The sequence below is a fragment of the Filimonas lacunae genome, assembly GCF_002355595.1.
Lineage (GTDB): Bacteria > Bacteroidota > Bacteroidia > Chitinophagales > Chitinophagaceae > Filimonas > Filimonas lacunae.
In genome coordinates this window covers 6,113,177-6,228,519 of record NZ_AP017422.1, presented here as the reverse complement: position 1 = coordinate 6,228,519, position 115,343 = coordinate 6,113,177, and the positions used below count along the sequence as shown (strand labels likewise).

Genomic DNA, 115,343 nt, shown 5'->3' with positions numbered 1-115,343 from the left:
GCACACTATTTCTACATCTAAAATGGATAGCGAACCTAATTATCACAAACTGAGCGATGAGGTGAGTACATTGGATATTGAGAATATGACCGAAGTAATTAAGGCTATTGCTATTAGCAGCACCTCTATCATCAAAGGAACAGATACGCCATCGAGAGTAAATACGGCCGACTTAAAATAGGGAGTAACTTATATAAGTTTTACCCTTATTTTTGTCATAAATACAATTAATCTGCAACCAGACTTTCCATACAAAAGATTCAGTGACAAGCGTAACAATTACGAGTTACTGATGATGGTGCTGGCCACGGATGCTGCCATAATATTTAATTAATAATACTCCCTTTATTTTATTGCAAAATAATAGTTGGTTGCATTGTTGTACAATGTAGCCAACTGTAGTATAAAATAAAGTATACAAGTTTAGTTTTCTCATGAATATATACCCGGAATTGTTTCTACTCTTCCGGCTTTTTTTAGAGAAAACCCGCCTGATATAATCCGTTTACAATAAAAAGGTTAGAGAGAGGATACTGTGTTTAACTGATGTACAGCATCACTCATTTCTTTAATTAAAGAAGCATCTTTTTCTATAGCATTACCTACCACAATTACGTCTGCCCCGGCTTTACAGTTTAAATAGGCTTTTTCGGGAGTGATGATGCCGCCGCCTATAATAAGCGGTGAATCAATGTGTTTGGCCACCTTTTCTATCATTACTTCCGAAATAGGACGTTTAGCACCACTGCCGGCATCCATATATACCAGGCGCATACCCAGCATTTCACCAGCCATAGCGGTACACATAGCAATTTCGCTTTTGTCGGAAGGAATAGGGGTGGCGTTGGAAATATAAGAAACGGTAGTAGGGGCGCCGCCGTCTATTACCATATAGCCGGTAGGAATAATTTCCAGCCCGCTTTTTTTCACCAGCGGAGCGCTGATCACGTGCTGGCCTATTAATAATTCGGGGTTACGCCCGGATATGAGTGACAGGTATAAAAGAGCGTCGGCATATTTGCTAACCTGTGAGGGGGAACCAGGAAACAGGACAACAGGAATATCACAAGCCTGCTTAATCTGCTGGATGCATTCATCCAGATTATTATCTATAACAAGGCTTCCTCCTACAAAGAAGTAATCGACGCCGGCATCAACAGACAAATTGATAAGCTGGTCCAGCTTAGGTGTGTCTACTTTGTCCGGATCAATCAGCACCGTGAATGATTTACGGCCTAGTTTTTTTCTTTCTGCGAATTGATCGTACAGCTTATGCTTCATGCCATTTGGTATAGGTGCTCGTTGCAAAAAAAAGGAAAAATCTCTGAAAGTCAATCAACTAATATTAGTATGACAGTAACAGCAATCTTCCAAATAATAGCAAAAATGCGTTGTTTTTCCTAATTAGACACCAATATTATTGGCGGCGTTGCATGAAAAATGCGTCAAATGTGGTGCCGGGTTTGTGCCATTGCAAGGTACCTGATCCTTTTCCACAGGTGTTGATATCTGCCACCGGGAAAAATGCAAGCAGAAAGTTAAATTCGTATTCACCTCTAAACCGTGAAATTCTTAACCGTACTAAACAGTTGTTACCATGGCCAAACAAGCACATAAAGGGCTTCCATTTGAGAGGCGCTTTACCCGCGACGGAGTTTCTCCGTTCGATCTTTTCGAATATGATTACCGTACCAGTGTTATTCGCAACCCCAATGGGGAAGTGGTGTTTGAGATGACAAATGTGGAGGTTCCGAAGCAATGGAGCCAGATAGCCACGGATATATTGGCGCAAAAGTATTTTAGAAAAGCCGGGGTGCCACAGGCAGATGGCAGCACGGGGCGCGAAACCAGTGTGAAACAGGTGGCGCACCGCATGGCTAACTGCTGGAAAGTGTGGGGCGAGCGCTATGGTTATTTTGCTTCGCCGGCCGATGCCCAGGTGTTTTATGACGAACTGGTGTATAGCATTTTAAACCAGGCCTGCGTGCCCAATAGCCCGCAATGGTTTAATACGGGCCTGCACGAAAGCTATGGTATTACCGGCAAAGCGCAGGGGCATTATTATGTAGACCCTGCTGACAGTAAACTGAAAAAATCTACAAACGCCTATGAGCGGCCGCAGCCACACGCCTGTTTTATTTTATCGGTAAGTGACGACCTGGTAAATGAAGGGGGGATTATGGATTTGTGGGTACGGGAAGCCCGCATTTTTAAATATGGATCGGGTGTAGGCACCAATTATTCGGCTATACGTGGCTCGGGTGAAAAACTGAGTGGCGGTGGCACCAGCTCGGGCCTGATGTCGTTTTTGAAAATAGGTGACAGGGCAGCGGGTGCTATAAAAAGCGGTGGCACTACACGCAGGGCGGCTAAAATGGTTTGCCTGGATATGGACCATCCGGAAATAATGGAGTTTATTAACTGGAAGGTAGAAGAAGAGAAGAAAGTTGCTGCGTTGGTAGCTGCCGGATATGACAACAGTTACGAGGGCGAGGCTTATATGACCGTGGCCGGGCAAAACTCTAACAATTCTATACGCATACCCAACGAGTTTTTTAAAGTGCTGGAAGAAGATGGCGACTGGGAACTGAAAGCCAGAATGGATGGCAGGGTTATTAAAAGGATTCCTGCCCGTGAGGTATGGAACCAGGTGGCCTATGCAGCCTGGCGTTGTGCTGACCCCGGCACACAATATGATACTACTATCAATGAGTGGCATACCTGCCCGCAGGGTGGACGTATTAATGCATCCAACCCTTGCTCGGAATACATGTTCCTCGATAATACCGCCTGTAACCTGGCTTCGGCTAACCTGATCAAATTTTTTGATACGGCAACAAGCCAGTTTGATGTAACGGGTTTTGAATACACCTGCCGTTTGTGGACGGTAGTGCTGGAAATATCTGTGCTGATGGCGCAGTTTCCTTCCAAAGAAGTAGCACAGCTTTCTTTTGATTATCGCACACTGGGCTTAGGTTTTGCCAATCTGGGTACGGTGCTGATGGTAAGCGGTATTCCTTACGACAGTGATGAAGCACGTGGCATAGCCGGTGCTGTATCGGCTATTATGACAGGTGTTTCGTATAAAACCTCAGCAGAGATGGCAGCAGTGCTGGGCACTTTTGCCAAATATGAAGAGAATAAAAAGGATATGTTGCGTGTGATGCGTAACCACCGTGCAGCTGCTTATGATGCTGCAGAAGCCTATGAAGGCCTGAGTGTAAAACCAGTGGGTATACAAGCGGCTCATTGTCCGGACTATTTATTGAAAGCTGCTACCCGCGCCTGGGATGATGCGGTGCGTTTGGGGGAGCAACATGGCTACCGCAATGCACAAACTACGGTAATAGCACCTACAGGAACCATCGGGCTGGTAATGGATTGCGATACCACAGGTGTGGAGCCTGACTTTGCTTTAGTGAAGTTTAAAAAACTATCAGGTGGTGGTTACTTTAAAATCATCAACCAATCAGTGCCTGTAGCATTAAAGCACCTGGGCTATAGTGAAAAAGAAATCAATGCTATAATAAAATATGCAGTTGGTGCCGCTAGTTTTGAGGGAGCGCCTTTTATCAATCCGCAATCGTTAAGTGAAAAAGGATTGATAGCTGAGGAAATTAAAAAGCTGAACGAAGCTGCCAAATCCGCTTTTGAAATAGGTTTTATATTCAACCGTTTTACATTAGGGGAAGCTTGTCTGGAACGATTGGGTTTTACAGCAGACGAATACAACGACTGGAATTTTGATATGCTGGAAGCACTGGGCTTTAGCGATGCTGAGGTGGAAGCGGCTAATGATTATATATGTGGTACCATGACGGTGGAAGGGGCACCCTATTTAAAACTTGAGCATCTGGCGGTATTTGATTGTGCTAATAAATGCGGAAAAAAGGGAGAACGTTACATTCATGCACATGGCCATATTCGTATGATGGCAGCGTGTCAGCCCTTTTTAAGTGGCGCTATTTCCAAAACCATTAACCTGCCACATGAAGCATCTATAGATGAAATAGCGGACTGTTACCTGTTAAGCTGGAGACTGGGTTTAAAGGCGAATGCCTTGTACAGGGATGGTTCTAAATTATCACAGCCATTAAGCAACAAAAGCGACAAGAAGAAAAAGACTGATACTACAGAAGAAACTACTGCGGCACCAGCAGACGTGAGACCGGCAGCAGAAACCTCCACTATTGTTGATTTGGGCAAACTAACCATAGAAGAGCTGCTGGAAGAAGTGCAAAAGCGCGTGCAGGCATCGCCCGATACACGTTTAAAGCGCGAGCTGGCCAGTATTGTGGAAAGAAGAACTTTACCCACCAAGCGCAGAGGATTTACACAAAAAGCCAAGGTGAATGGTCAGGCCATCTTTATTCATACAGGAGAATATAACGATGGCACATTAGGTGAAATATTTATAGATCTGGCTAAAGAAGGCTCTACCCTGCGTAGCCTGATGAACTGTTTTGCCATAGCTATTTCTGTGGGGTTACAGTACGGGGTGCCACTGGAAGAGTTTGTAGAGAAGTTTGTGTTTACCCGTTTTGAGCCGGCCGGCATGGTAGACCATCCCAATATTAAAACCACTACTTCGCTGGTTGACTTTGTATTTCGTGCGCTGGCGTATGAATACCTGGGGCGTACCGATCTGGTGCATGTTCTGGACAAGCCCGAGGTGCATATGATGCCGCAGGAAGAAGATTGGGAAGAATTGCAAAAACCTGAGCTAAGCAGTGTGCGTGTAACAGCTCCTGCGCAGCCCCCTGCCCCGGTTAATAAAGTGGCGAAAGCTGTTGCAAAAGCAGGTGCCGGATTAGACGCGGTGAATGCGGCGGCTAAAAGCATGCAAAGTGATGCTCCAGCCTGTAACACCTGCGGGCATATTACTGTAAGAAGTGGCACGTGTTACAAATGTTTGAACTGTGGCAACAGTATGGGCTGTAGTTAGTGCCATCCTAATTGTTAAATGTATTTGCATATGACCAGTAGGAGGTGACCTGTAAAAGGCACCTCTTTTTTTATAAAATAGGTTTACTTTTACCTCTTTATTCTCCTATGCAAGTAAGTTTTTCGTACGACAAGAAGAAGGTTATACAGGGATTACGTTATCATTTTATGTCCCGTGCAGAAATCAGGATCATGGTAATATTGGTAAACGTTTTTGCTATTATTGCTGCGATACTTTTTTATTCTAAGAAAATTCGTCCCGAGCCTTTTTTACTGGGGTCATGCATCTGGATATTCATGATGCTGTCGTTCTGGTTTATTTTACCTTATACTATATACAGGCGCAATAGCACCTTCCTGGACCAGTTTACTATCTTTTTTACCGGCCAGGGGTTGAAACTTGAAAATGAAAAAGGACAGGTTCAGTGGGAATGGAGCCAGTTTTCCGGCTTTTTTGAAAGCCCGCATTTCTTTCACCTGTATTTTACTTCCAGGCAGTTTTTCCTGATTCCCAAAGAAACGATGACACCTGAGTTTACCCACGAATTGCGTGGGCTATTGAATAACAAGCTTACTACTATGCGTAAATAATTGTTTACAGTACCTTTTCCATTTCAAAATGAGGTATGGTTACTTCTGTAAATTCATCGCCTGTAATGCGGTAGCCCAGCTTTTCGTAAAAGCCTACTGCCGTTTTACGGGCGTGCATAGATAATTTTTGATATCCGCGGTCGCGTGCAATGTTTTCGGCGTATTGCATTAATACCCTGCCCAGGCCTTTGCCTTGTAATCCTGACAGTACTGCCATCTGGCGCAAACGAATGATTTTATTACCGCTATCGGTAAGCAGGCAACAGCCTTCCATTTTGTCCTCGTCAAAACAGCCAATCAGTATATCATCTTTTTCTTTTGCTAATTCCTCTGTAGAAAAATCCAGGCCAAGGGGTTTACGTAAAACCATGTGCCGCAGATTAATCATTTGCTGGTACTCTTTAGAGCCGTGATCGATTATTCTGATAGCCATACATGTATGCTGTTAAAATTTCAAGTTAAGGATCATTTTTCGGATTCTGCTTATAAAAATTTACTCTACATTTATGGTAGACTAAACAACTGTTAGATATGGGCATTAATGTAATAGGGCTTGCTGTACCCTTTTTCTTGTTTTTTATTGGCTTAGAATATTGGCATTGCCGTAAAAAGGGGTTAAACCACCATTCTTTTGCAGAAAGTATCGCCAATTTAAATGTGGGCATTGCCGAACGGTTAACGGATGTGTTCACTACAGGATTGTTTTTTTACCTGTTTACCTATATATATAAGCATTTTGCCCTGTTTTCCATTACCCCGCACTGGTATACCTGGGTGCTGTTGTTTTTATTTACCGACCTGGTGTGGTACTGGTATCACCGGCTGGCGCATGAAATGAATATTTTCTGGGCGGTGCATGTGGTGCACCACCAGAGTGAGGATTTTAATTTTACAGTGGCGGCAAGAATTACCATTTTCCAGGCGGTGGTGCGCAGTTTGTTCTGGTCGGTATTGCCATTGATCGGTTTTCCGCCTGAAATGATCACGCTGTTTTTATTGATTCACGGATTATACCCGTTTTTTACCCACACGCAAACCATTGGCAAGCTGGGATGGATAGAATACCTGTTTGTAACGCCCTCACATCACCGCGTACATCATTCCAGCAATGAAGAGTACCTGGATAAGAATTATGGGGATGTGCTTATTATCTGGGATAAGTTGTTTGGCACTTTTGTAAAAGAGGGAGATTCTGTTAAAATTACCTATGGACTTACCAAGCCACTGGAACGTCATAGCTTTTTATGGCAGCATTTTCATTTTATGCTGGAAATAGGATATGCTTTATTACATGCCCGCAGTGTGAAGGAGTGCTGGAAAATTATTTTCGGGAAACCGGATAATATAGATCCCGCCAATCGTGACAAACTGGAAAAGCTATTTTTTACGGCTCCACCTGCCCGAACTAAAAATAATAAGGCGCAGCATACTTATATTATTGTACAAACCGGGGTGTCGTTACTATTATTATTTGCGGTGAGTTTATTAGAAAAGTGGTTGTCTGTTGCCCAGCTTACCATTTTCTCGGCTTTTATTATAGTATCACTTATTAACACAGGTGCAATACTGGAACAGAAAAAGTGGGTGTTTTACCTGGAATATGCACGGCTGATTATTGTGTTGGGTGGCATTGGTTACCTGGTGCAGGAAACAATAACGGTTACTGTGCTGCTGTTTTTAGCTGGTGTTGCTGTCTGTTTCTTCCGAACCATACAAAATTATTACTGCCGGTATTTATTTGATATTGTGGATGAACAGCAGGGGTAAAGTGTATGAACACCCTTGTTTAAAGGGATTTCCAGAGAATGTAATGTGAAAAAAAATGTACACATTGCAATGAAATGCGGTCATTTATTCACCGCAAAAACAAAAGTGGCTTAAAAGCTTGCTTATTTGTCAAAAATTATATTTTTGCGCCTGTAACAAAACTTTTCAAAATGTCAGACATTGCAACAAGAGTTAAGAAGATCATTGTTGACAAATTAGGAGTAGATGAAGCTGAAGTAACCAACGAGGCTTCCTTCACCAACGATCTGGGTGCCGATTCTTTAGACACCGTAGAGCTGATTATGGAGTTCGAAAAAGAATTCAACATCTCTATCCCTGACGAGCAAGCCGAAACTATTACCACTGTTGGTCAGGCAGTGGCTTATCTGGAAGAGCATGCCAAGTAACGGGAAACCGTTCTTTGCGATATTATTTGATCCGCCTGACGGATGCTTAACGGCGACCTGGGGCGGATTTATCACTTCAAACATGGGCATAACCGTATGCAATTAAAACGAGTAGTAGTAACCGGAATCGGAGCATTAACACCAATTGGTAATAATCTGGAAGAATATTGGGATGGATTACTGAATGGTAAATCCGGGGCCGATTATATCAAAGCATTTGATTGCAGCAAGTTTAAAACTAGGTTTGCCTGTGAATTGAAGGATTTCGAGCCAACGCAATTCCTGGATAAGAAAGAAGCCCGCAAAATTGATCGTTTTGCACAAACGGCTTTGGTAGTTAGTGATGAAGCTGTAAAAAGCGCTGGTATTGATAAGGATACCATGAATGCCGATCGTATTGGAGTTATTTTTTCCAGTGGTATCGGTGGCCTTATCACATTTCAGAATGAAGTGATGGAGTTTGCTAAAGGAGATGGAACTCCCAGGTATAATCCCTTCTTTATCCCTAAAATGATTTTGGATATTGCAGCTGGTCAGATCTCTATGAGACACGGTTTTCGTGGTCCTAACTATGCTGTTGTATCTGCCTGTGCATCTTCTACCCATGCATTGATGGATGCTTTTAACCTGATACGCCTGGGTAAAGCTGATATTATTCTGGCCGGAGGAAGTGAAAGTGTGGTGAGCGAAGCAGGTGTGGGCGGGTTTAACGCAATGAAAGCATTAAGCGAGCGTAATGACGATCCTAAAACTGCTTCACGCCCCTTTGATAAAGACCGCGACGGATTTGTAATGGGAGAGGGCGCTGGTATCCTGGTTCTGGAAGAACTGGAACATGCTTTAGCCCGTGGTGCACGTATTTATTGCGAATTTGGTGGTGCTGGTGCCACTGCCGATGCACACCATATTACAGCCCCACATCCGGAAGGGTTGGGTGCTAAAAATGTAATGCTGGCTACTTTAGATGATGCCGGTATGAAAGCATCTGACATTGATTACATTAATGTACATGGTACTTCTACGCCTTTAGGCGATTACGCAGAAGTAAAAGCAATACAAGCTGTATTTGGAGAGCATGCTTATAACATGAACATCAGCTCTACCAAATCTATGACCGGTCACCTGCTTGGTGCTGCCGGGGTAATAGAAGCCATTGCCTGTGTAATGAGTGTGGTACATGATATTGTACCGCCTACTATTAACCACTTTACTGACGATCCAGACCTGGATCCAAACTTAAACCTCACTTTCTGGAAGCCACAAAAGCGCACTGTTAATGCAGCTTTGAGCAACACTTTTGGATTTGGCGGGCATAATGCTTCGCTGATAGTGAAAAAATATGTAGCTTGAGTTCGTGCAATTCATTAACAGATTATTTAGAAAGAAGGACAAGCAATCGTTTGAAGGACAGCTAACGAATGTGCTGGGTGTTACACCTGGTAACATACATCTGTACCGTACTGCACTAAGCCACCGGAGCGTGAAAGAAGGCCCGGAGGAAAACAATGAGCGGTTAGAATACCTTGGCGATGCTGTGTTAAGCACTATTATAGCAGACTACCTGTTTAAACGGTATCCTTACAGGGGAGAAGGCTTTTTAACCGAAATGCGTAGCAAGATGGTTAACAGGCAGCAATTGAATGATATTGCGCTAAAAATGGGGCTTAAACGACTAACCATTTACAACAAGTTTGATGGTTCGTTAAAGAGTAGCCAGATATTTGGTAACACGCTCGAAGCGGTGGTAGGGGCTGTGTACCTTGACAAAGGATACAAGCGCACTCAGAAATGGGTGCTGCAACGTATTGTGTTACCGCATTTGTTTGTGGATGACCTGGAGCAAATTGATATTAACCTTAAAAACAAACTGATAGGTTGGGCCAGTAAAAATGGCAAAATACTGGAGTTTGATACCGCTGACGAAAAAATGGAGAACGGCAGAAGGGTGTTTACCATTGCTGCCGTGCTGGATGGTGAAGTACTTTCGCAGGGTAAAGGGTTTAATAAAAAAGATGCCAGCCAGATTGCTGCTCAGCTGGCCATTGAAAAGCTGGGCTTATAATGGTGCAATAGACTGGCAAAGTTCTACCAATACACTATTGGTGCCTGCCGGATGTAAAAAGCATACGAGTTTATTATCTGCTCCTTTTTTAGGAACCGTATTCAGCAATTGGAGGCCCTTCTGCTGTAAACGGTTCATTTCTGCTTGTATATCTCTGACTTCAAAGGCAATGTGATGAATGCCTTCGCCTTTGTGTGCAATAAACCTGGCAATCCCCCCATCAGGATCACTGCTCTCCAATAGCTCAATCTTCGTTTCTCCTTTTTGCAAGAAGTCCGTATTTACATGCTCACTTTCAACAGATTCTGTTTTATAACAGGCAGTATTTAATAGTTTTTCAAACAAAGAAACAGAGGTGGAAAGGGCTTTTACGGCAATGCCAATGTGTTCAACTTTTGGCATATGAAGCATAGATTTTCGATATACGGAATAGATTTTATCAATCTTGGCTGCTTCCCAAAATACAACTGATTGACGTATTTTTGTATTATTAAGCAGAAGATAAATCGTAATTGAGTCATGTTAAAACTACCCATTTATTTAGATAACAATGCAACCACTCCAATGGACCCCCGGGTACTGGAAGCGATGGTGCCCTACTTTACCGAGCACTTCGGTAATGCTGCCAGCCGCAACCACCCGTTTGGATGGGAAGCAGAGGAAGGTGTGGATTATGCGCGTGAACAGGTAGCAAAGCTGATTGGTTCCGACCCGAAAGAAATTATTTTCACTTCCGGAGCAACAGAAGGCGACAATCTGGCTATTAAGGGGGTGTTTGAAATGTATGCTACTAAAGGCAACCATATTATTACGGCTACTACTGAACATAAAGCGGTACTGGATACCTGTAAACATATAGAAAAAGCAGGCGGTGAGGTTACTTACCTGACTGTAAACCCCGAAGGTTTAATTGATTTGAAAGAACTGGAAGCTGCTATAAAACCTACTACTGTTTTAATTGCTATCATGTATGCCAATAACGAGGTAGGTGTGATACAGCCCGTGAAAGAAATCAGCGCTATTGCCCGCAAGCATGGCGTGCTGTTTTTTACCGATGCTACACAGGCGGTTGGTAAAGTGCCGGTAGATGTAAACAAAGATGGTATTGATATCATGGCTTTCAGCGCGCATAAAATGTACGGTCCTAAAGGCGTAGGCGCTTTATATGTACGGCGTAAAAATCCACGTGTAAAAGTAACTGCGCAAATGGATGGTGGCGGACATGAAAGAGGTATGCGTAGCGGTACCTTAAACGTGCCTGGTATTGTAGGTCTGGGTAAGGCTTGCGAACTGTGCCGTTTGGAAATGGAATCTGATACCAAACGCATTCAGGCTTTACGCGATAAGCTGGAAAATGCTTTGCTGGAAATAGAAGAAAGCTACCTGAATGGTGATAAAGAACATCGTTTACCACATGTAAGCAATATTTCTTTCAAATATGTAGAAGGAGAAGGTTTGATGATGGGCTTTAATAAAACCATTGCGGTATCATCCGGATCTGCCTGTACTTCTGCTTCACTGGAACCCAGCTATGTGTTAAAGGCATTAGGTTTAGGAGATGATCTGGCACACAGTTCGCTGCGTTTTGGATTAGGCCGCTTTACCACCGAAGAGCAGATCGACTATACGATTGAGCATGTGCGTAACACGGTGCTGAAATTAAGAGACATGAGCCCGCTTTGGGAAATGTATAAAGATGGTGTGGATATGAATTCCATTGAGTGGGCGCACCACTAGTTTAGGTGATAGTTGAACATATTTTATAAAACCTGTGGCTTCGCAGCGAGGGTCTGGTTAGAAAAGACAGAAGCAGCAATGTTATGGCATATTCAGATAAAGTAATTGATCATTATAATAATCCCAAGAATGTGGGTACATTAGACAAAAGTGCGGCTAATGTAGGTACCGGCCTGGTAGGCGCTCCTGAATGTGGCGACGTAATGCGTTTGCAGATTCAGGTAGGTGATGATGGCGTTATCCAGGATGCCAAGTTTAAAACCTTTGGCTGCGGATCGGCTATCGCTTCTTCTTCCCTGGCCACGGAGTGGTTAAAAGGAAAAAGCGTGGACGAAGCTTTGAAAATTGACAACATGGAGATTGTGGAAGAATTAAACCTTCCTCCTGTTAAAATACATTGCTCTGTATTGGCAGAAGATGCTATTAAGGCAGCAATTAACGATTATCGTAAGAAAAACGGTTTGGAAGAACTGGTATTTGAAGAAAGAATTCACTAAAATTTACAATTATGGTAGCAACAGATAACGGCTTATTTATAAGTGATAAAGCAAAAGTGAGAGTGGAAAGCCTGATGGCCGAAGCAGGTGTTGGTAACGATCCTTCCTACTTTTTGCGTGTATCGGTAGTAGGTGGTGGTTGCTCTGGATTGAGCTACAAACTGGATTTTGATAACGAGTCAAAACCGGGCGACCAGGTTTTTGAAGACAAAGGCATTAAAGTAGTTACCGATTTAAAAAGCTTTTTATACCTGGTAAATACAGAACTGGATTTTTCGGAAGGCTTAAATGGTAAAGGGTTTTACTTTAACAACCCTAACGCCACCCGTACCTGCGGTTGCGGAGAAAGTTTTTCAGTGTAGTTTTTCCAGCAGAAAATAGTAAAGGGTGTTGCCGGCAGGTAACGCCCTTTTTAGTTATAAATTTTACCGCATCTTTCACTGAAACTGAAACTAACCCGTTAGCTTTGGAACACTTATGTGGATGATATGCAAAAAAGAATGGCAGCAATTTTTTAACAGCCTTACCGGCTATATTGCTATCGCTATTTTCTTACTGTTAAACGGACTTTTCCTGTTTGTTTTCCCCGACACCAGTTTGCTGGAATTTGGCTACGCTTCGCTAAGCGGCTTTTTCTCGTACTGTCCGTGGATATTGTTATTCCTGGTGCCTACCATTACCATGCGCAGCATAGCAGATGAGTATAAAAGCGGCACGTTTGAACTGCTGAAAACATGGCCTTTATCCAGTGCACAAATTGTATGGGGTAAGTTTTTTGGCGCGGTGATCATTATGTTGGTGGCGCTGTTACCCACTGTTATTTATGCCGTAAGCATGCAGCAGCTAAGCGTAATAGGTGGCATTGATAAAGGCAGTACGGCAGGTAGCTATATTGGTCTGTTGTTGTTAGGATGTGTGTTCACTGCCATTGGCATATGCACCAGCAGCTTTACCAACAACACCGTGGTTGCATTTATTACCGGCGCTTTTCTTTGCTTTTTATTATATACTGGTTTTGAAGCCGTGAGTAAACTGCCTGTGTTTAAAAACGGGCTGGACTATTACATTGAAATGCTGGGTATTAACTTTCATTATAACAGTATTAGCAGGGGCGTGGTAGACACGCGTGATGTGGTATACTTTGCCAGTGTTATTGTAGTGTTTTTGCTTATTACCCAACGAAATATTAGTAAGAGATAATCATGCGTAATCTGATACGTTCTAAATATGGATGGGTGGGTATTGCTATTGCGTTCCTGCTTGTGATAAGTATATCCTCCACTATACATTACCGCGTTGACTTAACTGCTGAAAAGCGTTTTAGTTTAAGTGCTTCTACCAAAAAACTGTTGCACGAACTGGATACACCTGTTACGGTAAAAGTGTTTTTAACGGGCGACCTGCCTGCCGATTACCGTAAGCTGGCAGCTGCTAGCAAAGATTTGCTGACGGAGTTTCGCGACCAGAGTGGCAACTATGTGCGTGTAACCTTTGAGCAACCAGGTGAAGGCCTGGATGATAGCGCCCGCTTTCATTTATACGATAGCCTGGCACGTTTAGGGGTGGTGTTTGAGCAAAGTGAAACGGTGAAAGCAGCTGATGCCAAATCTACCAGCCAGGTAATAATGCCTTCGGCTTTGGTATATTATAAAGATCGTCAGCCCTATGCTATTGACCTGCGCAGCAGTCGTAAAGTGTTTAAGAACTTTAATGTAACCACCGATGTGCCACAGGAAGATAAAGAAGCTACACGCAATGCTGCAGAAGCTTTACTGGAGTTTAAGTTTGCAGATGCTATTGATAAACTCACCCGCAAATATGTACCGTCTGTGGCTTATGTCATTGGCAACGGCGAGCCGGTGGATAGAACGGTGAACGACCTGGGCGAAAACCTGCGTAACGATTACCGCCTGGCGGTGTTTGATTTAAAGCAGGGCTATCCCCGTGCAGAAGATATTGATGCGCTGATTATTGTAAAGCCTACACAGCCTTTTTCGGATGAAGACAAACTGAAACTGGATCAGTATGTAATGCACGGCGGTAAGATCATTTGGTTTGTGGATAAGCTGTATGCAGAGATGGATAGCCTGATGCGCAGTCAGGCCGACTTTGTGGCTTTTGACAGGAACCTGAATCTGGATGATCTGTTGTTCAAATATGGAGTGCGCATTAACGGCGATCTGTTGCAGGATTTAAACTGTTCTAAAATTCCATTAGTAATAGGATACAACCCGGACAACAGTCCGCGTATGCAAAGAATCCCCTGGCCTTATTATCCGTTTTTATCTGCGGGCAACGAAAATCCTATTTCCAAAAACCTGGACAGGGTGTTACCTATCTTCCCTACCAGCATAGATACGGTGCAGGCTCCAGGTATACGTAAAACGATATTGCTGGCATCTGATACCAACAGCCGTGTGATCAACTCTCCTGCTTTGGTAAGTTTAAACAGTGTGCGCACAGAAGAAGACTTTAATTCGTTTCGGAAAAGCAGGATACCGGTAGCTGTGTTACTGGAAGGCCGCTTTCACTCCCTGTTTGCGAACAGGTTACTACCTGCCAAGAAAGATAGTATAGCCGCCGCACTTGGCCAGCCTTTTGCTATAGAGAACGCCACGCCTACCAAACAGATAGTAGTGTCGGATGCCGATATTGTAACCAATGCCAACAACAGCACTACAGGGCCTATGCCTATGGGTATGTTGCCTTTTGAAAATTACCGTTTTGCCAACAGGGAATTTTTCTTAAACAGTGTAGATTACCTGGTTAGCAATAGCGGCATATTTGAAAGCAGGAATAAAGATGTTACCCTTCGACTGCTGGATAAGAACAAGGTGGCAGAACAGCGTACCTTCTGGCAGTTGATGAATATTGTAGTGCCTGTGCTACTGGTGTTAGGATTTGGAGTGGTGTTGCAATGGCGGCGTAAGAAGATGTATACACAAGCAGCTTCAAAGTCATAAGCAGGTGAATTATGGAATATACTATTGAGCAGATAGCTGCTTTATGCGGCGGACAGTTGGTAAAAAACAGACAGGTGACTGAGAAGGTTCAGTACCTGGTAACGGACAGCCGCCGGATCTCTTTTCCTGCTACTTCTCTTTTTATAGCCCTGAAAACTTCTTTACGTGATGGCCACCAGTTTCTGGCAGATGTATATCAGCGTGGTGTAAGAAGCTTTATGGTACAACATGTACCGGATGCAGCTGAACTATCGGATGCGGATTATATAGTAGTGCCTGATAGTTTGCAAGCCATGCAGCAACTGGCAGCAAAGCACCGGCAGCAGTTTACCTATCCGGTAATTGGCATTACCGGCAGCAATGGCAAAACCATTGTGAAAGAATGGCTGTACCAGTTATTACATGATGATTTTAATATAGTACGCAGTCCGCGTAGTTATAATTCTCAAATAGGGGTGCCTTTAAGTGTATGGCAAATGAACAGCCAGCACACACTGGGCATTTTTGAAGCAGGTATATCTCAGCCTGGTGAGATGGCGGCCCTGGAATCAGTTATTGGCCCTACCATCGGATTACTTACCAATATTGGAGAAGCGCATAGTGAAGGCTTTGCCAGTATAGAGGAGAAGCTGCTGCAAAAATTATTATTATTTAAGCATGCACATATTCTGTTTTGTAACACCGATGATGAACGTGTTGCAAAGGCAGTAGCAAATAGCGGATTGCCTTTGTTTACTATTGGTAGCAAGGAGGGCAATGCCTTACACATTACGGGTATTGAACAGGAGCCGGTAACTACGGTTACTGATAACGCTGTAACTGCAGTAAAAGCAGTAGCCATGCCTTTTGTTATCCGCGTTACTGCCATATATAAAGGCAGTAACAAAACCATTACCATTCCTTTTACCGATACGGCTTCTATACAAAATGCCATTGCCTGCTGGGCAGTGATGTTGTACCTGGAGATAGAAGATGCGGTTATTGCTAAACGCATAGCCGCTTTGCAACAGGTAGATATGCGCCTGCAAATGGTGGAAGCTTTAAATAACTGTGCCGTTATCAACGACAGTTATAGTTTTGATATTACTTCCTTTACTATTGCTATAGAGTTTTTACAACAGCAAAACCAGTACCTGAAAAGAACGGTGATATTGAGCGACCTGCCTGCATTTACAGCAGAGGAAAATTATGGCATGGTGGCGCAGATACTGGAACAAAAGCAAATTGACCGTATTATAACCATTGGTAGTAAATGGCAAGGTTATGCAAGGCTATTGGCGGCATTACCTGCAAGGGTGGAACAATATGCTTCTACCGATGTGTTTTTACAGCAGGTGTCAGTATCACATTTCCGCAACGAAGCTATTTTACTGAAAGGGGCGCGTGTGTTTGCTTTTGAGCGTATTGCAGCCATGTTATCGCAACAGGTGCACAAAACGGTAATGGAAATTAACCTTACTGCACTGGCACATAATTTAAAGCAATACCAGCAACGCCTGCAACCTGGTACGCGGTTGATGGCGATGGTAAAGGCCTTTGGCTATGGATCGGGAAGTGCAGAAGTGGCCAACGTGCTGCAGTTTCATAAGGTAGATTACCTGGCTGTGGCCTATGCCGATGAAGCGGTGGATTTACGCAAGGCCGGCATTAGCCTGCCTATATTGGTAATGAATGTAGATGAAGCAGCGTTTGATACCATTGTAGAATACAACCTGGAACCTGAGCTGTTTTCGTTTCCTATACTAAAGGCATTTCTGAAATTTCTGCAACAACAGGGATTGCAGCAGTATCCGGTGCATATTAAGCTGGATACAGGTATGCATCGTCTGGGGTTTGAAGAACCGGATATGCCTGCTTTAATAAACATATTACAGCAGCAACAGGAGGTGGTGGTAACTTCTGTGTTTAGTCATCTTACATCGAGCGAAGATCCGAACGATGATGAGTTCACACATTTACAGGCTACCCGTTTTGAACGTTGTTGTGCGTTGCTGAAAGAAGGATTGGGATATTCATTTATCCGTCATTTATCCAACTCGGCAGCTATTTTCCGTTTACCCGAGCTACAGTACGATATGGTACGGCTGGGTATTGGATTATATGGGGTAGATAGTGCCAATGAACACCAGCTGAGCCTGCAAACAGTGGGTACGTTAAATACTACCATTGCACAGTTGCGTAAGGTAAAAGCTGGGGAAACAGTAAGTTATAACCGGAAAGGGAAAATTACCCGCGACTCGCTGATTGCTACGTTAAGAATAGGTTATGCCGATGGTTATAACCGCAGGCTGGGCTATGGACGGGGTAAGGTGTGGGTAAAGGGACAACTGGTGCCGGTAGTAGGAACAGTTTGCATGGATATGATGATGGTGGATGTGACAGATGTGCCGGGGGTTACTGAAAATGACATTGTAGAGGTGTTTGGAGCTCATTTACCGGTACAGCAGGTGGCGGCCTGGAGCGAGACAATTGCCTATGAAATACTTACATCCGTAGGGCAACGCATAAAACGGGTGTATATTGAGGAGTGATTAATAATATTATCTTTGAAAAATGAAAGGGAAACATTTAGCAGCGTTTATCATTTTAATATTGCTGGCTGATCAGGCTTTAAAGTTTTACATTAAAACAAACTATTATTTAAGTGAAGAACACAGAATAATAGGCAGTTGGTTTAGGCTGCACTTTGTGGAAAACCCCGGTATGGCATGGGGATGGACGTTGGACTTATTTGGTGAGCATGGTAAATTAGTACTGACACTGTTTCGTTTGGTAGCCTGTGTGGTAGGTGTCTTTTATTTACGCACTATTACCCGCAAGGGCTATCATAAAGGTTTTATTATTTGTGCAGGCCTTATTTACGCCGGTGCATTAGGTAACCTGATAGATAGTATGTTTTATGGTCTGATATTCGACAGCAGCGATCTGTATTTGCAGAATGTAGCCAAATTGTTTCCTACGGGTGGTGGTTATGCCAGCTTCCTGCATGGTAAAGTGGTAGACATGTTTTATTTCCCCATCATTACCGGTGTAAACTTTCCTTCCTGGTTTCCTTTCTGGGGTGGTGAACCGTTTGAGTTTTTCAGACCAGTATTTAACATCGCCGATGTTTCTATTTCTGCCGGTGTAATTGCCATTTTAGTGTTTCAAAGCAGGTTTTTTCCGCAGCCGGCTAAAGATACTTCCAAAGAAAAGGGCCCCGATGAGGCCCCTAAAAATATAAATGAAAGCAAGCCGGTTATTTAACCGGCTTTTTTATTGGTAGTATTTAGTCAACCTTGACAGTGAATTTTCCGCTGGAAATAGTAGTGGTTCCCCCACTTTCATTACGTGCGGTTCCCGACATAGTTGCTTCTAAAATGCCAGTGGTACTGTTATAGCTGATAACGTTGAACTGCATTGCTTCTGGTGTAACAGTTGGATTAGCCCAATAAATGGAGGTAAATCCGTTAGGGTTGCTGGCGTCGGCACGGTAAAAATCAAACAAGGCAGAAGTGGTAGAGCTATATGTGCCGGCAGGGATAGCATTAGAAGTAGGAACTTCTATCACTACCCGAAAGGCGGTATCAGAACTCCCAGGTATATAACCGGCAAACTCAAAGAAATGTCCTGATGTTCCTGTTGTATCTGCATCAAAAAAATAAGCGCTGCTAACTGTACCGGCAAAAGTTCTGGTACCGTCACTGAAAACCCAGGCGCTGTCACTTTCGTTTGGATTACTGTTATTGCTGCCAGCATCTTTAGTTACTGTAATAGAGAATCCACATATCGTACTATCAAAATTCACTACAAAATCGGTAGTGATAGGTAAAATAGGGGTACCGGTTGCTTTCAGTTTTACCGTTTTAGTACCTATTACAGAAAAGAAACCGGAATCTGCAAAAGAGAATCCATTCTGCTCATCGGTATAAATTTTATAGAAACCAGGTTTGGTAACTGTTACATTCAATAACACAAAGTTGCTATCTGTAAGTACTTTGCCTGTATCATAGATACCATAGATGGCAGGTGGGATACAAGCATCATTGGAGTCTTTTACAAGCGCGCCGTCGGCGGGTGTTCCATTGCTGCCTGTTTCCACGCTGTATTCTTTAGCACATGATTGAATGATGAGAATACAGGCGAGTGTGAGGGAGAGAAACAGTAACGATTTTCGCATAAGTTTTAATGTATTTGCAATTTTACACATATCATTCCATTGTAAAAAGATTGATATTACAGCAAGAACGTTGCCTATTTGTTTAAATTGTCTTAAATAACCGCTGCTTTCCTTTTTTTAAGGGGGAAGTATTCCTTAATACATACGTAATTACACGAAAAAGCCGCTTATATAAGCGGCTTTTTCTATGCGTTGTAAAAAAGTAATTATTACTGTTGCACCTTAAATGTCACCTACCATTTTAGCAGGTATTACCCACTCATCAAATTCAGTCGGAGTAAGGTAGCCCAGTTTCACAGCCATTTCTTTTAAGGTAGTACCTTCTTTGTGTGCTGTTTGTGCAATTTCTGCTGCCTTATAGTAGCCGATTTTGGTGTTAAGGGCAGTTACCAGCATTAAGCTATTGTCAACGTGCTTTTTAATGTTTTCGTGCAGTGGTTCAATACCGGCAGCACACTTATCATTAAAGCTGATGCAACCTTCGCCAATTAAGCGGGCGCTGTGCAGGAAGTTGAAAATCATCACCGGTTTAAACACGTTCAGCTCAAAGTGACCGTTTGCACCGCCGATGTTAATGGTAACGTCGTTTCCTAACACCTGTGCAGCAATCATGGTTAATGCTTCGCACTGGGTTGGGTTTACTTTACCTGGCATGATAGAAGAGCCTGGCTCGTTATCAGGGATGAATATTTCACCAATACCTGAACGGGGGCCAGAGCTAAGCATACGCACGTCGTTGGCTATTTTCATTAAGCTAACGGCTACTGTTTTCAAAGCGCCATGTGCCTCTACAATAGCATCGTGTGCTGCTAAGGCTTCAAATTTATTTTCAGCCGTAACAAAAGGAAAACCGGTTAATTCGGCTATTTTTTTTGCGACTACTTCGCTATAACCTTTAGGCGTGTTGATGCCGGTACCTACCGCTGTGCCACCTAATGCCAGTTCGGTCAGGTGCTCCAGGGTATTTTTAATGGCTTTTAAGCCGTGGTTCAGTTGAGAAACATAACCGCTAAACTCCTGGCCCAACGTTAATGGCGTTGCATCCATAAAGTGTGTACGGCCAATTTTTACCACGTGCATAAACTCCTTGCTTTTGGCAGCCAGGGTATCGCGCAGTTTTTCAATACCGGGTATAGTTACTTCCAGCAGCATTTTATAGGCTGCTATGTGCATAGCGGTAGGGAAAGTATCGTTAGATGACTGGGATTTGTTTACATCATCATTAGGATGTAACACCTTGTCTTTGTCGGTTAAAGAACCTCCGGTGATAACATGTGCACGGTAAGCAACTACTTCGTTTACGTTCATGTTGCTTTGGGTACCGCTACCAGTTTGCCATACTACCAGGGGAAACTGATCGTCCAGTTTACCTGCCAGAATTTCGTCGCATGATTGTCCAATCAGGTCGCTTTTTTCTTTGGGTAAAACGCCCAACTCCAGGTTTGCCAAAGCTGCTGCCTTTTTCAGGTAAGCAAAAGCCGCAATAATCTCTTTAGGCATTCTGTTAATGTCCTGCGCTATCTTGAAGTTTTCAATGCTGCGCTGCGTTTGTGCACCCCAATAAACATGAGCGGGAACCTTCACTTCGCCCATCGTGTCTTTTTCTATACGATAGTCCATACAACTATTTATTTAGTGCCGCAAAGGTAGGGCAATACGTATTACATCAGTTCATCAATACATAGCCGGAACTGTCGCAAAAGGGAAATATATAAAGGGGATTACCTGCCTTTGAACACAGGTTTTCTTTTTTCCAAAAAGGCGGCTGCGCCTTCTTTTTTATCTTCTGTACCAAAGCATTCGCCAAACTTCTTTATTTCAAAGTCGTAGCCTTTGTGTGTGTGGTCGAAATGATTAATGCTTTCAATTACCTTGGCAATGGCCAGCGGTGCTTTACTATGAATAACCAGTAAGATATTCTTTACTTTCTCCAATAAGGCATCGGGGGCTACCACTTCATTTACTACACCATATTCCATAGCCTGCTGGGCGGCGAAGGTTTCGCCGGTCATAATCAATTGCATGGCCCGGCCTTTACCTACCGCCTGTGTAAGGCGTTGTGTGCCGCCATAGCCGGGAATAAGGCCCAGGTTCACTTCGGGCTGCCCAAACCGGGCATTGTCGCTGGCGATGATAAAATGGCAGGCAAGCGCCAGTTCGCAACCTCCGCCCAATGCATAACCGTTTACAGCGGCTACAATAGGTTTGGGTGAATTCTCTATTTTATCAAACACCAGTTGCTGCCCGCGACGGGCCAGTTCTTCACCACCAGCTGCATCCAGCTCGGTAAACTCGCTGATATCAGCCCCGGCTACAAAAGCTTTATTGCCGGCACCGGTAAGGATGGCTGATTTTATATCGGGATTGTTATATACTTCGTTCAGTGCTTCCGACAAACCATTAATCACATCTCTGTTGAGAGCATTCAGTTTGTCCGGGCGGTTAATGGTGATGGTATAGATGCCATTTTCCAATGCTGTTACTACTTCCATACTGATAACTTATTAAATGAAAATGAATAAAACGGTAGGGTTAAGTTAGCTCAATTTTAGAAAACACGGTGTTCCTGCGTTCAGTTACGGATATAAGCGGCAATATCGGTGGTAGAGGTGCCGGGTGCGAATAATTTACCTATACCCATGTTATTGAGATGGGCCATATCTTCTTCCGGTATAATGCCACCACCGGTAAGCAGCACATCCTCCATACCTTTTTCTTTCATCAGCTGCATTACTTTGGGGAAGAGAGTCATATGCGCGCCGGATAATATGCTGATGCCTATAACATCCACGTCTTCCTGCAAAGCAGCGTTTACTACCATTTCCGGAGTCTGGCATAAACCGGTATATATTACTTCCATGCCGGCATTGCGCAGGGCGGTGGCTATTATTTTGGCACCGCGATCGTGTCCGTTAAGTCCTACCTTGGCTAAGAGACCCGGATAGGTCTGTTAAATGTGGAATTCATTAATCCTAACGGATGTTTGTATTCAAACCTACACAAAAACAGCGAAAAATCGGATGGATATTGCAGCGTGTGCTTAACTGCCCTGGGCTGCTACAAAGTTGATGTCATTGATATCGGTGAACACAACATACATACGCCTCCAGGGCTCATCGCCCAGCATTTGCCATTTGTGACCTGATCCGGTAGTGTCCATGGCTATTAATATTTCGCCGGGGTTAAGGATAAACTTCTTACCGGAGTTCATCTCAAATTCCAGGGTGCCCTGTAAAGTAACTACATATTGTGTAGCGGGGGCGGGATGCCAGTCGTAAACAGAGTGTGGGGCAGTTTCTTTAAAGTGGGTAGAAACAGCAGAAGTGCTTACATCATTGGTGACAAAGCCTTCTGTAAAATGTGAATGTCCGTCAGTACCGGTGTAAAGATGGTATGCTTTTATCATAATATGGGTTGTATTGTAAACCTATAGGATACCGTTTTGGGTAAGGGGGCATCCTATAGGCTGGTTATATCTGCCTAAGCAGTTTGTAATAACTGTAAAGTATGTTTAATGCGTGCAATAGTTGCTTCTTTACCTATCATTGTGGCAATATCAAACACGCCCGGGCCAAACTTGCCACCTACCAGCATAATGCGCAAAGGCAGCATCAGCTCGCCGGTTTTTAACTGTTGTACAGCGGCTATTTCTTTAAACTCTTTTTCCAGGCTGTCGTGATCCCAGCTGCTCATCAGTTCATAAGCGCGGATCAGCTCTACAAAGAACAACTGCTTTTGATCGTTCCATTTAGGCTGAATAGCAGGGGTGTCTATTGTAGCAGGGGCGCGGAAAAAGAAATCGGCCTGTGCCACAAAATCGCTTAACAGGGTGCAACGGTCTTTTACCAGTTCCAGCACTGTGGTAAACTGCGTATCATCGGTAATGGCAATACCCGCTTGTTCAAAGATGGTTTTCACCGTAGGCTGCCATTTTTCGGCAGGCAGGCGTTTAATCCATTCACTGTTGAACCATTTGGCTTTTTCAAAATCGAAAATAGCGCCGCTGTGGTTTACGCGCGACAGGTCAAAGCGTTCTACCAGTTCTTCCAGGGAAAACACTTCCTGGTCGGTGCCATCGTTCCAGCCTAACAGTGCCAGCACGTTTACAAATGCTTCAGGCAGGAAACCACGTTCGCGGAAACCTTCTGTAAAATCCTGTGTACGTGGATCGGTCCAGTTCATAGCAAAAATGGGGAAACCATATTTGTTGCCATGGCGTTTGCTGAGCTTAGAGCCATCGGGACCTAAAATCAACGGCAGGTGTGCCCATTGTGGCATGTTTTCCAGGCCAAACAGGTATTTCCATAATAACACATGTACAGGAGCGCTGGACAGCCATTCTTCTCCACGGAAAGCGTGTGAAATGTGCATCAGGTAATCATCTACTACCACCGCCAGGTGATAGGTAGGCATACCATCTGCTTTCAGTAATACTTTATCATCTACCAGTTCGGACTGGAAGCTTACTTCGCCACGTATCATATCCTGGAAACTGATGGTTTCGTTATCCGGCATTTTAATACGCACCACGTGCGGAGTGCCCTCGCTGAGTAAGCGGGTAACTTCTTCGGCAGGTAATGTTAATGAATTGCGCATTTTACCACGCAGGGTATGCCCATACTGCGGAGAAGGGTTTTCATCGGTTTTATATTGCTGGCGCATGTTTTCCAGCTCTTCCGAGGTATCAAATGCGTAGTAGGCCTGACCTTGTGCTATCAGCTTTTCGGCATACTCCTTATACAGCGGTTTGCGTTCGCTTTGACGGTAGGGGCCGTACTGACCACCTTTGTGCGGACCTTCATCGGCTTCCAGGCCACACCAACGTAAAGTTTCTGTTATATATTCTTCGGCACCGGCTACAAAACGGGTTTGGTCGGTGTCTTCAATTCGTAGTATAAATTCGCCTCCTTGCTTCTTAGCAAACAGGTAATTGAACAAAACGGTTCTAACGCCACCCAAATGCAATCCTCCGGTTGGAGAGGGGGCAAAACGTACTCTTACTTTTTTGCTGCTCATAGGGCGCAAAGATAATATTAGGGTTGAGTATATTTGTTATTATGTATCTGGTAACATCGCCCTGGTGGCTTCGTAAACTCTATGCCCCCGCGCTAACCTGGCAGATGCCCGACAGCGGGAAAGTGTTATACCTCACTTTTGATGATGGTCCGCACGAGCAGGCCACCCCTTTTGTGCTGGATCAGCTAAAGGCCTGGAATGCCAAAGGCACTTTTTTTTGCATTGGCAAAAATGTGCAGCAGCACCGGGATATTTATACGCGCATACTGGATGAAGGCCATGCTATTGGCAACCACACACAAAACCATGTAAACGGCTGGAAAACAGTCGATGAGAAATATATCGCAGATATTAACGAAGCGGCTAAATATATTGATAGCAACCTGTTTCGCCCACCTTATGGCCGCATTAGCCGCTTTCAGGCCAATTTCCTGCACAATATTGCCCGGCCTGCCTACCGCATTATTATGTGGAGTGTGTTAAGCGGCGATTTTGACAGAAAACTGAAACCGGAACGTTGTTTGGATAACGTATTAATGAATGCCCGGCCTGGTAGCATTGTGGTATTTCACGATAGCACAAAGGCATGGGACAGGATGAGTTTTGCCCTGCCACGGGTGTTAGAGCATTTTGCGGGGCAGGGATACGTTTTTAAAAGTTTGTAACAACGGCTGGCAACGGTGAAGCCTGCATTTTATACACATGAGCGTTCAACGTTATATTGCCCATTTTGATCTGGACTCGTTTTTTGTGAGTGTGGAAGTGCTGCGCGATCCATCGTTAAAAGGTAAAGCGGTGATTGTGGGCGGCTCGGTAGATCGGGGGGTGGTGGCTGCCTGTAGCTACGCTGCCCGGCAGTTTGGCGTGCATAGTGCCATGCCTATGAAACGGGCTATGCAGTTATGTCCGCATGCGATTGTATTAAAAGGTACGCGGGGCGAATACAGCCGTTATTCCCGTATGGTTACCGAAATTATTGCCGCCAAAGCGCCTTTGTTTGAAAAGGCTTCTATTGATGAGTTTTATGTGGACTTAACCGGGATGGATCGCTTTTTTAATCCTTATCAATGGACAATTGCCCTGCGGCAGGAGATTACGGAAACTACCCAACTGCCTATTTCATTCGGGCTGGCTACCAATAAAATGGTAGCAAAGATTGCCACAGACGAAGCCAAGCCCAACGGTTACCTATATGTACATCCCGGTATGGAACAGGCTTTTCTGGCACCGCTGGCGGTGAATAAAATTCCGGGTGTGGGTAAGCAAACCTTTGCTACCCTGCAAACGATGAACATTCAAAAGATCGGTGACATTTTACAATATACACCTGAACAGCTGGAACGTAAGCTGGGTAAATACGGCAGCGAGCTGCATCAGAAAGCGCTGGGGCTGCATTTTGGAGAAGTGGTGAACGAACATGAAGCCAAATCTATTTCTACAGAAAACACGTTTGAAGAAAACATCGCCGACCTGGAATTCTTACACGCGCAGCTGGTGCGGATGACAGAGCGGGTGGCGTATGAACTGCGGCAGGAAGATAAACTGGCGGGATGTATTACCGTGAAAATAAGGTACCCCGATTTTTCCACTACCTCGCGGCAAACAACTGTATCCTATACATTTAGCGATGACGAGCTGATTGCAGCTGCTATGGATTTGTTTGAGAAACTACATAAAAAAGGAGCGCCTATACGCTTACTGGGCGTGCGGTTAACCGATTTTGTAAGTCATGGTATGCAGGGGAATTTATTTGAGGATACCACTAAAAAATCCAACCTGTATAAGGCTATTGATGATGTAAAGAATAAGTTTGGAAAAATGGCTTTGAATAAGGCACGCACTGTTCCCTTGCCTAGGAAAGAGGAACCCGGAAAGGAGGAGGAAAAATAATTTCTTTATTAACCTACCTGTTTTGTAGGGAATACTCTTATCTTCGAGACCTAAATTTCACCATATGAGCTTACGTTTAGGGGATACAGCCCCCAATTTTAAAGCACAGACTACAATAGGAGAGATCGATTTTCATGAATATCTTGGCGATGGATGGGGTATTTTATTCTCTCATCCTGCTGATTATACACCGGTGTGTACCACCGAGTTAGGTAAAACCGCATTGTTGCAGGAAGAGTTTGCTAAACGTAATGTAAAAGTGCTGGCATTAAGTGTTGACCCCCTGGATAAACACCATGGCTGGGTAAATGATATTAATGAAACACAGAACGTTTCAGTAGGTTTTCCTATTATTGCAGACGATAACAGGGAAGTGGCTACTTTATATGACATGATTCACCCTAATGCATCAGCTACCGCCACCGTGCGTTCGCTGTTTGTAATAGGGCCTGACAAGAAGATAAAGTTAACACTGACTTACCCTGCCTCAACAGGCAGAAACTTCCAGGAAGTACTGCGCGTGATTGAATCACTGCAATTAACCGCAGAATACAGTGTGGCCACGCCAGCTGACTGGAAATCAGGAGAAGATGTTATTGTGGTTCCGGCTGTTAGCACAGAAGATGCCATTCAAAAATTCCCTAAGGGAGTAAAAGTGGTAAAACCTTATCTGCGTTATACGCCGCAGCCTAACAAATAAGGAAGATTTTTATAAGCATAATGGTTTATTTCTTTGTACTCGTTCCGGTCCCGTTGTCTAGCGGGACTTTTTTTATGCCATAACCTGACGAATACATATATAACAAAAGCCCTCGTGCAAGGGCTTTTGTTATATTGAGATTTTAGCGCTGATGCTTTTCCAATTGTTGTAAGGTGGCCCGCAAGTCTTTTGGTAGAGGGGCTTCCAGTTCAAAAACTTCTCCGTTCAGCTCAAATTTTAATAACCAGGAATGGAGGGCCAGCCTGCCTAATATCGGGCGCTCATTCAACTCGTTTTTATTCAGGTTATAATTTTTCTTTTTCAGCGCAGAGATGAAAATAGGCTCTCCGTTACTGTATAAATCATCGCAAACAATGGCGTGGCCCAGGTGCTGCATATGTACTCGAATCTGGTGGGTGCGGCCGGTGTGTATCTGAAACTTTAACCAGGAATACAAACGGAAAGCCTGTTGCACCTCGTAATCGGTTAACGACGCCTTGCCTTTGGCATGGGTGATCATTTTGCCATTACCGGCAGGATGCTCCATAATAGCGGCATCTACACTACCTTTTTCGGGGTAAGGAATACCATACACCATACCCTGGTAGTATTTTTCTACTTCCCGGCCTTCAAACAGGGCTGATAAGGCTTTATGGGTTTCTTCGTCTTTGGCAAATACAATAACACCACTGGTGTCTTTATCCAGGCGGTGAACGGTAAAGATGCTGCCATACTTAGCCAGCAGCATGTCTTTTAACGATGGTTCTGATTGCTTGCGGTCAGGCACACTTAATAAGCCGGAAGGCTTGTTAATAGCAATGAACTGATCGTTTTCAAATATGATATTATCGGCAGTGAGAACTTGCTTCATTTCTTATTGGGCTTCCTTTTTTTCTTTCTTTTTCACAAAACTCTGGTTCATGTATTTGAGCAGGCGTATTTCTTTTTCGGTTAATAAACGCCATTTGCCACGCTCTACATTCTTTTTGGTAAGGTTGGCAAAAAGAACACGATCCAGGTTTTTTACATCATAACCCAGGTGCTCAAAAATGCGGCGTACAATACGGTTACGTCCGCTATGAATTTCAATACCTACTACTGATTTGTCTTTTGGGTCAACATAACCTACAGAGTCAGCATGTATAAAACCATCTTCCAGGGTAATACCGGATGCAATAGATTCCAGGTCTTTTTTCAGAACGGGCTTGTCCAGTCTTACTTCGTATATTTTCTTGATTTCGTAAGAAGGGTGCGTTAGCTTTTGTGCCAGCTCACCATCGTTGGTTAACAACAATACGCCCGTGGTATTGCGGTCGAGCCTGCCTACGGAATAAATACGTTCCTGTGTAGCGCCTTTTACCAGGTCCAGCACGGTTTTACGGCCTTGTGGATCTTTAGCGGTGGTTAAAAAATCTTTAGGCTTGTTCAGTAACACATACACCAGGTTCTTTTGCAGGAACAGCAATTTGCCTTTAACAGTGATTTTATCACTGGCAGATACCTTAAAACCTGGTTCTAATATTTTATTGCCATTTACAACCACTACCCCTTCTTTCACAAGGCCGGCGGCCTCGCGACGGGCGCAAACACCAGAGTGAGCAATAAATTTATTCAATGGCATTATTTCGTTGCCGTTATCGTCTTCCTCTGATTTTTTAGCTACAGGCTTGCCCGCTTTTTCTTCTGCCGGCCTGCTTTTTTTAGCAGGGGCGCCCTTAGTGGTGCGGTCCGCATCTGGTTGTGCTTCCCCGGCAGCAAAAGGCTTTTTGTCCTTTTTTACAGGTTTTTCACTTTTCCATTCTTTGCGGCTGCTTTCTTTTGCGGGAGCGGTACGGCTGCTGGCTTTGGGGCCTTTGCCTTTAGGAGCCTGGCTGTCGGCTGTGCTGGCAGGTTTGCGGCGGGTATCGGAAGTTACTGCGCGGTATTTGTCTTCATTCAGGCGGTTCATTTCTTCGCCCTTGACTTTTTGTTCTTGCTTGAACTTCCTTTTGTCCTGGCGAATTTCCTCTTTTTTCTTCGCGCCTTTGCTCTTGTTAATGAACTTCTCAAACGATTGTTTGCTCATAAAATTGAATTTGCTGTTTTTCAACAGGTTTTGCAAAGGTAGGAAATATAGCGCCAATGTAGGCCGGGCATGAAAAAGGCCGGTTGTTACACCGGCCCGGAACGGAATTTCGTTGATTTGGTTATTATTTCACGTCCCTGTTTTTATGCAAGTTATTATGTAATTGATCAAGTTGTTCTTTTGTAAGAACTGATTTGAAATTATCTTTTTGCTGTTGCATAATCGTGCGAACCTGTTGTCTTTTAGCGGTTTCGTCTAACGACTGGTTTTCGCGGATAGCTTTTACCTGGCTATGCACACTGGCTTGCTGCTCTTTAATTTTATTGACCTGGTCGTCTGTTAATTTCAGCTTTTCTTTCATTTTAGAAATCCGTGCTTCACCGCGTGCCTGTGCCTGTTGTGCGCGTTGCGCTTTCTGTTGTGCTATCTGTTGCTTTTGCTCGTTGGTAAGCAGCTGTTGCATTTGTTGCTTACGATTGGCCTGTAAAGCAGCCATTTGCTTTTTATACTCACCCACCGTGATATTATCCTGGGCTTTTAATGCAGTAGCCTGTTTGTGATAATCCTGGGCAATAGTATGTGCTTGCTGGCGCTGTTGTTCTGTCAACTGCACATGTGCCATAGCACCACGGTGCGCACCTTTGAAATGGCCATGTTTGTGCTTGCCATGATGGCGTTTAGGATGAAAAGCGGTGGCGTTGTCAGTTGTTTTATCCTGTTGGGCACCCTGGGGTGTTTGTGCCTGAACGGCAGCGGTTGCTAATAAACCGGCGGCTACAAAGAGTATTAACTTTTTCATACTTGTTCGTTTTTATAATAGACTACGAACGTTTTCGCACGTTTAATGATCATTGCTTTCTAAAATGTTAAAAGCGGGTTTATTGCCAGCCCCCACCCAACGAGCGGTAAAGGTCAATAGTATAAGTAAGCTGGTTTTTGCGGGCATCGTTGAGTTCCAGCTGTGCATCCAAAACGCCTTTCTGGGCGGTGATCACTTCCAGGTAGGAGGCATAACCGGCCAGGTACAGATCGCGGGAAGAAGCCACAGCCTGCTCCAGTGCGGTTACCTGCTTTTGTTTCAGCGTAACCATGGCGCTGTTGTTTTCCAGTTGCTGTATGGTGCTGCCCACTTCGCGAAAGCTGTTGAGTATTACCTTATTGTAATGGTAATACGCTTCTTTGTTTTGCGCTACTGCTATCAGGTGGGCGGCTTTTATCTGTTTTTGGTTAAACAGTGGAGCGGTAAGGCTACCAAGGGCACCCCAGGCCAGCGAGCCACCGTTAAACAGCAAGGCTGCTTTAAAGGCATTGAAGCCGGCATAGGGAGTGATTTGAAAACCAGGCATAAAGGCGGCACGTGCGCTGGCCACATCTGCTTTGGCTGCTAATAGTTGCCATTCGGCTTCCTGTATGTCGGGACGTTGTAACAACAAGGCAGAAGGAAGACCTGTTTGCAGTTGTTGCGGTAAATGTTGTTGTGTAAAAATGGTATCGCGTGGCACGGCTTGCGGAAAGCGGCCCAGCAGGTAATTGAGCTGGAACTCAGCCAGGGCTATTTCCTGTTTGGCTTTATACCCAAAAGTGCGGGTGTTATACAGTTGTGCTTCCATTTGCTGTACCGCCAACTCGGTAGCACGGCCACCCTCTTTCTGCACTTTCACTATTTCCAGGGCTTCTTCCTGGAGCGTGGTGTTGTGGTTAATAATTTTTATATCATTATCCAATGCCAGTAACTGGTAGTAGTAACCTGCCACCTGGGCCACCAATAATGTGGTGGCCAGTTGCCTGGCTTTTTCAGAAGCGGCCAGTTTGGCCAATGCGGTTTTTTTGCGGTTTTTTAGTTTGCCCCATACATCCACTTCCCAGCTGCTGCGCAGGCCTATGAAAAAATCGGCGGTAGGATCGGGAATGGTTTGGTCTTTGGAAATATTAGGCGATAGGTTGGTGTCGTAGTTGCCTACACCATTCATGGTATAATCGCCATAATTATCTACCCCGGCAGATATTACGCCGTTGAGCGAAGGCAATGTGGCGTTTCTCGCGCTTACTGCCATAGCCCGTGCGGTTTCTATATGCTGAAAGGCTATTAATATATCGGGGTTGTTGTGCAAGGCTGTGTCGATAAGGTGTTGTAAAAACGTATCGGCAAAAAACTGCTTCCATTGCATTTGTGCAATGCTACTGCTGTCGGCCTTTGGGGCGTGTGCAAAGGAATCGGGAATGTTTACCTTATCCGGTATCTGTGTTTTTTGAGCTGTAGTGCAGGCCTGCCAGCTGAGTGTAAAGAATAATAGAAAATATATAATAAACTTCATGTTCCTGTTTTATAAATGATTAATGAGCTTGTGTGGGTTGTTCTTTCTTTTTAGGAGCAAACAATACATACAAACCCGGCACCAGCACCAGGCCGAAAAGAGTGCCTAATAACATACCACCTGCTGCGGCCGTACCTATAGAACGGTTGCCCATGGCACCTGCACCGGAAGCAATACACAAGGGTATTAAACCGGCAATAAAGGCAAACGAAGTCATCAGGATAGGACGTAAGCGGGATACGGCGCCTTCCAGGGCTGCCTGCATCACAGATATGCCTTCTTTATTACGCTGTATAGCAAACTCTACTATCAGGATAGCATTCTTGCCTAACAAACCTATCAGCATTACCAATGCTACCTGGGCATAGATGTTGTTTTCCAACCCGGTTAACTTTAATAACAGGAAGGCCCCAAACACACCTGTAGGCAGGGATAGAATTACTGCTAAAGGCAATAGAAAGCTTTCGTATTGGGCGGCCAGTAGCAGGTACACGAACAATAAACATAACAGGAATACATAGGCTGCCTGGTTACCGGATAATATCTGTTCACGCGTCATGCCCGACCACTCATAGGCGTAGCCTTTAGGCAGTTTTTTAGCGGCTACTTTTTCAATAGCAGCAATGGCATCGCCACTACTGTAACCCGGAGCGGCATCGCCATTTACCAGGGCTGAGGTGTACATGTTATAACGTGTTAACTGCTCGGGGCCATACACCCTTTCCAATGTAGTAAAGGTGGCGTACGATACCATCTCTCCCTTGTTGTTTTTTACATACAACTCTAGTATGTCTTCGGGACGTGCGCGGTAATTAGGATAAGCCTGCACCATTACCTTATACATCTGGCCAAAGCGTATGAAGTTGGTAGCATAATAGCTGCCTAATAATGTTTGCAGGGTTTGCATGGCATTATCTGCAGTAACCCCTTTTTTAGCCGCCATCTCTTCATCAATATGAATCATGTATTGCGGGAAGCTGGCATCAAAGCTGGTAAAGGCGCTACTGATGGCTTTCTCCTGTTTCAGGGCAGTGATAAAGTCTTGTGTAACAGTGGCGGTGCGCGAAAGGTCGCTGCTTTTGCCTTTGTCCAGTAAACGTAGTTCAAAACCACTGGCGTTACCAAAGCCGGGTACGGTTGGCGGTGGAAAGAATTCGATAGTTGCATCTTTGATGTGGCGTGTGTTGTGTTCCAGTTCGGCTATTACTTCTTTCACTGATTCTTTACGGTGATCCCAGCTTTTCAGGTTAATCATTGCCATACCGTAACTGGCGCCTGCTATTTCGTTTACCAGGCTATAGCCGGCGAGCGTGCTTATGTTTTCGGCACTCTTTACTTTACGGGTAGCAATGGTAATATCATCCAGTACTTTTTCGGTACGCGATACAGATGCACCGGGCGGTGTGGTTACGTTTACGTATATCATGCCCTGATCTTCGGTAGGAATGAAGCCGGAAGGCAACACCTTAGCAATGCCCCAGGTGCTTACTACAAAGAATAACAGCATGGCAACGGTAACCCATTTTTTGCCAGCGATTTTAGTAACCCTTTTACGGTAGCTGTTTTCGGTTTTGTCGTATACCTTATTAAACGAACCAAAGAAGCGTTGTAACCAATTTTTCTTTGGCGATGGAGCCTGATGTTTTAGCAACAATGCACACAATGCCGGTGTGAGCGTAAGGGCGTTGATGCCGGAAATAACAATGGCCACAGCGAGTGTAAGTGAGAACTGGCGGTAGAATACACCCACAGGGCCTGATAAAAAGGCTACGGGCACAAACACGGCACTCATTACTAAGGTAATGGCAATGATGGCTCCTGTTATTTCACGCATGGCGCTGATGGTAGCTTCCATAGGCGACATATGATGTTCCGTCATTTTTACGTGAACAGCTTCTACCACTACTATGGCGTTATCTACCACAATGCCTATGGCCAGTACCAGGGCAAACAGCGTAAGCAGGTTAATAGAAAAGCCCATGGCCTGCATAAAGGCGAGTGTGCCTACCAGGGCAACGGGTACCGCCAATGCGGGAATAAGGGTGCTTCTGAAATCCTGCAGGAAAATGAATACTACTATAAATACGAGTACCAATGCTTCTACCAGGGTACGCATTACCTCATGTATACTGGCATCTAAAAAGCGCGATACATCATAGGCATAGTTATAATCCATGCCCGGAGGAAAGCTTTCTGCTTTCAGCTCTTTCATCTTGTTTTTGATGCTGGCAATGACATCGCTGGCGTTAGACCCTGGCCTCTGCTTAATCATAATAGAGGCCGAGGGGCCGCCGTCGGTTTTAGATACCATGCCATAACTGAGTGTGCCGAATTCTACATCGGCCACTTCTTTCAAACGCAGTATAGTGCCGTTTTCTTCGGCACGTATTACAATGTTTTCGTATTGAGAAGGCTCGTAAAATTTGCCTGTATATTTTAATACGTATTCCTGCGCGTAGGCTTCTTTGCCTGATCCTTCACCGGTTTTGCCGGGGGCAGCTTCTACGTTTTGTTTGCGCAGCGATTCTATAATTTCTTCGGTAGATACGTTGTAGGACAACATGCGATCAGGACGCAGCCACACACGCATAGAGTATTCGCGGGCGCCCATGATTTCTGCAAAGCCCACACCATCAATACGTTTCAGCTCCTGCAATACGTTAATGTCGGCAAAGTTGTAAATGAACTCTTCGTCCATGTCTTTGTCGTGGCTGATAACGTTAAGGTATAACAGCATACTGTTTACCTCTTTTTCAGTAGTAACCCCTGATTTAATTACTTCTTCGGGAAGCTCATCTAATACCGTTGTTACACGGTTTTGAACGTTCACCGCGGCAAGATCGGGATCGGTACCTACCTGGAAGAACACTTGTATTAAAGTGGTGCCGTTGTTGCCGGATACGGATGACATATACGTCATACCTGGCACTCCGTTAATAGCTCTTTCTAATGGAGTGGCAACGGCTTTGGTGCACACTTCGGCATTGGCGCCGGTGTACTTGGCGGTTACCGTTACGGAAGGGGGTACAATGTCGGGGAATTGCGTTACCGGCAATGTAAAAATAGCCAGCGCTCCCAACAAGCATATAATAAGCGAGATGACCAGTGATAACACAGGCCTTCTGATAAAAGTTTCAACCATTCTATATAGTATTATAGAGCACGCGCCTGTGTAAACACAGGGCATGATGCATACATGGATAATGAGATTTATTTACGGGCTATAAGGCTATCGTTGTTGTTAACAACCGGTTGTATCAGCACGCCATCGCGCAGTGTTTGCACGCCTTCCAGCACAATGCTTTCGCCACTGGTAAGGCCACTTTGCACAATGTAACAATCAGACAAACGTATTTTAGGTACAAAGTTTTTCATCTTCACTTTGTTTTGTTTGTCTACTACGTACACGTAGTTTTTATCCTGTATTTCAAACACCGCTTTGTTGGGAATCAGTAAAGCCTGGCGTACGGGAGTGGTAATTTGTATTTTGCCACTGGAGCCATGTTTTAACAAACGGCCGGGGTTAGGGAAGGTTGCCCGGAAGGCAATAGAACCGGTGCCCTGGTCAAACTCGCCTTCTACTGCTTCTATCTTGCCCTCGTGTGGGTAAGCAGTATTGTTGGCCAGTATCAGCTGCACTTTGTTACCTAGCATGGCATCTTTGCTTTTACTGTCCTGCATCATTTGCAGGTATTCGTTTTCCGATACATTAAAGTAGGCATGTACCTGGTCCAGGTCGGATACCGTAGTTAACAGGGAGCCTTGATCTAACAGGCTGCCACTGCGTAAAGGAATGCGGTCAATGATACCGGAAAAAGGTGCATAAACAGAGGTATAAGCCACTCTTTGTTCTGCTTCACTGGTAGCTGCACGTGCTTCGCTTACGCGTGCTTCGGCAGCTTTTACTTTCGCTTTTGCCAGTTCCAGCTCCGACTGGGCTATTACTTTTTTATTTACCAGCAATTGCACCCGCTCCATTTCCAGGCTGGCGCTCAGCGCTTCTGCCTGCATGTTAGAAAGGCTGGCTTTGGCCCTGTCCAGGGCAATGCTCATGTCCCGGTCGTTTATTTTAAATAACAACTGGCCCTGTTGCACATGCTGGCCTTCATCTATATAAATCTTTTCTAAAAAGCCGGGCACTTTAGCGCGTATTTCCACATTACGTTTGGCTTCTATAGCGGTAACATAGTTGCTATGTACGTTGGTATCTTTTTGCAGTATTTGTATTACAGGAACAGATGGAACTTCTGTAATGCCTGTGTCGGCAGTATTACCGGTTTTACAGGCACACATGTATAGTATAGTCATTGCCGGAAGGCATGAAAAGAGTATCCTTTGCATCATTAACGTTTATTAAAATGAACAATCAGGCAATAGGCAATCGTTGAAATAATATGTTATATGATGCAACTCAGAAAGGAGTAAGCCGGAATAGAAAAGCGTAGTAGCTGGGTAAAGCAGGGAACTTATTGCCAACAGGCAGGATGGTTTTTACAGCGCAAAGGCAAAACTCAGGAATAAACAGATAGTCCTGGTTAACGCGTTTATCTATGGTAGACTCCTGTCCTGTTTTATGCAGGTTAAAGTAACTGTAGTGATAATTGAATTGTTTGGCAGGTGGTTCGTCTTTCTGCGAATCGCCGTCTTCAATGCCTGCCAGCATATCCAGCAAATGGCCTATTAAAAAGCCATCAGAAGAATAGCCGCTCAATGCAGAAGAATCGGGCTCCAGCGAAAGGTGGTCAATACCCCAGATAGATTTGTGGGTGAAGTGATTGCCAGGCAATGCAAAGCTCATCAGGCCAAAAGACATGACCAGAATGAGATAAGTACATTTATGTAGCAATTTAATACGCATACCGTTATCTATCACTTAAACAGTAAATACAATTATTCCATAACGGCAGCAAACAAGGTGTTGTGGTTGTTTATGATAGATGCGAACCATTGTTCGCAACGAAGGGTATAACAAATATATTGAAAAAAGTTTAATCCTGTCCGGCTTTGTTGGCCAGCTGTCCACACGCGGCATCTATGTCCTTACCACGGCTTCTTCTTAAACGGGCATTCACACCTCTTTTTTCCAGGTGGTTCATAAACGCCTGAACCGTATCCTCATCGGGTTTAGTAAACTGGAAGGCATCGATGGTATTGTACTCGATCAGGTTTACCAGGTCGGCAGGAATTTGTCTGAATACTTTTACCAGCTCTTCTGCATCTTCAATGCTATCGTTGAAATTTTGGAACAGGATGTATTCGAGGGTGATTTCGCTACCGGTTTTTTTATAGAAGTAGTTCAACGCTTCTACCAGTGCCTTAATGTTATTGCTTTCATTAATAGGCATGATTTCGTTGCGCTTTTTGTCATTGGCAGCATGTAGCGACAGTGCCAGCTTAAAGCGTACTTCATCATCGCCCAGCTTTTTAATCATTTTGGCCACACCGGCAGTAGATACGGTAATGCGGCGGGGACTCATGCCCAAACCATCTTCGGCCGAAATGCGCTCAATAGCTTTGAGTACATTGTTATAATTAAGCAGGGGTTCGCCCATGCCCATGAAAACGATGTTGCTGAGTTTTTTACCAAAGCTGCGTTCGCTTTGTTCATTGATCATTACAACCTGGTCGTAAATTTCATCGTAGTGAAGGTTGCGTTTACGATCCATATAACCGGTGGCGCAGAACTTACAGCTAAGGCTGCAACCAACCTGGCTGGAAACGCAGGCGGTTTTACGTTCATCGGTAGGGATAAGTACCCCTTCTACCAGGTGACCATCCACCGTTTTGAAGCGGCTTTTAATGGTGCCGTCGTTACTGAATTGTGTAGCATCCACACCCAGGGCAGGTAGGGTAAAATGCTCGCCCAGCTGGGTACGCAGTTGTTTACTCAAATTGGTCATATCATCAAAGCTGTGGGCATGTTTTTGCCATATCCACTCGTACACCTGTTTAGCCCTGAATTTTTTATCCCCAATTTCAATAAAATACGCCTCCAGCTCCGGTAAGCTTAACTGCCGGATGTTCTTTTGCTCCATGATCATAGGCGGCAAAGATACACCAAGTTCCAGAAACCCCCGCCTGGGGTGTAATGGTTACGTTTTTGGTGAATCCCGGTTATATTTGGTATCTATTAAAAATCAGCCATGAACGATTGCTATATTATTGATGCTGTTAGAACACCTATTGGCCGCTATGGCGGAAAATTAAGCGGGGTAAGACCCGATGACTTGCTGGCCCATGTGATAAGGGCGCTGGTGAACAGGAATCAATCAATTGATACACAGGTAATTGAAGATGTAATTGCAGGTGCGGCCAACCAGGCGGGAGAAGATAACCGCGATGTGGCCCGTATGGCCGCCTTATTGGCCGGGTTGCCGGTAACGGTGGCCGGAAATACCGTTAATCGCTTGTGCGCCAGTGGATTACAAGCAATTATGGATGCTGCCCGTGCGGTTATGTGTGGCGAGGGGATGTTGTATATAGCAGGTGGAGTAGAAAGTATGACCCGCGCTCCCTATGTAATGGGAAAAAGCGATGGTGCCTGGGGACGTACGCCGGAAATGTTTGATACTACCATTGGCTGGCGCTTTACCAATAAAAAGCTGGCGGCAGCCTATCACCCCTATACAATGGGCGAAACGGCTGAAAATGTGGCCCGTCAGTGGAATATCAGCCGCGAAGAGCAGGATCGTTTTGCCCTGCGTTCACAGGACAATTATGCCCGTGCGCTGGCTGCCGGAAAATGGCAGGAGGAAATAGTACCGGTAGAAATAACGGAAAATAAAGAGGTGGTGACGATGGCTGCCGATGAACATCCCCGTGCTACCTCACTGGAAAAGCTGGCTTCTTTAAAACCTGCTTTTGCGAAGGATGGAACGGTTACGGCGGGTAATTCCAGTGGTATAAATGATGGTGCTGCCGCTCTGTTGCTGGCGAGTGCAGAAGCGGTAAAGCTGTTTCAACTGAAACCTATGGCCCGGATTGTGAGTATGGGCGTAGCAGGGGTTGACCCTGCTGTGATGGGGATTGGTCCGGTACCGGCTTCGTTAAAAGCTTTGAGCCGGGCAGGGCTTACTGCCGGCGATTTATCGCTGATAGAACTGAATGAAGCATTTGCTTCTCAAAGTATAGCGTGTGTGCGCGATTTGCAACTGGAAGAAGAAAAAGTAAATGTGAATGGCGGGGCCATTGCCATTGGCCACCCTTTGGGATGCAGCGGTAGCCGCATTTCCGCTACCTTGCTGCATGAGTTAAAACGTTCTGGTGGCAGGTATGGCCTTGCTTCAATGTGTGTAGGAGTGGGGCAGGGCGCTGCTATTATTTATGAGCGTTTGTAATCAGCTATATGGGTGTGCTGCCTTGATGGAGTTTATTGATAATAGATTTCATCAAGGTAGTAAAAGCCGTCGTTTTTTTTCCAGTACCAGAATTTATTCATGTACTTATAATACTGCCCTTTCGCGCTTTTATTAGACAGCGTATCCGGCACATACAATGCCATAGGTGGTACGCCTTTATGACGGGCCAGCATGTTATTGCGTTGTTCCGGGCTTACCGGTTTGTTGTCTGGTAGTTTTTTATTGGCAGCCAATACATAAGAAGGCACGTTTTTATTGGTATAAGTAAGCCTGCCACCTTTATCCAGTATAATCAATACTTTCTCGTTGTAAACAGGCACAGGTGTACCGTCTGTAATTAATGGCGTTACGGTGTTGTTGTTTGCCGTTGTATTGTTACTTCCATATACTACCTGTGCGTTTACATTTTTATTGCCATTGGTGGGTGTGGTTTTGTGACTACAGGCCAGGAATGAAAATGTGCTGAATGCCAATGCTGCTGAAAGAAAACTAAACTTCATGTAAGTACGAATTTGAAAGCCTGTTAAGTCCTAATACTATGCCAGAATTAGAAGGGGGGCTGTTAAAAGCAGGAACTTGCTATGTTGGAGTAGGGGCATTACAATAAAAAACCATTGCCGGTTGGCAATGGTTTTACAAATATGGTTATTGTATTTTTAGAATGCTTGTGAAGGCAATTCGGTTTGGGCAATGGTTTTTTGCTCGCCGCTTTGCAGGTTTTTCACCGTACAGGTTCCTTCTTCCAGTTCTTTACTGCCAATGATAACAATGTTACGTATGTCTTTTTTCTCGGCATACTTAAACTGCTTATCAAACTTCATTTGCTCGTGGAATATTTCACAGCTGATGCCGTTGGCGCGCAGTTGCTGGGCAAGGGTAAATGCACGGGCGCATTCTGCATCGCCCAGGTTAAAGAATAGTACCTGGGTGCCGGATTGTACTTCATCCGGAAACAGTTTCAGTTCTTCCATTACATCATAAATCCTGTCTACACCAAAGCTGATACCTACACCTGGCAGGTTAGGCACACCAAATAAACCGGTAAGGTCATCATAACGGCCACCACCACCAATGCTGCCCATATTGGCGCCTTTGGCTTTGATTTCGAAAATAATACCGGTGTAGTAGTTAAGGCCGCGGGCCAATGTAAAGTCAATGCATACCTCGGCTGTGCCTTCTGGCTGGTAGTTTAATACAAAACTTATTTCAGCTAAGCCGGCAGCCGCTGTGGCATTGTCTTTTGCCAGTTGCTGTAACTGGTTAATTTTCTCTGTATTGTTACCGTTAATAGAAAGGTATTGTTCAATAATGCTTACCTGCTCTGCGTTTAAACCACGGTTGGCTAATTCTTCTTTTACCTTATCCAAGCCAATTTTATCCAGCTTGTCTATCGCGATAGTAATATCAATCATTTTATCGCTGCCACCACATAATTCAGCCAATGCCGCCAGTATTTTGCGGCTGTTGATGCGAATTTCTACAGGAATGCCCAGTTTGTTGAAAACCTGAGCGTATATATTAGTAAGTTCTGCTTCGTTCAGCAGGGTTTTGCTGCCTACAATATCCGCATCGCACTGATAAAATTCGCGGTAACGTCCACGTTGCGGGCGGTCAGCGCGCCAAACCGGTTGAATCTGGTAACGTTTAAAAGGAAAGGTGAGCTGCCCATGATTCATAGCTACATAGCGGGCAAAAGGAATGGTGAGGTCATAACGCAGTGCGCGTTCGGTAATGTCTTTCGTGTTTTTACCTTCCAGTACTTTTTCAAATTCTGTTCTGGATTTGCTGGCTTTAGCCTGGGCTTTTTCAATGGTTTCACCATCTCCTAAGCCGTTATTCAGGATTTTGAAAATCAGTTTATCTCCCTCTTCGCCATATTTCCCCATCAGGGTTTCCATGTTTTCCATGGCAGGGGTTTCCAGTGGCTGAAAGCCATATAGTTCAAAAACTGTACGTATGGTATTAAATATATAGTTGCGCTTTCTTACAACGTTGGCGCTAAAATCTCTGGTGCCTTGTGGCAACGATGGTTTACTCATTCTTATTTATATAATAGTAGTAGTAACGGAATACTTTTTAATGATGTTGTCGCATGCTTTGCTCACCATGTCAAATACCTGGTGATAACCTTCTTCGGTGCCATACCAGGGATCTGGTATGCCGCGGTTTTCGCCGGGATATAATTCGTTGAGTAGCAAATCTGTTTTATCTTCTCGCCACAGGTCTTTGCTCATTCGTTTAACATCCTGGTAATTGCTGGCGTCCATAACATAGATACGGTCAAAATGTTCCATATCTTCTTTGGCAAACTGGCGGGCGCATTGATGGCTTATATTAATGCCATTGCCTTTTGCCACTTTCTGAGAAAGGTGATGCGGCGGTTCGCCGATATGGTAAGCGCCTGTACCTGCGCTATCTACTTTCCAGCCCAGGTTCAACAGGTCGGCTTTGTGTTGTAAAATGCCTTCTGCCAATGGGCTACGACAAATATTGCCCAGGCAAACCATTAAAATCTTCATAAAACACTGTTAAACAAAACGCAAAGGTAACTTTCCTTGGTGCAATTCGGATACTAAACCCGCATTTGTATCGTAATTGTTATATCAGGTATGCTTTGGATATATTATATTTATGTGTAAGGTGAGTGTTGGCGTTAATATCCTGTTAAGAGTAGTTTGGGTTGTGTGGAATTTTCAATAAAAAGCTTCTTATATGTTAAGAAATTGTCTTCAAATTGCGGATTAAGCATATTAAAATGCCGTTTAAGGCGCTTTCAATTGATTTTTTACTAAATTGCTCACTTCCCGGTTAACAGATTGAATGCATGGAGAACGATTTAAGACATAGAACAGAAAGAAAAGGCTTCACTACCATGAGAGTAATGTACGACATTACCATGGGGATTATTATTTTAGGAATGGGTGCATTGGTGTTGCTGGGAGATAAACTGAAGATAACACAGATTCAGTCGCTTGACCCTTTGATGAGATACATCTTTGCCGGTATTTGTGCTGTATATGGCGGTTTTAGATTGTATAGAGGTTTAAAGCGGGATTATTAGTATGACAATATATAATAAACTGTGCCGGATTGCAGCAGGTATATTGTTACCAGGCATTATTATGATGCAGCTGTCCTGCGGTGGAAGTGGTAATAAAAAAGCCCTTCCCCAAAAATGGGATTCGCCGAAAGAGGGAGTGATACATGTGAGTGTGGATGAAAGTTTTAAGCCCGTAATTGATGAGCAGGTTAAAGTATATGAATCTTCCTTTCCGAATGCGCGCATACTGGTAGAGTATAAGCCAGAAGCAGAATGTTTCAGAGATCTGCAGAAGGATAGTACAAGGATGATTATTGTAGCGCGCGATCTTACCCAACAGGAAATTGCTTACTATAAACAACAACTGGAGTATCAGCCTAAGTCAGACGTACTGGCTTTTGATGCTGTAGATATAGTAATTAACAAAGAAGGGAAAGATAGCATGTTTACCCGGAAGCAACTGCTTTCGTTGCTGAATGGGGAACAACCTGACAAACAGGTGGTACTCGATGGTAAGAATGCAACAAGTACTGTAAGATATTTAATGGATAGTGTGTTACATGGCACCACTTTTGGAAAGAATGTAACAGCCGCAGCAGACAGCAAAGCCGTGCTGGATTTTGTGGCTTCTAATAAAAATGCGATCGGGTTTGTAGGCTCTAGCTGGATAGGAAACCAGCAAGATCCTGCACAAGTGGCCTATAATAATAAAATTAAATTGGCCATGGTTGAGTGCCGGAACTGCGAAAAGGATATATTCGCAAAACCTTCACAAGCAACTCTGACCAGTGATCAGTACCCCTTGGTACGACCTTTGTTTTATATTCTGAAAGAGAATTCAACCGGCTTAGGTACCGGCTTTATGAATTTTATGAGTCTGGAAAGAGGTCAGCTAATTTTTCGTCGTTCGTTATTAGTACCTGCGAAAATGTATTTTGGTATTCGCAAGGGCGATTTATCCGATGACTAAAATCAAATAGTATATAATAAAGCAATTTTACCGATTTAAACAACTGTATAAACCGATGATCATGAAGAAGACAGTTTTAACCTTGTTGGCGGTTACTTTTACCTCTGCCATGCTGATGGCTCAGTCGGTAGAAGACGGCATCAAGTTCCTGTACTATCAGAAGACAAAGAGTGCAAAGGATGCTTTACAAAAGGTAGTAAATGATAAGCCTAAAGATGCTTATGCTATTTACTGGTTAGGTCAGGCTTTCCTGGATAATGACGAGATACCTGCTGCAAAAGCATTGTATCAAAAGGCGTTAACTGATGGTATTAACGATCCATGGATTTGGGTGGGTATGGGCCATGTGGAAGCACTGGAAAATGCCGACATCAATACTGTAAAGCAGAAATTTGAGCAGGCTATAACTGCTACTACTGCTACTAAAGGTAAAAACAAAGGCAATCCTGACGTAGGTATCCTGGCAGCTATTGGCCGTGCTAACGCAGATGGTGGTAGCAAAGTGGGTGATCCTCAGTATGGCATTGACAAGCTGAAACAAGCGGTAGAGTTGGATAAAACAGCTACTGAACCTTATATCAGCTTAGGTAAATGTTATCTGAAGTTAGGTGGCGACAGAGGTGGTGAAGCGGTAGAAGCTTACAGAGAAGCTACTGTACGCAACCCTCAGTATGCTGCAGGTTACTATCGTATTGGTTTAATTTATCAAAGCCAGAACAACCTGGAAGCGATGAACGACTGGTATGGTAAAGCTATTGCTGCTGATATCACTTATGCTCCTGTTTATTATGCTTACTTCGAGTATTACAAAGAGAAAGATGTAAACGCCGCGAAGGAATTTTTGGACAAATATGTTCAGTATGCCGATAAAGATTGTAGCACTGATTTCTACGTAGCTGATTACCTGTTCCGTGCTGGTAAATACCAGGAGTCTCTGGATAAAGGTAAAGCTATGGAAGCAGGTGAGTGTAAAGACTTCCCGGGTATCCAGATTCTGTATGCTTACGATTACGACAGGTTAGGTGATTCTATAGCTGCAAAAACTGCTGTAGAAAAATACCTGAGCATTGCATCTGCGGAAAAAATCACTGCAGAACAATACATGCTGGCTGCTAAAATCTCTACTAAATTCCCAGGTAACGAAGATGCTACTGCATCTTATATTCAGAAGGCTTTAGATAAAGATACTGTTACAGCTAACAGGGTTAACTACGCTAATAACGCTGCTACTTTATTTGCCAGCGCACAAAAATATCAGAGCCAGGTGAAATGGTTGTTGAAGGCTTTAGCTTTAAAAGGTGGTACACCATCTGAAGCGGAGTATTACAAAGTTACCAAAGCTGCATCTGACGCTATTGTTAGTGCAACTGATACCAACGTTGTGTATTCTTTCTTCCCAACAGCTGATTCTATTGCTAATGCATACATCACTGCCTATCCTGATAAGCCACAGGGATACTCTTTCCGTGTGTTAACTGCTAAAAAAGCCGACAGAGATTCTACTCATGGTTTCGCTGTAGCTCCTATCGAGCAGTACAACACTTTCCTGTCTAAAGATGTAAATGCTTACAAGAAAACCATCTTCAGCAACGACTATTACCTGCTGATTTACTATACTCAGTATGTAAAAGAAATGTCTAAAGTAGATGGCTATAAGAAAGCTATTGAAGTAGCCAGTCAGATGATAGCTTTATATCCTGATGCTGCTTCTGAAGAAAACCAGTTTGCTGCTAAAACTAAAACTCAGTTACAGGCTGCACTGGATAAGTTTGAAAAAAGCAACAGTGGTGCTCCTGCCAAAAGCAATGGCTCCGGCAAATAAAACCTGTTGAATGGAATTTATAAAAAACTCCGCTTATATCAAGCGGAGTTTTTTACTTTTGTCTATATCAGAAAATATTCCTTATGCCATTACTGAACGTTTTACTTGCTGCCGGTGATGTAAATTCAGCAGCCAACTATTTCCCTATTGCACTTCAGTTGCTTTTTGCTATTGGCTTTGTGGCTACTATGATGATAGTGACGCACTTGCTTGGGCCTAAGCGCAAAACGGGCGACAAGCTGGAAAACTTTGCCAGTGGTATTGAAAGTCATGGCGATGCCCGTCAGCCAATGGCTATTAAATATTTTCTGGTGGCCATTCTGTTTGTGTTATTTGATGTGGAGGTGATATTCTTCTATCCTTATGCGGTTAATTTTAAAGCCTTGGGATGGAGTGGTTTTTATAGCGTATTGATGTTTGTTGGTTTTTTTGCAGTAGGTTTCTTCTATATTATTAAGAAGGGCGCTTTGAAATGGGAAGATTAAGAATAAATGTGTTTTATACAAATATTGCTGAAAGCGGGCGTTATGCCTGCTTTTTTTATGTCTGCAACGCAGTTGTTACATTTTTTTCAAAATGTTTTGAAAGTTCTTTAACGATTTGGTTTAATTTGGCTCGTGTGTCATAAATTTGTCTGCCTTTTGTGATGGAAAGGCAGACTGGTGATTTTTAAGTGATAAATGATAGATTATGCCCCGTCCGGTACGTTTCAATGTTCACCCCAGGGAAGCTGATATTCATAATAATATCGCTATTGCCGAAATGCCGGCAGGCTTGCAAGGGGAAGGTTTTTTTGCTACCAGCTTAGAAAAGGTGGTAGGTTTAGCCCGCAAAAATTCTATCTGGCCTTTACCATTCGCAACGTCCTGTTGCGGAATTGAGTTTATGGCTACTATGGGGTCTCATTACGATTTATCGCGCTTTGGTTCTGAAAGAATGGGCTTTACGCCACGTCAGTGCGATCTGATTATGGTAATGGGTACTATCTCTAAAAAAATGGCTCCGATATTAAGACAGGTATATCTTCAGATGGCAGAACCCCGTTGGGTGCTGGCTGTAGGCGCCTGTGCCAGCTCGGGAGGTATATTTGACACTTATTCTGTTTTACAAGGCATAGACCAGGTAATACCTGTTGATGTGTATGTACCAGGTTGTCCTCCACGCCCGGAAGCTATCTTAGATGGCGTATTAAGAATACAGGATCTTGTACATAATGAAAGCCTGCGCAGAAGACATAGTGAGCATTACAAGGCTTTATTGAACAGCTACGGAATACAATAAAAAAGTCAATATTAAAAAGAGAAAGGTCAGGAATTGGAAAATAGTTTTTTTTGATTTTTGGTTTTTGACTTTTTGCTATTTCAACAGGTATGGAATTAACCAACGATTATATCAGGCAAAGGCTGGAAGAGAAGTTCGGAGGGGAGGTATACAGTTTTGAAGAACCCTATGGCATGTTAACGTTTGAAACAGCCAAAACGAACAATCTGAAAGTAATGCAGTTTTTGTTTGATGATGCAGAGCTGCGTTTTCAGTTTCTTACCGATTTAACTGCAGTACATTATCCTAATCAACCCGGCCGCGAACTGGCGGTGGTTTATCATCTGCATAACCTGGTTGATAACGTACGTATCCGTTTTAAAGTATTTACCGCTATTGAGCAGCCCGATGTGTTTACGGCCACCAGTTTATATGCTACGGCAAACTGGATGGAGCGTGAAACCTACGACTTCTTCGGTGTCAACTTTGTAGGGCATCCTAACCTGAAACGTATATTAAACGTGGATGAAATGGATTACTTCCCTATGCGGAAAGAGTTTCCGCTGGAAGACCAAACAAGGATTGATAAAGACGATGAGATGTTTGGACGTGGCGGCAGTATTTTTTAATGGCGAATATTTTAATTGATTATGCAAGAGCAGCAACATAATATTAAGCTTCCGGATGGTTCTATTGAAAGGCAAACCACTACGTTAAACCTGGGACCTACGCACCCTGCTACGCACGGTGTATTTCAGAACATACTTGAAATGGATGGTGAAAGAATTGTATCGGCAGAATCAACTGTTGGTTACATTCACCGTGCTTTTGAGAAACTGGCGGAAAGAAGACCATTATACCAGATCACTCCTTTAACAGACAGGTTAAACTACTGCTCCAGCCCTATTAATAATATGGGATGGCATATGACCTGCGAAAAGTTAATGGGAGTGCAAACACCTAAGCGTGTTGATTATTTACGCGTGATTATTATGGAGCTGGCCAGAACAGCTGACCATATTATCTGTAACTCCGTAATAGGAGTAGATACCGGCGCTCTGTCGGTTTTTTTATACGTAATGCAATACCGCGAGCAGATTTATGAAATATATGAAGAAATCTGTGGCTCGCGTTTAACTACAAATATTGGCCGTATTGGTGGCTTTGAAAGAAATTTCAACGCTACGGTATGGACGAAGCTGGAGAAGTTTTTACACGAATTTCCTAAAGCGCTGAAAGAGTTTGAAACACTGCTGATGCGTAACCGCATTTTTATGGACCGTACCATTGGTGCCGGGCCTATCAGTGCCGAAAGGGCGTTGAACTACGGCTTTACCGGCCCTAACCTGCGTGCTTCGGGTGTTGACTATGATGTGCGTATTCATTCGCCTTACAGCAGCTACCAGGATTTTAATTTCAATATCCCTGTAGGTACTACCGGTGATGTATATGACCGCTGGCTGGTACGTAACCAGGAGATGTGGGAGTCGCTGGAAATTATTAAACAGGCTTACCAGAAGATACAGGAGTTTAAAGGAGAAGAAGCAGAAGTTTATCATGCGAATGTTCCTGAATATTACCTGCCTAAGAAAGAAGATGTATACACCAAAATGGAAGCGCTGATATGGCACTTTAAAATCATTATGGGTGAAACGGCTATTCCTGCGGGCGAGGTATATCATTCCGTGGAAGGGGCTAATGGTGAGTTAGGTTTTTATATGATCAGTGATGGTGGCCGTTCTCCGTACAGGCTTCATTTCAGAAGACCTTGTTTTATTTACTACCAGGCTTACGAAGAGCTGGTGAAAGGTTCTATGCTGGCAGATGCAGTAGCGGTAATGAGTAGCCTTAACCTGATTGCAGGTGAAATGGATGCTTAATACAAGCGCGCTGTTTGTTCTTTATAATTATTTGAATGTAGACTTTGAATGAATCAACATATGATACGGTTTTCAGAAGATAAAATGGTGAAGGTGCAGGAGATCATTGCACGTTATCCGGAAGGGAAGCAGAAGAGTGCATTATTGCCTTTACTGCACCTGGCGCAGGACACTTTTGGCGGCTGGCTGGATGTGCCTGTGATGGATTACGTTGCTGAATTATTGCAGATAGACCCTATTGAAGTATATGAGGTAGCTACGTTCTACAGCATGTACAACCTGAAACCTGTTGGTAAGTATATGTTCGAAGTATGCCAAACGGGCCCTTGTATGCTCAATGGTGCCGATAATATTGTGGCCTACATTACCGAAAAGCTGGGCATTAAGTCGGGTGAAACCACGGCAGATGGCCTGTTCACTTTAAAAACGGTAGAATGCCTGGGTGCTTGCGGATATGCTCCGATGATGCAGCTGGGTAAACATTACCGCGAGCATTTGACCAAAGAGAAAGTAGATGCTATTATAGAAGAGTGCAGAAATAATGCTGCCAAGAATAATTAACAGATTGTAGACTTTTTGACTTTATTATATGGGCGTAAAACTATTACTCGAAAAAGCACATGTAGAAGGCATCCGCACCTTTGAAGTATACCGCCGCGAAGGTGGTTACCGCGGGGTGGAGAAGGTGTTTAAAACAATGAGTCCTGATGCGGTGGTGGAAGAGGTAAAAAAGAGTGGTCTTCGTGGCCGCGGTGGTGCCGGTTTCCCTGCTGGCATGAAATGGAGTTTTATTGCCAAGCCAGAGGGCGTTCCACGTCACCTGGTTTGTAATGCGGATGAGAGTGAGCCGGGCACTTTTAAAGACAGGTACCTGATGGAAAACTTACCTCACCTGTTAATTGAAGGTTTGATCATCAGCTCATTTGCTTTGGGCAGTAATGCTACTTATATCTACATCCGCGGTGAGTATGCCTGGATTCCGGATATATTGGAACATGCTATTGCAGAAGCAAAGGCGAATGGCTTTTTAGGAAAGAATATATTAGGATCGGGCTTTGACCTGGAAATATATGTGCAACGTGGCGCCGGTGCTTATATCTGTGGCGAGGAAACTGCCCTGATTGAAAGCCTGGAAGGCAAGCGTGGCAACCCGCGTATTAAACCACCATTCCCGGCCATTAAAGGTGTATGGGAAAGACCAACGGTGGTAAACAACGTAGAAACTTTAGCTGCTGTAGTGCCTATCATTAACATGGGAGGCGATGAGTATGCTAAAATTGGTGTAGGTAAGTCTACCGGCACCAAGTTGATTTCTGCCTGTGGCAACATTAACAAGCCAGGGGTGTACGAAATAGATATGACCATTTCGGTAGAAGACTTTATTTACTCTGATGAATACTGTGGTGGTATAGCCAATGGCAAACGCCTGAAAGCCTGTATTCCCGGTGGTTCTTCTGTGCCTATTTTACCTGCCAACCTGCTGTTTAAAACAGCAAAAGGCGAAACCCGTTATATGAACTATGAAAGTTTAAGTGATGGTGGTTTTGCTACCGGCAGTATGATGGGCTCAGGTGGTTTTATTGTATTGGATGAAGATCAGAGCGTAGTACGCAATACGTATACACTGGCCCGTTTTTACCGTCACGAAAGCTGCGGACAATGTAGCCCGTGCCGGGAAGGTACCGGCTGGATGGAAAAGCTGTTGAAGCGTTTACTGGAAGGAAAAGGTAAGATCAGCGATATAGATCTGTTGTGGGACATTCAGCGCAAAATTGAAGGCAATACCATTTGCCCGCTGGGTGACGCTGCTGCATGGCCTGTAGCTGCTGCCATCCGCCATTTCCGTGATGAATTTGAATGGTATGTGAACAATCCGGTAGAAAGCCAGACGCGCAACTACGGATTGGCTCATTATGCAGATGAACGTGAGGTGATTGCCTAGTCCTGTTTTATGAATTTTTATTGTTGACTTTTAGTTTGATAAACATGTCAGAACAACAACCATTGTTTAAGGTAACGATAGACAACATCACTATTGAAGTGGCTCCAGGAACCAGTATTCTGGAAGCTGCCCGTAAAATAGGAGGTGATGTGGCTCCGCCGGCTATGTGTTTTTACAGCAAGCTGAAGGGTAGCGGTGGTAAATGCCGAACCTGCCTGGTAGAGGTGAGCAAGGGGAGTGAAAAAGATCCGCGCCCGATGCCTAAGCTGGTGGCCAGTTGCCGTACTACTGTTATGGATGGCATGGAGGTAAAGAATATTACCAGCGAGCGCGTGATTGATGCACGTGCAGGTGTGGTTGAATTTTTGTTATTGAATCACCCGCTGGATTGTCCTATCTGTGATCAGGCCGGTGAGTGTCATTTACAGGACTTAAGCTACGAGCATGGTAAAGTAGGTACCCGTTACGAGTTTCAGCGTCGCACGTTTAAAAAACATGATCTGGGACCGTACATTCAATTGCATATGACACGTTGTATTATGTGTTTCCGTTGCGTGTTTACTGCGGATCAACTTACTGAAAAACGTGCGCATGGTGTGTTGGACAGGGGAGATCATGCCGAGATTGCTACTTATATTGAGAAGAGCCTGGATAACGATTTTATAGGAAACGTTATTGACGTATGCCCTGTGGGAGCGTTGACCGATAAAACCTTCCGTTTCAAAAACCGCGTATGGTTTTTAAAACCGGTAGATGCACATTGCAGCTGTAGCAAGTGTAGCGGTAAGGTTACCCTGTGGTATAGAGGTGATGAGGTGTTTCGTGTAACTGCGCGCAAAGATGAGTGGGGTGAAGTGGAAGACTGGATTTGCAACGAGTGCCGTTTTGAGAAGAAGAAAACAAGCGACTGGACTATTGAAGGTCCACGTGAAATAAGCCGCCATTCTGTTATTTCGCAAGGGCATTATGTAGGAATAGAGAAGCCGAAAGAAACATTTGAAGCGGTTATGGATGGCCGTAAGCCACGTTTGTTTATGGACATTCATAGTGTAAGTGAGGTAAACAGGCCTGAGATTGATTTAAGCCTGATTGAAGGACCTGCACATTCAGATGATTTTGACCGAGTAACTAAAAAAGATTAACCACATTCCGATGAACTTACTTGTTTTTGACTGGGCTTTACTAATAGAAAAACTGGTATTGATTGCCATAATCATCAGCATTTCACTGGTGGTGGCCATGTATGCTACTTACGGCGAGCGTAAGGTGGCTGCCTGGATGCAAGACAGGGTTGGACCTAACAGGGCCGGTCCGTTTGGTTTGCTGCAGCCGTTGGCAGATGGTTTGAAATTGTTTTTTAAAGAAGAGATCATTCCTAATAGCTCTAATAAGTTTTTATTTATCCTGGGTCCTTCGCTGGCCATGTTAACAGCTATGATGACTTGTGCTGTTGTGCCCTGGGGTAGCCAGATAAAAATTGCCGGTCGTGCTATTGACCTGCAGGTAGCTGATATTAATATCGGTATCCTGTATGTGTTTGGTGTGGTAAGCATGGGTGTGTATGGTATTATGATCGGTGGCTGGGCCAGTAACAACAAGTTTTCTCTGATGGCTGCCCTGCGTGGCGCCAGCCAGGTGATTAGCTATGAACTGGCTATGGGTATTTCTTTAATTGCCCTGTTAATGATTACCGGCTCACTGAGTTTAAAAACAATTGCTGAGCAACAGATCAATGGTCATTGGTGGAATATTGTATATCAACCGGTAGGTTTCCTTATCTTCTTCGTGTGTGCGCTGGCAGAATGTAACCGTGCACCTTTTGACTTATCAGAAGCAGAAAGTGAATTGAACATGGGTTATCACCAGGAATACTCTTCTATGAAGCTGGGCTTTTTCCTGTTTGCAGAATATATTAACATGTTCATCAGTAGTGTAATTATGGCCACTTTATTCTTTGGTGGTTATGATATACCGTTTGTGAATGAAAGTAAATTTGATCCACAACTGATGGCAGTGTTAGGTGTGGTATCCTTAATGGCTAAAACACTGATATTTATTTTCGTGTTTATGTGGATCAGGTGGACATTGCCCCGTTTCCGTTACGACCAGTTGATGAACCTGGGCTGGAAAGGGTTAATTCCTTTGGCATTAGTGAATATGTTGGTTACTGCTGTTGTTGTATTGTCAAGACAATAAAATTAATTATGCAACTGTTAACGCAAAGATCGAAACCCGTATCCCGCAAGCCGATGAACTTGCTGGAGAAGATATATCTTCCGGCTATATTAAAAGGTATGACTATCACTTTTAGTCATATGTTTCATAAAAAGCCCACTATTCGTTATCCCGAAGAAACCAGGGAATTCAGCCCGGTGTTCAGAGGTTTGCATGTATTGAACAGGGATGAAGAAGGACGTGAAAACTGTACCGCGTGTGGTTTATGCGCTGTAGCCTGCCCTGCTGAAGCCATTACTATGGAAGCAGCGGAAAGAAAAGAAGGCGAAGAGCATTTATACAGGGAAGAGAAATATGCAGCCCGTTATGAAATTAACATGTTACGTTGCATATTCTGTGGATTGTGTGAAGATGCTTGTCCCAAAGATGCCATTTACCTGAGCGAAACAGTTGCTCCTGCCAGTTTTGCCCGGAAGGAACTGATTTACGGTAAGAAAGACTTATTGATTCCAAACCCTGTAACAGAGCCGGAAGCGTATGCACAGGCTAAGGGACAAAAACAAATTAAATAGTAGCATTAATGGGTATCATTCAATTTCTTTTCTGGTTTTTAAGTGCGATAGCATTAACAGGCGCTATTATGGTGCTGGCCAGTAAAAACCCTGTACACAGTGTATTGTGGCTGATTGTTGTATTCTTTGCTATTTCAGGACATTATGTGTTGTTGAATGCTCAGTTTCTGGCCATTGTAAACCTGATTGTGTATGCCGGGGCCATCATGGTATTGTTCTTATTTGTGATCATGCTAATGAACCTGAGTGTGGTAATTGAAACACGCAAGAACCTGTGGATGAAGTTTGCAGGAATTGTGTCGGGAGGCATTCTGTTTCTGATTATGATATCGGTAGTGCGTTCTTCTGCTGATATGGTTAACCGCACTGCTCAATTGAAAGAGGGCAATATTGGCCTGATTCAAACCCTGGGCAAGGTGTTGTTTACAGAGTATGTAGTGCCTTTTGAAATAAGCAGCGTATTGTTTTTAAGCGCCATGGTGGGTGCTGTTGTAATAGGTAAAAAAGATTAATTCATAGATATGCCAATTCAATATTATATCACATTAGCCGCCTGCCTGTTTTGCATAGGAATAGTAGGTGTGCTGGTAAGAAGAAATGCCATTATCATTTTCATGTGTATTGAGTTAATGCTGAATGCGGTGAATCTTTTGCTGGTGGCTTTTTCCAAAATGTATCATGGTGCTGCATTTGCGCACGATGCTACCAGTACAACAGGTATAGACGGACAGTTGTTTGTATTTTTTATAATGGTGGTGGCAGCAGCAGAGGTAAGTGTGGGGCTTGCTGTTATAGTTATGATGTACCGTAATGTACATTCTGTGGATGTGAACTTTTTGAACCGGTTAAAAAATTAGATAGTGACCAACTTAGTATTTTTAGTACCATTGTTTCCGCTGCTGGGTTTTTTAATTAACGGCCTTTTCAGAAAGCAGTTAAGCAAGCCAGCCATAGGTGTTATCGGTTGCGGAGCTTTGCTGGCATCTTTTGTAGTATCGGTTATGTTGTTTGCCAACCAGCTGCATGCGCCTAAACTGGCTTCCGGCACTTATCCTTCTACTTCTGTATTGTTTAGCTTCATTAATATCAGCAGCTTTAAAATTCAGTTTGCCTTCCTGGTAGACGCTTTGTCAAGCTTGTTCCTGTTAATTATTACAGGTATTGGTTTCCTCATCCATGTGTATTCTACTTCTTATATGCACGATGAGCCTACCGAACATTATGGCAGATATTTCGCTTACCTGAATTTATTCGTGTTTTCTATGTTGTTGCTGGTGTTAGGTGGCAACTATGTGATCATGTTTATTGGATGGGAAGGGGTAGGTCTGTGTTCTTACCTGTTAATCGGCTTCTGGTTTAAGAATAATAACTACAGCAATGCTGCCAAGAAAGCGTTTGTAATGAACCGTATTGGTGACTTAGGCTTTTTGCTGGCGGTGTTCTGGTTACTGGCTAAGGTGGGCACTGTGGAATACAGTGAGGTGTTTACCCGCGTAAGCCAGTTAAGTAAAGTGGATATTGGCGCTATTACGCTGCTACTGTTTGTAGGTGCAGCAGGTAAAAGTGCACAGATACCTTTATATACCTGGTTGCCTGATGCAATGGCAGGCCCAACCCCGGTATCTGCGTTAATACACGCTGCTACCATGGTTACCGCAGGTATTTATATGATTGCGCGTAGCAACGTGCTGTATTCGCTGGCTCCCTGCACACAACACATTGTGGCTATTATAGGGCTGGCTACTGCTTTGTTTGCAGCGACGATTGCCATTAAGCAAAACGATATTAAAAAAGTACTGGCTTATTCTACGGTGAGCCAACTGGGGTATATGTTTTTAGGTTTGGGCGTAGGTGCTTATACCGGTGCCGTGTTTCACGTAATGACGCACGCTTTCTTTAAAGCGCTGTTGTTCCTGGGGGCTGGTTCTGTTATTCATGCTATGCACCACGAGCAGGACATTCGTAAAATGGGTGGACTGAGAAAAAAGTTGCGTGTAACACATTTTACCTTTTTGATGGGGTGTCTGGCCATTTCCGGTATACCTCCTTTCAGTGGTTTCTTTTCTAAAGATGAGATATTAGCTGCGGCTTATGCACATAGCCCTATCTACTGGGGTATTGGTGTAGTTACTGCCGGGTTAACTGCTTTTTATATGTTCCGTTTGTATGCCACTACCTTTTTGGGCACTTTCCGTGGTACACATGACCAGGAGCATCATTTGCACGAATCGCCTAAAGCCATGACCATTCCTTTAATTATACTGGCTATACTCAGTGTAATAGGTGGTGCTGTGGGAGTTCCTGAAATTTTATGGGGAGATCATCACCTGCATTCCTTCTTATCGGGTTCTATTACCACAGAACAGGCACATCATATAGAACATAGCACAGAGTATTTATTGATGGGCGTTTCTGTAGCTATTGCTGCACTGGCTATTTTATTTGCCGTGAACCGCTTTAGCAAAAAGCCGGAGCTGGAAGAGGCTACTGGTTTAGGCAAGGTGCTGCAAAACAAATGGTATGTAGATGAAATATACGATGCCGTAATAGTAAACCCTTTACTGAAACTGGCGGATGTATTGAAGAATATTATTGAAAAATCCGGCATTGACGGTATTGTTAACGGTGTGGGCAGGTTTGTTCACTATGCTTCCCGCCAGCTTCGCTTGTTACAGAGCGGTTTGGTAGGCAGCTACATACTGGTGATTGTATTGTCGATTGTTGTATTGTTCTTAGTGTTCTGGAATCAAACTATTATTTTACAATTCGTGCAGAAAATATTTTAAATGATCCCTGTTTTATTAATATTGATACCTGCCGTTGCCGGTTTGCTTAGCTTTTTTATTCCTAATGGAAAAGGGGCTAAAGCCTGGGCTTTCATTGCTTCATTAGCCACTTTAGTGGTTGCTATTGGTGGCATATGCACACACCGTGTAACTGAAACCACTGTTGATGCATCCTGGTTACCAGAATTAGGCAGCCGTTTTGCCTTATCAATGGATGGGATGGCTAAAATGCTTTGTGCATTAACAGCTGTAGCGTTTCCATTAGTGTTTGGGGCTACTTATAAGAACGAGTATGCAAAACCGGGTAGCTTTTACGGCCTGATGCTGTTATTGCAAACAGGTTTAATGGGCGTGTTCCTGGCTTCTGATGCCTTGCTTTTTTACTTCTTCTGGGAATTTGCTTTAATACCTGCTTACTTCCTGTGTTCGCAGTGGGGTGGTGAAAAGCGTATTGCTGTTACGTTTAAATTCTTTGTATACACGTTTGTGGGTTCTCTGTTAATGCTGGTAGGTATTATTTACCTGCATAGTAAAACAGAAGATCAGTCATTTGCTTTACAGGCGTTTTATCATGTAAAACTTTCTCTGAAAGAACAGGTTTGGTTGTTCTGGGCCTTCTTTATAGCATTTGCTATTAAGATGCCGATATTTCCTTTCCATACCTGGCAGCCGGATACTTACGAACAATCACCTACTGCAGTTACTATGATACTAAGTGGTGTGATGGTGAAAATGGGCTTATATGCAGTAATTCGCTGGGTATTGCCTGTGTTTCCGGATGCGGTGGCTAAGTTTGATCACCTGGTAATTGTGTTTTGTGTAATAGGCATTTTATATGCTTCACTGATAGCCATTCGGCAGGATGATATTAAGCGCTTAATTGCGTATTCCTCTATCGGGCACATCGGTTTAATGGCTGCTGCCATTTTCGCACACCAGCAGGTAGGTTTGCAGGGTGTGATGGTGCAGATGTTTAACCACGGCATTAACGTAATTGGTTTGTGGATTGTGGCCGATGCGGTAGAGCAGCAACTGGGCACACGCAAATTCAGCCAGTTGGGCGGGTTGGCGCAAAAAGCGCCTGGATTGGCTATTCTGCTGGTGGTAATGGCTTTTGCCAATATTGCACTGCCACTAACCAATGCTTTTGTGGGCGAGTTTATGATGTTTAACGGTTTGTTCCGTTACAATATATGGTTAGCTGCTGTTGCGGGAATCAGTATTATACTGGCTGCGGTGTATACCCTGGGTATGGTGCAGAAAGTATTTTACGGTGAACTGGCACCTGCTGCTGCAAATGCAACAGATAGTAACATCTCTGTAAAACTGGTGCTGGCATTACTGGCTATAGGTATTATTGTGCTGGGTGTTTACCCGCAACCTGTGATACAGTTAACCAATGATACGGTTCAGGCTGTATTTTAAACACACATTCATTTGATTTAAAAGCTTATTGCACAGAATAATATGAACGCGATTATACTTTCGGCTATATGGGGTGTTGTAATGATGCTCAGCAGTGTTCTTTTTAAAAACAAAGGCGCTCACAAGTTTATTGCAGGGTTAGGACTGCTGGTGTTGCTGGCTGCCAACGTGTGCGATACTTATGGCGATGCTTTCTTTAAAATAAACACACATAATATGCTAAGCTTTTCAAGGTTTGGCCTGTTCTTTAACTCTATTGCTATTGCAGCTACTTTTATCTATTTGCTGTTAAGTGGTAAAGAGATTGAGAAAACCGGCGCCTATGTAGCAGAGCATTTTACGCTGATATTTTTTGTGCTGTGCGGGGTGTGTATACTCACCTCTTTTAATACCCTGCTGATGCTGTTTTTGGGTATTGAAATTTTATCTATTCCGTTGTACATTTTAACGGGTAGCGATAAACGCAACCTGAAAAGCAATGAAGCGGCACTGAAATACTTTTTAATGGGTTCGTTCTCTACGGGCTTGCTGTTAATGGGTATTGCATTGGTATATGGCGGCACAGGTACTTTTATGCTGGAAGTGCCCCGTAGCTCCATTATGGGTGGCTACCGCGGTGTATCCTTTCTGGAAGTGACCGGTTTACTGTTTTTACTGGTGGCCATGTGCTTTAAAGTATCCGCTGCCCCTTTCCATTTCTGGACTCCCGATGTGTATGATGGCGCTCCTTCTGTATTCACTTCTTTCATGGCTACTATTGTAAAGGCAGCTGCTTTTGTTGCTTTTATTAAGTTGTTTGAAGCTCGTGTGGCAGATACCTCTAATGCTATTGACTGGAAAATGTTGTTAAGCATTATTATCATAGCTACTTTGCTTATTGGTAACATAACAGCTGTGTTCCAGCAGAGCGTAAAGCGTATGCTGGCTTATTCCAGCATTGCACAGGCAGGCTTTATGCTGTTTGCTGTGTTTAGTTTAAACGACCTGGCTAAAGAAGGCATCCTGATTTATTCAGCTGCTTATAGTCTGGCTACTATTGGCATATTTGCGGTACTGATTAAAATGAAGGATGTAACGTTTGAAGGCTTTAACGGCCTGGCTAAAACCAATCCTTTACTGGCAGCCGCTACTACTATATTCCTGTTGTCTCTGGCAGGTATTCCTTTAACGGCAGGCTTTTTTGCCAAATACTACATGCTGGCATCTGTTATTAAAACAGGAAGCTACACCTGGATGGTGGTGGCTGGGGTATTATTTGCAGCAGTAAGTGCTTATTACTATTTCCGTGTAATACAGGCGATGTATTTTAAGGAAGGAGAGGCACATACCGAAGAGGTTTCCGGTTCATTTAAAGTAATTCTGGTGGCGTTAGCCGGCCTCGTTATTTTATTTGGGGTGCAGCCACAGGCCTTGCTTAACTGGTTTTACTTTTAAACCACTCAACACCTTTATAGGGCCACTTATCTGTTTTTTCGTGCAAAAAGGGCCGGTGCAGTGTATCTTTATTACCAAGGGGAAACTAATATCCTTGTGTAGCGTATGACGCTTTCTGATTCTTTTGCACTGGCTTTTCGTACGGTTCGCAGCAATAGGCTGAGAACCGGTATTACCGTTGCTATTATTGCTTTTGGTATCATGGCGTTAATAGGTATTATTACCGCTATTGATGCTATGAATGGCAGCTTGCGGGAGAGCTTTTCTACCATGGGTGCCAATGGCTTTACCATTGCCTTTAAAGAACGTATCCGTTTTGGCAATAATAATCAATCGGTTAAGTTGAAGAAGGGCGGACGGCGGCAAAAAAAATCTAACCTGGATAAGCCCATCAGTCTCGCTGATGCAGAATCTTTCAAACAAAATTTCCATTACCCGGGCCTTGTAAGCATTTCGTTGGCTGGCCGTGGAAGTAATGAAGTACACTACAAAGACATCAAAACCAACCCCAATGTGCGCCTTACCGGGGGGGATGAAAACTACCTGGCCGTAAATGGTTTTACGGTAGGCTCTGGCCGCAATTTTACTCCACTGGATGTGTATACCGGCCACAACGTTTGCCTGCTGGGGATAGATGTAGCAAACAAACTGTTTAACAATAAGCCCGAAAAGGCGGTAGATAAAGTAATTAAGGTAGGAGCTTATCCGTACCGGGTTATTGGTGTGTTGAAAAGCAAGGGAACCAGCGCTATGATGCGTTCGGATAACGTGGTGATTACCACCTATAATAACGTGCGCCGGGTGGGTAGTAATGCTTCTTCATACGTAGTAGGTGTGCTCATGAATGATGTACGTCTGGTGGATGGAGGGGTGAATGAAGCTACAGGTACTTTTCGTGCTATCCGTAAACTGCATCCTACCGAGGATGACAATTTCGTAATTGAGAAAAGTGATAAACTGGCCGAAAAGTTTATCAGCTTATTAAGCAGCATACAAGGTGCAGCCGCCGCTATTGGATTGATTACATTAATTGGTGCTGCTATTGGCCTGATGAATATTATGCTGGTAGCGGTGAGTGAGCGTACACGTGAAGTAGGGCTTATTAAAGCTATTGGAGGTAAACGTAAAAACATACGTCAGCAATTTTTATTTGAATCTACTATTATAAGCCTGCTGGGTGCTTTCTTTGGTATTGTGCTGGGCGTGCTGGTGGGTAATGGGTTTGCCCTATTCCTGGGAACTGGTTTTGTGGTACCCTGGGCCTGGGTGATTATAGGCATTGTTATTTGTACACTGGTGGGGCTGGGCGCAGGTATATGGCCTGCTGTAAAAGCTTCCCGGTTAAACCCCATCAACGCCTTGCGGTACGAATAACGTGGGCTGGCCGGCATATGGTAATGTGTTTACTACAAAGTAGACGCCCTTATGGTAAGGGAAGAAGGTATTACAATGCTTTCATTGTCCAGCTTGCTGTTTTTCTTACCCAGGCATTTTAATAAAATCTCCGCGGCTTTCTGTCCCATTTCAAAAGCGGGTTGTGTTACAGTGGTCAATGCTGGATTTAAGATAGGGGCGGTATATAAGTTGGAGAAGCTGAGCACTTTTACATCATCTGGTATAGATAAACCAAGCTCTTCACACGCCACATACACAGGCGTAGTGAGTTTTTCTACAGACGCCACTATGCCATCAGGTCGTTTCTTTCCTTTCAGTGTTTTTTTTATTAGCTGAAAATCAGCTTCGTCTTCATTGGTGCAATACAGAATATTGCTTTCTTCTACAGGCAAACCATTATCCGTTAAGGCTTTCTTATAACCTTCCATGCGGGTGTTGCTGATAGAAAGATCTTTTGAAATGCCCAGGTAGCAAAGCCTTTTACAGCCCTGTTGAATAAGGTGGCTGGTTGCCTGATAACTGCTTTCAAAATCGTTGGTAGTTACTTTGGTAGTGGCAATCTCTTCTATAATCCTGTCGAAGAAAACCACAGGGATACCGTTGTTCATTACATCCTGAATGTGTTTGCTTTGCGCAGTTTCACGCGATACTGAAATTAAGATGCCATCTACACGGCCATGTTGAAAATCGTCCAGCATGGCTTCTTCTTTGGCAAAGCTTTCGTGTGTAAGGTAGATGAGTACATGGTAGTCTTTGTCTGATGCCGCCGCTTCAATACCATTAATAGCCAGTGAAAAAAAACTGTCGGCAATAGCGGGTAACACCACGGCTATTGTTTTGCTGCGGCGTCTGCGTAAGCTGCTAGCGTATGGATTGGGTTTGTAGTTGAGTTTGCGGGCCAGTTCTAATACCCGCTGTTTGGTTTCGCTACTGATTTCGTGACTGTCTGTTAAAGCTTTGGAAATGGTTGACACAGACAGGTTTAATTCCCTTGCCAGCCCTTTGATGGTTATGGACATACTCAGTTTCTTACCTGCGAAAACTACAACAAAAACCCCACTCAACCGAAACCGTTTTCGTAAATAAATCAATTGCTCCCGCAGCGGGTGTTGTTAAAAAAGTGTCAAATTAGACTTACGATTTTGCTTTTACCACCTTAAAACGATTGCTATATGTCTCAACAAAACAACGTGCCCGTTATTAATCCGTTAGCCAGTTTAGATGAATGGGAAGAAGATGTGCTGAAAAGGTATCCTGATGTTGATGCTATTGCTGGCGACAAGGATACAAATGAGTACAGAAATTATGAAACTCCGGTACGTGATACGGTTCGTGAGTTTTATCGTTTAAACCACGAGTATCAGAGCTACGATTTTGTGCAGGAGAAACGAGCCCACTATCTACAGTTTAACAAGGCTAAAATGCCGATATGGGATGCCTTTGAGTTTTTAAACCAGCTGGTGGATGATTCAGACCCGGATACCGACCTGGATCAATTTCAACATTTGCTGCAAACCGCAGAAGCTATCCGTAGAGATGGTCACCCCGATTGGATGGTGATGGTAGGCCTGATGCACGACATGGGCAAAGTATTGTGCCTGTTTGGGGAACCACAGTGGGCGGTTGTTGGCGATACTTTCCCGGTAGGCTGCGCTTATTCTGATAAAATTGTATATCCTGAGTTTTTTTCGCTGAATAAAGATTTTTCTGATAGTCGTTACAATACACGCCTGGGTGTGTATGCCGAAGGATGTGGGTTACGCAATGTAACCATGTCGTGGGGGCACGATGAGTATGTTTACCAGATGATGAAGGATTATTTGCCAGAACCTGCTTTGTATATGCTGCGCTATCATTCTTTTTATGCCTGGCACCGCGAAGGTGAATACAGCTACCTGCTGGATGATCATGACCGTGAAATGCTGAAATGGGTGAAGCTTTTTAACCCTTACGATTTGTATTCTAAAAACCCTACACCGCCAGATTGGAAGCAGTTACAGCCTTATTATGAGGAGCTTGTAAAAAAATATTTGCCTGGTGACCTTAAATTTTAACATCTTTGCTTGTTAAATCATTGCTATTTCTCAAAAAAAGCAAGGGTGTTATTCTATAATTTTTTAGTCGTATAAACAACATACTCCATTTAAAGTTTGCTTATGAACGGTCTACGTTTACCTAAAGGCATGCATATCATGCTTTTATCGGCCTTCCTGTTGCTAAATCTGCTTGTTCAGGCACAAAATGTAACGATCAAAGGAAAGGTAATCGACGACAAGGGAAATCCTGTCAGTAGTGTTAGCATTAAAGTAAAAAGTACCAACGCCTCTAAAACTGGTGGGGCAGATGGTACTTTCAGTATCAGCGCTCCCAAGGGAGATGTGCTGATTTTTTCTTCTGTTGGCTATACCACCAAAGAAGTGGTGGTAGGAAATGAAAGTATTATAGATGTAACACTGGCTACCGACATTGCCCATTTAAACGATGTGGTGGTGATTGGTTATGGTAAGGCATCCAAAAAAACACTTTCCAGTGCTGTAACTACTGTAAAGCCGGAAGATTTAAACAAAGGTGTTATCAGTGATGTGGGCCAGTTGCTGCAAGGTAAAGTGCCTGGTTTAAACATCAGCTCCAGTGGCGATCCTAACAAGCCTGCTGCTGTAGTATTACGTGGTGCTTCTTCCATCAACAGTCCTAACGGTCCTTTTTATGTAATTGATGGAGTGCCTGGTGCAGATATTACCACTATTGCCCCTGATGACATTGCTTCTGTAGACGTGTTAAAAGATGCGGCTGCTACCGCCATTTATGGCAACAAAGCTGCCAGTGGTGTAATTATGGTTACCACTAAAAAGGGCAAGAAAGGTGCTGCGCAGACATCTTATAACGGTTCCATTGGACGCGAAACTGTTTCTGGTAAATTAAAGCTGATGGATGGCCCTGAATTGAAAGCCTATCTGGCTGCTAATGGCAGCACTTTATCCAGTGCAGATGACAAAGGAGCGAATACAGATTGGATGAAGGCTATTCAGCGCGATGGTGCTATGTCACAAAACCATAACCTTTCTGTGAGTGGTGGCGGTGAAAAAAGTACTTACAGCGCCAGCATCAACTATCTGAATAAAGAAGGTATTCTGCAAAAAAGTAAACTAAACCGTATCATCGGAAGAATAGGATTAGAGCATCTGGCTTTAAATGATAAGGCTAAGTTTACCTTAAATGTGTCTAATTCTATCAGCACTTCTAACTCTACGCCATTACAAAATAACGTGTTACAGCAGGCGGCTATCCATTTACCCACTTCTCCTGTGCGTAATGCAGATGGTTCTTACTTTGAAAACTTTAGTATCCTGGGCTATTTTAACCCCGTATCATTGATTGATCACGCCAAAGACGATACTAAAAACAACATATTGCTGGCTAGTTTCATTACTGAAATCAAGTTGCCTTTAGGTTTAACTTATAATGTAAACCTGAGTTATCAAAAAACTTCCACCCTGCATGGTGAGTATTATGACAGCTATTATTCCAATAATTACAAGTCCAGTAACTTTTACAGCGTCCCCGATCCTGCATTAACTTCTTCTCGTGCTGTACTGTCATTTGGTACTAATGGAACAGCTATAAGAAGCTCTTATGAAAACAGTACCAAAAACCTGGAAACGTTTTTAACCTGGGATAGGAAAATAGGCGCGCATTCGATCAATGCAGTAGTGGGCTACAGCTATCAGCAAAATTTAACCGGCGACGGTTTGCAGGCAAGTAATACCAACTTCAGATCAGACTATACGGGCTATCAGAACCTGGCATTAGGTTACTACCAGGGTGTATCTGGTTATTCTGTAAACTTTGGAACTGTGGTTCCCGGTGAAACAAAATTCATCTCCGACTTTGCCCGTTTAAACTATTCTTTCCAGGATAAATATTTGCTGCAGGCTTCTATCAGACGTGACGGTAGTTCTGTTTTCGGAACCAACAATCAGTGGGGATATTTTCCATCTGTGAGTTTGGCTTGGAGGATGAAGCAGGAGAACTTCCTGAAAGATGTGACTTTTATCAACGACCTGAAATTACGTGCAAGCTATGGTCAAACAGGTAATGCGTTAGGATTTGGTGCTTATACTGCTCAACGTATTTACACCTCTATAGATTACACTTATGATGCTGCCTGGGTAAATGCGATTGGTGTGGTACAGGCTGGTAACCCTAATTTGAAATGGGAAAAAACAGCTACCACTAACCTTGGTGTTGACTTCTCTTTATTCAACAACCTGATCAATGGTTCAATAGACGTATATGATAAGGTAACAACCGGCATGATATTCAAATACCAGGCAAGTTCTTCTATAGTACCAGGTGGAGCTGTATGGGGTAACGGTGGAAAAATGAGTAACAAGGGTATTGAGTTAAGCTTAAGTTCTACGCCAGTTAAAAACAAAAATTTTAGCTGGACTACTACTTTAAACCTGGCATCTAATAAAAACAGGGTTGTTTTTATGGATGGACCGGCTGAATATCATGTGAATGTGGATTCCGTGTATTATTCGCAAATAGATGCTTCCGGACAAACAGGTGCTACCCTGCAACTGTTAACAAAAGGTGCTCCTTTAGGCGAGTTCTTTACACTGAAATATGCGGGTAAAAATGCGAGTGGCACTTCCCAATTCGTGAAAAAAGATGGCACCATAGCTTCTGACAATACGGTAGCTACCAGGGCCAACTACAGAAGTGCCGGTAGTCCTCAGCCTAAACTACTGTTCGGTTTTACCAACACCTTCCGCTATAAAAACCTGGATGTGAATTTGTTTATCAGAGGTACATTAGGGCAGAAAATATTCAATGCTACAAGAGCTTCTTTATCTAACGTGTACACTGCTACTACCAACAACATCAGTGTTTATGCGAAAGATGATAAGTTGTCAGATGTCAACAACCTCTGGTTTTCGGACAGGTATGTTGAAAACGGTTCTTATGTAAGATTTGACAACCTGACAGTAGGCTACAACATCAAATTGCATAGCGATTACGTTCGTTCTATAAGAGTGTATTCTACGGTGAATAACCTGGCTGTGATCACCAGCTATAAAGGAGTTGACCCTGAAGTAAATATGGGTGGTGTATCGCCAGGGGTAGACTACAATAATTTCTACCCAAAAACCAGAACAATCATGTTGGGTGCAATGATTAATTTCTAAAAGTAAGTGAACGAAAATCTAAGTAAGATGAAAAATATAGTCATAAAGCTGCTGGGGGTAATCATGCTTGGAGGCATGTTGTCATCCTGCCATAAGTTGGATGTTACTCCTACCGGGCAATTACCGGAAGCCGTGTTTCCTCAAACCGAAGCACAATATCAATCTATCATCGGGCCTGTATATATTCAATTAAGAGCCGCCTATGCGCTGGATTATTTTTTTGTTCAAAGCGGTTCTACCGATGAGTCGATATTACCAGCTTATGGTTCTAACTGGTATGATGGTGGTAAATATATGGAGCTGCACAAGCATACCTGGACAAAGGATAATGCCTGGCTGAATTCAGTATATAGCTACGCAGCCAACCTGATAGGGATTTGTAATCAAACCATCTCTTTATTAGGAAGCGCTCCTGAAGGTAATATTAAGTCTGGCGGTATTGCACAGGTAAAAACTGTTCGTGCATTAGGATACTGGATGCTGTTAGATATGTTTGGCAATGTGCCGCTGGATACTACTTATGGTGTTACCACATTGCACACTAATGCTTCCCGTACAGAGGTATTTAATTTTGTAGAGAGTGAATTAAAAGCTGCTTTGCCCTATTTATCTTATGCCGCTGGTAATGCCATGTATGGTAAAGCTAACAGGTATGTGGCCTGGACATTGCTGGCAAAAATGTATCTGAATGCTAAAGTGTATACAGGCACAGAAAGAAACAATGATTGTATAGCAGCTTGCGACAGCGTTATCAACGCCGGAGGTGGTGCTTTATATTCTTTACAGCCAAGAAGCACGTACCTGGCACAGTTTGCGCCTACTAATGGCCCTTCCACCACGCCTGAGTTTATTTTTGCCATTCCTTTTGATCCTACCACATCTACAGGTTATTTGTTTTACGCACGGTATGATTTGAACAGGAACCTGGGATTGAAGTATAGATATGCAGGTTCAACAGTAGGTAACTGGACAGATCCTGTGATAGGGCAGGATGCGGGAAATGGTCTTATTAATAGTATGCCTAGCGGCCCACGCGCTACTTTACCTGAATTCTGGGCTTATTTTAATGATACTACTGACATCAGGAATCAGCAATGGTTATCGGGCTACCAGTACTGGAGCGATGGAAAACCTATTCTGATTAAAACTACCCGTGACAAGTACTTTAAAGGCTGGGCAGGTGATGCTACCCCTATCACTTACCAGTTGAGGATAGATCCGCAGATTAAAATGCGCAATGATGCCAATTTTGATGTGGGAGATGACGACAGTGGATGGAATGCCGGTGTAAGAAATATTAAATTCCTGGCTGATTATAATAATGTTACTAACCGTAACCAGAGCAATGATGCCCCTTTCTTTCGTTATTCGGATGTGCTGTTAATGAAAGCAGAGGCTATTTTAAGAGGAGGAACTGCTACTGGTGGACAAACTGCGCTATCCCTGGTAAATATGGTTAGGGCGCAACGTACAACTTCTGCGCCTTTAGGTTCGGGAGAGCTTACATTGGATTGGCTATATAAGGAAAGATGCCGTGAATTTGCGTGGGAATGCTGGCACCGGAATGATATGATCCGCTTTGATAAATTTGAAGATTCTTATGGCTTCAAAACCAATAAGGATACTTATCGCCGTATTTTCCCGATACCTACCAACCAGTTTGCTGTAAATGGGTTACTGGTTCAAAATACGGGGTATAACTAATTTTTGTAGCATTGTCATAAAAAGCGGCTGTTTAACAGCCGCTTTTTAATTAGATACCGGTCGCATTTTAACATATTCTAAAGCCACAAACGGCGCTGGTGGCGGATCTTTATCGCATCATGAGGAAGCTCTGCCATTAAAAAAGCCGTATTTAACCTAAAATAATTTAGTAACGCGTAATGTAAAGGGTGTCAGCAATAATTTGCGGCAGCGGCTGAAATCTTTTAAATTAGTGTTCCGGTAAATTAATTTATTGGTAATAGGTGATTTTGAAAACGATTTTTCGTTAGAATTGCGAACTCAAATTTTAAGTATTAGATTTAAAAACTAAAAATCAATTGCATCATGGCTGAAACTAAACCGACTGCAACAGCAGCAGCAGCGACAAAGAGTATTAGTTCTGGACAACCGAAGAGAAGTAGTAATGCCATTTCGTGGATTGCACCGTTTGCATGTATCCTGTTAGGATTTTTAATCTGGCGTTATGTATTAGGTAACCCTGACAACTTTGCAAGACCAGGCACCGATAGCGCAATATGGCCGTCACACGAAGGTCCTAAAAGTGCATTGGCCCGTATGTATGAAGGTGGTATCATCGTTCCTATCCTGATTGGTTTCTTATTAACTGTAATCACTTTCGTTATTGAAAGATTACTGACTGTTACCAAAGCAAAAGGTACTGGTAACATTTCTGAATTTATCCGCAAAGTACAATTTCACTTAGCTAATAAAGACGTAGAGAAGGCGTTGGCAGAGTGCGACAAGCAAAAAGGTTCTGTAGGTAACGTAATGAAGGCTGGTTTACGTAAGTACAAAGAAATGATCGGTAACAGCGAGCTGGAAACTGAGCAGAAAGTGCTGAACATCCAGAAAGAAATTGAAGAAGCAACTGCTCTTGAATTACCTATGCTGGAGAAAAACCTGGTATTCCTGTCTACTATCGCATCAGTAGCAACCCTGTTTGGTCTGTTAGGTACCGTAATGGGTATGATCCGTTCATTCGGAGCTTTAGGTGACAGCGGTGGTGGTGCAGCGGCAGAGAAACTGTCTCAAGGTATCTCTGAAGCCCTGTATAACACAGCATTAGGTATCGGTACTTCTGCAGTAGCGATTGTAATGTACAACGTGTTCACTACAAGAATTGATGCTATCACTTACGGTATTGACGAGTCTGGTTTCACTTTGACTCAAAGCTTTGCCGCTAACTACAAATAGTCTGAATTTTCAGATAAATTATTTGTGGAAAAAAGTGATTAGTGCATCTTAAAATAAAAAAGAACTATGGCAAGGCCTAAAATACCGAGAAAGAGTACAACGATTGACATGACCGCAATGTGCGACGTGGCTTTCCTGTTGTTATCTTTCTTCATATTAACAACGAAGTTTAAGCCTTCTGAAGCTGTTACGGTTACTACGCCCAGCTCGGTAGCATCTAAGGTTGCGCCTGATAAGGATGTTGTTCTTATTTCTATCACCAAAGACGGAAAAGCATTTCTGGCAATGGATGATGCGGATAAAAGAGAGCAGGTACTGAACACATTAAATGTTACCAATAGTCTGAAATGGACTGATGCTGAATTAAAAAGCATAGCCAAACTGGACTTTTTCGGTGTACCGCTGGAACAATTAAAGCAACAGGCCGTTTTGGATAAAAAAGCCCAAAACGACAAGTCTTTACCCGGCATTCCCGTTCAGGACACTACCAACAACCAGATGAACCAGTGGGTGAAAGCTGTGGCTAGTGTTTATGCAGGTACCACTTTAAACTTGTTGGTGAAAGGTGATAATGAATCACAATTCCCCGCGTTTAAAAATGTTATGGCAGCATTCAAAAAGAATGAACTGTTTAAATTTCAGATGGTTACCAGTCCAGAAAACGTTCCGGAAGGATCTGCTTTATGGATTTCCAACAAAAGAGGTGGTGCTGACAAAGCAGAAGAATAGTAAACCGTATTTGTAAACAATAAATTGATTGTGCGATGGCAGAAATGGATACCTCGTCGGGTGGCGGACATAAGAAAGGCCCGGGAGTCAAAAAATCTAAAAAGCAGTCGACCAGAGTGGATTTAACCCCAATGGTGGATTTAGGCTTTCTGTTGATCACATTCTTCATTTTTACGACTACAATGAGTTCTCCAACGGCAATGAAATTAAACCTGCCGAAGGATGCTCCTGAAAAAGATCAGAATAAGGCAAAAGAATCTGGTGCGTTAACCGTAATGTTAGGAAAAGACAATAACGTTTTTTACTACGAAGGTATACTGGACCCGGCTGGCGCCAATTTCAAGTCTTCTAACTTTAAGGATATCCGCGATGTAATTATCAATAAAAAGAAAAGTACACCAGCGGATGACTTTGTAGTAGTAATTAAGCCGACAGACGAATCGAAGTATAAGAATGTGATTGATATGTTGGATGAAATGGCTATAAATGAAGTAAAGCGTTATGCAATGGTAGATATCTCTGAAGGAGAACTGCAGCTGATTAAAGTATCAGAAGGCGAATCTCCAACAGCAGCTCCTGCTACCAAATAGCATTTATGGAAATTTCAGCTTAATGAATCTTATTTAAAAACATTGTGTTCCAATGGATGCAAACAAAATTCTAAGTGCCGATATCCTCGACATCCTGTTCGAGGGTAGAAATAAGGACTACGGAGCGTACGACCTGCGAAGGTCGTACAGGAAGCGGGTATACCTGGCCTTGATCATTATGGTCATTGCCTGCCTGCTCATCTTCGCAGTTTCTGTACTGGCCAGCAATAAAAAAGAGGAAACTCAGCAGATCCTGGTTCAGGATGTGCAGTTGGAAGACGTGAAGAAGGAGGAGGAGAAGAAGCCTGAACCTCCACCGCCACCGCCTCCACCAAAAGTTGAGCCTCCTAAAGTAGAGATCGCTAAATTCACTCCTCCTAAAATCGTGAAAGATGAAGAGGTGAAGAAGGAAGATGAACTGAAGGAGAACAAAGAACTGGAAACCGTTAAAACCGGTACATTTAACCAGGAAGGTGAAAAAGATCTTTTGAATACAGCGCCACCGCCAGAAAGTTCTGGTACTGGTACCGGTGTTCCTACACCTGCTAAAACAGAAGATTACGATAAGGAATTTAAAACAGTACAGATCCAGGCTAAATTCCCGGGTGGGGATGGTGAGTGGAGAAAGTATCTGGAAAGAAACCTGAACCGTGACCTTCCGGTTGAAAACGGTGCACCTCCCGGAAACTATACTGTAGTAGTATCGTTCCTGGTAGATAAAGATGGTAGCATTTCTGAAGTAAAATCTGAAAACTCGCCTGGTTATGGTACTGCTGAAGAAGCTGTACGTGTAATCAAGAAAGGTCCAAAATGGATCCCAGCGGTTCAGAACGGCAGAAACGTTATCTACCGTCAAAGACAAAGCATTACCTTCCAGGTAGCTGAAGAATAGAAGATAACTTCTTTCTATAATCAAAGGCCTTATCGCTCTGCGGTGAGGCCTTTGTGTTTTAAAAGTGGGTCCTCTGACAATTCCGGAAGGTTTTCAGCAATAAAATGCAAACCCTCCGGACATTTCGGGCAATCTTCCCTGGAAATCTGGGAACTCCCCGGAGATATTTAACAACTCCCGGTTTTCTCTGGAGAGTTGTGAGAAGAGAACGAGAAACCTTCCATACATGTTCAACAATCTTCTGCAGAAATCCGGGAGCTCTCCCGGGAAATCTGGCAACTTCCATTTTTCCCGGAAAAGTTCTCCGGAGAAAAATGATAACAATCCGGAGTAACCCGGCAACTCTCCGGTGAAAATATAGAATGAACAAAAAAGCATTTCAAGCCTCTTTTAAATATGTGTAAAAACATAATACACATACTAAAACCCTTACCCAGTATGCATTTCACCAAAAAACCTGTGTCAGACCTGTGTTTGAAATGAGGTTTTAAAAAACACATTTACCTGATTATCAGCTAGTAAGCCAATTTATGGTCATAATTGCCTATACCGCAAATAACTTTTTTAAAACTATTTTTCCGCGTCCCCACTGCGTTTGAGGCCAACACACCTGTGTCACAGGTTTTGTAAAATCTCGCCGCCTCTCCAATTTTACATCGTAATCGGGCAGCAACAGAATGGCCATTCGTCCGGCACATTTCCCCGGCTTCTTTCCCGGATTATTGTACAAAAGGAAGCAGAGGGGAGGGTGTTACGGAAACTGTTCCGGCACCGGGTCAATGGAAGACCTGGAATTTTTGAACTATCAAATTGTAAAACATGAAAAAGAAATATGGTTATTTTATTCCAAGAACAGACGGAGAGTTACTACGTTGGTTAAACAACTTTAAAGAACAAATAAACATTGCAGGACCTACCTTAGGCCTTACACCTATACAGGTGACAGAGTTGGCAGATAAAGCGCAGAAAGGCATAGATGCCCTGCTATCTGTTGTTATTAAAAAACAGGATTATATGGATGCAGTGTTATTTAAAAATATGGTACGCGATGAGGAGGTTGGTTTTATTGCTAACGCGGCAGTTGTACTAAAACGAAATCCGTTATTTACGGATAATATAGGAGGGGCATTGGGTATTATCAATACTACATCTTTACAAGACCGGGTTACCCTTAAGCCAACGCTTAAAGTAAACGTGTTTCCTCAGTACGTAGAAGTGGGCTTTAATAAACAAGGGCAAACAGGTGTATCTGTCTTCTCTCGTATTCATGGTACAGACGAATGGATAAAGATTGGAGATGCAGAGCGTTCGCCTTACAAAGACACCAGGCCGCTACAGGTGCCAGGTAAAGCGGAGATACGGGAATATATGGCACTTTGTTATAGCAACGATGAATCTGTTGGCCAGAACAGTGAGGTGAGTATAGCTGTTTTTGGAGGTTAGTGAAAGAGCCATTTCTGAATCTGGTAAATATATCGGAAGCTGAAAATAAAAAGGTGTGTTGCAGTAATAGCAGCGCACCTTTTTTGTAACCATTATTTATTGCCATACTATTAATGAAAAATAAAATTCATCTTTTTTCTTTCTCCGTATGGAATAAAAATGTTTTAGTATCTCATTAATAAATACTGAAACTATGCAAGCCAACAACATCCCTAACGCCGACTTTCTCGATATTTTATTCGATAACAAAAACAAAGCTTATGGTGCCTACAACCTGCGTAAAACCTATGATAAGCGTGTATACACTGCACTGGGTATAACATTTGCAGTGGGGCTGATATTCTCTATGACTACTTTGTTTGCAGGTGGCAAGAAACCAGATGCAAATGCTCTTACAGGTATCGTTATTGATTTAACGCCAGTTGAACAACATAAGAAGGAAGAGCCAATTGAAAAGCCTGTTGAGCAACCTGCAGCTGCGCCTGCTGCTGCTCCTCAACTGGAGCAAATAAGAACATTAACGAGTACGCCTCCTATTATTATTCCAGATGATCAGATGAGGCCTGAGGATAACGTTCATACTGTTGATGAGTTAGATAAAGCACAAATAGCCAGTTTTACATCTGATGGTGAAGATCCAGGTGGAAAAGCGCCTGCTTTACCAGAAGGTAAGCTTGGAGGTACAGGTGGTGGCGGAGTCGATCATTTGGGACAAGACATGGGAGAAGATCTGAATACAATTAGGGCTACTGTACAAATAGAGGCCAAGTATCCTGGTGGCGCGGAAGCCTGGAGAAAATTCCTGGAGAAAAATCTGAACAGGGATTTACCTCTTGAAAATGGCGCACCTACTGGTAAGTATACCGTAACAGTTTCTTTCGTTGTAGATAGATTCGGTAATATTTCTGAAATAAAGGCGGAAAGCGACCCAGGTTTTGGTGCTGCTGATGAAGCTGTTCGTGTGATTAAAAGAAGCCTGAAATGGGAGCCTGCTGTACAAAACGGACGCAATGTGGTATATCGTCAACGTCAACGTATCACATTTGAAGTAAATGAAGATTAGGAAAGGAAAGCTTCGTGATCACTCAACCCTGAATCCTTTATTCCCGCTCCCGCCTTTTAAGGCGGGATTTTTTGTATATGCAGGCTATTGACGGTAACAATGTAATTTTGCCGCATAACTGAGTAAAACATGCTAGGAAAACTGGTTGGATGGGATGATACAATTGCCGCCATTGCCACTCCGCAGGGCACGGGTGCAATAGGAGTGATAAGAGTAAGTGGTACAAAGGCTATTGAGGTGGTAGATACTTTATTTCCTTCTAAATCATTAACAGAGCAGCCTTCCCATACCCTGCACGTGGGCCTGTTGAAAGATGGCTCTCTGGTGTTAGATGAGGTGGTTGTGGCTCTGTTTATCGCACCACGTTCTTTTACCGGCGAAAATGTGGTGGAAATTTCCTGTCATGGCTCCCATTATATACAAAGCCAGGTAATGGAAACCCTTGCTGCCAGAGGTGTTAGAATGGCTAAGCCAGGTGAATTTACGCAACGTGCCTTTTTAAATGGGAAAATGGATCTGGTGCAGGCAGAAGCTGTAGCAGATATCATAGCCAGCAACACCGAGGCCAGTAAAAGAACTGCACTGTTGAATATGCGGGGGGGATTTTCCAGTGTATTAAAAGAACTGCGCGAAGAGTTGATTAAGTTTTCAGCACTTATTGAATTGGAACTGGATTTTTCCCAGGAGGATGTAGAGTTTGCTGACCGTACGGCTTTGTTTGATCTGCTAAACAGGGTGTCTGTACAGGTTTCAAAGTTGTTGCAGTCTTTTCGATTGGGTAACGTAATTAAGAACGGCGTGCAGGTGGCTATTATAGGCAAACCCAACGCCGGTAAGTCTACTTTATTAAATGCTTTATTAAATGAAGAACGTGCTATAGTAAGTGATATTGCCGGTACTACACGGGATACTATTGAAGAGATATTGAATATAAATGGTGTTTTATTCCGGTTGATAGATACGGCAGGTATTCGTGAGCATACCAGTGATATAATTGAAAGCATAGGCGTAGAAAGAAGCCTTGCCAAAATGAAAGAAGCCGATGTGGTGGTTTACCTGTTTGATGTATCTGCTACATCAATAAGTGAATTGGAGCAGGAGAAGAAGAACCTGGAAGAAGCAGGTATTAAATATATTTTAGCAGGTAATAAAGCCGACAAGGTTATTGACCTGTTGCCTTATACAGATAGTGGTGCTTTGTTTATTTCGGCTAAGGAGAAAAGTGGGGTAGAAGAGGTTAAACAAAAATTATTTGACTTAACAGTGTCAGGTGATCTGAATGGTGACAACGTTATTGTAACTAATGCCCGACATATTGATGCACTGCAAAAGATAGAACAATCTTTATATGATATAAGGAATGGTTTGCAGGAAGGATTGCCGGGTGATCTGGTGGCGTTGGATATACGTGAGTGCCTGCATTACTTAGGAAATATTACTGGTGAGGTGTCGGTAGATGACAGGCTGGATTTTATTTTCAGTAAATTTTGTATCGGCAAATAATAGGTATAACAATATACAAAAATCATGAATTTCGTTAAAACGGCTGGGGACTTCACCTTCAGCCGTTTTTATTATAAAATCGTATCCAGTAATATGCTTCTTAGGAACAAGTATTGACGATCTTTTCAAAGATAATATGATGCCCATAAAAATTAAGGAAGTAAAACCGCCGGGGGCGCACTTCTGGTTAATGACAGTGATCCTATTGAAAAGAAGTTTGATAAATGTAAGGAGCTTTTGTATTTCGCCTGGGAACAATATGCTTTCTATTGGTGAAAAAAAGATATGATGACTGTGCAAGAGAAGTAATAAACCAATTTTTGAATCAGATTAGTCAAAAAACGGCATTCTGGTAAACCTCAGTCCAGTAGGTTTGATGAATAACGATTATAGCCTTAATTAAGTTTCTTAACTAAAAACTTACATATGAAAAAACCTTTACTTAACCTATCATCTATCCATTTCAGTTTTACCGGTTTATGCATCGCCGGTATGTTCCTTTTAAACGCATCGTTAACGATGGCACAGCAATTAGCTTTTCCCACAGCGGAGGGCTTTGGCCGTTACGCCAGTGGGGGCCGGGGGGGAACAGTTTACCATGTAACCAACCTGAATGATGCCGGCACGGGCTCACTCCGCGATGCCGTAAGCCAGTCGAACAGAACGGTTGTATTTGATGTTGGCGGAGTTATCAATGTTGCCTCCCGTATTGTAGTATCCAGTGGAGTTACTATTGCAGGCCAAACAGCACCGGGCGGTGGCATTACCATTTACGGAGACGGTGTGGCCTGTAACGCCGGGAATAATATTATACGGTATATCCGCATTCGTATGGGAAAAAATGGAACGTCCGGAAAAGATGCCTTAAGCATTGCATCTGGTCAGAATTTTATATTTGACCACGTTTCTATATCCTGGGGAAGGGATGGTACTCTTGATGTGAATGGCTCAGGTATAGATAATCTTACTTTCCAGGACTGCATCGTAAGCCAGGGAATTAATAATTCCAACCATTCAACAGGTGGGTTATTGCAAAGTGGTAAATGGTCGATGATAAGGAGTTTGTATATCGACAATAAAACACGCAATCCAAAGGCCAGGGGCACGCATGAATTCATTAACTCCGTACTTTACAACTGGGCAGAACATGGTTATATTATGGGAGATACGGAAGGACTTTCGGAGTGTAACCTGATTGGGAATTATTTCATCTATGGCCCTTCCAGCAACGGCAACTCCCATATTACCAATACAACACCTACATTCAACGTGTATGCATCTGACAATTGGGTAGATGCAGATAAAGACGGCGTATTAGATGGCACTCTTCTTACTGATTATAAAACGGCTACAGTAAAGTCTACACCATACAGTTACCCGGGCGTGTCCAATTTAATGTCTGCACAGGCAGCTCTCAATTATATTATTGCCAATGTGGGCGCCTCTATTACCAGAGACGCCGTTGATAATCTGTTGATTAGCCAGTTGACATCCTATGGCACTTCAGGACAGATTATAAATACAGAAGATGATAACGGCATTCCCGGAAATGTTGGCACCGTAGCAAATGGTACTCCTGCTGCGGACGCTGATCAGGATGGCATGCCCAATGCATGGGAAACAGCCAATGGATTGAACCCCAATGATGCTGCCGACAGAAACAATATCGGAGCTGGTGGTTATACCATGCTTGAAATTTATATCAACAGCCTGGTGGGTGGCGGCGGTAGTGGTAGCGGAAACATAAACCCCTATACTACCGTGCAAGCCGAGAATTATAGTTCCATGTCAGGCGTACAAACAGAAACCTGTAGTGAAGGAGGCCTGAATGTTGGCTATATAGAAAATGGAGATTGGATACGTTTTAGCGGAGTAGATTTTGGTACAGGCGCAACCGGTGTATCCGTACGTGTTGCCAGCAATGCAACCGGCGGAACCATAAAATTCAGGCTGGATGCCGCAGGCGGCCCTCAGATAGGAGCCATTAATGTTACCAGTTCGGGTGGCTGGCAAACCTGGACCACAATGACGGCCAGCGTTAGCGGAGCAAGCGGTGTACACGATTTGTACCTGTCGTTTTCGGGAGGTACCGGCTATCTGCTTAACTTAAACCATTTTGTATTTACAGGAGGAAGCGCTGCGCTTGTCGCCAACGCTCCTGTGCTCAAGAACAGCAGCGAGAGCAATATTCAGGTATACCCTAACCCTACTGTTGACTTACTGCATGTTCACGTAAGTAAGAAACGTGTTGCAAATGCAGGTATACTGATATATGACAACGTAGGAAGACAGGTATTAAGTTCCGGACTGACTGGAAACCAAACTACCGTGAATGTTGCCGGCCTTTCGCCCGGTCTTTACATTCTCCAATTATCCAATGGCAGGGAAATTATCACAAAAAAATTCCTGAAGAGGTAAACTGTTTACATCGGTTTAGTTAATTGTAGCAAAGTCAGGAGGCGAGAATTTCGCTCCTGACTTTTTTTGACTATGCCATCGTTTCCAGCATTTACAGAAAAAAACTTCTTTTACTGTACATTTACGCTATACCCTAAAGCTATGAAGCTATTTCTACTTTTTTCCATCCCTGGTTTAACTATAAGGTTACTACGTGACACAGTATTACAGCAGGCCAGGGTTAGTTATATAAGGCTTGACGAAGAAAAAATATCCAAACACGATGCCGACAGCCTTCGTACTGTAATCATCCGTGAATATCAAAAAGGGGTATCCTCCGAATAGTAAATTTTGATACTGGAAAGTTGTTCCTATTGTAAGCCTTGGAAGTAGGCAAAAAATGATCGTTGTAGATAAAACAACTATAAAATACAAACGACAGCTTTTTAGCTGTCGTTTGTATTTTATAGTATTGAAGCAGGGGGAAGAATTGCAGGTGCTTTTATTGCTTTAGACATACTTTTGCTACCTTGCAGCAGGCAGTCGGAGCTTATAGTATACTCTTGCGAAACGGCATATCAATGCTTCAATTTCAATTAGTTATGATGAATCTGTTTGCGCTGTACAGGAACATGAATATTCCGTCCCTACTGTCATAATCAAGGAAAAGATGATAAAAGATACAGTACAACAAAACGAAAACATTACACCTAATAGCCGTCAACTGGAAATTCTGAAAGAGCATTTTGCTGCTTGCTTTGCAGTAGATGGCTCTTTTGATATGACACGTTTTAAAGCGGAAATAGCCAAAGGTGCGAATGTGGTAGAGGAAGGATATGAATTAAAGTTTTTGGGTAAAAGCTATGCTAAGTTACTGGCCAGTACGGATACCACTACTATTATACAACCCAACGAATTACATAACAGTTTGCCCGAAAATGCCAATAGCAAAAACATATACATCAGTGGCGATAACCTGGATGGCTTAAAGCACTTGCTGAAAAGCTACAACAAAAGCATTAAATGTATTTATATAGATCCTCCTTATAACACCGGTGGTGATGGCTTTGTGTATGCAGATAATTTCAATTACACCAGAGAAAACCTGCAGGAAAAGCTAAGTGTGAGTGAAGAAGAAGCCAGACGGATTATCGATCTTACCAAACGTGGTTCTGCTTCTCACAGTGCCTGGTTGATGTTTATGTATAGTCGGTTGCTGCTGGCAAGGGATCTGTTGAAAAATGATGGCGTAATCTTTATTTCCATTGACGATAATGAGCGGTCTAACCTAAAACTACTTTGTGATGATGTGTTTGGGGAAGAAAACTTTGTGGCTGAGTTTCCAAGGATTACCAAAAAGGCTGGAAAAACCACAGAGCTGATTGCTGACAATAACGACTATCTTCTTTTTTATAGAAGAACAGATGAAGTGGAACTTAACAAGAGTGCATTAGAAGGGCAGGGCTATGTGCATGAAGATGAATTTGTGGAGGAGAGGGGGGCTTATAAGTTAAGCCAGACGCTTGACTATGATTCCATACAGTATTCCGCTTCTCTGGATTACGAGATAGAAGTAAATGGAGAAGTATTAAGACCTGGTAATGCAACTAAAGAACAAATGGAGGAAAGGCAGAGACGAAACCCTAAAAGCGATTCGTGCTGGCGTTGGTCGAAGGATTTGTTCGAGTTTGGTAATCAAAATGGCTTTGTGGTTGTGAAAGAAGGGAAGAGTGGTAAACGTATTTACACCAAAACATACCTGAATGCAACTATCAGCAAAAATAGCAATGGATATTTTGTCGAGACTGTTGAAAGAAAAAAGGCTACTTCTACATTGGAATTTTTAGATAATAAGTATTCTAACGACAACTCCCGAAAAGATCTGGCCAGGCTTTTTGATGTAAAGGTGTTTGATTATACCAAGCCTGTTAGCTTATTAGAAAAAGTAGTATCTATTACCACGTCTAAACATGATACGGTATTGGACTTCTTTTCCGGTTCTGCCACAACGGCTCATGCGGTAATGAAGTTAAATGCAGAGGATGGTGGAAAGAGAAAATTTATTATGGTGCAATTGCCGGAAGTGATAAGCCCTGAAGTGGATGCGCAGAAAATTGCGTATGAATTTCTTCGTGACAATCACCTCCCGGCCACCCTGGATTACGTTGGTATGGAACGTATTAAAAGGGCAGCGGCTGTGATAAAAGAAGAACGGCCTGATAACACATCTGACTTAGGATTTAAGCACTATTTGCTTGCAGAACCCAACCCCAACACTTTAGACAAACTGGATAGTTTTGACAAAGCCGCTTTATTAACTGATACCAGCATTTTAGATGATTTTGGAAAGCCCGCTATTTTAGCTACCTGGCTCAATGCAGATGGGTATGGTCTTACGGTAAATGCACAGGCTATTAACCTGGCTGGTTACACGGCCTATTACTATCAGAAGCATGTATACTTAATAGATGCTGGTTTTGGATTGGAGAGCATGAAAGCCCTGATCACCAAGTATGATATAGATGGACATTTTAATCCGGAGAGCCTGGTATTATTTGGTTACAGCTTTCCCGAATGGAGCATCAATGAAATGATAGAGAAAAACCTTCGTATCCTGAATGATGGAGAGAGGAATTTAAAAATCAATTTCACCGTAAGGTATTAATGCTATGGAGCTGATATTAAAAAATGATTTACCGCACCAGGTAAAAGCATATACGTCTATAGCCAACGCATTCAGCCTGGATGTGATATTGAAGAATAGCCTGTATTACCAGAATCCGGCCTTGTTGTTAGACAAGCATGCCCTGATGACCTATGTGGCACAGGTGCAGAAAGAGAATGGCATACCAGCTGAATATAAAGCGCACAACGAGATTGGTAATTACTTCAACCTGGATGTGAAGATGGAAACCGGTACAGGTAAAACTTATGTGTACACGGCTACCATGTTTGAGTTACACAAGCGTTATGGCATCAATAAATTTATAGTAGCTGTTCCTACGCTGGCTATTAAGGCAGGAGCCCGGCAGTTTATGGAAGATGGTTACACCAGGCGTCATTTCAAAGACCAGTGTGGTTATGGAACAGAGTTAGACGTATTAGTGCTGGAAGCTAACAAAAAGAAAAAAGGAAAGAATGCTTTTCCGGGTGTTGTAAGAGAGTTTGTTGCGGGTAGTAGCCAGAACACCAATAAAATTTATGTATTGCTGGTGAATATGAGCTTATTGGGCGGCACCTCTAAATTACTCACTGATACTTATGACTATGCAGTAGAAGGTTTTTATAAACCGACAGAAGGTATAAAAGCCACCAGGCCTTTTGTTATTATTGATGAACCACATCGTTTCAGCAAAACACAAAAAGCCTATGAGTTTATTGAAAAAAGCATTTGTCCGCAAGTTATTATTCGTTTAGGGGCTACGTTCCCTGAAATAGAAGCCGGTAAAGGAAAGAATAAAGTCAGGCGGAAGGATTATCATAACCTGTTGTATGATTTAAATTCCTTTCAGGCCTTCAATCAAAACCTGATAAAAGGTATTGCCAAAGAACACTTTGAGCCGATAAATCAAAGGCTGGATAAGGTGAAAGTAATGAGCGTGACTTCTAAAACGTCTGTTAGATTAAACCTTATTCAAAGAGATGCTGCTACCAGGCCGTTTGATTTAAAGAAGGGAGATAGTCTGGGGATAATAGCTCCCGAACTGGAAGGCATCGTAATAGATGCTATTACCAACAATACTATTGAATTGTCGAACGGCCAGGCAAAGGCTACAGGCGAGGAGTTTAGTACAGATATTTATTCCAGCTCGTACCAGGAAAGCATGATTCGCCTGGCACTGGAGCGCCATTTTGAAACAGAGCGTATCAACTTCAGCAGAAACAATAAAATAAAAACACTTGCCCTGTTTTTTATTGATGATATATTCTCGTACCGGGTAAGTGAAGGGCAGGAAAAGCAACCTTATCTGAAAGAAACTTTCGAAAGGTTATTGACGGAGAAAATTGATGCATTAATTCCTACGCTTGCTGAACAGGAGCAGGACTATAAAGCATACTTGTTGGCTTCTAAGGCGGATTTGAATGCTACCCATGCCGGCTATTTTGCGCAAGACAATAGTAGCTCGGACGAAGCTATTGCGCAGGAGATACAAGAAATCTTATACGAGAAAAAGAAACTGCTCGCCATTCAAGAGGAAGAGGGACAATTCAATACCCGCAGGTTTTTGTTTTCTAAATGGACATTAAAGGAAGGATGGGATAACCCTAATATTTTCACTATTGCCAAGCTGAGAAGCAGTGGCAGTGAAAACAGTAAGATCCAGGAAGTGGGACGTGGTTTGCGCTTGCCGGTAGATGAGTTTGGTAATCGTATATCCAATGAAGCGTTTAAGCTCAACTATATTATAGATTTTACTGAAGCTGATTTTGCGGATAAGCTGGTGGCAGAAATTAATGCTGACCTGTCAGAAGGCTTTGTAATAAATGAAGAGAAAATTCTGGAAGTGGCTGCTAAACGAAAAATGGAGGTGGATACGCTTTTTATAGATCTACTCACTAAAAAATATATCGATCACAATAAGAATATTCAAACTGAAAATACCGGGAAATTCTTTGAGGACTATCCGGAATTCGCGATAGGCCTGCAAGCAGGAAAGATAGAAGACAGGAATAAAAGAAAGGAACGGAAAATAAGGATTCGTCCGGCTGTTTATTATGAACTAAAAACATTGTGGGAAGCTATCAATACTAAATACATGCTGCACTACGAAAAAGTAGAGCAGGAGAGCTTTCTTTTGAATGGTTTATTAGATATAGTGGCAAAAGGCGTTTTGGCGGATACTTATATCACCAGCAGGCGCGCTGAATTACATACAGCAGGAACAAGGGCTACCACGCAGGAAGATTCAGGCGTGCAGTTTGCCATCAACAAGCCATTGCCCTATAGTGAATTTTTAAAGCGCATCAGCCGCCAAACCAACTTGCCTATACAGTTATTGCATCAGGTATGGGTGGAATACGGGAAAATGAATACTATCCCGGCGGAACAAATCAACGAGCAGAGCGCTGCGAATTTTGTAAAGCTTTTTTATGACTGGAAAGTGGAGAATCTACCAGGGAAATTTAGCTATTCTAAAATGAATCTTCCGGTAAGGGCTACTGCTTTAACCTACTCGGATGGCACGCCCAAAATGGAAATAACACAGGGCCTTATCGGCACTAAGTTTATCGAAGGCAGTCCGTCACGCAATTACCTTTATGATGTATATGCTTTTGATTCGCCGCTTGAGAAAGAAAACTTATTGGCGGGAGGTATTGAGGAAGTAGTTGTATATGGTAAAATACCCAAAGGCAGCATTGCCATTCCCACTATCACAGGCCAGTCGTACAGTCCGGACTTTATGTATGTGATTAAAAAGAACAATGGTGAAAAGGTGCTACATGTAGTTATTGAAACAAAAGACGTAGAAAACCAAACTACGTTAAGGGGAATAGAACAAGCCAAAATCGATTGTGCCAGGGAATTCTTTCAGCAATTAACAATAGATGGCTATACAGTAGTGTTTAACACACAGCTGCATAATAAAACCATCAGGGAAATTATAGATGAAGTGTAATATAATTCTCCCATCCATTATTAATGATTGCCCCTGGAAGAAAACACACTTTTCCAGGGGCTTTTATTTTATGGCAGTTTTTTGTTTTTCATATCTTTTTTGGCGCAGGTATTACTAATCGCTTGTTTTTCATTTCGTTACATTACATTCCTGCAAATACTGACACCAATAGCGGGGATGATCGTTAACATATACTTTATCATTTCTTAAATAACGTATCACACATTGGTAACCTACCGGACACATGGAAAGAATAGCTTTAGATAACTAAATTCTGAGATATGCGCACCGTTCATTGCATATGGCAACCGCGGAAGCTATTCTTATTAATGCCTACCAAACTATAACTTATGAAACGAATGAAAGTAGCCTTCTTTGCAGAGGTGCTGGAAAAAGATATTGATGGCGCTTGCCGCACCATGTTTCAGTTGATTGATAGAATTGATTCCTCCCTGTTTGAATTCCTGTTTGTTTGCAGCACAGGTCCTGCTACCATACAGGGTTTTGAATGTGTACATGTACCTGCGGTTACACTTCCGGTAAATACTTCTTATAAGATGGCCTTGCCAGGGCTGGCGCAACAGCATTTATGTGACAGGCTACAGGCTTTTCAGCCAGAGGTTATTCATATAGCCACGCCTTCCTTACTGGGCAATTTTGCCATGAAGTATGCGCTGAAACAACACATTCCTGTGTTGTCTATTTACCATACATATTTTATATCCTACATCGATTACTATTTAAAGCATATCCCGTTTTTAATTCATAGTGTAAAGCAGACTGTAACAGAGGGGCAGCGGGTATTTTATAATCAATGCAGTCTTATATACGTGCCTTCAGAAACGATGCAAACGGAACTTTTAAACATGGGCGTGCAGCAATGTAAGATGAAGTTGTGGCAAAGAGATATTGACAGTACGCTTTTTTCGCCAGAGAAAAACGTACTGGCCGGGATGGAAGAGCAGGATGCACAACAAAACTGGCGGGAGCTGGCCAATACCTATTTTAACGATCTTCTTTTTCTTGCCCGCAGTCAACCTAAGGTCAACACCAGTAAGCCTTTGTACTATGAAGCTAGTTAGAATACTGATTCTGCTATCGGTAGGTGTTTCCCTGGGGGTATTCATCTGGGCCACCGATTTTACACAGGTGTCCAGGCTGCTGACGCATACCGGCAATGATTTCTGGTTACTGATTATAACCACCTGCCTGGGCTATATATGTGCTACTATCAGCTGGCGGTATTGCATGGGCGACCAGCGAAATCATATTCCGGTTTTCCGGCTATTCCTGATAAGGCATGTAGGAGAAACGGTAACATTGTTTAACCCGGCCAGCATTATTGCCGGTGAAGCTATGAAAGCATGGATGTTGCGTAACTACCCTGTGAAGAAAAGCACGGTGCATGCTTCCATACTGGTGTCAAGGGCCATCATGATTATTACACAGGTAGTGCTGTTTTCCGGGGCGTTGATATTGCTGTTGGCTGCCGGGCCTGCACCTGTTATCACTGCGGGTGTTGTAGCTAAAGTGTTATGCTGGCTGGCAGGTGTTGTGCTTATAGTGTGTATAGTTTTTTGGGGTATTAAAAAAGCACGTACTACAACAGTGTATCTTTTTGTAGCAAAGAAAACGGCAGCCTTGCGTGCGGCCATGCGGGAAACGATGGCAGAAAGTAAAGAGCTATATCGTAATAACAGGCGCGCATTACTGATGGCCTGTTTTTTTACTTTCCTGCATTGGACGGTAGGTTCTCTGGAAATTTATTTTATCCTCCGCATCCTGGGCACACATGCCGATGTCGTTAAGTCTTTATTAGTAGATATGGGAGTAGTGTTGTTTAAATCGGCAGGCGCATTTATTCCGGGGCAGGCGGGTGTAGAAGAATACGGTAATAAGATGATGCTGGGGATGATAGGCATTCATGGAACTGCCATATGGATAGCGGCTTCCATTTTACGAAGGGTACGTCAATTGTTCTGGCTATTAGTAGGGGTAATTGCTTACGTGCTCATAAGAAGACATGGAGATAGGGCTTATCAGTTGTAGAGTTTCTTCTTGTCGTTACCGGCTATATGAAAATTAAAACAGAATGGGTTACTGGTACGTTTCTTTCAAATGCACACCATGCCCCCAAGATTATTGAACTATAAGTGACTCATTTACTCAAGCCTGTTTGTTTTTAATTAGCTAACACCCTTCTTTTCCCAATAACAAACAACTTGTCCGATACCGGACAAAAAAACGTCTGTGAGATGGCGTAAGTGCATCATAGTGAATGTATTAGGTTTGGCATCCCTCTTGAAACCCTTCCGTCATCATTGTTTGTATGGATACAATTATTGAAACGGAAGTAAAAAGAACCAAACTAAAGCAACTACTGTGGTATACAGGCGGACTGCTGTTATTACTGGCTGTGTTGTTATGGAGCATACATGCCTGGGTGGGAGTGACGTTGGACAGTGACAAGGTGATGACGGCCGCGGTAGAAATGGGTGATATTGAAAACACGCTTACTGCTTCAGGTGAGGTACTGCCTGCTTTTGAAGAAACCATTAGTAGTTCAGTAAACGCCACTATCCGCCAGGTATTGCTACCGCCAGGAAGTACGGTAGAAGCCGGTACGCCAGTGCTATTGCTGGATAAAGCCACTGCACAAACGGATTATGAGAAATTGACATTTCAGCTGGAATCTAGGCATAACGATATGCGAAAACTAAAGCTGGAGTTAGATAAAAGCTATTACGATCTGCAATCGAACAATGAGGTAAAACACTTGCGCATAGCCAGCCTGGAAGCCGATGTAGAAAACGCAAAGCGTTTATACAAGGCAGGTGGCGGTACCCGGGAAAGCATAGAGAAAGCAGAGCTGGAATTAAAGGTGGCGCGCCTGGAAAAACAGCAACTGGAAAACGACCTGACGAACCGGCAACAGACCATGCAGCTGCAACTGCGCGAAGCGGCCATTACTGCCAGCATTCAGGAAAACGAGTTGAAGCAATTACAGCATAAGTTAGCACAGGCCAAAGTTTCTGCCAGCCGTCACGGTGTGGTTACCTGGGTGAACAGGAATGTAGGTATTGCCATTCATGAAGGCGAGCCTGTGGCACGTATTGCCGATTTAAGCAGCTTTACTATACAGGGAAGCATTACTGATACTTACCTGCCACAATTGTACAATGGACAACCGGTTATTGTGAAAGTGAACGATAGTCGTATACGTGGTGTGATTACTCATATTCAACCCTCTGTGCAAAACAATATTGCAGGTTTTGAAGTGCAGCCTGATACTGCGGGTTATGCTTTGTTAAGGCCCAACATGAAAGTAGAAGTGTATGTGGTTACCGAAAGCCATAAACAGGTGTTGCGGTTGGCTAATGGACCAGCGTTTAAAGGGCCTGCTTTACAGGACATTTTTGTGGTAAAGAACGGGGTGGCGCGGCGAAGAAGTGTGGAAATAGGGCTGAGCAATTTTGATTACGTAGAAATCAAAGGCAATGTGCAGCCGGGTGAAGTGGTGATTATATCGGATATGAGCCGGTATAAAAATGTACAAAATATCACTATTCACCCTTAATTCTTGTAAGCAAATGAAACGGAGCAAGCATATGGTGTGGCTATTGTTGTTGTTAACCGGCTATGTAGCTGCACAGCAACCGGCAGATACCCTGCGGCTGAGTTTACAGCAGGTAGTGCAACTGGCGAAAACGCAATCTATTGCAGCCCGGCAGGCGGCTACTATACGCAAAACCCGGTATTGGCAATACCGCACTTACCGTAGCAATTATCAACCCCAGTTATCTTTGAATGGAATATTGCCCGGATATAATAAAACCTATACTGAGGTACAGCAGCCAGACGGGTCGGTGCTGTTTCAGCCGGTGCACAACAATAATTCTTCTGTAAACCTCTCTTTCAGCCAAAGCATTGCTGCTACCGGGGGCAATATTTTTGGCACTACGCAGCTGCAGCGGTTCGATGATTTTGAAAGTGAGGTAACCTTATACAATAGCGTACCGTTTGGTATAGGCTATACACAGCCCTTATGGCAATTCAACCCGCTGAAATGGGATAAAAAAATAGAGCCATTAAAATACAGGGAAAGCATACAGGGGTATATTGAATCGATGGAGCAGATTGCTATTGTGGCAAGTGGTTATTTCTTTGACCTGCTGCTGGCTCAGGTGAATCTGCAGATAGCAGAAACGAATTTAACCAACACGAAGATGATACAGGAGATAGCCAGGGAGAAGCTGGCGTTGGGGAAAGTTTCTAAGAACGAAATGCTGCAACTGGAATTAGAACAATTGAAGTCGCAAAAGGCAGTGGGAAGTGCACGGCGTGATTGTGAAATAGCGGCATTGAACCTGCGCAGTTATACCGGGTTGTCGCAAGCCGATCCTGTGGTGCTGATGCTACCGGAAACGGTTATTAATATGGAAGCAAAGGCCGATAAGGTGCTGGCAGAAGCTTACGCCAATCGTAGCGATGCTATTGCTTTTACCCGACGTATTGCCGAAGCCCGCAGGGATGTGGCTAAAGCCAAAGGCGATAATGGGCTCAATGCTGCCTTAACTGCACAGCTGGGATATTCGAAAAGTGCGCCTACCCTGGGTAAGGTATACCGGCAGCCGCAGGATCAACAGGAGGTGAGTATTACATTCTCCATTCCCCTGTTAGACTGGGGACGCAGCACTTCCCGGTTGAAAACGGCACAGGCCAACATGGAGTTTACCTCCTACGAAGTAGAGCAGGCAAAACAGGTGTTTGTGCAGGAAATATACACACAGGTAACCTTGTTTACCATGATGCAGGAACAGCTGCAATTAACAATGGAAGCAGATGGTATTGCCACCGAAAAATACCAGATAGCCAAAGACCGGTATGTGTTGGGGAATGTAAGTATTACCGATTTAAGTATTGCTTTCCAGGAGAAAGACCAGGCCAAACGCGATTACATTTTTGCCTTGCGTAATTTCTGGGGTGCTTATTACCAGTTGCGATATCTTTCCTTATACGACTTTGAAAAGCATGAAAAAATTCACTATCAATAAAACCTGAGTATGATACGATTAACCAATGTAGAAAAGGTATACCGTACCGATACGGTGGAAACACTGGCCCTTAGCAATATTAACCTGGAAATTGGAAGAGGTGAATTTGTATCTGTAATGGGCCCCAGCGGCTGTGGTAAAAGCACCTTGCTGAATCTTATGGGTTTGCTGGATGCGCCCACCAAAGGGGAAATGGTGATAGATAACACCCCATTACAAAACTGGAGCGACAAAAAACTGGCGCAGTTTCGTAACCAGAAGCTGGGGTTTATTTTCCAGAGTTATCACCTGATCAATGACCTGAAAGTACTGGATAATGTAGAGTTGCCCTTATTGTACCGGGGCACTTCGGCGCGTGAAAGAAAACAGTTGTCGGCAGAAGCATTGGGAAAGGTGGGACTTAGCAATCGTATGAAACATTTTCCTTCTCAATTGTCAGGTGGACAAAAGCAGCGAGTGGCCATTGCCCGGGCTATTGTGGGCAAGCCGGATATTATACTGGCTGATGAGCCTACAGGTAACCTGGATAGCGCTATGGGAAACGAAATTATGGACATTCTGCTGCAGTTGAATGTAAAAGAGGGTACCACTATTATTATGGTTACACACGATGAGCATATGGCGAATAAAACACATCGTTTGTTGCGCTTGTTTGATGGTGCCCAGGTGCAATAATTATTTCACATTCATATTGCTTAACATGCTTATTAACTATTTGAAAATAGCCATAGCCGTATTCAGGCGCAGAAAATTTTTCTCCTTTATCAGCTTGTTTGGTATTTGTTTTACACTGGCTATGATACTGGTGCTGGCTGCTGTACTGGATACCGTATTGCTGAAAAATTACCCTGATGCTAAAAGAAGCCGTTGTTTATATATCAAGGGTATTTACGAAAAAGGGGCTACCAGTTTTAATGGCGGAAGCCTTTCCCGGTATTTTATCGATCATTATCTGTATTCACTAAAGCAGCCGGAAAAGATAGCGGTGGTGAGCATGCAGTCGGCTACGTATAGTTATTTCAATGACCGTAAAGTAAGCTTTGAATCGAGGTCGGTAAATGCGGCTTACTGGGATATTATGGACTTTACCTTTCTGGAGGGTAAATGTTTTACGGCAACGCAGGAGCGTTTGGGTGAAAGGGTGGCGGTGATAGGGGAGTCGCTCCGGAAAGATTATTTTGGCAATACTACCGCTGTAGGAAAGTATATTGAAATGAACAGGCAGCGCTACCGTGTAGTAGGTGTAGTAAAACAGGCGCCTGGTTTTGGTTATTACTTCTCAGGAAATTTTTTTATACCTCTTAGCCTGGATTATGTTACACAGTCCACTTCTTTTTATGGGAATTATTATGCCATCCTGATGGCAACGTCTGCCACAGCCGTAACAGCGATGCAAAATGAGTTTGATGCTATGGCAAAGCGTATTCCTCCCTCCAACCGCCCCTATGCGTCAGTAGTGGTTTGTAAAGCACAGAGCTATAGCGATTCGCTGATAGAAACCGTGAATGATATTGATGGTTTCTGGCTGCTATGGGGTTCGGTGGGCATATTTGTGTTACTGATTATGGCGCTGCCTGCTATTAATATGGTGAACATAAATATTACCCGTATTATGGAAAGGAGTTCGGAAATAGGCGTTCGTAAAGCTTTTGGTGCTTCACGTGTTACATTGGCCGGACAGTTCCTGGTAGAGAACCTGCTGCTTACCCTGTTGGGCGGCCTGGCGGGTATAGTGGTAGCCTGGCTGGTGCTCCTGTATATTAACCAAACGAATGTTTTTGAATATACTGCACTCACTATCGATTTTACTGTATTGCTTACAGCGTTTTTTACCTGCCTGGTATTTGGTTTTATCTCGGGCGTATACCCGGCATGGCGTATGTCGCGTATGCAGGTGGCAAAAGCTTTAAAAGGATAAGATATCCATAAAATGAATTTGACTATGTTACAACATTTGATAACACTTACCTGGAATAAGAAGAGAAAGCACGCATTACTGGTAACGGAAATGCTGATTTGTTTCCTGGTGCTGTTTGCTGTTTTTACTTTATTAACCGGATTATATCGTAATTATCGCAAGCCATTAGGTATGGAGCCTGACAACCTGTGGTCTGTTTACCTGCCTGTACATTACCCTGCACCTCCGGCAGACACATTGCAAACACAGCAACAACTTATCCGTAACAGTCTGCTGGCTGTACCCGGTGTACAAATGGTAAGTTTTAGTTCATGGAATTTACCTTTTTATGATATAGCCGTGCAGAATGCGGTCACATATAATGGTCGTAAAATCACCGCTGTAAACTGGTATATAGCAGATGAACACTTTGGCCCTGTTCTGGGTATTACTATGGCAGAGGGTCGTTATTATGCGCCACAGGACAAAACTGCTGCTATAAAGCCCCTGGTTATTACCCAGGCATTAAGCAAGGCTTTGTTTGGCGATTCTGCTGCTGTAGGTAAACGTGTAAACGCCTGGGGTAATTGCCAGATTATAGGAGTTACCAATGATGTGAAATTCCAGGGAGATTATCGCAAACCCGGGTATGCGGTGTTGCAGAATGCAGATACCAGTGAGCTGAGTCAGTTAGCCAGATTGGTAGTAAAAGTAGCCCCCGGATCGGGATATGCCCTGGAAGGAAAAGTGTATAAAATCCTGGCCAATGACTTAAAGCTGGATGGTATTGTTATAGAAAGGATGCCTGAATTGCGCAAGGTGATCAACAGCAACTCTTTTATTCCTGCTGTAATTACCTGTATTGTAAGTGTATTCCTGGTAGGAAATGTGTTACTGGGTTTATTGGGAGTGCTCTGGTATACTATTAGCCAGCGAAAAGGTGAACTGGCTTTGCGCAGGGCAGTGGGGGCTACCGCAAAAAACATTGCCGCTCAACTGGTTACCGAATCATTATTACTGGTTTCACTGGCATTGGTGCCCGGCGTTATTATAGCTGTTCAGTTCCCGCTTTTGCATGTGTTTGATGTAGAAAGCGTAGTGTATTATATGGGCCTGTTACTGGCTACAGCAATGCTGGTAGTGCTGGTGCTGTTATGTGCCTTGTATCCGGGCAGGCAGGCGGCGGCCATTCTGCCTGCTGTGGCATTACATGAAGAATAAAAAGTATACTTTTTTGTTATCTTGCTACTATAAACGATGATATTAATTATAGATGATGATATAGCGGTACAAACCTCCCTGCTGTTGCTATTGCAGCAGGAAGGTTTTGCTGCTATAACCGCAGCTTCTGTGGAAGAAGCTTTAACGGCATATGAAAACAACCCGGTTTCCCTGGTAATACTGGATTTGAATTTTTCTATTGAAACATCCGGATCGGAGGGGATGGCGTTGTTACAGCAACTAAAGCAACGGAACAGTAGCCTGCCGGTGATACTGATTACCGGGTGGGGCACTATTGAACTGGCAGTGCAGGGGATGAAACTGGGGGCTGGCGATTTTATTAACAAGCCCTGGAGCAACGATCATTTGCTACAGACTATACGCACCTTGCTGCATTTGCAGGATAGCAAGCCAGAGCAGCATAGCCGCAGGCAACTCAACAGCCTGTACCAGCTGGCGCCTATTGTGGGAGAAGACCCGCAATTGTTGGAAGTGCTGGAAACAATAGGGCATATTGCTGCTACAGATGCACCGGTGCTGATAACCGGAGAAAGTGGTACCGGTAAAGAGTTGATAGCGGAAGCGATTCATCAAAATAGCCTGCGCAACGGCAAGGCCTTCGTAAAAGTGAACCTGGGCGGCATTGCCACCTCGCTTTTTGAAAGCGAAATGTTTGGTCACGTACGTGGTGCTTTTACCGATGCCAAAACAGACCGCATTGGCCGTTTTGAGATGGCCCATAAGGGTACTATTTTCCTGGATGAAATTGGTGAACTGGATATGAGCAGCCAGGTAAAGCTGCTGCGGGTATTACAGGATAGAACGTATGAAGTACTGGGAAGCAGCCGCACACGCATGGTGGATATGCGGGTGGTATGCGCCACTAATCGCAACCTGGAAGATATGGTGGCGGCAGGTACATTCCGGGAAGATCTTTTTTATCGTATTAACCTGATTACCGTACGCCTGCCCTCTTTGCGGGAAAGGACGAAGGATATTCCGTTGCTGGTACATTTTTTTATAGATAACCTTAAAATCCTGTATCGCAGGTCTGAATTAAATGTTACGCCGGCTGCCATGAAGTGGTTACAGCAACTGCCTTTTCCGGGTAATATTCGTCAGCTGAAAAACCTGATAGAGCGTTCCGTACTGGTAAGCAGAAAGCCGGTTTTGGATGTGGGCGATTTTCAATCACAGCTGGCTATGTCCTCCGTTAAAAAAGGTAATATTCAATTGCCGGAAGTGGGTACCGTTACTTTAGATGAGCTGGAAGTGCAGATGATAAAAAAAGCATTGGATTTTCATAAAAACAAAGTAGCCAAAGCGGCTGTATCGCTGGGCATTACACGCAGCTCGCTCTATCGCCGGCTGGATAAATACAATATTCCTTACGATGAAGCTGCGGACTAAATACATATTGTTTGTAGCCCTGCTGCACAGCATTGCGCTGGTGCTGGCTTATATCGCATTGCACGAATATCCGCTTTGGTTTATTGTATCGGAAGTGCTGGTAGTACTTTCAATGGTGATTGCCTGGCATTTATACCGGCAGCTGATAACACCTTTGAAGCTGTTAATGCAGGGAGCGGAAACTATACAGGATAAAGATTTTACAGTGCGTTTGCTGCCTACTGCCAGCCATGAAATGAATAAGCTTATTGCTATCTATAACCAGATGATTGATGAACTGCGTAAGGAACGCACTTTGCAGGAGCAGCAACATTTGTTTTTGCATAAATTAATCAACACGTCACCTACAGGCATTATTGTACTGAACTACGATGAGCGTGTGCAGCAGGTAAACCCCAGAGCGCAACAGTTGCTGGACAGTTTACCCGCGCAATTTTTAGAAAAAGTAATTCAGCTGCCCTCTGGACAGCGAAGCTCCTTTAGTGTAAATGGGGTGGTTACTTATAAGTTGCAGAAATCTCATTTTATAGACAGAGGGTTTGCCCGCCACTTTGTGATGATAGAAGAACTGACAGAAGAAATTCTGGCGGCCGAAAAGAAAGCGTATGGAAAGGTGATACGGATGATGGCCCACGAAGTGAATAACAGCATTGGGCCTGTAAATTCCATACTACAGTCGGCACTCAGCGCAGGCAGTCTATGGCAGGATGGTGGACATCGGCCCTTGCAGCATGCGCTACAGGTGGCCATTGATCGCAATTATAACCTCAACAGTTTCATGCGTAATTATGCCGATCTGGTACGTCTGCCCATTCCGGTAATGGCCCGTATTAATTTACAACAACAGATGCATGCTATAGCGCTGCTGATGGAAGCCAGGGGGCAGGAAAGGCTGGTAACTATTCAGGTACTTGCCAACGAACCTTTTTATATAGAGGGAGATGAACGCCTTCTGGAACAGGTGTGGATTAATGTAGTAAAAAATGCGATGGAAGCGATAGGGGATAATGGCTTGATAACTTTGCAATTATGCCCTCAACAGCGTTTGCTGGAAATTATTGACACTGGAAAGGGAATAAGCGCCGATACCGCCGCTCAATTATTTACGCCTTTCTTTAGCACTAAAAGAGATGGTCAAGGCATTGGACTTACACTGGTGAAAGAAGTGCTGTTGGCGCATGGTTTTACATTTTCATTACAACAGGTGCAGGAGGGGAGAACTGTATTTACTGTCAACTTTTAAATGATTGGCAGGATAATAATTTCATATTTCGTTAATGGATTTCCCTTTTGCGACAATTTTGTTCGTTTGTAGTCCGAACCTTTGCGCCATTATTTCCACACTACTATCATGAAACAATTTTTATTATTATCCCTGCTGCTGTTATTGCAGCCGCTTGCGCACAGTCAGAACCAACCCATAGCTATTAAAGGACAGGTGCAATCGAGCGATGGCAAACCGCTTCCGGCTATTTCCGTACAAATAGAAGGTACTCCTTATGGCACTTTAACGGACGATAGGGGCTTTTTTTCTTTTAAGAAATTAAAGCCGGGTAAGCACGTGCTGAAGTTATCAGCTGTTGGCCTGGAAGCACAGGAACAAACAGTAGAGGTAACAGCAGGTCAGACTGTTGAAATGAACTTTGTTACCCGCGAAACTGCTTTAGAGTTAGGGCAGGTGATTGTAAACGCTCAAAAGAACAGGTATGCACGGAAGTCGAGCGAGTCGGTAGCCAGAATTCCGCTCAAAAACCTGGAAAATGCGCAGGTATATGCTACTATTACTTCTCAGCTGATTAAAGACCAGGTTCTGGTTGATTACCGGGACGCTTTCAGAAATGTATCGGGTGTTAATTCTCTGGAGCAAATATCGAATGGCCGTACCAGTGCTTTTATACGTGGTTTCAGAACCGGTAACTATATGCGTAATGGTGTAGTAGCTTCGCAGCTGACTGCTACCGAAATTGCTAACCTGGATAGAATCGAGGTAATTAAAGGTCCATCAGGTACTTTGTTTGGTTCTTCTTATATATCCTATGGTGGTGTTGTGAACAGAATTACCAAGAAGCCCTTTGATTCCGCACAAACTACCATTTCCTATACAGGTGGCAGTTATGCATTAAGCAGGATTGCGGTAGATGTCAATGCGCCTTTAAATAAAGAAAAAACAGCTTTGTTTCGTGTAAATGCCGCTAAACACTATACGGGAAGCTTCCAGGAAACCGGTTATCAAAGCAATTACTTTATAGCACCTTCTTTCTCTTACAAGGTCAATGATAAGCTTACCTTTTTTGCTGATATGGAAGCTTACAGTAACCAGGGAACCAACACTGGTATCGGTTTTTCTCCTAAAGCCGGTATTGGTATGACAGGATACCAGGATTTGAATAAAATATATAATCGTAATTATGGCTCCAATGACCTGGTGTCTAATTTGAAGGGATATACCTTTTATACAAAAGCTGAGTATAGCATTAACAACAACTGGAGCCTTAGTGCCGTATATAACTATGCCGGAGTAGATGCTACCAATCAATACCAGTTTTTGCCTTCTTTTAAAAATGCCGATACTATTTATCGTGGCATACAGCGCTATTCTCATAATTATTATAACCAGAATGCACAGGTAAATCTGAATGGAGATGTAATTGTAGCCGGTATTAGAAACCGACTGGTACTTGGGGTGGACGTGAATGACGCTGTTACAAATCCTACTTATTTAAAAAACATAACGTTTGATTCAGTAAGTATTATGGGAGTGACTCCTTATATCTCCATGGATAAGGTGCAGCAAATGTTTAGTCAAAAGAGTTTTACTTCCGCATCCAAGTCAAAGATTACCTATTACGGGGCTTATTTTTCTGATGTAATCAATATTTTGGAAAACCTGAACGTAATGATTGGTGGGCGTTTGGATAAGGTAGATTCAAGAGGTACCACTAACCTGTTAACTGGTGCTACCGCTGCTGCATTTACCAGAACTACTTTCTCTCCTAAAGCAGGTGTGGTATATCAGTTGATAAAAGATAAAGTTTCTTTATTTGGTAATTACCTGAATGGATATACCTATTCAGCTTCTGTTGATAAAAATGGTAATCACTTCAATCCCGAACAGGCTAATCAGTTAGAGGGTGGTGTTAAAACTGAATTAATGAATGGCCGGTTATCAGTTACGGCTAACTACTATCATATCAAAGTAAAAGATAAGCTGCGTTCCGATCCAACTGTTGCTGCTTCCACTGGTTTCCAGGTGCAGGATGGGGCACAGGTAAGCAAAGGGGTAGAACTGGATATTGCTGCCCATCCGGTAAATGGGTTGAATATTATGGCAGGGTATGCTTATAACGATAACCAGTTTACGTCCGGTAATCCTTCAATCGTAGGTAAAATAGCCTCTCATGCACCTAAGCATATGGCTAATGCCTTTGTTAATTATCGTCAACCTAAGGGGAAGTTAAAAGGGCTGGGGCTGGGAGCTGGTGTAAACTATAATAGCATTAGTTATTATGATGACGCTAACACGTTTACTGTTCCTGAGTTTGTAGTGTTTAACGGCGTACTTTCTTACGACGTTCAAAACTGGACATTAGGTTTGCGGGTAGATAATCTTACGAATCAGAAATACTGGGGCCCCTGGGGCAACCCCCAGCTGCCCAGAAATTTTGCAGCCAGCGTATCTTTTAAGTTTTAGCACCTATATGTTTTTTGTAAAGTCCATGATCTTGACTGTCTGGGTTTTCAAAAAGGGAGGTTATAACCATCAAAGTGGTTATAACCTCCCTTTTCTATGTATTATTAAATGAATAACAATTAGTATTGGCTAAGTAGCGGCTTCCTCAGGATAGGGAAGGATAGCTTGTTGTTAAGTTAAGAAATGTTAAACTCTGCCTTTCTAATCTCATTCTAATCTGGTTCTAATACCCTACTAAGTAGTCGCTGCTATCTTGCCCACCTCAAAACAGGAAATAGATACAGCTATATGGCAACAGACAAAATTTCGATTGGCAAATCCTTCCTTCGGTTTTATAATATACTGCGGCTGGACAAAAAGGATGTAACGGCCATTTACATACTGGCTATACTGGCCGGGTTACTGCAATTATCGGTGCCGCTGGGCGTACAAACGATTATTAGTTTTGTAATGGCAGGCTCTTTCTCCACCTCCATTGCAGTGTTAATTATCATGGTAGTGCTGGGGGTGCTTTTTAATGGTCTGCTACAGGTGAGGCAGTTACAGGTAATAGAAAAGATGCAGCAGAAAATTTTTCTGCGCTATTCTTTTGAGTTCAGCGACAGACTGCCTAAACTGAATGTGGAAAAACTGGATAGTTATTACCTGCCCGAGCTGGTAAACCGTTTTTTCGACACCGTTTCGCTGCAAAAAGGACTGGAAAAGCTATTGCTGGATTTACCAGCTGCAGTAATACAGGTGCTTTTTGGTGTGTTGCTGTTGTCGTTCTATCACCCGGTATTTATTGCATTCGGCGCTTTACTGCTCATTATTGTTATTATTATCCTGCGCTTAACTTCTCCGCGTGGTTTGGCTTCTGCTTTACAGGCCAGCGATTATAAATATCATGTAGCTGCCTGGCTGGAAGAAACAGCAAGGGTGATACGCACTTTCAAGTACGCGAAAAGCACTTCCATGCACATTGAAAAAACAGACAAGCTGGTAAGTGGTTATCTCGATTCGCGCACACGCTACTTTCATGTGTTGCTTACCCAGTTCTGGAGTCTTATCAGCTTTAAAGTGATTATTACAGCAGCTATGTTGCTGGTGGGTGCTGTGCTGCTGGTAAATCAACAGATTAACATAGGACAGTTTATTGCTGCTGATATTGTGATACTGGCTATCATCAGCTCTGTAGAAAAAATTATTCTGAGCCTGGATAAAGTATACGATGCATTGGTGTCGGTAGAGAAATTAGGCAAAATAGTGGATGCAGATACAGAAGAGGGTGGATCAATCGTACTCGCGGATAACAATAAAGGAGTGCAGGTTCGTTTCACAGATGCCGGGTTCTCTTATCCCAACGGCAGCAAGGCATTAGAAAAAGTTAATCTTACTGTGCCCGCTGGTACCCTTGTTCACATTGCGGGGGCCAGTGGCAGTGGTAAGAGCACTTTGTTGCGCATGCTTACCGGTAACTATAAAAATTTTACCGGAAGCGTATTGATTGATGAAGTGCCGGTAGGCAATTATAACCTGGACAGCCTGCGTTCTCAAACAGGTATTTTATTAAGCAGTCAGGATATTTTCCAGGGCACATTGTTAGAAAATATAACGCTGGGTAATGCTATTGCTATGGAAGAGATTACAGCACTGGCTGCTAAAACCGGGCTGGATCAGTTTGTACGTTCTAATAAAGAGGGATATGATGTAATACTGGACCCTACGGGTAAACGCTTATCGCACCATGTAAGGCAAAACATCCTGCTGGTAAGGGCATTGTTGGGTAAACACAGGTTGTTGCTGCTGGAAGAGCCGTTTGCGCATCTGGATGAAGAGTGCAGAAAGCAGATGTTGGCACTGATAAAATCCGAAAGCAACGCTACGGTGTTTATTGCTTCAGAGGATGAAAGTCTTTCAGATAGCTGCCATATGGTAGTGCGTATGAATAAAGGAACCATTCAAAACAACCCTGCATAAGTGAATAATATGGAAAAATTTATTACTGCTAATATAGAAGAAACGTTGCCTGGCAGTAAGTGGCAGGCATTTGGAAAAATTTACCGTATCCGCCATAAAAGCAATATCAAACAATGGTTGCTGGGAGTGTTGGTGGTATTAATTATTGTAATGTTTTTGCCCTGGACGCAGAACATCCGCGCCAAGGGAACGGTGACCACCCTGCGCCAGGAGCAGCGTCCGCAGGAGATAAACACGGTGATAGCAGGACGTGTGGAGAAGTGGTATGTAAAAGAAGGTGATTTTGTACAGGCGGGTGATACCCTGCTGCGGTTGGGGGAAGTAAAGGTCGATTATTTCGATCCTGAATTACTGCCCCGTACAAAGCAACAGATCACTGCCAAGCAGCAAAGTATTGAAGGGTATAAGAACAAAGCCAATACTGCCGTAACACAGGCCAAAGCGCTTGCCCAGGGACGTGAATTAAAACTGCAGTCACTGGAAAACAAGTTGCAGCAACAGTATTTGAAAGTGATCAGTGATAGTACAGACCTGATAGCAGTAGAAAATGAGCTGAGTGTATACAAACGCCAGATTGCCGCCGCACAGCTGATGCTGGACAGTGGCTCTATATCGCTGGTGGATTTTGAAAAGCGTAAAGTGGGTTACCAGAATGCAAGCGCTAAGCGCATCAGCAGTCAGAATAAACTGGCTCAAAGCAGACAGGAATTAATAGCGCTGCGTATTGAAATGAACAGTGCAGTGCAGGAGTATACCGATAAAATATCCAAGGCAGAAGGGGATCGGTATTCTTCATTAAGCAGTGTTGCGAGCACAGAGGCTGATGTGGCTAAGCTGCAGAATGCTTATGCCAGCTACGATATCCGTAATAAACTGTATTATATAATAGCTCCCCAAAGCGGCCAAATAACCAAGGCACGTAAAGAAGGTATTGGTGAGATGGTGAAGGAGGGGGATATGATTGTGGAGATTGTGCCTGACCATGTACAATATGCGGTGGAAATGTATGTGGCGCCTATGGATTTGCCGTTGATGGATACCGGACAGAAGGTGCGTTTCATCTTTGATGGGTTTCCGGCTATCGTGTTCAGTGGCTGGCCCTCCAGCAGCTATGGCACTTTTGCGGGGCGTGTGTCGGCTGTAGAAACTTCAGTTAGCTATAACGGTAAGTTCCGGGTATTGGTTACGGAAGATCCGTCTGAGAAAAAGTGGCCTTCCCTGTTGCGCATGGGTGGTGGTGCTAATGGTATAGCACTACTGAAAGATGTGCCGGTGTACTTTGAATTATGGCGGAATATTAACGGCTTCCCACCAGAGTATTATAAACCTTCTGCTGTAAAAGAAAAAGACGGCGGTGGCAAAAAAGACAAATAAATGAAGCAATATATATTGTTGTTTTTTATACTGGTTACTTGTGTATTTAGTAGGGTTAGTGCCCAGCAATTGTTCACTGCAGATGATTTTATCCAATGGGTAAAGCAATTTCACCCGGTAGCCCGCCAGGCTAATTTGCAGGTGAACAAGGCTGAGGCGGAACTTACCAGTGCGCGTGGGGGCTTCGATCCTACGGTAGGCTTAAACGCCAGCCGAAAAACCTTTGATGGCAAAAACTATTATTACTATACCAACCCCGAGCTGAAAATACCAACACCTATTGGTATAGATATTAAAACCGGTTTGGAAAACAATGGAGGTAATTATATTACCTCCGAAGTTACCAAGGGGCAAACCAGTTACCTGGGAGTTGAAGTGCCGGTGGGTAAAGGCTTATTGTTTGATAAGCGCAGGGCTGTTTTGCAGCAGGCTAAAATATACGTGAATCAAAGTGAGCAGGAACGTTTAAGTATGTTGAACGATCTGTTGTTCGATGCCTATGTAAGCTACTGGCAGTGGGCGGGAGCTTACCAGTTATACAGCATGTATACCCGTTATATTGAAGTGGCCGGTAACCGTTTACGTTTATTACGCACTGCCTATAATAATGGCGATAAAGCTATGATGGATACGCTGGAAGCTTATACGCAAATACAGGGCTACCGTATGAACCAGACCGAAGCCTTGCTAAAGCTGAACAACGCATCACTGGAACTGAGCAATTATCTGTGGTTGCAAAACGACAGTGCGGTAATGTTGCCAGACCATTTCAGGCCTGATACTTTGCAATTTGCTTCGGAAAAGGATGTGTCGGCTGTGGAAGATCTGGTGTCACAGGCGCTGGAAAAGCATCCTGATTTGCGCAGCTACCAGTTTAAGCTGGATGGGCTGGAAGTGGAAAGGCGTTTGAAGTTTCAAAGCCTGTTACCTTATATTAATCTGAAAGCCAATCTGCTGAACAAAGATTATTATGTGTTGAAGAATGTGAGCGGCACTATGCTGGAGAATAACTACAAATGGGGTATCGAATTAAAGATGCCGCTGTTGTTACGGGAAGGAAGGGGAGATTACAGAAAGGCCAAACTGAAGATACAGGAAACTAGTCTACAGCTGGAAAACAAACGCTGGCAGTTAAGCAACAAAATACGTTCGTACTATAACGAGTATACTTTATTACAACAGCAGCTGGGAACAACCAGTAGCATGTATCGTAATTACCAGGCTTTGTTAAAGAACGAAGAACTGAAATTTTCGCAAGGTGAAAGCAGTTTGTTTGTGATTAATAGTCGCGAAAGCAAGCTGATTGAATTGCTGCAAAAGCAAACCGAGTTACGCGTAAAGTACCTGAAATCAGCTTACGCCGTATCGTGGGCCGCGGGTATGTTGCAGTAAGATGAAATAAACCATCCGTTGTTTTCTATAACACCCGGGAGCTTTCTTTTTAGAAAGCTCCCTTTTTTTGCCTGTGAATAAAGTTAATTCTCCTTTTTTGAGAGCTGTGTGAAAATGGCGGCCCTGCTTAAAAAACTTTAAGGGCCATTTTTAGCTCCTTTGTCTATATTGTAAAAAAGCAGCCTGCCGTACCTCCTGCCTGTTGCTTTTTCTTTTTTGAAAAAATAGTAAAAAAATCAGGTTTGGGTAGGTACAAAACTTTTTGAGGGTATTCTTTACTTAGAAGGCACATGTTCAGATGCCTGTAAACTGCTCACCTCTGCTTAAACTCCACACATTTATATTATTATGATTAATAAGGAAAGAGCAATATATCTGATCGAAAAAAGCTTTTCAGCCACACTTACAGAGGCTGAAAAAGCGGATTTTGAAGATTGGCTTATATCCGGCGCTAACCGTGAGGAATATGTGAGTTTGGTAACCACTCTGTTATTACAACATCCGGAAACGGTTGCTTATAACGAAACTTACTGGCAACCGGTGCTGGATAAAGTACTGGAAGCCGACAGAACTAAAGAAGCGGCACCTGTACGCACGTTATACAGCCGTTTTCGTAATCGTATATGGGCGGCAGCGGCCGTGCTGGCTATATTATTAACAGGGGGCTTATTCCTTCTGGTGCGTAATAAACCTGCTACAAGTGGCTTACAAGTAAACCTGGCTAAAATAGCGCCAGGCCATAAAGGTGCCTTGCTAACATTGGCTAATGGCAAAGTGGTGGAGCTGGATAGCTTGCCTAATGGGGTTGTGGCTACTGACAAGGGAACGGTTATTACACTGCAAAACGGACAACTGGTATATAGCAACACAGCTGATAATAAAGGAGAGATTGCTTATAATACTATTAGTACTCCATTGGGGCGCCAGTTTGAATTGAACCTGCCTGATGGTAGTAAAGTATGGCTGAATGCAGGTTCTTCTTTGCATTACCCGGTAGTGTTTGAGGGTAAGGATAGAAGGGTAGAGATAACAGGCGAAGCTTATTTCGAAGTAGCTGCTAAAGCAGGAGTCCCTTTTATAGTAGAAGCCCCGGGTAATAATACTATAGAAGTGTTGGGTACTGAGTTTAATATTAATGCCTATGCCAATGAGGCTAAAGCAGCCACTACATTAATCTCGGGAGCTGTACGTGTAAATGCCGGAAAGCAGGCGTTGCAATTGCAGCCTGGCCAGCAGGCATTGGTAAGTGCAGCTAAGGAAGTAGAATTGAATAATCACCCTGATATAGCACAGGTAACTGCCTGGAAAAACGGAGTGTTCAATTTTGAGAATCAGAAACTGGAAGTGGTAATGCGTCAACTGGCCCGCTGGTACAATATAGAAGTAGCATACGCAGGAGCTGTACCTAATATTGAGTTTTTTGGCGAGATGGGTAAAAACCTGAACCTGCTACAGGTGTTGCAGGTATTGGAAAAATCGGGTGTGAAGTTTACTATGAATGAAGATAACAAACTGATTGTAATGCCTTAATGAGATAAAGACATTGGAGTTTTTTGGGCAGGTAGTAACAAAAAACCGCTCCGGGTAGTGACCGGAACGGCAAGTAGTTAAGGCCGCCTGATTCATATAGTCACGCAAGACTGCTTAATCATTTAACCAAACTGTTACAAAGTTATGCAATTTAACACTCTTTGTAACCGGCTGCTTCATGCTGTAATTTATCAGCAGTTACCCGCAGGTATTTACCACAGGGAAGAAAGCCGGTTTATGGCCAAAACGGTGAAAATTATGAAATTGACCACTGTACTGCTTTTAGCTTTCTGCTTACATGTGAGTGCAAAGGTGTCTCCTCAAAGCATCAGCTTTAAAGGGAAAGATGTGAAACTGGAGAAGGCTTTTGCTGAAATTAAGGCCCAGACGGGCTACCTGGTTATTGGCAATAAAAAGCTATTGAACAATGCCGGAACTGTAACTATTTCTGCTGAAAAAATGCCGTTGAAACAATTCCTGGATCTGTTGTTGAAAAACCAGGGGCTGCAATATTCTATTGAAGCACAAACTATTATTGTATCGGCAAAGCCAGCTGTGCCTGCTACACCTCCTGCCGGCTATGCCCCAGTTGAATATATGGCTCCGCCTCCGCCAATCAAAGTAATTGGTTACTTATTGCGTCAGGACGGTAGAGATGCATTGGTGGGTGCTACGGTGCAGGTGAAAGGCACTAAATCGGGTGTTAGCACTGATAATCAGGGTAAGTTTACCCTTGATGCCAATGAAGGCGATCTGCTGGTGATTACTTATGTAGGTTTTGAAACCAGAGTGGTAACTGTAAAAGGCCCTAATATGGGAGTTATTTACCTGTCTGCTTCTCAAAACCAGCTGGATGAAACGGTAGTAATGGCCTATGGCACTACTACACGTCGTTATAACACTGGTAATATTGCACGTGTAACTGCAGAAGATATAGCCAAGCAACCTGTTACTAACCCTTTACTGGCTTTACAGGGCCGTATGGCAGGCGTACAGGTTACCCAGGCTAATGGTGTAACCGGTTCTAAGGTAACCTTGCAGGTGCGTGGCCAAAACTTTATTGGCACCTCTACTATTGGTCGGAATGATCCTTTATATGTAATTGATGGTGTTCCTTTCCCTTCTACTGCTATTAATAGATCTATCAGTGGTTCAAGCGCTGTGGATGGCGCCACTGGTGAAACCAGCCCCTTTAATGTGCTGAACCCTGCCAATATAGAGAGTATTGAAATATTGAAAGATGCGGATGCTTCGGCTATCTATGGATCCCGTGCTGCCAATGGTGTTATCTTAATTACTACCAAAAAAGGCAAAGCCGGTAAAACTACTTTCAGTGCCAATGTGTGGACAGGTCGTTCAGTAGTAGGCCATACCCCTCAAATGCTTTCTACGCAGGAGTACAGAACTATACGCAAAATAGCCTTTGCCAATGATGGTGTAACCCCTACCACTACTAATGCTCCTGATTTACTGGTGTGGGATTCTACCAAAACAAATGATTTCTACGACAAGTTTATTGGTGGTACCATGACAACTACCGATGCCAACGGCTCTTTATCAGGTGGTGATGCCAGGAATAAATTCTTATTAAGTGCCTCTTATCATAAAGAGAATACCGTGTTTGTGAACGATCAGGGATATAAGCGTGCTTCTGTGATGTTCAACAACGATCATACTTCTCTGGATGGCAAGTTCAATGTAAATGCCTCTGTACAGTATTCTTCCGATGTGAACAACCTTTCTTATCTGGATCCTACTTCTTATGCATATGTGTTAGCGCCTAACTATCCTTTATATAATGCCAATGGTACTTTAAACTGGACTATGGCTAACCCGCTGGGTTATTTAAATGCTTCTTATAAAGCCAGCTCCAATAACCTGAGTGGTCGTGCCTTATTCCGCTATACCATTATTCCAGGCCTGGATATTAAAACCAGTCTTGGATATAATAAAATGACCACCGACCAGGTGAGGTTAACTCCCACTACTTACTATAACCCTACCTTCAACGTTACCAGCGGTACGGGTAGCTTCTCCAATTACACCCAGGAAAGCTTTATTATAGAGCCCCAGGCTACTTATTCTACCGTTATCGGGCAAGGACGTTTAAATGTATTGGCTGGCGGTACCTGGCAGAATACAAAGGGCAAAATGCCGTTTAACCTGTCTACATCAGGATATACTTCTGATGATAACCTGTCCGATCCGCAGGCCGCTACTTCACGTAGTGTCAGTGTTTCCAGCAACCAGTACCTATATGCCTCCCTGTTTGGCCGTGTTACATATAACTGGAAAAACAAGTACATTGTTAATGGTGCGGTAAGAAGAGATGGATCTTCGAGGTTTGGTCCGGACAAGCGCTTTGGAAACTTTGGTTCTATTGGTGCTGCCTGGTTATTCTCCGAAGAAAATTTTGCGAAAGCCATTCCAGCTTTAAGCTTTGGTAAACTGCGCGGTAGCTATGGTGTAGCTGGTAACGACCAAACGGGTGATTATCTATACACTGCTTTCTACACCACCACTACTGCTTATGGCGCCACTTCTGCTATTGTGCCTTCCGGTATAGCCAATCCCCGGATACAATGGGAAGTGAATCGTAAGATGGAACTGGCTACAGAGCTGGGCTTTTTGAAAGACCGTATTTTATTCAATGCTGCCTGGTATCGCAACCGCAGTAACAGTCAGCTGGTAAGCTACACGTTAAGTCCGCAGTCAGGCTTTACCAGCTATACCGCCAATATGCCTGCATTGGTAGAAAACTCCGGCTGGGAATTTTCCGCTACTACTATTAATATCAACAAGGGCAAGCTGAAGTACACTACTACTGTAAACATTACCCTGCCACGTAATAAGCTGGTGTATTATCCCGATTTAACCCAGGGGGCTGCTTCTACCTTAGCGGCTTCTTATGCCCAGGGGTATCCTTTAACCAGTTCCTTTTTGTATAAGTACCTGGGCGATGATCCTGTTACAGGATTGCCTACTTTCCAGGACGCTAATAAAGATGGAAGGTTTACTAATGGTATTTTTGATAATGGGAGAGGTGATTATCTATATGCAGGAAATACAGCTCCCCAATTTTTCGGTGGTTTAAATAACAGCCTTACTTATAAAAATTTCCAACTGGATGTGTTTATTCAGTTTACCAAGCAAAAAGGGCGTAGCATTGCGGCTACTGCTTATAACCCTCCGGGCAATGCTGCTTACTTTAACTACTCGCGTGATATGATTATCAGTTACCTGGGCACCCCTGATAAGTGGGCGGGTAATAAGAAAATTACACAAGGCTATGGCGATGCATATACTGCTTTTGGCCGTTGGGTGGCTTCAGATGCCAATTTTGTAGATGCGTCTTTTGTAAGATTAAAGAGTGTAAATCTGTCGTATACTTTACCGGCAGAACTTTTAAAAAAATGGCATATGCAAACGATAAGACTGTATATGCAGGCGCAGAACCTGTTTACTATTACTGGTTATAAAGGCTTTGATCCCGAAACCAAATCTATTTCACTGCCTCCGCTTCGTACTATTACAGCGGGTATTCAATTAACATTATAATCGGGGAAATTATGTTGTATTCAAATACATTCCGTATATCATTGATTTCAAAAATCCGTAAAGGAAAAATGTTCCTGCCTGCACTGGCTACGCTCTTTGCTTCACAGGCTATGTTCAGTTGTAAGAAAGCATTAGATCCCGAAGTTCCTGCCAGCAGAACGCCGGCGGCATTGGTGTTCAATTCCAATAATACCGCCAATTCGGCTGTTGCAGGTATGTATAGTACCATGAGTCAGTCCAGTACTCCTGTTTTTAATGGTGTGTTTACGGCGTTTGCAGGTATGTCGGCTGATGAGTTTACCTATACTTCTACGGCTAAAGATTCGTATAACCAGTTTATGGCTAACAATCTTCTTACCATCAATAATTCTGATAACTATGCTTTATGGAGTAATCCCTATACCATTATTTATCAGGCCAATGCCATTATTGAAGGCCTGGCTAACGCAGAAAGTAAAGTGTCTGATTCACTGAAGGTGCAGTATACGGCTGAAGCCAGGTTTGTGCGTGCGTTTTCGCATTTTTACCTTACGAATATGTATGGTAAAGTGCCGCTGATTACTACTACTAATATTAACGTAACGGCCACCCAGGCACGTGCATCGGTGGATGAGGTATACGCCAAAATTATAGAGGATCTTACCTACGCTGAAAATAACCTGGCTAAGGATTATAAATACTCTTCTACTGCAGGCGACCGTACCCGTGTAAACAAATGGGGGGCTGCTGCTATGCTGGCCAGGGTATATTTATACAGGGGTGATTGGACACAGGCTGCCAAACATGCCAGCCTGGTAATAGACAGCGCTGGTTTGTACAGCCTGGTAAACATTTCTACCAGCTCGCCTTTTTATAAGAACAGCGCAGAGGCTATTCTGCAGTATTATCCTTTAGTAACAGCTACCAATGGCACGTATGAAGGAACACAGTTTAGACCCGCGAGCGCTACCACTACCACGGTGTATAATTTAAGAGATACTTTACTGAATTCCTTTGAAACAGGTGATATCCGGAAAACCAGCTGGATCATGAATTACACACCTACGGGAAGTGCTATTACCTATAAAGTGCCTCTGAAGTATAAGAATAACTCTTCCACTACCTCTTATACCGGTGGTGTTTTAGAGCAATATACTTTACTGCGTTTGGCAGAAGTATACCTGATAAGGGCCGAAGCGTTAGCATATAGCAATGTTGCTGCCGGGGCTATCGATTTAAATAAGGTACGTAACAGGGCAGGCTTAGGTAATGTAGATCCTGCCGACCAAGCCGCTCTTCTGAAAGCAGTAGCTCACGAACGCCAGATAGAGCTGTTTGCTGAATTTGGTCACCGCTGGCTGGATTTAAAGCGTACCAATACGGCAAATGCTTTATTTTCTGTGTTAAAACCTGCAACCTGGAAAGCCACTGCAGTATTATATCCAGTACCAGAAGAAGCTTCAAAAAGCAATCCCAACCTATTACCACAAAACGAAGGATATTAATTAAAATATAAAAACAGGATTTAGAGTATGAAGAAGTTAGTTGCCGGTTTGCTGGTGACTACAGTAAGCTCGTGTGCTTTGTTTCAAAAACAAAGCCACAAGCCTGCTGTGGCCCCTCCTGCGCCTACTGTAAAAAAAGACAGTGCCCGCCCGGCTGGCATAAAGCCATTTAGCGATGTAATTACCGCGAAGGCTGTTACCAGAAAAGGTTTATTCACCGTGCATGAGCAGGATGGTAAATACTTTTTTGAACTGGCCGATACCATCTTTGGTCGTGATATATTACTGGTATCCCGCTTAAGTAAATCAACGCCAGGCGCCGGTAACTTCGGTGGTGAAGAAATGAACGAGCAAATGTTGCGTTGGGAAAAAGGCCCGAATAACAATGTGTTTTTACGGGTGATTACCTTAATCAGCACTGCTGACTCTACCAATCAGATTTATAAAGCCATAGAAAATTCTAACGTATATCCTATTGCAGCCGCTTTCGACATAAAAGCCAAGGGCAAGGATGGAGCGGGTGCTGTGATTGATGTAACAGATTTTATCAAAGGTGATAATATGCTGCTGGCTTTTACACCGGCTGCCAAGCGTTCTTTTAATCTTACTGCACTGGCGGCTGACAGAAGCTACGTGGTAAGTGTGCGCTCTTATCCATTGAACACGGAAGTGCGTACCGTAAAAACCTACCAGGGCATGCCGCCTGCAGATAAGCCAGGCTTACCTGCTTTGGCTGAGGCAGGAGCTATTACCATTGAAATGAATAATTCTTTTGTATTGCTGCCCAAGGTGCCCATGAAAATGCGCCATTTCGATTATCGTGTAGGGTTCTTTTCCAGCGATTATAAAAAATTCAGCGACGCCCAGCAGCAGGTACAGGAAGAAAGTTATATACACCGCTGGAGACTGGAGCCGAAGCCGGAAGATATGGAGAAGTGGAAGCGTGGCGAACTGGTGGAGCCGGCTAAACCTATTGTTTATTATATCGATCCTGCTACGCCTAAAAAATGGCGTCCTTACCTTATTGCCGGTATTAACGACTGGTGTAAAGCGTTTGAGCAGGCTGGTTTTAAAAATGCCATATCCGGTAAAGAATGGCCGGAGAATGATTCCACAATGAGCCTGGACGATGCACGCTATTCTGTAGTGCGCTATTTCGCGGCTTCTGTTGAAAATGCGTATGGTCCTAATGTGGCCGACCCGCGCAGTGGTGAAATTATTGAAAGTCATGTTGGCTGGTATCATAATGTAATGAAGCTGGTACACGATTGGTATTTTACACAGGCTGGTGCTATTGATCCGGGTGCCCGTAAGATGGTATTTGACGATACCTTAATGGGGCAGCTGATCCGTTTTGTGTCGTCGCACGAAATAGGTCACACACTGGGCTTACGTCACAACATGGGAGCCAGCAGTGCTACGCCTGTAGAAAAATTGCGCGACAAAGCCTGGGTAGAAGCGCATGGTCACACGGCTTCTATTATGGACTATGCACGTTTTAACTACGTAGCGCAGCCGGAAGATAATATCAGTCATGCCGGTATCTTTCCCCGTATTAACGATTATGATAAGTGGGCTATCCAGTGGGGCTACACGCCTATTCCCGAAGCGGCCACTGGTAAAGAGGAATTGCCTATCCTGAATAAATGGATCAAAGACAGCTTAAGTGCTAACCCGCGCTTATGGTTTAGTGGTGAGGGCAAAGATTACGATCCACGTTCACAAACTGAAGACCTGGGTGATAACAGCATGAAGGCAAGTGAATATGGTATGAAAAACCTGATGCGCATAGTGCCTCATTTAATTGAGTGGACGAAAGAGCGTGACGGGGATGATTATAACAACCTGGCTACTATGTATAAAGCGGTGATGACGCAAAGAGAGCGTTACCTGGGCCATGTGTTGAAAAACCTGGCCGGTGTTCCGCAAACGGCTAAGAGTGTAGATCAGGCTGGTGCCATTTATGCGTATACGCCGCGGGCTATTCAAAAAGAAGCAGTTGCCTTTTTGTGTAAGTACGAGCTGCAAACGCCGGAATGGTTGCTGGACACTGCTATTTTAAACCGGATCAATAACCCCGGTTTGGGTGAGCCTGTTTCTGAAGGACAAGGTACTATGTTAATGCTGATGATGTCAGGCGGCAGGTTAACCAGGCTGGAAGCACAGGTGAACCGCTTTAAGGACAAAGACATGTACACGCCGGAAGAACTGCTGAGCGATATTGAAAATGAGTTGTGGAGTGAGCTGCGCACCGGCAAGCCTATCGATTTTTATCGCCGCAAGTTACAGCGCAGCTATGCAGATGGTTTAAAAGGATTAATAGATGCTTCACAGGTAAAGGGTGGCGTCGCTGGTTTAATTGCTTCTATGTCGGCACAGCAGATGGCGAATTCTGATATGAAAATACTAGCCAAAGCGCACCTGGTAAAAGTGCAGAAAATGGTGGCTGCTGCTATCCCAGGCGTAAAAGATGCTACCAGCAAACAGCACCTGGAATTTATACTGGACGGCATTAAAAAGTTCTTCGATGACAAGAATAAGTAGTTTGTTTATTACAACCCTGGCCCTGATGTTATCCACCGGTGCAGCATTATTTGCTGCGCCGGTTCCGGATAGCATGTATGTGATACAGGGACAGATAGACGGAGCCGATAGCGGGTATGTGTATGTTTCTTATGAATACAACCATCAGCCCCATCTGGATTCTGCTAAATTGATACAAGGAACCTTTGTGTTATCGGGCTATATGCCGGAGCCTTTACAGGCCGTTTTAAAAGTGTCTGGAAGCATGCAACAGTTCCCGTTCTTTACTGCTACGGATACCATTACTATAAAAGCCCATAAGCAAAGGTTGTTCGATACAGAAGTAACCGGTTCTCCCGAGCAGCAGGCTTATGCCAGCTATCGCAGGGATTATATGGGTAAGGTGCCGCCGCGTAAAGCGCCGGGCGATACTGCTTTTGCACGGGGATTAGATAAAGCAGCCGAAGATTTTATCCTGGATCATACCGGTAATTATTGTGCTGCTATGGTGCTGTACGATAAGTTTATTGTATACATGAATAAGCCTACGGCAAGGCGTTTATACAATAAGCTGGAACCCAAAGTGCAGCAATCGGCCTATGGAAAACGTATTCTATATATGCTGGATTCCGGCAACAGAACTGGCATAGGAATGAAAGCGCCTTATTTTGAATTACCCGATTCTAACGGTGTAAAGCATGCTGTTACGGAATTCAGGGGTAAATATGTACTTATCGATTTCTGGGCCAGCTGGTGCGTACCCTGCCGTAAAGAAAATCCCGGTTTGGTAAAAGCCTACCAGCAATATCATAGCAAGGGATTGGAAATAGTAAGCATTTCACTGGACAGCAATAAGCCACAGTGGCTGGCGTCGGCCGCTAAAGACAACCTGACCTGGCTGCAGTTGTGCGACTTGAAAGCATATGGTGGAGCTATCACTGAATTGTATGGCGTGCATGCTATACCGCAGAACTATATGCTGGATAAAGAAGGTAACATCATGGCTGTTAACCTGAGAGGTGAAAAGTGGGTAGAGTTTGTTAATCAGCTGTTTGCCGGAAAATAAACCAGGCAGCTATTTCTTCAACTGTGTACAATTGAAACCGGAATATGAGTACAAGCATTGTAAAAATTGAAAACCTTTCGCACAGGTACACTAAGGCCTGGGCTATTAAGGATATTAACCTGGAAATAAAAAATATTGGTGTTACCGGGCTGCTGGGCTCTAATGGAGCTGGTAAGTCTACCACCATGAATATATTATGTGGCGTGCTGAATCAAACACAGGGACGTGTGTTGATCGACGGCATTGATTTGCGTGCTTTTCCACTGGAAGCTAAAAAGCTGATCGGGTTTCTGCCACAGAATGCGCCTTTATATCTTGATCTTACGGTGGATGAATACCTGCGTCATTGCGCTTATATGCGCCGTATTCCTGATGGCCAGGTAAAGCAGGCTATGGAAGAAGCAAAAGAACGTTGTGGTGTGGCGCATTTCAGTAAGCGCCTGTTAAAGAATTTGTCCGGTGGCTACAAACAACGGGTAGGTATTGCACAGGCTATTATCCATAAGCCCAAAATGGTGGTGCTGGACGAGCCCACTAACGGATTGGATCCTAATCAGATAGCCGAGGTGCGTGAGTTGATAAAGGAAATAGGGAGCGATCGCTGTGTTATTTTCTCTTCTCACATCTTGTCCGAAGTGCAGGCTACCTGCGATTCTATCCGTATGATAGAACAAGGGCAGGTAGTGTTTAACGGTACGGTAGATGATTTTAATAACTATATCGCACCCAGTTCTATGGTGTTGTACCTGAACAATCCTCCTGCCGAAGCAGCGTTGCTGGCGGTAGAAGGGGTAACGCAGGTGAAAACGTTGGATAAACACCGGGTAAGAGTAAGCTTTGAGGCAGAACCTTCCATTGCTGAGAAGATAGTGTCGCTGAGTGTTAGTCAAGGCTGGCGATTGCAGGAGCTGCACCTGGAGCGTAGCTCGCTGGAAGAAATTTTTGCCCGATTATCTAATAAAGTAAAATAACTGATATATCATGAAGCTTACGTTTAGGATAGCCAGGCTGGAACTGAGCAATCTCTTTTTCTCGCCGGTGGCCTGGGTGGTGCTTATCATATTCCTGGTGCAGGGTGGCTGGGAGTTTAGTGCCTTGCTGGAACGCATGGAACGTTCGCAGCAAATGGGCAGCGATAATGGCAACCTTACCAATGTGGTGTTTTCCGGTTACTTTGGGGTGTTCACTAAAATAAAAGAATATCTCTATTTATATATACCGTTGCTTACCATGGGATTAATCAGTCGCGAAACCGGCAGTGGTTCTATTAAGCTGGTGTATTCCTCACCGGTAAGGGTAAGTGCTGTGGTATGGGGTAAGTTCCTGGCCATGGTTTGCTATGGGTTTTTGCTCATGCTTTGCCTGGTAGTGTTAATGCTCAGCGTGGGCTTTGCAATTAAAGATGCAGACTTGTTGCTGGTAGCATCCGGTATCATCGGATTGTTTTTACAGGTATGTGCCTATGCGGCCATAGGTTTGTTTATGTCGTCGCTCACTACTTACCAGGTGGTGGCAGCCATTAGCACACTGGCGTTGCTGGCCGGCTTAAACTATGTGGGCAAGCTTTGGCAGGATGTGGATTTTGTAAGAGACATTACTTACTTCTTATCTATCTCTGGCAGGGCAGATGATTTTATCGATGGCCTTATCTCCAGTAAAGATGTATTGTATTTTGTAATTGTGGCCTGCCTATTTGTAGGGCTTACTATTTTAAAGCTGCGGGGCGACAGGGAATCCAAACCTTTTTACATAAAGGCGCTTCGCTATGCGGTGCTATTAATAGTAGCACTAGGGTTAGGGTATATTACCTCGCGTCCCACGCTTACGGGGTACTGTGATATGACATCTACCCATAAGCAAACTCTAACGCCTGCCAGCCAGCATATATTGAATGCTATTAAAGAACCACTGGAAATAACTACCTATGTGAACCTGTTAGACGAAAACTATTTCTCCGGCTTACCCATTGCCCGCAATAGCGATTTGTCCAGGTATAATCAGTATATCCGTCATAAACACGATATCAATGTAAAGTATGTGTATTACTGGGATAGCACCAAAAACGATGAGCTGTTTAAACGCTTTAAAGGGATGCCTGCGGGGGAAGTAGCGCGTAGCATGGCCAAAACCATGAACCTGGACTTTGCTTCTTTTCTTACGCCTGCCGAAATGAAAAAGCAGATGGATTTAAGCGAGGAGCAATTCCGTTTTGTAAGGCAGTTGAAAGCGGGTAATAAAACCACTTTCCTGCGTGTATATAACGATCTGATGCGCCAGCCGGGTGAGCAGGAATTTGCAGCGGCCTTAAAACGTCTTACGGTTGCTGCTCCCAAGGTTGTGTTTGTAAGCGGGCATAACGAAAGAAGCATACGTCGTATGGGGGATGATGATGTAAAGCTGGCTACTACCGAAATCACTTTCCGCAATTCATTGGTAAACCAGGGTTTTGATGTGGTAGATCTGTTGATGGAACAGCAGGATATACCAGCTGATGCGGCAATACTGGTGATTGCCGACCCGCGTACTCCTTATTCGCCCGTGGAGTTGACAAAGATCCGGCAGTTTATCCAGGCAGGCGGCAACCTGCTTATTGCAGGAGAACCTAAGCGTAAAGAGGTAGTGCAGCCAGTATTAGACCTGCTGGGATTGAAGTTGGACAATGGGTTGGTATTACAGCAAAGTGAAGATTTTGCTCCCTCCCTGTTAAAAGCACCTATCTCTGCAAAAGGGATGCAGCTACTACAGGCGCGTGCTAATTATCGCCTGATGGCCGGGATGGTGTTTCCGGGTGCGGCTACTGTTTCTGCTAAAGCAGATGCAGGGTTTGCTATTACTCCTTTAATTGTTACCGATACCCTGCATACTTTACGGCGTATTGCTGCGGTAGACGACAGTTTACGCACCGTGCAATATACTGCCAGCCTGCATGATGAAAGGGGCGTTTTCCCGGTGCTGGTAGGTTTAACCCGCGAGGTGAATCATAAACAACAGCGTATTATAGTGGCAGGTGATGCCGATTTTATGAGCAACAGCGAATTGCTGCGAGCCAATATTCAAACCGGTAACTTTACCCTGCTGATGGAAATGTATAAATGGTTTACTTATAATGAATTTCCTGTAGATGTATATCGCAAGCCTTCAACTGATGATGCTATTCTGGTGTCTGCAAAAGGCGTAAACAGGCTTAAGTGGTGGCTGGTGGGCATTTTGCCAGCCCTACTGGCGGCGGCTGTAGCCTTGTTGCTGATGCGAAGGGCACGTAGATAGAAGTGTATGGGAGAAATCCTGCACTGAAAGTCATGAAAAAGGGCTGTATTCTTTCGCTGGAATACAGCCCTTTAAATTTTGATGATAAGCCTGCTGCAAAAATGGATGAATGAATTAGAATTATCGCTTAAATGACATTAAAATTCGATTAACTTAGGTGGCGGAATGAACCGGATTTGGTTTTTATTACCTTCCCGGTTAACTTTAATCGAAATCCGTAGTTAGCCTTTCTCCCCAGGAAAGGTATTAGTAAACCTTACATCCGCTGCTTATATGGAAAAGATAGTTATTCTATTGGTAGAAGATGACCTGGACGACAGGGAGATCTTATCCTCAGCTATTAAAGAAGTGTATCCCTCCGCTTATTTGATGGAAATAACCAATGGTAAGGAACTGTGCCAGCTGGCGGATGATAGTAATGCACCCCACATTGACATGATTTTTATGGATATTAATTTGCCCTTTTGTAATGGCAAGTTGTGTTTGGAAAAACTACGGCAATCTGCCCGTTATGCTTCTGTTCCTATTATGATGATGACCACTTCCAGCAGGGGAAAAGATATTGATGATACATTTGAAAGTGGCGCTACCCGGTATATTGTAAAGCCTTACAGTTATATAAAAATCCTGGAATTAATGAAGGGCATATTAGCCAATGTAAAAAACTTCAATAGCTCCATTAAAGATAAAAACGCTTACCTGTGGAGGTATAGTGTGTAAAATGCCGGAGACTGCAATAAACACAAACGGGCTGCCCATATAAAGGCAGCCCGTTTGCTTTGCGAACCGTTTATTATTGTTTTATAAAAGATAAGGATGCTTTGATGGCATTTCCTTCCAGGCGTATAAAGTACATGCCCGCTGTTAAGTATTGACAGCTGAAAGGTACTTGGTTGTAGCCTTGTGGAAAATCTTTATTCGCCAGCATTTGTACCAACTGGCCTGCAGTATTATACAGGTATGCGGCTATGTGTCCGGCTTTTCTGTTAGTAAAGCCTACTGTAGCGCTGGTAGTAGCTGGGTTGGGGAATAATTGTAAAGCGATGTTATTGTCCGTGCTTTCTGCTACCAGGCTGTTATCAACTACCTGCGCGATGGTTTTGGCCGAAGCGGTAGTGCAGGAATAAGCAACAGGTGTGTTGCCGGTTACTTCCATCCAGTCAATATTGGCAAATTCTTTTGCTTCTGTAGTTTCCAGTCGTATGCTGCTCACCCCGGCAGGTAGTGCAACCGTAATAGCAGTTGTGGTAGCCCAGCTACTCCAGGAACCTGTTACCGGGAAGTTGATGGCTGTCACGGCTGTGCTGCCGTTTACCAGCAGGCGTGCTACAGTAGAACCACTGCTGGTGCCATGTGCATAGCGCCATTGTAAAGTATAGCTGCCTGCAGCAGGCACGCTGATATAATAGTTAATGCCTTTAGATGCTGAGTTGGATAAGTTGATATAATAGCCGCCATCTGCTCCTGCGTAGGTGTTCTGACGGCTGCCGTCTGCTCCGCAGTAACCCGAGGTAGAAGTGGCCGCATCATCAATACGTAAAGTATTGCCGTTGCCAGTGGTAATAACAGTAAAGCTGGCTGTTACTGCGAGGTTGGCGGTGATGGTTACCTGTACAGAACTGGCTGTGCTGGTAATGCCACCGCTCCAGCCGGTAAATGTATAGCCGCTGGCAGGTGTAGCGGTGAGGGTAACCGTGGTGCCTGCAGTGTAAACCGCAGAATCGCTGCTACGTGTTATGCTGCCGCCTGTTGTGGGTGTTGCTGTGGTGGTAAGTGTATAAGTGGCGGGAGTAGGTGTAGTAGTGGTGCTTGCATATTCTTTAGCGCCAATATCAGGTGCCGATCCGCTATAGGTAATACCGGTTGCTGTAGCACCGGCATTGATCATAACACTGCCACTTGCCAGTGATAAAAAATTACCGGTGTTAGGGCTGCCGTCTGTGTTTTTAGTAACAGCAGGGGTAAGCGATGCAAAGTCGGCGCTGCTTACCACCAGCGAGCCGCTGTTGGTGCTTTGGCTATTGGCCCACCATACATTGGTGTTGCCTGTTTGCGTGCCATTGTATTTATCACTGCTGCCTGCCAGGTAACTGAGGTTGTTAGTAAAAGTAGCAGTGCTGCCGGTGCGGAAGTTGAAATTGCTTTCCGCATTATTGTAGCTCGTGTTGTTGGTTACTATGATGTTGCCGGGGTTATCATTATCGGTAAAGCCATGATGCCCATTGTTGAAGGCAATACACCTGCGTACAATATGGTTTACAGCAATGCCCGAGCCGCCCAGCTTAAAACCATTCTTATCACCGCTACCCGAAGTTGATCCGGTGCTTAACTGGCCATTGCTGTAAGCAACACAACCTTCCAGCGTAACAGGGCCTATAGGGCCGGTTTCGTCTTTGGCA

93 protein-coding genes (2 of these 93 running past the window's edge) are annotated in these 115,343 nt (G+C 43.6%); 71 read left to right on the top strand and 22 right to left on the bottom strand.

Going from position 1 to position 115,343, the window contains the following annotated elements:
* Window positions 1-181, top strand: the 3' portion of a protein-coding gene (locus FLA_RS24405) for a M28 family metallopeptidase (protein WP_076375259.1). 1,106 nt of this gene lie to the left of the window's left edge; the window shows 181 of its 1,287 coding nt (coding positions 1,107-1,287); the start codon falls outside the window, past its left edge; its stop codon occupies window positions 179-181.
* Between the two features lie 338 nt (window positions 182-519).
* Here FLA_RS24405 and FLA_RS24400 read toward each other — a convergent pair whose 3' ends face one another.
* Complete coding sequence (locus FLA_RS24400) at window positions 520-1,281, bottom strand: phosphoglycerol geranylgeranyltransferase (protein WP_076375257.1); 762 nt, start codon at window positions 1,279-1,281, stop codon at window positions 520-522.
* 316 nt (window positions 1,282-1,597) lie between these two features.
* On the opposite strand from FLA_RS24400, the gene FLA_RS24390 reads away from it, so the two are divergent.
* Entirely contained in the window at window positions 1,598-4,945 is a 3,348-nt protein-coding gene (locus tag FLA_RS24390; RefSeq protein ID WP_076375253.1) for a vitamin B12-dependent ribonucleotide reductase, read from the top strand.
* Window positions 4,946-5,052: 107 nt separating this feature from the next.
* The gene (locus FLA_RS24385; protein WP_076375251.1) at window positions 5,053-5,535 is read left to right on the top strand and encodes a YcxB family protein; all 483 of its coding nucleotides are present in this window, start codon (window positions 5,053-5,055) and stop codon (window positions 5,533-5,535) included.
* 4 nt (window positions 5,536-5,539) lie between these two features.
* Here FLA_RS24385 and FLA_RS24380 read toward each other — a convergent pair whose 3' ends face one another.
* Window positions 5,540-5,968: a GNAT family N-acetyltransferase gene (locus FLA_RS24380; RefSeq protein ID WP_076375249.1), complete on the bottom strand. Its 429-nt coding sequence runs from the start codon at window positions 5,966-5,968 to the stop codon at window positions 5,540-5,542.
* Window positions 5,969-6,066: 98 nt separating this feature from the next.
* Between FLA_RS24380 and FLA_RS24375 the strand changes: the two genes are divergently transcribed.
* The 4 genes from FLA_RS24375 (at window position 6,067) to rnc (ending at window position 9,771) form a co-directional block, all read left to right on the top strand.
* Complete coding sequence (locus FLA_RS24375) at window positions 6,067-7,302, top strand: sterol desaturase family protein (protein ID WP_076375247.1); 1,236 nt, start codon at window positions 6,067-6,069, stop codon at window positions 7,300-7,302.
* 170 nt (window positions 7,303-7,472) lie between these two features.
* On the top strand, window positions 7,473-7,709 hold the full coding sequence (locus FLA_RS24370) for an acyl carrier protein (protein ID WP_026751146.1): 237 nt from the start codon (window positions 7,473-7,475) through the stop codon (window positions 7,707-7,709).
* Window positions 7,710-7,805: 96 nt separating this feature from the next.
* Window positions 7,806-9,059, top strand: coding sequence for a beta-ketoacyl-ACP synthase II (gene fabF / locus FLA_RS24365; RefSeq protein ID WP_076377284.1), 1,254 nt, complete (start codon window positions 7,806-7,808; stop codon window positions 9,057-9,059).
* A 4-nt stretch (window positions 9,060-9,063) separates the two neighbouring features.
* Window positions 9,064-9,771: a ribonuclease III gene (gene rnc, locus FLA_RS24360; protein ID WP_076375245.1), complete on the top strand. Its 708-nt coding sequence runs from the start codon at window positions 9,064-9,066 to the stop codon at window positions 9,769-9,771.
* Here rnc and mce read toward each other — a convergent pair.
* Complete coding sequence (gene mce, locus FLA_RS24355) at window positions 9,766-10,173, bottom strand: methylmalonyl-CoA epimerase (protein WP_076375243.1); 408 nt, start codon at window positions 10,171-10,173, stop codon at window positions 9,766-9,768. The genes rnc and mce overlap by 6 nt on opposite strands.
* A 117-nt stretch (window positions 10,174-10,290) precedes the next feature.
* Between mce and FLA_RS24350 the strand changes: the two genes are divergently transcribed.
* From FLA_RS24350 to FLA_RS24320, 7 genes are all read left to right on the top strand, one after another.
* A complete protein-coding gene (locus FLA_RS24350; RefSeq protein ID WP_076375241.1) occupies window positions 10,291-11,508 on the top strand; it encodes an IscS subfamily cysteine desulfurase in 1,218 nt (405 codons plus the stop codon).
* 83 nt (window positions 11,509-11,591) lie between these two features.
* A complete protein-coding gene (gene iscU / locus FLA_RS24345; RefSeq protein WP_076375239.1) occupies window positions 11,592-12,005 on the top strand; it encodes a Fe-S cluster assembly scaffold IscU in 414 nt (137 codons plus the stop codon).
* A gap of 11 nt (window positions 12,006-12,016) precedes the next feature.
* Window positions 12,017-12,367, top strand: coding sequence for a HesB/IscA family protein (locus FLA_RS24340; RefSeq protein ID WP_076375237.1), 351 nt, complete (start codon window positions 12,017-12,019; stop codon window positions 12,365-12,367).
* 121 nt (window positions 12,368-12,488) lie between these two features.
* Window positions 12,489-13,205: a gliding motility-associated ABC transporter permease subunit GldF gene (gene gldF / locus FLA_RS24335; protein ID WP_231940323.1), complete on the top strand. Its 717-nt coding sequence runs from the start codon at window positions 12,489-12,491 to the stop codon at window positions 13,203-13,205.
* Window positions 13,206-13,207: 2 nt separating this feature from the next.
* Window positions 13,208-14,968, top strand: a complete 1,761-nt coding sequence (gene gldG / locus FLA_RS24330) for a gliding motility-associated ABC transporter substrate-binding protein GldG (RefSeq protein ID WP_076375233.1) — start codon at window positions 13,208-13,210, stop codon at window positions 14,966-14,968.
* 11 nt (window positions 14,969-14,979) lie between these two features.
* A complete protein-coding gene (locus tag FLA_RS24325) occupies window positions 14,980-17,499 on the top strand; it encodes a bifunctional UDP-N-acetylmuramoyl-tripeptide:D-alanyl-D-alanine ligase/alanine racemase (protein ID WP_076375231.1) in 2,520 nt (839 codons plus the stop codon).
* Between the two features lie 22 nt (window positions 17,500-17,521).
* On the top strand, window positions 17,522-18,214 hold the full coding sequence (locus FLA_RS24320) for a lipoprotein signal peptidase (RefSeq protein WP_076375229.1): 693 nt from the start codon (window positions 17,522-17,524) through the stop codon (window positions 18,212-18,214).
* A 22-nt stretch (window positions 18,215-18,236) separates the two neighbouring features.
* Here FLA_RS24320 and FLA_RS24315 read toward each other — a convergent pair whose 3' ends face one another.
* The 6 genes from FLA_RS24315 to gltX form a co-directional block, all read right to left on the bottom strand.
* Window positions 18,237-19,127 (bottom strand): hypothetical protein, encoded by an 891-nt coding sequence (locus tag FLA_RS24315; RefSeq protein WP_144263946.1) that lies wholly within the window; start codon window positions 19,125-19,127, stop codon window positions 18,237-18,239.
* A 222-nt stretch (window positions 19,128-19,349) separates the two neighbouring features.
* The gene (fumC, locus tag FLA_RS24310; RefSeq protein ID WP_076375225.1) at window positions 19,350-20,747 is read right to left on the bottom strand and encodes a class II fumarate hydratase; all 1,398 of its coding nucleotides are present in this window, start codon (window positions 20,745-20,747) and stop codon (window positions 19,350-19,352) included.
* A 101-nt stretch (window positions 20,748-20,848) separates the two neighbouring features.
* Window positions 20,849-21,619, bottom strand: a complete 771-nt coding sequence (locus FLA_RS24305) for an enoyl-CoA hydratase/isomerase family protein (RefSeq protein ID WP_197705826.1) — start codon at window positions 21,617-21,619, stop codon at window positions 20,849-20,851.
* An 80-nt stretch (window positions 21,620-21,699) separates the two neighbouring features.
* On the bottom strand, window positions 21,700-22,002 hold the full coding sequence (locus FLA_RS24300) for a cobalamin B12-binding domain-containing protein (protein ID WP_231940464.1): 303 nt from the start codon (window positions 22,000-22,002) through the stop codon (window positions 21,700-21,702).
* A gap of 165 nt (window positions 22,003-22,167) precedes the next feature.
* Window positions 22,168-22,533: a cupin domain-containing protein gene (locus FLA_RS24295; protein ID WP_076375221.1), complete on the bottom strand. Its 366-nt coding sequence runs from the start codon at window positions 22,531-22,533 to the stop codon at window positions 22,168-22,170.
* 74 nt (window positions 22,534-22,607) lie between these two features.
* Window positions 22,608-24,143, bottom strand: a complete 1,536-nt coding sequence (gene gltX, locus FLA_RS24290) for a glutamate--tRNA ligase (protein ID WP_076375219.1) — start codon at window positions 24,141-24,143, stop codon at window positions 22,608-22,610.
* 41 nt (window positions 24,144-24,184) lie between these two features.
* Between gltX and FLA_RS24285 the strand changes: the two genes are divergently transcribed.
* The 3 genes from FLA_RS24285 to FLA_RS24275 all read left to right on the top strand — a co-directional run bounded on the left by FLA_RS24285 (window position 24,185) and on the right by FLA_RS24275 (window position 26,733).
* The gene (locus FLA_RS24285; protein WP_076375217.1) at window positions 24,185-24,808 is read left to right on the top strand and encodes a polysaccharide deacetylase family protein; all 624 of its coding nucleotides are present in this window, start codon (window positions 24,185-24,187) and stop codon (window positions 24,806-24,808) included.
* Window positions 24,809-24,845: 37 nt separating this feature from the next.
* Window positions 24,846-26,033 (top strand): DNA polymerase IV, encoded by a 1,188-nt coding sequence (gene dinB, locus FLA_RS24280; protein ID WP_076375215.1) that lies wholly within the window; start codon window positions 24,846-24,848, stop codon window positions 26,031-26,033.
* 64 nt (window positions 26,034-26,097) lie between these two features.
* Complete coding sequence (locus FLA_RS24275) at window positions 26,098-26,733, top strand: peroxiredoxin (protein ID WP_076375213.1); 636 nt, start codon at window positions 26,098-26,100, stop codon at window positions 26,731-26,733.
* Between the two features lie 142 nt (window positions 26,734-26,875).
* On the opposite strand, the gene FLA_RS24270 is transcribed toward FLA_RS24275, so the two are convergent.
* From FLA_RS24270 to rlmN, 8 genes are all read right to left on the bottom strand, one after another.
* The gene (locus FLA_RS24270) at window positions 26,876-27,604 is read right to left on the bottom strand and encodes an RluA family pseudouridine synthase (protein WP_076375211.1); all 729 of its coding nucleotides are present in this window, start codon (window positions 27,602-27,604) and stop codon (window positions 26,876-26,878) included.
* A 3-nt stretch (window positions 27,605-27,607) separates the two neighbouring features.
* Entirely contained in the window at window positions 27,608-28,798 is a 1,191-nt protein-coding gene (locus FLA_RS24265; RefSeq protein ID WP_076377282.1) for a pseudouridine synthase, read from the bottom strand.
* A gap of 124 nt (window positions 28,799-28,922) precedes the next feature.
* Window positions 28,923-29,597: a hypothetical protein gene (locus FLA_RS24260; RefSeq protein ID WP_076375209.1), complete on the bottom strand. Its 675-nt coding sequence runs from the start codon at window positions 29,595-29,597 to the stop codon at window positions 28,923-28,925.
* Between the two features lie 79 nt (window positions 29,598-29,676).
* Complete coding sequence (locus FLA_RS24255) at window positions 29,677-31,113, bottom strand: TolC family protein (protein WP_084205995.1); 1,437 nt, start codon at window positions 31,111-31,113, stop codon at window positions 29,677-29,679.
* A gap of 19 nt (window positions 31,114-31,132) precedes the next feature.
* Window positions 31,133-34,255 (bottom strand): efflux RND transporter permease subunit, encoded by a 3,123-nt coding sequence (locus FLA_RS24250; protein WP_076375207.1) that lies wholly within the window; start codon window positions 34,253-34,255, stop codon window positions 31,133-31,135.
* 68 nt (window positions 34,256-34,323) lie between these two features.
* Entirely contained in the window at window positions 34,324-35,421 is a 1,098-nt protein-coding gene (locus FLA_RS24245) for an efflux RND transporter periplasmic adaptor subunit (protein WP_197705825.1), read from the bottom strand.
* A 103-nt stretch (window positions 35,422-35,524) separates the two neighbouring features.
* The gene (locus FLA_RS24240) at window positions 35,525-35,971 is read right to left on the bottom strand and encodes a hypothetical protein (protein ID WP_148666376.1); all 447 of its coding nucleotides are present in this window, start codon (window positions 35,969-35,971) and stop codon (window positions 35,525-35,527) included.
* A gap of 130 nt (window positions 35,972-36,101) precedes the next feature.
* Window positions 36,102-37,154 (bottom strand): 23S rRNA (adenine(2503)-C(2))-methyltransferase RlmN, encoded by a 1,053-nt coding sequence (gene rlmN, locus FLA_RS24235; protein WP_076375203.1) that lies wholly within the window; start codon window positions 37,152-37,154, stop codon window positions 36,102-36,104.
* 102 nt (window positions 37,155-37,256) lie between these two features.
* On the opposite strand from rlmN, the gene FLA_RS24230 reads away from it, so the two are divergent.
* Entirely contained in the window at window positions 37,257-38,450 is a 1,194-nt protein-coding gene (locus FLA_RS24230; protein ID WP_076375201.1) for an acetyl-CoA C-acyltransferase, read from the top strand.
* 32 nt (window positions 38,451-38,482) lie between these two features.
* On the opposite strand, the gene FLA_RS24225 is transcribed toward FLA_RS24230, so the two are convergent.
* The 3 genes from FLA_RS24225 to FLA_RS24215 form a co-directional block, all read right to left on the bottom strand.
* Window positions 38,483-38,971 carry a hypothetical protein gene (locus tag FLA_RS24225; RefSeq protein ID WP_076375199.1) on the bottom strand — a complete coding sequence of 163 codons (489 nt, stop codon included), beginning with the start codon at window positions 38,969-38,971 and terminating at the stop codon, window positions 38,483-38,485.
* 156 nt (window positions 38,972-39,127) lie between these two features.
* The gene (gene hisS, locus FLA_RS24220) at window positions 39,128-40,510 is read right to left on the bottom strand and encodes a histidine--tRNA ligase (protein ID WP_076375197.1); all 1,383 of its coding nucleotides are present in this window, start codon (window positions 40,508-40,510) and stop codon (window positions 39,128-39,130) included.
* A 6-nt stretch (window positions 40,511-40,516) separates the two neighbouring features.
* Window positions 40,517-40,990: a low molecular weight protein-tyrosine-phosphatase gene (locus tag FLA_RS24215; protein WP_076375195.1), complete on the bottom strand. Its 474-nt coding sequence runs from the start codon at window positions 40,988-40,990 to the stop codon at window positions 40,517-40,519.
* 305 nt (window positions 40,991-41,295) lie between these two features.
* On the opposite strand from FLA_RS24215, the gene FLA_RS24210 reads away from it, so the two are divergent.
* The 18 genes from FLA_RS24210 to FLA_RS24125 all read left to right on the top strand — a co-directional run bounded on the left by FLA_RS24210 (window position 41,296) and on the right by FLA_RS24125 (window position 59,151).
* Window positions 41,296-41,532 (top strand): hypothetical protein, encoded by a 237-nt coding sequence (locus FLA_RS24210; protein WP_076375193.1) that lies wholly within the window; start codon window positions 41,296-41,298, stop codon window positions 41,530-41,532.
* 1 nt (window position 41,533) lies between these two features.
* Window positions 41,534-42,481 carry a PstS family phosphate ABC transporter substrate-binding protein gene (locus FLA_RS24205; RefSeq protein ID WP_076375191.1) on the top strand — a complete coding sequence of 316 codons (948 nt, stop codon included), beginning with the start codon at window positions 41,534-41,536 and terminating at the stop codon, window positions 42,479-42,481.
* Window positions 42,482-42,542: 61 nt separating this feature from the next.
* Window positions 42,543-44,303 carry a tetratricopeptide repeat protein gene (locus FLA_RS24200; protein WP_144263945.1) on the top strand — a complete coding sequence of 587 codons (1,761 nt, stop codon included), beginning with the start codon at window positions 42,543-42,545 and terminating at the stop codon, window positions 44,301-44,303.
* 83 nt (window positions 44,304-44,386) lie between these two features.
* On the top strand, window positions 44,387-44,788 hold the full coding sequence (locus FLA_RS24195; RefSeq protein WP_076375187.1) for an NADH-quinone oxidoreductase subunit A: 402 nt from the start codon (window positions 44,387-44,389) through the stop codon (window positions 44,786-44,788).
* Between the two features lie 205 nt (window positions 44,789-44,993).
* A complete protein-coding gene (locus FLA_RS24190; RefSeq protein WP_076375185.1) occupies window positions 44,994-45,584 on the top strand; it encodes an NADH-quinone oxidoreductase subunit B in 591 nt (196 codons plus the stop codon).
* An 89-nt stretch (window positions 45,585-45,673) separates the two neighbouring features.
* Window positions 45,674-46,192, top strand: a complete 519-nt coding sequence (locus tag FLA_RS24185; RefSeq protein WP_076375183.1) for an NADH-quinone oxidoreductase subunit C — start codon at window positions 45,674-45,676, stop codon at window positions 46,190-46,192.
* Window positions 46,193-46,213: 21 nt separating this feature from the next.
* Window positions 46,214-47,443, top strand: a complete 1,230-nt coding sequence (locus FLA_RS24180) for an NADH-quinone oxidoreductase subunit D (protein WP_076375181.1) — start codon at window positions 46,214-46,216, stop codon at window positions 47,441-47,443.
* A 60-nt stretch (window positions 47,444-47,503) separates the two neighbouring features.
* Window positions 47,504-48,004 carry an NADH-quinone oxidoreductase subunit NuoE family protein gene (locus FLA_RS24175; RefSeq protein ID WP_197705824.1) on the top strand — a complete coding sequence of 167 codons (501 nt, stop codon included), beginning with the start codon at window positions 47,504-47,506 and terminating at the stop codon, window positions 48,002-48,004.
* A 28-nt stretch (window positions 48,005-48,032) separates the two neighbouring features.
* Window positions 48,033-49,385, top strand: coding sequence for an NADH-quinone oxidoreductase subunit NuoF (gene nuoF, locus FLA_RS24170; RefSeq protein ID WP_076375177.1), 1,353 nt, complete (start codon window positions 48,033-48,035; stop codon window positions 49,383-49,385).
* 44 nt (window positions 49,386-49,429) lie between these two features.
* Window positions 49,430-50,527 (top strand): 2Fe-2S iron-sulfur cluster-binding protein, encoded by a 1,098-nt coding sequence (locus FLA_RS24165; RefSeq protein ID WP_076375175.1) that lies wholly within the window; start codon window positions 49,430-49,432, stop codon window positions 50,525-50,527.
* A 10-nt stretch (window positions 50,528-50,537) separates the two neighbouring features.
* Window positions 50,538-51,581, top strand: a complete 1,044-nt coding sequence (nuoH, locus tag FLA_RS24160; protein ID WP_076375173.1) for an NADH-quinone oxidoreductase subunit NuoH — start codon at window positions 50,538-50,540, stop codon at window positions 51,579-51,581.
* An 8-nt stretch (window positions 51,582-51,589) separates the two neighbouring features.
* Window positions 51,590-52,132, top strand: a complete 543-nt coding sequence (nuoI, locus tag FLA_RS24155; RefSeq protein ID WP_076375171.1) for an NADH-quinone oxidoreductase subunit NuoI — start codon at window positions 51,590-51,592, stop codon at window positions 52,130-52,132.
* A gap of 8 nt (window positions 52,133-52,140) precedes the next feature.
* The gene (locus tag FLA_RS24150; protein WP_076375169.1) at window positions 52,141-52,644 is read left to right on the top strand and encodes an NADH-quinone oxidoreductase subunit J family protein; all 504 of its coding nucleotides are present in this window, start codon (window positions 52,141-52,143) and stop codon (window positions 52,642-52,644) included.
* A 9-nt stretch (window positions 52,645-52,653) separates the two neighbouring features.
* Window positions 52,654-52,989 (top strand): NADH-quinone oxidoreductase subunit NuoK, encoded by a 336-nt coding sequence (gene nuoK, locus FLA_RS24145; RefSeq protein ID WP_076375167.1) that lies wholly within the window; start codon window positions 52,654-52,656, stop codon window positions 52,987-52,989.
* Window positions 52,990-52,992: 3 nt separating this feature from the next.
* Window positions 52,993-54,918, top strand: coding sequence for an NADH-quinone oxidoreductase subunit L (nuoL, locus tag FLA_RS24140; RefSeq protein WP_076375165.1), 1,926 nt, complete (start codon window positions 52,993-52,995; stop codon window positions 54,916-54,918).
* Complete coding sequence (locus FLA_RS24135; RefSeq protein WP_076375163.1) at window positions 54,919-56,343, top strand: complex I subunit 4 family protein; 1,425 nt, start codon at window positions 54,919-54,921, stop codon at window positions 56,341-56,343.
* 42 nt (window positions 56,344-56,385) lie between these two features.
* A complete protein-coding gene (locus FLA_RS24130; RefSeq protein ID WP_076375161.1) occupies window positions 56,386-57,777 on the top strand; it encodes an NADH-quinone oxidoreductase subunit N in 1,392 nt (463 codons plus the stop codon).
* Window positions 57,778-57,882: 105 nt separating this feature from the next.
* The gene (locus tag FLA_RS24125; protein WP_076375159.1) at window positions 57,883-59,151 is read left to right on the top strand and encodes an ABC transporter permease; all 1,269 of its coding nucleotides are present in this window, start codon (window positions 57,883-57,885) and stop codon (window positions 59,149-59,151) included.
* A gap of 32 nt (window positions 59,152-59,183) precedes the next feature.
* Here the strand turns inward: FLA_RS24125 and FLA_RS24120 are convergent, their stop codons facing one another.
* Window positions 59,184-60,191, bottom strand: coding sequence for a LacI family DNA-binding transcriptional regulator (locus tag FLA_RS24120; protein WP_076375157.1), 1,008 nt, complete (start codon window positions 60,189-60,191; stop codon window positions 59,184-59,186).
* Window positions 60,192-60,344: 153 nt separating this feature from the next.
* On the opposite strand from FLA_RS24120, the gene FLA_RS24115 reads away from it, so the two are divergent.
* The 35 genes from FLA_RS24115 to FLA_RS23945 all read left to right on the top strand — a co-directional run bounded on the left by FLA_RS24115 (window position 60,345) and on the right by FLA_RS23945 (window position 113,664).
* Window positions 60,345-61,226, top strand: coding sequence for an inositol oxygenase family protein (locus FLA_RS24115; RefSeq protein WP_076375155.1), 882 nt, complete (start codon window positions 60,345-60,347; stop codon window positions 61,224-61,226).
* Window positions 61,227-61,328: 102 nt separating this feature from the next.
* Entirely contained in the window at window positions 61,329-64,364 is a 3,036-nt protein-coding gene (locus FLA_RS24110) for a SusC/RagA family TonB-linked outer membrane protein (RefSeq protein WP_076375153.1), read from the top strand.
* Window positions 64,365-64,391: 27 nt separating this feature from the next.
* Window positions 64,392-66,068 (top strand): RagB/SusD family nutrient uptake outer membrane protein, encoded by a 1,677-nt coding sequence (locus tag FLA_RS24105; RefSeq protein ID WP_076375151.1) that lies wholly within the window; start codon window positions 64,392-64,394, stop codon window positions 66,066-66,068.
* Window positions 66,069-66,413: 345 nt separating this feature from the next.
* A complete protein-coding gene (locus FLA_RS24100) occupies window positions 66,414-67,283 on the top strand; it encodes a MotA/TolQ/ExbB proton channel family protein (protein WP_076375149.1) in 870 nt (289 codons plus the stop codon).
* A 66-nt stretch (window positions 67,284-67,349) separates the two neighbouring features.
* Entirely contained in the window at window positions 67,350-68,012 is a 663-nt protein-coding gene (locus tag FLA_RS24095; RefSeq protein WP_076375147.1) for an ExbD/TolR family protein, read from the top strand.
* Window positions 68,013-68,047: 35 nt separating this feature from the next.
* Window positions 68,048-68,602 (top strand): ExbD/TolR family protein, encoded by a 555-nt coding sequence (locus FLA_RS24090; protein WP_076375145.1) that lies wholly within the window; start codon window positions 68,048-68,050, stop codon window positions 68,600-68,602.
* 52 nt (window positions 68,603-68,654) lie between these two features.
* The gene (locus FLA_RS24085; protein WP_076375143.1) at window positions 68,655-69,494 is read left to right on the top strand and encodes an energy transducer TonB; all 840 of its coding nucleotides are present in this window, start codon (window positions 68,655-68,657) and stop codon (window positions 69,492-69,494) included.
* Between the two features lie 819 nt (window positions 69,495-70,313).
* Complete coding sequence (locus FLA_RS24080; protein ID WP_076375141.1) at window positions 70,314-70,937, top strand: hypothetical protein; 624 nt, start codon at window positions 70,314-70,316, stop codon at window positions 70,935-70,937.
* A 193-nt stretch (window positions 70,938-71,130) separates the two neighbouring features.
* Entirely contained in the window at window positions 71,131-72,000 is an 870-nt protein-coding gene (locus FLA_RS24075; protein WP_076375140.1) for an energy transducer TonB, read from the top strand.
* Window positions 72,001-72,129: 129 nt separating this feature from the next.
* The gene (mnmE, locus tag FLA_RS24070) at window positions 72,130-73,503 is read left to right on the top strand and encodes a tRNA uridine-5-carboxymethylaminomethyl(34) synthesis GTPase MnmE (protein ID WP_076375138.1); all 1,374 of its coding nucleotides are present in this window, start codon (window positions 72,130-72,132) and stop codon (window positions 73,501-73,503) included.
* A gap of 426 nt (window positions 73,504-73,929) precedes the next feature.
* The gene (locus tag FLA_RS24065) at window positions 73,930-75,921 is read left to right on the top strand and encodes a carbohydrate-binding protein (protein ID WP_076375136.1); all 1,992 of its coding nucleotides are present in this window, start codon (window positions 73,930-73,932) and stop codon (window positions 75,919-75,921) included.
* A gap of 141 nt (window positions 75,922-76,062) precedes the next feature.
* Window positions 76,063-76,245: a hypothetical protein gene (locus tag FLA_RS24060; RefSeq protein ID WP_144263944.1), complete on the top strand. Its 183-nt coding sequence runs from the start codon at window positions 76,063-76,065 to the stop codon at window positions 76,243-76,245.
* 325 nt (window positions 76,246-76,570) lie between these two features.
* On the top strand, window positions 76,571-78,565 hold the full coding sequence (locus FLA_RS24055; RefSeq protein WP_076375134.1) for a site-specific DNA-methyltransferase: 1,995 nt from the start codon (window positions 76,571-76,573) through the stop codon (window positions 78,563-78,565).
* Window positions 78,566-78,569: 4 nt separating this feature from the next.
* On the top strand, window positions 78,570-81,518 hold the full coding sequence (locus tag FLA_RS24050) for a type III restriction-modification system endonuclease (RefSeq protein WP_076375132.1): 2,949 nt from the start codon (window positions 78,570-78,572) through the stop codon (window positions 81,516-81,518).
* Window positions 81,519-81,868: 350 nt separating this feature from the next.
* Window positions 81,869-82,600 carry a glycosyltransferase gene (locus FLA_RS24045; protein ID WP_084205994.1) on the top strand — a complete coding sequence of 244 codons (732 nt, stop codon included), beginning with the start codon at window positions 81,869-81,871 and terminating at the stop codon, window positions 82,598-82,600.
* Window positions 82,587-83,567: a lysylphosphatidylglycerol synthase transmembrane domain-containing protein gene (locus FLA_RS24040; RefSeq protein WP_076375128.1), complete on the top strand. Its 981-nt coding sequence runs from the start codon at window positions 82,587-82,589 to the stop codon at window positions 83,565-83,567. Before FLA_RS24045 ends, FLA_RS24040 begins: the two co-directional genes overlap by 14 nt.
* 280 nt (window positions 83,568-83,847) lie before the next feature.
* A complete protein-coding gene (locus FLA_RS24035; protein ID WP_076375126.1) occupies window positions 83,848-85,095 on the top strand; it encodes an efflux RND transporter periplasmic adaptor subunit in 1,248 nt (415 codons plus the stop codon).
* Window positions 85,096-85,108: 13 nt separating this feature from the next.
* Window positions 85,109-86,572 carry a TolC family protein gene (locus FLA_RS24030; protein WP_076375124.1) on the top strand — a complete coding sequence of 488 codons (1,464 nt, stop codon included), beginning with the start codon at window positions 85,109-85,111 and terminating at the stop codon, window positions 86,570-86,572.
* 9 nt (window positions 86,573-86,581) lie between these two features.
* The gene (locus FLA_RS24025) at window positions 86,582-87,247 is read left to right on the top strand and encodes an ABC transporter ATP-binding protein (protein WP_076375122.1); all 666 of its coding nucleotides are present in this window, start codon (window positions 86,582-86,584) and stop codon (window positions 87,245-87,247) included.
* Between the two features lie 25 nt (window positions 87,248-87,272).
* Window positions 87,273-88,490: an ABC transporter permease gene (locus FLA_RS24020; RefSeq protein WP_076377276.1), complete on the top strand. Its 1,218-nt coding sequence runs from the start codon at window positions 87,273-87,275 to the stop codon at window positions 88,488-88,490.
* 24 nt (window positions 88,491-88,514) lie between these two features.
* Window positions 88,515-89,690: an ABC transporter permease gene (locus tag FLA_RS24015; protein WP_076375120.1), complete on the top strand. Its 1,176-nt coding sequence runs from the start codon at window positions 88,515-88,517 to the stop codon at window positions 89,688-89,690.
* A gap of 36 nt (window positions 89,691-89,726) precedes the next feature.
* Window positions 89,727-91,100 carry a sigma-54-dependent transcriptional regulator gene (locus FLA_RS24010; protein WP_076375118.1) on the top strand — a complete coding sequence of 458 codons (1,374 nt, stop codon included), beginning with the start codon at window positions 89,727-89,729 and terminating at the stop codon, window positions 91,098-91,100.
* Window positions 91,084-92,343: a sensor histidine kinase gene (locus FLA_RS24005; protein WP_076375116.1), complete on the top strand. Its 1,260-nt coding sequence runs from the start codon at window positions 91,084-91,086 to the stop codon at window positions 92,341-92,343. The genes FLA_RS24010 and FLA_RS24005 overlap by 17 nt, the downstream gene beginning before the upstream one ends.
* Before the next feature lie 108 nt (window positions 92,344-92,451).
* Window positions 92,452-94,791, top strand: coding sequence for a TonB-dependent receptor (locus FLA_RS24000; RefSeq protein WP_076375114.1), 2,340 nt, complete (start codon window positions 92,452-92,454; stop codon window positions 94,789-94,791).
* Window positions 94,792-95,079: 288 nt separating this feature from the next.
* Complete coding sequence (locus tag FLA_RS23995) at window positions 95,080-96,750, top strand: peptidase domain-containing ABC transporter (RefSeq protein WP_076375112.1); 1,671 nt, start codon at window positions 95,080-95,082, stop codon at window positions 96,748-96,750.
* Window positions 96,751-96,759: 9 nt separating this feature from the next.
* A complete protein-coding gene (locus FLA_RS23990) occupies window positions 96,760-98,124 on the top strand; it encodes an HlyD family secretion protein (RefSeq protein WP_076375110.1) in 1,365 nt (454 codons plus the stop codon).
* Complete coding sequence (locus FLA_RS23985; protein ID WP_076375108.1) at window positions 98,125-99,516, top strand: TolC family protein; 1,392 nt, start codon at window positions 98,125-98,127, stop codon at window positions 99,514-99,516.
* Window positions 99,517-99,864: 348 nt separating this feature from the next.
* A complete protein-coding gene (locus FLA_RS23980) occupies window positions 99,865-101,046 on the top strand; it encodes a FecR family protein (protein WP_076375106.1) in 1,182 nt (393 codons plus the stop codon).
* 144 nt (window positions 101,047-101,190) lie between these two features.
* Complete coding sequence (locus tag FLA_RS23975; RefSeq protein ID WP_084205990.1) at window positions 101,191-104,604, top strand: SusC/RagA family TonB-linked outer membrane protein; 3,414 nt, start codon at window positions 101,191-101,193, stop codon at window positions 104,602-104,604.
* A gap of 68 nt (window positions 104,605-104,672) precedes the next feature.
* The gene (locus FLA_RS23970; RefSeq protein WP_170022686.1) at window positions 104,673-106,088 is read left to right on the top strand and encodes a RagB/SusD family nutrient uptake outer membrane protein; all 1,416 of its coding nucleotides are present in this window, start codon (window positions 104,673-104,675) and stop codon (window positions 106,086-106,088) included.
* A 27-nt stretch (window positions 106,089-106,115) separates the two neighbouring features.
* Window positions 106,116-108,632 (top strand): zinc-dependent metalloprotease, encoded by a 2,517-nt coding sequence (locus tag FLA_RS23965; protein WP_076375100.1) that lies wholly within the window; start codon window positions 106,116-106,118, stop codon window positions 108,630-108,632.
* The gene (locus FLA_RS23960; protein WP_076375098.1) at window positions 108,616-109,677 is read left to right on the top strand and encodes a TlpA disulfide reductase family protein; all 1,062 of its coding nucleotides are present in this window, start codon (window positions 108,616-108,618) and stop codon (window positions 109,675-109,677) included. Before FLA_RS23965 ends, FLA_RS23960 begins: the two co-directional genes overlap by 17 nt.
* Before the next feature lie 44 nt (window positions 109,678-109,721).
* The gene (locus FLA_RS23955) at window positions 109,722-110,648 is read left to right on the top strand and encodes an ABC transporter ATP-binding protein (protein ID WP_076375096.1); all 927 of its coding nucleotides are present in this window, start codon (window positions 109,722-109,724) and stop codon (window positions 110,646-110,648) included.
* Window positions 110,649-110,658: 10 nt separating this feature from the next.
* A complete protein-coding gene (locus FLA_RS23950) occupies window positions 110,659-112,944 on the top strand; it encodes a DUF4350 domain-containing protein (RefSeq protein ID WP_076375094.1) in 2,286 nt (761 codons plus the stop codon).
* Window positions 112,945-113,217: 273 nt separating this feature from the next.
* Window positions 113,218-113,664, top strand: a complete 447-nt coding sequence (locus tag FLA_RS23945; RefSeq protein WP_076375092.1) for a response regulator — start codon at window positions 113,218-113,220, stop codon at window positions 113,662-113,664.
* A gap of 73 nt (window positions 113,665-113,737) precedes the next feature.
* Here the strand turns inward: FLA_RS23945 and FLA_RS23940 are convergent, their stop codons facing one another.
* Window positions 113,738-115,343, bottom strand: partial view of an InlB B-repeat-containing protein gene (locus FLA_RS23940; protein WP_076375090.1) — the 3' portion only. Its footprint extends 665 nt past the window's final position; 1,606 of the gene's 2,271 nt are visible here — the last part of the coding sequence; its start codon lies beyond the right edge, outside the window — the gene reads right to left on this strand; its stop codon occupies window positions 113,738-113,740.

Bases quoted from the DNA above. Each gene is read 5' to 3' on its own strand.
- gldF (WP_231940323.1), top strand. From the start codon at position 12,489: ATGATATGCAAAAAAGAATGGCAGCAATTTTTTAACAGCCTTACCGGC.
- nuoH (WP_076375173.1), top strand. From the start codon at position 50,538: ATGAACTTACTTGTTTTTGACTGGGCTTTACTAATAGAAAAACTGGTA.
- mnmE (WP_076375138.1), top strand. From the start codon at position 72,130: ATGCTAGGAAAACTGGTTGGATGGGATGATACAATTGCCGCCATTGCC.
- FLA_RS24150 (WP_076375169.1), top strand. From the start codon at position 52,141: ATGGGTATCATTCAATTTCTTTTCTGGTTTTTAAGTGCGATAGCATTA.
- FLA_RS24190 (WP_076375185.1), top strand. From the start codon at position 44,994: ATGCCCCGTCCGGTACGTTTCAATGTTCACCCCAGGGAAGCTGATATT.
- FLA_RS24075 (WP_076375140.1), top strand. From the start codon at position 71,131: ATGCAAGCCAACAACATCCCTAACGCCGACTTTCTCGATATTTTATTC.
- FLA_RS24215 (WP_076375195.1), bottom strand. From the start codon at position 40,990: ATGAAGATTTTAATGGTTTGCCTGGGCAATATTTGTCGTAGCCCATTG.
- FLA_RS23950 (WP_076375094.1), top strand. From the start codon at position 110,659: ATGAAGCTTACGTTTAGGATAGCCAGGCTGGAACTGAGCAATCTCTTT.
- FLA_RS24370 (WP_026751146.1), top strand. From the start codon at position 7,473: ATGTCAGACATTGCAACAAGAGTTAAGAAGATCATTGTTGACAAATTA.
- FLA_RS24100 (WP_076375149.1), top strand. From the start codon at position 66,414: ATGGCTGAAACTAAACCGACTGCAACAGCAGCAGCAGCGACAAAGAGT.
- FLA_RS24120 (WP_076375157.1), bottom strand. From the start codon at position 60,191: ATGTCCATAACCATCAAAGGGCTGGCAAGGGAATTAAACCTGTCTGTG.
- FLA_RS24325 (WP_076375231.1), top strand. From the start codon at position 14,980: ATGGAATATACTATTGAGCAGATAGCTGCTTTATGCGGCGGACAGTTG.
- FLA_RS23960 (WP_076375098.1), top strand. From the start codon at position 108,616: ATGACAAGAATAAGTAGTTTGTTTATTACAACCCTGGCCCTGATGTTA.
- FLA_RS24390 (WP_076375253.1), top strand. From the start codon at position 1,598: ATGGCCAAACAAGCACATAAAGGGCTTCCATTTGAGAGGCGCTTTACC.
- FLA_RS24110 (WP_076375153.1), top strand. From the start codon at position 61,329: ATGAACGGTCTACGTTTACCTAAAGGCATGCATATCATGCTTTTATCG.
- FLA_RS24250 (WP_076375207.1), bottom strand. From the start codon at position 34,255: ATGGTTGAAACTTTTATCAGAAGGCCTGTGTTATCACTGGTCATCTCG.
- FLA_RS24165 (WP_076375175.1), top strand. From the start codon at position 49,430: ATGTCAGAACAACAACCATTGTTTAAGGTAACGATAGACAACATCACT.
- FLA_RS23955 (WP_076375096.1), top strand. From the start codon at position 109,722: ATGAGTACAAGCATTGTAAAAATTGAAAACCTTTCGCACAGGTACACT.
- FLA_RS23965 (WP_076375100.1), top strand. From the start codon at position 106,116: ATGAAGAAGTTAGTTGCCGGTTTGCTGGTGACTACAGTAAGCTCGTGT.
- FLA_RS24130 (WP_076375161.1), top strand. From the start codon at position 56,386: ATGAACGCGATTATACTTTCGGCTATATGGGGTGTTGTAATGATGCTC.
- FLA_RS24210 (WP_076375193.1), top strand. From the start codon at position 41,296: ATGGAGAACGATTTAAGACATAGAACAGAAAGAAAAGGCTTCACTACC.
- FLA_RS24015 (WP_076375120.1), top strand. From the start codon at position 88,515: ATGTTACAACATTTGATAACACTTACCTGGAATAAGAAGAGAAAGCAC.
- FLA_RS24005 (WP_076375116.1), top strand. From the start codon at position 91,084: ATGAAGCTGCGGACTAAATACATATTGTTTGTAGCCCTGCTGCACAGC.
- FLA_RS24050 (WP_076375132.1), top strand. From the start codon at position 78,570: ATGGAGCTGATATTAAAAAATGATTTACCGCACCAGGTAAAAGCATAT.
- FLA_RS23985 (WP_076375108.1), top strand. From the start codon at position 98,125: ATGAAGCAATATATATTGTTGTTTTTTATACTGGTTACTTGTGTATTT.
- gldG (WP_076375233.1), top strand. From the start codon at position 13,208: ATGCGTAATCTGATACGTTCTAAATATGGATGGGTGGGTATTGCTATT.
- FLA_RS24305 (WP_197705826.1), bottom strand. From the start codon at position 21,619: ATGGAAGTAGTAACAGCATTGGAAAATGGCATCTATACCATCACCATT.
- FLA_RS24380 (WP_076375249.1), bottom strand. From the start codon at position 5,968: ATGGCTATCAGAATAATCGATCACGGCTCTAAAGAGTACCAGCAAATG.
- mce (WP_076375243.1), bottom strand. From the start codon at position 10,173: ATGCCAAAAGTTGAACACATTGGCATTGCCGTAAAAGCCCTTTCCACC.
- FLA_RS24175 (WP_197705824.1), top strand. From the start codon at position 47,504: ATGATACGGTTTTCAGAAGATAAAATGGTGAAGGTGCAGGAGATCATT.
- FLA_RS24000 (WP_076375114.1), top strand. From the start codon at position 92,452: ATGAAACAATTTTTATTATTATCCCTGCTGCTGTTATTGCAGCCGCTT.
- FLA_RS24135 (WP_076375163.1), top strand. From the start codon at position 54,919: ATGATCCCTGTTTTATTAATATTGATACCTGCCGTTGCCGGTTTGCTT.
- FLA_RS23995 (WP_076375112.1), top strand. From the start codon at position 95,080: ATGGCAACAGACAAAATTTCGATTGGCAAATCCTTCCTTCGGTTTTAT.
- FLA_RS24400 (WP_076375257.1), bottom strand. From the start codon at position 1,281: ATGAAGCATAAGCTGTACGATCAATTCGCAGAAAGAAAAAAACTAGGC.
- FLA_RS24315 (WP_144263946.1), bottom strand. From the start codon at position 19,127: ATGCGAAAATCGTTACTGTTTCTCTCCCTCACACTCGCCTGTATTCTC.
- FLA_RS24340 (WP_076375237.1), top strand. From the start codon at position 12,017: ATGGTAGCAACAGATAACGGCTTATTTATAAGTGATAAAGCAAAAGTG.
- FLA_RS24285 (WP_076375217.1), top strand. From the start codon at position 24,185: ATGTATCTGGTAACATCGCCCTGGTGGCTTCGTAAACTCTATGCCCCC.
- FLA_RS24185 (WP_076375183.1), top strand. From the start codon at position 45,674: ATGGAATTAACCAACGATTATATCAGGCAAAGGCTGGAAGAGAAGTTC.
- FLA_RS24115 (WP_076375155.1), top strand. From the start codon at position 60,345: ATGTCTCAACAAAACAACGTGCCCGTTATTAATCCGTTAGCCAGTTTA.
- FLA_RS24065 (WP_076375136.1), top strand. From the start codon at position 73,930: ATGAAAAAACCTTTACTTAACCTATCATCTATCCATTTCAGTTTTACC.
- fabF (WP_076377284.1), top strand. From the start codon at position 7,806: ATGCAATTAAAACGAGTAGTAGTAACCGGAATCGGAGCATTAACACCA.
- FLA_RS23945 (WP_076375092.1), top strand. From the start codon at position 113,218: ATGGAAAAGATAGTTATTCTATTGGTAGAAGATGACCTGGACGACAGG.
- fumC (WP_076375225.1), bottom strand. From the start codon at position 20,747: ATGGACTATCGTATAGAAAAAGACACGATGGGCGAAGTGAAGGTTCCC.
- nuoK (WP_076375167.1), top strand. From the start codon at position 52,654: ATGCCAATTCAATATTATATCACATTAGCCGCCTGCCTGTTTTGCATA.
- FLA_RS24230 (WP_076375201.1), top strand. From the start codon at position 37,257: ATGAACGATTGCTATATTATTGATGCTGTTAGAACACCTATTGGCCGC.
- FLA_RS24180 (WP_076375181.1), top strand. From the start codon at position 46,214: ATGCAAGAGCAGCAACATAATATTAAGCTTCCGGATGGTTCTATTGAA.
- nuoF (WP_076375177.1), top strand. From the start codon at position 48,033: ATGGGCGTAAAACTATTACTCGAAAAAGCACATGTAGAAGGCATCCGC.
- FLA_RS23980 (WP_076375106.1), top strand. From the start codon at position 99,865: ATGATTAATAAGGAAAGAGCAATATATCTGATCGAAAAAAGCTTTTCA.
- FLA_RS24020 (WP_076377276.1), top strand. From the start codon at position 87,273: ATGCTTATTAACTATTTGAAAATAGCCATAGCCGTATTCAGGCGCAGA.
- rlmN (WP_076375203.1), bottom strand. From the start codon at position 37,154: ATGATCATGGAGCAAAAGAACATCCGGCAGTTAAGCTTACCGGAGCTG.
- FLA_RS24275 (WP_076375213.1), top strand. From the start codon at position 26,098: ATGAGCTTACGTTTAGGGGATACAGCCCCCAATTTTAAAGCACAGACT.
- FLA_RS24200 (WP_144263945.1), top strand. From the start codon at position 42,543: ATGAAGAAGACAGTTTTAACCTTGTTGGCGGTTACTTTTACCTCTGCC.
- FLA_RS24055 (WP_076375134.1), top strand. From the start codon at position 76,571: ATGATAAAAGATACAGTACAACAAAACGAAAACATTACACCTAATAGC.
- FLA_RS24045 (WP_084205994.1), top strand. From the start codon at position 81,869: ATGAAACGAATGAAAGTAGCCTTCTTTGCAGAGGTGCTGGAAAAAGAT.
- FLA_RS24350 (WP_076375241.1), top strand. From the start codon at position 10,291: ATGTTAAAACTACCCATTTATTTAGATAACAATGCAACCACTCCAATG.
- FLA_RS24030 (WP_076375124.1), top strand. From the start codon at position 85,109: ATGAAACGGAGCAAGCATATGGTGTGGCTATTGTTGTTGTTAACCGGC.
- dinB (WP_076375215.1), top strand. From the start codon at position 24,846: ATGAGCGTTCAACGTTATATTGCCCATTTTGATCTGGACTCGTTTTTT.
- FLA_RS23970 (WP_170022686.1), top strand. From the start codon at position 104,673: ATGTTCCTGCCTGCACTGGCTACGCTCTTTGCTTCACAGGCTATGTTC.
- FLA_RS24295 (WP_076375221.1), bottom strand. From the start codon at position 22,533: ATGATAAAAGCATACCATCTTTACACCGGTACTGACGGACATTCACAT.
- FLA_RS24240 (WP_148666376.1), bottom strand. From the start codon at position 35,971: ATGCGTATTAAATTGCTACATAAATGTACTTATCTCATTCTGGTCATG.
- FLA_RS24125 (WP_076375159.1), top strand. From the start codon at position 57,883: ATGACGCTTTCTGATTCTTTTGCACTGGCTTTTCGTACGGTTCGCAGC.
- FLA_RS24255 (WP_084205995.1), bottom strand. From the start codon at position 31,113: ATGAAGTTTATTATATATTTTCTATTATTCTTTACACTCAGCTGGCAG.
- FLA_RS24010 (WP_076375118.1), top strand. From the start codon at position 89,727: ATGATATTAATTATAGATGATGATATAGCGGTACAAACCTCCCTGCTG.
- FLA_RS24080 (WP_076375141.1), top strand. From the start codon at position 70,314: ATGAAAAAGAAATATGGTTATTTTATTCCAAGAACAGACGGAGAGTTA.
- FLA_RS23975 (WP_084205990.1), top strand. From the start codon at position 101,191: ATGCAATTTAACACTCTTTGTAACCGGCTGCTTCATGCTGTAATTTAT.
- FLA_RS24060 (WP_144263944.1), top strand. From the start codon at position 76,063: ATGAAGCTATTTCTACTTTTTTCCATCCCTGGTTTAACTATAAGGTTA.
- FLA_RS24095 (WP_076375147.1), top strand. From the start codon at position 67,350: ATGGCAAGGCCTAAAATACCGAGAAAGAGTACAACGATTGACATGACC.
- FLA_RS24035 (WP_076375126.1), top strand. From the start codon at position 83,848: ATGGATACAATTATTGAAACGGAAGTAAAAAGAACCAAACTAAAGCAA.
- FLA_RS24385 (WP_076375251.1), top strand. From the start codon at position 5,053: ATGCAAGTAAGTTTTTCGTACGACAAGAAGAAGGTTATACAGGGATTA.
- FLA_RS24105 (WP_076375151.1), top strand. From the start codon at position 64,392: ATGAAAAATATAGTCATAAAGCTGCTGGGGGTAATCATGCTTGGAGGC.
- FLA_RS24260 (WP_076375209.1), bottom strand. From the start codon at position 29,597: ATGAAAAAGTTAATACTCTTTGTAGCCGCCGGTTTATTAGCAACCGCT.
- FLA_RS24195 (WP_076375187.1), top strand. From the start codon at position 44,387: ATGCCATTACTGAACGTTTTACTTGCTGCCGGTGATGTAAATTCAGCA.
- FLA_RS24040 (WP_076375128.1), top strand. From the start codon at position 82,587: ATGAAGCTAGTTAGAATACTGATTCTGCTATCGGTAGGTGTTTCCCTG.
- FLA_RS23990 (WP_076375110.1), top strand. From the start codon at position 96,760: ATGGAAAAATTTATTACTGCTAATATAGAAGAAACGTTGCCTGGCAGT.
- FLA_RS24245 (WP_197705825.1), bottom strand. From the start codon at position 35,421: ATGACTATACTATACATGTGTGCCTGTAAAACCGGTAATACTGCCGAC.
- FLA_RS24320 (WP_076375229.1), top strand. From the start codon at position 17,522: ATGAAAGGGAAACATTTAGCAGCGTTTATCATTTTAATATTGCTGGCT.
- FLA_RS24085 (WP_076375143.1), top strand. From the start codon at position 68,655: ATGGATGCAAACAAAATTCTAAGTGCCGATATCCTCGACATCCTGTTC.
- gltX (WP_076375219.1), bottom strand. From the start codon at position 24,143: ATGAGCAGCAAAAAAGTAAGAGTACGTTTTGCCCCCTCTCCAACCGGA.
- FLA_RS24205 (WP_076375191.1), top strand. From the start codon at position 41,534: ATGACAATATATAATAAACTGTGCCGGATTGCAGCAGGTATATTGTTA.
- FLA_RS24025 (WP_076375122.1), top strand. From the start codon at position 86,582: ATGATACGATTAACCAATGTAGAAAAGGTATACCGTACCGATACGGTG.
- iscU (WP_076375239.1), top strand. From the start codon at position 11,592: ATGGCATATTCAGATAAAGTAATTGATCATTATAATAATCCCAAGAAT.
- FLA_RS24375 (WP_076375247.1), top strand. From the start codon at position 6,067: ATGGGCATTAATGTAATAGGGCTTGCTGTACCCTTTTTCTTGTTTTTT.
- FLA_RS24270 (WP_076375211.1), bottom strand. From the start codon at position 27,604: ATGAAGCAAGTTCTCACTGCCGATAATATCATATTTGAAAACGATCAG.
- nuoI (WP_076375171.1), top strand. From the start codon at position 51,590: ATGCAACTGTTAACGCAAAGATCGAAACCCGTATCCCGCAAGCCGATG.
- FLA_RS24265 (WP_076377282.1), bottom strand. From the start codon at position 28,798: ATGAGCAAACAATCGTTTGAGAAGTTCATTAACAAGAGCAAAGGCGCG.
- FLA_RS24090 (WP_076375145.1), top strand. From the start codon at position 68,048: ATGGCAGAAATGGATACCTCGTCGGGTGGCGGACATAAGAAAGGCCCG.
- FLA_RS24225 (WP_076375199.1), bottom strand. From the start codon at position 38,971: ATGAAGTTTAGTTTTCTTTCAGCAGCATTGGCATTCAGCACATTTTCA.
- hisS (WP_076375197.1), bottom strand. From the start codon at position 40,510: ATGAGTAAACCATCGTTGCCACAAGGCACCAGAGATTTTAGCGCCAAC.